Origin of the sequence: Ancylobacter sp. 3268 (assembly GCF_031456575.1) — a bacterium.
Taxonomy (GTDB): domain Bacteria; phylum Pseudomonadota; class Alphaproteobacteria; order Rhizobiales; family Xanthobacteraceae; genus Ancylobacter.
Window position 1 is genome coordinate 115,344 of record NZ_JAVDUX010000007.1, and the last position, 113,399, is coordinate 228,742.

Annotated in this window: 103 protein-coding genes (2 of these 103 cut by a window edge); 74 read left to right on the top strand and 29 right to left on the bottom strand. The window is 68.7% G+C overall.

Features of this window, described 5'->3' with window-relative positions:
* From J2X65_RS12045 to J2X65_RS12075, 7 genes are all read left to right on the top strand, one after another.
* Positions 1-706: the 3' portion of a tripartite tricarboxylate transporter substrate binding protein gene (locus J2X65_RS12045; RefSeq protein ID WP_310201232.1), read on the top strand. Its footprint begins 317 nt before the window's first position; the window shows 706 of its 1,023 coding nt (coding positions 318-1,023); its start codon lies off the left edge, out of view; the stop codon is at positions 704-706.
* A gap of 65 nt (positions 707-771) precedes the next feature.
* Complete coding sequence (locus tag J2X65_RS12050) at positions 772-1,224, top strand: tripartite tricarboxylate transporter TctB family protein (RefSeq protein WP_310201234.1); 453 nt, start codon at positions 772-774, stop codon at positions 1,222-1,224.
* A 20-nt stretch (positions 1,225-1,244) separates the two neighbouring features.
* Positions 1,245-2,783 carry a tripartite tricarboxylate transporter permease gene (locus J2X65_RS12055; protein ID WP_310201236.1) on the top strand — a complete coding sequence of 513 codons (1,539 nt, stop codon included), beginning with the start codon at positions 1,245-1,247 and terminating at the stop codon, positions 2,781-2,783.
* Between the two features lie 9 nt (positions 2,784-2,792).
* On the top strand, positions 2,793-3,818 hold the full coding sequence (locus J2X65_RS12060; protein ID WP_310201238.1) for an amidohydrolase family protein: 1,026 nt from the start codon (positions 2,793-2,795) through the stop codon (positions 3,816-3,818).
* Positions 3,815-4,285: a cupin domain-containing protein gene (locus J2X65_RS12065; RefSeq protein WP_310201240.1), complete on the top strand. Its 471-nt coding sequence runs from the start codon at positions 3,815-3,817 to the stop codon at positions 4,283-4,285. The genes J2X65_RS12060 and J2X65_RS12065 overlap by 4 nt, the downstream gene beginning before the upstream one ends.
* Positions 4,282-5,379 carry an Ldh family oxidoreductase gene (locus J2X65_RS12070; protein ID WP_310201243.1) on the top strand — a complete coding sequence of 366 codons (1,098 nt, stop codon included), beginning with the start codon at positions 4,282-4,284 and terminating at the stop codon, positions 5,377-5,379. The genes J2X65_RS12065 and J2X65_RS12070 overlap by 4 nt, the downstream gene beginning before the upstream one ends.
* Before the next feature lie 17 nt (positions 5,380-5,396).
* Positions 5,397-5,870 (top strand): cupin domain-containing protein, encoded by a 474-nt coding sequence (locus J2X65_RS12075; protein WP_310201244.1) that lies wholly within the window; start codon positions 5,397-5,399, stop codon positions 5,868-5,870.
* On the opposite strand, the gene J2X65_RS12080 is transcribed toward J2X65_RS12075, so the two are convergent.
* The gene (locus J2X65_RS12080; RefSeq protein WP_310201246.1) at positions 5,846-6,814 is read right to left on the bottom strand and encodes a LysR family transcriptional regulator; all 969 of its coding nucleotides are present in this window, start codon (positions 6,812-6,814) and stop codon (positions 5,846-5,848) included. The genes J2X65_RS12075 and J2X65_RS12080 overlap by 25 nt on opposite strands.
* Positions 6,815-6,888: 74 nt before the next feature.
* On the opposite strand from J2X65_RS12080, the gene J2X65_RS12085 reads away from it, so the two are divergent.
* The 5 genes from J2X65_RS12085 to J2X65_RS12105 all read left to right on the top strand — a co-directional run bounded on the left by J2X65_RS12085 (position 6,889) and on the right by J2X65_RS12105 (position 11,417).
* A complete protein-coding gene (locus J2X65_RS12085) occupies positions 6,889-7,476 on the top strand; it encodes a flavin reductase family protein (RefSeq protein WP_310201247.1) in 588 nt (195 codons plus the stop codon).
* On the top strand, positions 7,473-8,573 hold the full coding sequence (locus J2X65_RS12090) for an LLM class flavin-dependent oxidoreductase (protein WP_310201249.1): 1,101 nt from the start codon (positions 7,473-7,475) through the stop codon (positions 8,571-8,573). Before J2X65_RS12085 ends, J2X65_RS12090 begins: the two co-directional genes overlap by 4 nt.
* Positions 8,574-8,619: 46 nt before the next feature.
* A complete protein-coding gene (locus tag J2X65_RS12095) occupies positions 8,620-9,654 on the top strand; it encodes a Gfo/Idh/MocA family oxidoreductase (protein ID WP_310201251.1) in 1,035 nt (344 codons plus the stop codon).
* 190 nt (positions 9,655-9,844) lie between these two features.
* Complete coding sequence (locus J2X65_RS12100; RefSeq protein ID WP_310201253.1) at positions 9,845-10,393, top strand: carboxymuconolactone decarboxylase family protein; 549 nt, start codon at positions 9,845-9,847, stop codon at positions 10,391-10,393.
* 64 nt (positions 10,394-10,457) lie between these two features.
* Complete coding sequence (locus J2X65_RS12105; RefSeq protein WP_310201255.1) at positions 10,458-11,417, top strand: LysR family transcriptional regulator; 960 nt, start codon at positions 10,458-10,460, stop codon at positions 11,415-11,417.
* Positions 11,418-11,547: 130 nt separating this feature from the next.
* On the opposite strand, the gene J2X65_RS12110 is transcribed toward J2X65_RS12105, so the two are convergent.
* From J2X65_RS12110 to J2X65_RS12130, 5 genes are all read right to left on the bottom strand, one after another.
* The gene (locus tag J2X65_RS12110) at positions 11,548-13,056 is read right to left on the bottom strand and encodes a tripartite tricarboxylate transporter permease (RefSeq protein WP_310201257.1); all 1,509 of its coding nucleotides are present in this window, start codon (positions 13,054-13,056) and stop codon (positions 11,548-11,550) included.
* Positions 13,057-13,066: 10 nt separating this feature from the next.
* The gene (locus J2X65_RS12115; RefSeq protein ID WP_213364649.1) at positions 13,067-13,513 is read right to left on the bottom strand and encodes a tripartite tricarboxylate transporter TctB family protein; all 447 of its coding nucleotides are present in this window, start codon (positions 13,511-13,513) and stop codon (positions 13,067-13,069) included.
* A gap of 161 nt (positions 13,514-13,674) precedes the next feature.
* On the bottom strand, positions 13,675-14,691 hold the full coding sequence (locus J2X65_RS12120; protein WP_310201260.1) for a tripartite tricarboxylate transporter substrate binding protein: 1,017 nt from the start codon (positions 14,689-14,691) through the stop codon (positions 13,675-13,677).
* A gap of 120 nt (positions 14,692-14,811) precedes the next feature.
* Complete coding sequence (locus J2X65_RS12125; RefSeq protein ID WP_310201262.1) at positions 14,812-15,948, bottom strand: Gfo/Idh/MocA family oxidoreductase; 1,137 nt, start codon at positions 15,946-15,948, stop codon at positions 14,812-14,814.
* A 195-nt stretch (positions 15,949-16,143) separates the two neighbouring features.
* Positions 16,144-17,229: a Gfo/Idh/MocA family oxidoreductase gene (locus tag J2X65_RS12130; RefSeq protein WP_310201264.1), complete on the bottom strand. Its 1,086-nt coding sequence runs from the start codon at positions 17,227-17,229 to the stop codon at positions 16,144-16,146.
* 353 nt (positions 17,230-17,582) lie between these two features.
* On the opposite strand from J2X65_RS12130, the gene J2X65_RS12135 reads away from it, so the two are divergent.
* From J2X65_RS12135 to J2X65_RS12175, 9 genes are all read left to right on the top strand, one after another.
* The gene (locus J2X65_RS12135; protein WP_310201267.1) at positions 17,583-18,452 is read left to right on the top strand and encodes a PhnD/SsuA/transferrin family substrate-binding protein; all 870 of its coding nucleotides are present in this window, start codon (positions 17,583-17,585) and stop codon (positions 18,450-18,452) included.
* 187 nt (positions 18,453-18,639) lie between these two features.
* A complete protein-coding gene (locus J2X65_RS12140) occupies positions 18,640-19,575 on the top strand; it encodes a LysR family transcriptional regulator (RefSeq protein ID WP_310201269.1) in 936 nt (311 codons plus the stop codon).
* Positions 19,576-19,590: 15 nt separating this feature from the next.
* Positions 19,591-19,794, top strand: a complete 204-nt coding sequence (locus J2X65_RS12145) for a hypothetical protein (RefSeq protein WP_310201271.1) — start codon at positions 19,591-19,593, stop codon at positions 19,792-19,794.
* Complete coding sequence (locus J2X65_RS12150; RefSeq protein WP_310201274.1) at positions 19,784-20,767, top strand: TRAP transporter substrate-binding protein; 984 nt, start codon at positions 19,784-19,786, stop codon at positions 20,765-20,767. The genes J2X65_RS12145 and J2X65_RS12150 overlap by 11 nt, the downstream gene beginning before the upstream one ends.
* A complete protein-coding gene (locus J2X65_RS12155) occupies positions 20,764-21,243 on the top strand; it encodes a TRAP transporter small permease subunit (RefSeq protein WP_310201276.1) in 480 nt (159 codons plus the stop codon). The genes J2X65_RS12150 and J2X65_RS12155 overlap by 4 nt, the downstream gene beginning before the upstream one ends.
* Positions 21,244-21,258: 15 nt before the next feature.
* Positions 21,259-22,545: a TRAP transporter large permease gene (locus tag J2X65_RS12160; protein ID WP_310201278.1), complete on the top strand. Its 1,287-nt coding sequence runs from the start codon at positions 21,259-21,261 to the stop codon at positions 22,543-22,545.
* 30 nt (positions 22,546-22,575) lie between these two features.
* Positions 22,576-23,835 carry an aminotransferase class III-fold pyridoxal phosphate-dependent enzyme gene (locus J2X65_RS12165; RefSeq protein WP_310201279.1) on the top strand — a complete coding sequence of 420 codons (1,260 nt, stop codon included), beginning with the start codon at positions 22,576-22,578 and terminating at the stop codon, positions 23,833-23,835.
* Positions 23,832-24,638 carry an SDR family oxidoreductase gene (locus tag J2X65_RS12170; protein ID WP_310201281.1) on the top strand — a complete coding sequence of 269 codons (807 nt, stop codon included), beginning with the start codon at positions 23,832-23,834 and terminating at the stop codon, positions 24,636-24,638. The genes J2X65_RS12165 and J2X65_RS12170 overlap by 4 nt, the downstream gene beginning before the upstream one ends.
* A 10-nt stretch (positions 24,639-24,648) precedes the next feature.
* The gene (locus J2X65_RS12175) at positions 24,649-25,833 is read left to right on the top strand and encodes an MFS transporter (RefSeq protein ID WP_310201283.1); all 1,185 of its coding nucleotides are present in this window, start codon (positions 24,649-24,651) and stop codon (positions 25,831-25,833) included.
* Positions 25,834-25,866: 33 nt separating this feature from the next.
* Here the strand turns inward: J2X65_RS12175 and dapA are convergent, their stop codons facing one another.
* A complete protein-coding gene (gene dapA / locus J2X65_RS12180; RefSeq protein WP_310201284.1) occupies positions 25,867-26,772 on the bottom strand; it encodes a 4-hydroxy-tetrahydrodipicolinate synthase in 906 nt (301 codons plus the stop codon).
* Positions 26,773-26,782: 10 nt separating this feature from the next.
* Positions 26,783-28,276 (bottom strand): aldehyde dehydrogenase, encoded by a 1,494-nt coding sequence (locus J2X65_RS12185; protein ID WP_310201285.1) that lies wholly within the window; start codon positions 28,274-28,276, stop codon positions 26,783-26,785.
* 212 nt (positions 28,277-28,488) lie between these two features.
* Between J2X65_RS12185 and J2X65_RS12190 the strand changes: the two genes are divergently transcribed.
* From J2X65_RS12190 to J2X65_RS12225, 8 genes are all read left to right on the top strand, one after another.
* Complete coding sequence (locus J2X65_RS12190) at positions 28,489-29,109, top strand: cupin domain-containing protein (protein WP_310201288.1); 621 nt, start codon at positions 28,489-28,491, stop codon at positions 29,107-29,109.
* A 132-nt stretch (positions 29,110-29,241) separates the two neighbouring features.
* Entirely contained in the window at positions 29,242-30,111 is an 870-nt protein-coding gene (locus J2X65_RS12195; protein WP_310201290.1) for an ABC transporter permease, read from the top strand.
* Positions 30,108-30,914 carry an ABC transporter permease gene (locus J2X65_RS12200; protein ID WP_310201292.1) on the top strand — a complete coding sequence of 269 codons (807 nt, stop codon included), beginning with the start codon at positions 30,108-30,110 and terminating at the stop codon, positions 30,912-30,914. The genes J2X65_RS12195 and J2X65_RS12200 overlap by 4 nt, the downstream gene beginning before the upstream one ends.
* Complete coding sequence (locus J2X65_RS12205; protein WP_310201294.1) at positions 30,911-32,014, top strand: ABC transporter ATP-binding protein; 1,104 nt, start codon at positions 30,911-30,913, stop codon at positions 32,012-32,014. The genes J2X65_RS12200 and J2X65_RS12205 overlap by 4 nt, the downstream gene beginning before the upstream one ends.
* Before the next feature lie 40 nt (positions 32,015-32,054).
* A complete protein-coding gene (locus tag J2X65_RS12210) occupies positions 32,055-33,119 on the top strand; it encodes a polyamine ABC transporter substrate-binding protein (protein WP_310201296.1) in 1,065 nt (354 codons plus the stop codon).
* Positions 33,120-33,197: 78 nt separating this feature from the next.
* Positions 33,198-34,664, top strand: coding sequence for an FAD-binding oxidoreductase (locus J2X65_RS12215; protein WP_310201297.1), 1,467 nt, complete (start codon positions 33,198-33,200; stop codon positions 34,662-34,664).
* A gap of 23 nt (positions 34,665-34,687) precedes the next feature.
* Positions 34,688-35,845 carry an alpha-hydroxy acid oxidase gene (locus tag J2X65_RS12220; RefSeq protein WP_310201299.1) on the top strand — a complete coding sequence of 386 codons (1,158 nt, stop codon included), beginning with the start codon at positions 34,688-34,690 and terminating at the stop codon, positions 35,843-35,845.
* Between the two features lie 28 nt (positions 35,846-35,873).
* Positions 35,874-37,160 (top strand): FAD-binding oxidoreductase, encoded by a 1,287-nt coding sequence (locus J2X65_RS12225; RefSeq protein ID WP_310201301.1) that lies wholly within the window; start codon positions 35,874-35,876, stop codon positions 37,158-37,160.
* 11 nt (positions 37,161-37,171) lie between these two features.
* On the opposite strand, the gene J2X65_RS12230 is transcribed toward J2X65_RS12225, so the two are convergent.
* On the bottom strand, positions 37,172-37,723 hold the full coding sequence (locus J2X65_RS12230; protein WP_310201304.1) for a cupin domain-containing protein: 552 nt from the start codon (positions 37,721-37,723) through the stop codon (positions 37,172-37,174).
* Positions 37,724-37,906: 183 nt separating this feature from the next.
* On the opposite strand from J2X65_RS12230, the gene J2X65_RS12235 reads away from it, so the two are divergent.
* On the top strand, positions 37,907-39,187 hold the full coding sequence (locus tag J2X65_RS12235) for an aspartate aminotransferase family protein (RefSeq protein ID WP_310201480.1): 1,281 nt from the start codon (positions 37,907-37,909) through the stop codon (positions 39,185-39,187).
* Positions 39,188-39,211: 24 nt separating this feature from the next.
* Here the strand turns inward: J2X65_RS12235 and J2X65_RS12240 are convergent, their stop codons facing one another.
* The 3 genes from J2X65_RS12240 to J2X65_RS12250 all read right to left on the bottom strand — a co-directional run bounded on the left by J2X65_RS12240 (position 39,212) and on the right by J2X65_RS12250 (position 44,571).
* Positions 39,212-42,319, bottom strand: coding sequence for a multidrug efflux RND transporter permease subunit (locus J2X65_RS12240; RefSeq protein WP_310201307.1), 3,108 nt, complete (start codon positions 42,317-42,319; stop codon positions 39,212-39,214).
* A gap of 10 nt (positions 42,320-42,329) precedes the next feature.
* The gene (locus J2X65_RS12245; protein ID WP_310201310.1) at positions 42,330-43,535 is read right to left on the bottom strand and encodes an efflux RND transporter periplasmic adaptor subunit; all 1,206 of its coding nucleotides are present in this window, start codon (positions 43,533-43,535) and stop codon (positions 42,330-42,332) included.
* A gap of 217 nt (positions 43,536-43,752) precedes the next feature.
* The gene (locus J2X65_RS12250; protein WP_310201312.1) at positions 43,753-44,571 is read right to left on the bottom strand and encodes a MetQ/NlpA family ABC transporter substrate-binding protein; all 819 of its coding nucleotides are present in this window, start codon (positions 44,569-44,571) and stop codon (positions 43,753-43,755) included.
* Positions 44,572-45,006: 435 nt separating this feature from the next.
* On the opposite strand from J2X65_RS12250, the gene J2X65_RS12255 reads away from it, so the two are divergent.
* From J2X65_RS12255 to J2X65_RS12285, 7 genes are all read left to right on the top strand, one after another.
* Positions 45,007-45,207: a hypothetical protein gene (locus tag J2X65_RS12255; protein WP_310201314.1), complete on the top strand. Its 201-nt coding sequence runs from the start codon at positions 45,007-45,009 to the stop codon at positions 45,205-45,207.
* Positions 45,208-45,227: 20 nt separating this feature from the next.
* Positions 45,228-46,415: a methionine ABC transporter ATP-binding protein gene (locus J2X65_RS12260; protein ID WP_310201317.1), complete on the top strand. Its 1,188-nt coding sequence runs from the start codon at positions 45,228-45,230 to the stop codon at positions 46,413-46,415.
* Positions 46,405-47,085, top strand: coding sequence for a methionine ABC transporter permease (locus tag J2X65_RS12265; RefSeq protein WP_404977697.1), 681 nt, complete (start codon positions 46,405-46,407; stop codon positions 47,083-47,085). Before J2X65_RS12260 ends, J2X65_RS12265 begins: the two co-directional genes overlap by 11 nt.
* Before the next feature lie 25 nt (positions 47,086-47,110).
* A complete protein-coding gene (locus tag J2X65_RS12270) occupies positions 47,111-47,890 on the top strand; it encodes a MetQ/NlpA family ABC transporter substrate-binding protein (RefSeq protein WP_310201319.1) in 780 nt (259 codons plus the stop codon).
* A gap of 199 nt (positions 47,891-48,089) precedes the next feature.
* Entirely contained in the window at positions 48,090-49,220 is a 1,131-nt protein-coding gene (locus J2X65_RS12275) for a DNA repair exonuclease (RefSeq protein ID WP_310201321.1), read from the top strand.
* Entirely contained in the window at positions 49,217-51,841 is a 2,625-nt protein-coding gene (locus J2X65_RS12280) for a DNA-binding protein (RefSeq protein ID WP_310201323.1), read from the top strand. The genes J2X65_RS12275 and J2X65_RS12280 overlap by 4 nt, the downstream gene beginning before the upstream one ends.
* A gap of 179 nt (positions 51,842-52,020) precedes the next feature.
* Positions 52,021-53,595: a TerC family protein gene (locus tag J2X65_RS12285; protein WP_310201325.1), complete on the top strand. Its 1,575-nt coding sequence runs from the start codon at positions 52,021-52,023 to the stop codon at positions 53,593-53,595.
* A gap of 76 nt (positions 53,596-53,671) precedes the next feature.
* Here the strand turns inward: J2X65_RS12285 and J2X65_RS12290 are convergent, their stop codons facing one another.
* The 5 genes from J2X65_RS12290 to J2X65_RS12310 all read right to left on the bottom strand — a co-directional run bounded on the left by J2X65_RS12290 (position 53,672) and on the right by J2X65_RS12310 (position 61,082).
* Positions 53,672-54,760, bottom strand: a complete 1,089-nt coding sequence (locus J2X65_RS12290; RefSeq protein ID WP_310201327.1) for an MBL fold metallo-hydrolase — start codon at positions 54,758-54,760, stop codon at positions 53,672-53,674.
* 377 nt (positions 54,761-55,137) lie between these two features.
* Positions 55,138-55,842, bottom strand: coding sequence for an amino acid ABC transporter ATP-binding protein (locus J2X65_RS12295; RefSeq protein WP_310201484.1), 705 nt, complete (start codon positions 55,840-55,842; stop codon positions 55,138-55,140).
* Entirely contained in the window at positions 55,832-58,510 is a 2,679-nt protein-coding gene (locus tag J2X65_RS12300; RefSeq protein ID WP_310201330.1) for an EAL domain-containing protein, read from the bottom strand. The genes J2X65_RS12295 and J2X65_RS12300 overlap by 11 nt, the downstream gene beginning before the upstream one ends.
* A 28-nt stretch (positions 58,511-58,538) precedes the next feature.
* On the bottom strand, positions 58,539-59,606 hold the full coding sequence (locus tag J2X65_RS12305) for a TRAP transporter substrate-binding protein (protein WP_310201332.1): 1,068 nt from the start codon (positions 59,604-59,606) through the stop codon (positions 58,539-58,541).
* Between the two features lie 255 nt (positions 59,607-59,861).
* Positions 59,862-61,082 (bottom strand): threonine ammonia-lyase, encoded by a 1,221-nt coding sequence (locus J2X65_RS12310; RefSeq protein ID WP_310201334.1) that lies wholly within the window; start codon positions 61,080-61,082, stop codon positions 59,862-59,864.
* Positions 61,083-61,254: 172 nt separating this feature from the next.
* Here J2X65_RS12310 and J2X65_RS12315 point away from each other — a divergent pair, with 172 nt between their 5' ends.
* The 7 genes from J2X65_RS12315 (at position 61,255) to gabD (ending at position 69,721) form a co-directional block, all read left to right on the top strand.
* Positions 61,255-62,166: a LysR family transcriptional regulator gene (locus J2X65_RS12315; protein ID WP_310201336.1), complete on the top strand. Its 912-nt coding sequence runs from the start codon at positions 61,255-61,257 to the stop codon at positions 62,164-62,166.
* Between the two features lie 111 nt (positions 62,167-62,277).
* The gene (locus J2X65_RS12320; RefSeq protein ID WP_310201338.1) at positions 62,278-62,688 is read left to right on the top strand and encodes a DoxX family protein; all 411 of its coding nucleotides are present in this window, start codon (positions 62,278-62,280) and stop codon (positions 62,686-62,688) included.
* A gap of 79 nt (positions 62,689-62,767) precedes the next feature.
* Complete coding sequence (locus tag J2X65_RS12325; protein ID WP_310201340.1) at positions 62,768-63,748, top strand: glutathione S-transferase family protein; 981 nt, start codon at positions 62,768-62,770, stop codon at positions 63,746-63,748.
* Positions 63,749-63,918: 170 nt separating this feature from the next.
* Entirely contained in the window at positions 63,919-65,658 is a 1,740-nt protein-coding gene (locus J2X65_RS12330; RefSeq protein WP_310201342.1) for a SulP family inorganic anion transporter, read from the top strand.
* A 189-nt stretch (positions 65,659-65,847) separates the two neighbouring features.
* Positions 65,848-66,657: a polyphosphate kinase 2 gene (ppk2, locus tag J2X65_RS12335; protein WP_310201344.1), complete on the top strand. Its 810-nt coding sequence runs from the start codon at positions 65,848-65,850 to the stop codon at positions 66,655-66,657.
* A gap of 241 nt (positions 66,658-66,898) precedes the next feature.
* Entirely contained in the window at positions 66,899-68,146 is a 1,248-nt protein-coding gene (locus tag J2X65_RS12340) for a cupin domain-containing protein (protein WP_310201346.1), read from the top strand.
* A gap of 126 nt (positions 68,147-68,272) precedes the next feature.
* The gene (gene gabD, locus J2X65_RS12345; protein ID WP_310201348.1) at positions 68,273-69,721 is read left to right on the top strand and encodes an NADP-dependent succinate-semialdehyde dehydrogenase; all 1,449 of its coding nucleotides are present in this window, start codon (positions 68,273-68,275) and stop codon (positions 69,719-69,721) included.
* 34 nt (positions 69,722-69,755) lie between these two features.
* On the opposite strand, the gene J2X65_RS12350 is transcribed toward gabD, so the two are convergent.
* Together J2X65_RS12350 and J2X65_RS12355 are read right to left on the bottom strand one after the other, a co-directional pair.
* Positions 69,756-70,538 carry an NAD(P)-binding domain-containing protein gene (locus J2X65_RS12350; protein ID WP_310201350.1) on the bottom strand — a complete coding sequence of 261 codons (783 nt, stop codon included), beginning with the start codon at positions 70,536-70,538 and terminating at the stop codon, positions 69,756-69,758.
* A 78-nt stretch (positions 70,539-70,616) separates the two neighbouring features.
* On the bottom strand, positions 70,617-71,072 hold the full coding sequence (locus tag J2X65_RS12355; protein WP_310201352.1) for an Lrp/AsnC family transcriptional regulator: 456 nt from the start codon (positions 71,070-71,072) through the stop codon (positions 70,617-70,619).
* Positions 71,073-71,200: 128 nt separating this feature from the next.
* Here J2X65_RS12355 and alr point away from each other — a divergent pair, with 128 nt between their 5' ends.
* The 3 genes from alr (at position 71,201) to J2X65_RS12370 (ending at position 75,118) form a co-directional block, all read left to right on the top strand.
* Entirely contained in the window at positions 71,201-72,319 is a 1,119-nt protein-coding gene (gene alr / locus J2X65_RS12360; protein ID WP_310201354.1) for an alanine racemase, read from the top strand.
* Positions 72,316-73,611 (top strand): D-amino acid dehydrogenase, encoded by a 1,296-nt coding sequence (locus J2X65_RS12365; RefSeq protein ID WP_404977700.1) that lies wholly within the window; start codon positions 72,316-72,318, stop codon positions 73,609-73,611. Before alr ends, J2X65_RS12365 begins: the two co-directional genes overlap by 4 nt.
* Before the next feature lie 232 nt (positions 73,612-73,843).
* Positions 73,844-75,118 carry a multidrug effflux MFS transporter gene (locus J2X65_RS12370; protein WP_310201358.1) on the top strand — a complete coding sequence of 425 codons (1,275 nt, stop codon included), beginning with the start codon at positions 73,844-73,846 and terminating at the stop codon, positions 75,116-75,118.
* Between the two features lie 90 nt (positions 75,119-75,208).
* On the opposite strand, the gene J2X65_RS12375 is transcribed toward J2X65_RS12370, so the two are convergent.
* Together J2X65_RS12375 and J2X65_RS12380 are read right to left on the bottom strand one after the other, a co-directional pair.
* Positions 75,209-75,601 (bottom strand): acyl-CoA thioesterase, encoded by a 393-nt coding sequence (locus J2X65_RS12375; protein ID WP_310201359.1) that lies wholly within the window; start codon positions 75,599-75,601, stop codon positions 75,209-75,211.
* Between the two features lie 321 nt (positions 75,602-75,922).
* Positions 75,923-76,123 carry a DUF2735 domain-containing protein gene (locus J2X65_RS12380; protein ID WP_310201361.1) on the bottom strand — a complete coding sequence of 67 codons (201 nt, stop codon included), beginning with the start codon at positions 76,121-76,123 and terminating at the stop codon, positions 75,923-75,925.
* Between the two features lie 492 nt (positions 76,124-76,615).
* On the opposite strand from J2X65_RS12380, the gene J2X65_RS12385 reads away from it, so the two are divergent.
* A complete protein-coding gene (locus tag J2X65_RS12385; protein ID WP_310201363.1) occupies positions 76,616-77,650 on the top strand; it encodes a glutamine synthetase beta-grasp domain-containing protein in 1,035 nt (344 codons plus the stop codon).
* Between the two features lie 147 nt (positions 77,651-77,797).
* On the opposite strand, the gene J2X65_RS12390 is transcribed toward J2X65_RS12385, so the two are convergent.
* On the bottom strand, positions 77,798-78,439 hold the full coding sequence (locus tag J2X65_RS12390; protein ID WP_310201365.1) for a nitroreductase: 642 nt from the start codon (positions 78,437-78,439) through the stop codon (positions 77,798-77,800).
* Between the two features lie 283 nt (positions 78,440-78,722).
* Between J2X65_RS12390 and J2X65_RS12395 the strand changes: the two genes are divergently transcribed.
* Together J2X65_RS12395 and J2X65_RS12400 are read left to right on the top strand one after the other, a co-directional pair.
* On the top strand, positions 78,723-79,043 hold the full coding sequence (locus J2X65_RS12395; RefSeq protein WP_310201366.1) for a GNAT family N-acetyltransferase: 321 nt from the start codon (positions 78,723-78,725) through the stop codon (positions 79,041-79,043).
* A 160-nt stretch (positions 79,044-79,203) separates the two neighbouring features.
* Positions 79,204-82,110: a DNA translocase FtsK gene (locus J2X65_RS12400; RefSeq protein ID WP_310201368.1), complete on the top strand. Its 2,907-nt coding sequence runs from the start codon at positions 79,204-79,206 to the stop codon at positions 82,108-82,110.
* 105 nt (positions 82,111-82,215) lie between these two features.
* Here the strand turns inward: J2X65_RS12400 and J2X65_RS12405 are convergent, their stop codons facing one another.
* Positions 82,216-82,410 (bottom strand): hypothetical protein, encoded by a 195-nt coding sequence (locus J2X65_RS12405; protein ID WP_310201370.1) that lies wholly within the window; start codon positions 82,408-82,410, stop codon positions 82,216-82,218.
* A gap of 234 nt (positions 82,411-82,644) precedes the next feature.
* On the opposite strand from J2X65_RS12405, the gene J2X65_RS12410 reads away from it, so the two are divergent.
* The 6 genes from J2X65_RS12410 to J2X65_RS12435 all read left to right on the top strand — a co-directional run bounded on the left by J2X65_RS12410 (position 82,645) and on the right by J2X65_RS12435 (position 87,661).
* Positions 82,645-84,102 carry an NAD-dependent succinate-semialdehyde dehydrogenase gene (locus J2X65_RS12410; protein ID WP_310201372.1) on the top strand — a complete coding sequence of 486 codons (1,458 nt, stop codon included), beginning with the start codon at positions 82,645-82,647 and terminating at the stop codon, positions 84,100-84,102.
* Positions 84,103-84,198: 96 nt separating this feature from the next.
* A complete protein-coding gene (locus tag J2X65_RS12415; RefSeq protein WP_310201374.1) occupies positions 84,199-85,035 on the top strand; it encodes an EamA family transporter in 837 nt (278 codons plus the stop codon).
* 49 nt (positions 85,036-85,084) lie between these two features.
* Entirely contained in the window at positions 85,085-86,419 is a 1,335-nt protein-coding gene (locus J2X65_RS12420; RefSeq protein WP_310201376.1) for an AAA family ATPase, read from the top strand.
* A gap of 119 nt (positions 86,420-86,538) precedes the next feature.
* Entirely contained in the window at positions 86,539-86,685 is a 147-nt protein-coding gene (locus tag J2X65_RS12425; protein ID WP_310201377.1) for a hypothetical protein, read from the top strand.
* 105 nt (positions 86,686-86,790) lie between these two features.
* Positions 86,791-87,240 (top strand): Rrf2 family transcriptional regulator, encoded by a 450-nt coding sequence (locus tag J2X65_RS12430; RefSeq protein WP_310201379.1) that lies wholly within the window; start codon positions 86,791-86,793, stop codon positions 87,238-87,240.
* A gap of 46 nt (positions 87,241-87,286) precedes the next feature.
* Positions 87,287-87,661 carry a methylglyoxal synthase gene (locus tag J2X65_RS12435; RefSeq protein ID WP_404977701.1) on the top strand — a complete coding sequence of 125 codons (375 nt, stop codon included), beginning with the start codon at positions 87,287-87,289 and terminating at the stop codon, positions 87,659-87,661.
* Positions 87,662-87,991: 330 nt separating this feature from the next.
* Here the strand turns inward: J2X65_RS12435 and J2X65_RS12440 are convergent, their stop codons facing one another.
* Positions 87,992-89,197 carry an acyl-CoA dehydrogenase gene (locus tag J2X65_RS12440; protein WP_310201384.1) on the bottom strand — a complete coding sequence of 402 codons (1,206 nt, stop codon included), beginning with the start codon at positions 89,195-89,197 and terminating at the stop codon, positions 87,992-87,994.
* 246 nt (positions 89,198-89,443) lie between these two features.
* Between J2X65_RS12440 and J2X65_RS12445 the strand changes: the two genes are divergently transcribed.
* The 7 genes from J2X65_RS12445 (at position 89,444) to J2X65_RS12475 (ending at position 97,123) form a co-directional block, all read left to right on the top strand.
* Complete coding sequence (locus J2X65_RS12445) at positions 89,444-91,042, top strand: ABC transporter substrate-binding protein (protein WP_310201385.1); 1,599 nt, start codon at positions 89,444-89,446, stop codon at positions 91,040-91,042.
* A gap of 378 nt (positions 91,043-91,420) precedes the next feature.
* Positions 91,421-92,431: an ABC transporter permease subunit gene (locus tag J2X65_RS12450; protein ID WP_310201387.1), complete on the top strand. Its 1,011-nt coding sequence runs from the start codon at positions 91,421-91,423 to the stop codon at positions 92,429-92,431.
* The gene (locus tag J2X65_RS12455; RefSeq protein ID WP_310201389.1) at positions 92,424-93,368 is read left to right on the top strand and encodes an ABC transporter permease subunit; all 945 of its coding nucleotides are present in this window, start codon (positions 92,424-92,426) and stop codon (positions 93,366-93,368) included. Before J2X65_RS12450 ends, J2X65_RS12455 begins: the two co-directional genes overlap by 8 nt.
* A 3-nt stretch (positions 93,369-93,371) precedes the next feature.
* A complete protein-coding gene (locus tag J2X65_RS12460) occupies positions 93,372-94,370 on the top strand; it encodes an ABC transporter ATP-binding protein (protein WP_310201391.1) in 999 nt (332 codons plus the stop codon).
* The gene (locus J2X65_RS12465; protein WP_310201393.1) at positions 94,367-95,341 is read left to right on the top strand and encodes a dipeptide ABC transporter ATP-binding protein; all 975 of its coding nucleotides are present in this window, start codon (positions 94,367-94,369) and stop codon (positions 95,339-95,341) included. Before J2X65_RS12460 ends, J2X65_RS12465 begins: the two co-directional genes overlap by 4 nt.
* A 20-nt stretch (positions 95,342-95,361) precedes the next feature.
* Positions 95,362-96,525 (top strand): cystathionine beta-lyase, encoded by a 1,164-nt coding sequence (metC, locus tag J2X65_RS12470; RefSeq protein WP_310201394.1) that lies wholly within the window; start codon positions 95,362-95,364, stop codon positions 96,523-96,525.
* A gap of 112 nt (positions 96,526-96,637) precedes the next feature.
* A complete protein-coding gene (locus J2X65_RS12475) occupies positions 96,638-97,123 on the top strand; it encodes an N-acetyltransferase (protein WP_310201396.1) in 486 nt (161 codons plus the stop codon).
* A gap of 110 nt (positions 97,124-97,233) precedes the next feature.
* On the opposite strand, the gene J2X65_RS12480 is transcribed toward J2X65_RS12475, so the two are convergent.
* The 4 genes from J2X65_RS12480 to J2X65_RS12495 all read right to left on the bottom strand — a co-directional run bounded on the left by J2X65_RS12480 (position 97,234) and on the right by J2X65_RS12495 (position 101,429).
* A complete protein-coding gene (locus J2X65_RS12480) occupies positions 97,234-98,097 on the bottom strand; it encodes a TonB family protein (RefSeq protein WP_310201398.1) in 864 nt (287 codons plus the stop codon).
* On the bottom strand, positions 98,094-98,615 hold the full coding sequence (exbD, locus tag J2X65_RS12485) for a TonB system transport protein ExbD (protein WP_310201400.1): 522 nt from the start codon (positions 98,613-98,615) through the stop codon (positions 98,094-98,096). The genes J2X65_RS12480 and exbD overlap by 4 nt, the downstream gene beginning before the upstream one ends.
* A gap of 9 nt (positions 98,616-98,624) precedes the next feature.
* A complete protein-coding gene (gene exbB / locus J2X65_RS12490; protein ID WP_310201402.1) occupies positions 98,625-99,773 on the bottom strand; it encodes a tonB-system energizer ExbB in 1,149 nt (382 codons plus the stop codon).
* 213 nt (positions 99,774-99,986) lie between these two features.
* Positions 99,987-101,429: an FAD-binding oxidoreductase gene (locus tag J2X65_RS12495; protein ID WP_310201404.1), complete on the bottom strand. Its 1,443-nt coding sequence runs from the start codon at positions 101,427-101,429 to the stop codon at positions 99,987-99,989.
* Positions 101,430-101,540: 111 nt separating this feature from the next.
* On the opposite strand from J2X65_RS12495, the gene J2X65_RS12500 reads away from it, so the two are divergent.
* The 9 genes from J2X65_RS12500 to mgtE all read left to right on the top strand — a co-directional run bounded on the left by J2X65_RS12500 (position 101,541) and on the right by mgtE (position 111,450).
* The gene (locus tag J2X65_RS12500) at positions 101,541-101,954 is read left to right on the top strand and encodes a VOC family protein (protein WP_310201406.1); all 414 of its coding nucleotides are present in this window, start codon (positions 101,541-101,543) and stop codon (positions 101,952-101,954) included.
* A 58-nt stretch (positions 101,955-102,012) separates the two neighbouring features.
* Positions 102,013-103,824, top strand: coding sequence for an ABC-F family ATP-binding cassette domain-containing protein (locus tag J2X65_RS12505; protein WP_310201408.1), 1,812 nt, complete (start codon positions 102,013-102,015; stop codon positions 103,822-103,824).
* Positions 103,821-104,624, top strand: a complete 804-nt coding sequence (locus tag J2X65_RS12510; RefSeq protein WP_310201410.1) for an RNA methyltransferase — start codon at positions 103,821-103,823, stop codon at positions 104,622-104,624. Before J2X65_RS12505 ends, J2X65_RS12510 begins: the two co-directional genes overlap by 4 nt.
* Before the next feature lie 869 nt (positions 104,625-105,493).
* A complete protein-coding gene (locus J2X65_RS12515; protein ID WP_310201412.1) occupies positions 105,494-106,093 on the top strand; it encodes an aspartate kinase in 600 nt (199 codons plus the stop codon).
* Positions 106,090-106,662, top strand: coding sequence for a flavoprotein (locus J2X65_RS12520; protein ID WP_310201413.1), 573 nt, complete (start codon positions 106,090-106,092; stop codon positions 106,660-106,662). Before J2X65_RS12515 ends, J2X65_RS12520 begins: the two co-directional genes overlap by 4 nt.
* Positions 106,655-108,115: a DUF6513 domain-containing protein gene (locus J2X65_RS12525; protein WP_310201415.1), complete on the top strand. Its 1,461-nt coding sequence runs from the start codon at positions 106,655-106,657 to the stop codon at positions 108,113-108,115. The genes J2X65_RS12520 and J2X65_RS12525 overlap by 8 nt, the downstream gene beginning before the upstream one ends.
* On the top strand, positions 108,112-108,705 hold the full coding sequence (locus J2X65_RS12530; RefSeq protein WP_310201418.1) for a DUF447 domain-containing protein: 594 nt from the start codon (positions 108,112-108,114) through the stop codon (positions 108,703-108,705). The genes J2X65_RS12525 and J2X65_RS12530 overlap by 4 nt, the downstream gene beginning before the upstream one ends.
* Positions 108,706-108,730: 25 nt before the next feature.
* Positions 108,731-109,480 carry a (5-formylfuran-3-yl)methyl phosphate synthase gene (locus J2X65_RS12535; RefSeq protein ID WP_310201420.1) on the top strand — a complete coding sequence of 250 codons (750 nt, stop codon included), beginning with the start codon at positions 108,731-108,733 and terminating at the stop codon, positions 109,478-109,480.
* A gap of 569 nt (positions 109,481-110,049) precedes the next feature.
* Entirely contained in the window at positions 110,050-111,450 is a 1,401-nt protein-coding gene (gene mgtE / locus J2X65_RS12540; protein WP_310201422.1) for a magnesium transporter, read from the top strand.
* A gap of 56 nt (positions 111,451-111,506) precedes the next feature.
* On the opposite strand, the gene J2X65_RS26980 is transcribed toward mgtE, so the two are convergent.
* Entirely contained in the window at positions 111,507-111,986 is a 480-nt protein-coding gene (locus J2X65_RS26980) for a DUF1059 domain-containing protein (RefSeq protein WP_404977698.1), read from the bottom strand.
* Between J2X65_RS26980 and J2X65_RS12550 the strand changes: the two genes are divergently transcribed.
* Both J2X65_RS12550 and J2X65_RS12555 read left to right on the top strand, forming a co-directional pair.
* Entirely contained in the window at positions 111,939-112,949 is a 1,011-nt protein-coding gene (locus J2X65_RS12550) for a beta-ribofuranosylaminobenzene 5'-phosphate synthase family protein (protein ID WP_310201423.1), read from the top strand. The genes J2X65_RS26980 and J2X65_RS12550 overlap by 48 nt on opposite strands.
* 22 nt (positions 112,950-112,971) lie before the next feature.
* Positions 112,972-113,399, top strand: partial view of a methylenetetrahydromethanopterin dehydrogenase gene (locus J2X65_RS12555; RefSeq protein ID WP_310201425.1) — the start only. Its footprint extends 469 nt past the window's final position; the window shows 428 of its 897 coding nt (coding positions 1-428); its start codon is at positions 112,972-112,974; the stop codon falls past the right edge of the window.

Genomic DNA, 113,399 nt, shown 5'->3' on the forward strand with positions numbered 1-113,399 from the left:
CATCGCCCAGCCGATCCTGACGACGCCGATCACCCAGGGGCTGCCGACGCTCTATGATAAGCTGACCCCGATCAGCATGTTCATCCAGGGCGACCTCGTGCTGGTCGTGCAGGAGAATTCGCCGGTCAAGGACATGAAGCAGCTCGTCGAGCAGGCCGCCAAGCGCGAGCGTTCGGTGAAGGTCGCCGGCGCGCAGTCCGGCTCCACCGATCACATGGTCGCCGGCCTCGTCGAGAAGGCGGGCAAGGTGAAGCTCAACTACGTGCCGTTCGACGGCGGCGGCGCCGCGCAGGCCGCCTTCCTCGGCGGCAATGTCGACTTCATGACGCTGACGCCGGGCGAGGCGCTGCCACTGGTGAAGGCTGGCAAGGCGCGCATCATCGCCATCCTCGCCAGCGAGCGGCGCACCGCGCCGGAACTGAAGGACATCCCCACCGCGAAGGAGCAGGGCTACGACGTGGTGTGGGGCCAGGCCTGGGGCCTTGCCGGCCCGCCCGGCCTCGACGCCGCCACCGTGAAGTTCTGGGACGACGCCATCGCCAGGCTGGTGGCCAACCCGGAATGGCAGGCGAGCCTCAAGGACAACTTCCTGCGCAGCGAAATGGTGCCGGCGGCGCAGGTGAAGCCCTACATGCAGAAGCTGCATGACGAGCATCTCGCTCTGCTGCGCGATCTCGGCCTCGCCAAGCAGCCGGCGGTGCAGTGAACCCTTCCGGCGGGCCGTAGCCCCGGCACGGCCCGCCTTCTTCGCGATCAGGCGCGGGGACCCACATGCGCACCACCAATCTGATTGCCGCCTTCGTGCTGCTGGCCCTTTCCGTCATGGTGCTGTCCGGCACCTGGTACCTGTCCTATTGGGCGGACTTCGCCCCCGGCTCGGCCTTCGCGCCGTTCTGGGTGGCGATGACGGGCGTGGTGCTGGCGGTCGCCCTGTTCGTCGCCACCCTGCTGGATGACAGCGGCGAGCCGCACAGCTTCCCGGACCGGCACGGCCTCGTGCGCGTGGCCGCGCTCACCGCCGGCCTGTGGCTGATGGTGCTGCTGATCCCGCTGGTCGGCTTCGTCATGGCCGGCATCCTGTTCTGCCTGTTCCTGCTGCTGGGCATCGAGCGGCGCCCGCTGCTGCCGAGCCTGTTCGCCACGGCAGTGATCACCGGCCTCGTCTACGGCGTGTTCATCGCCTGGCTCGGCATCGCCCTGCCGGCCGGTCCATTCGGCATCTGAAAGCGCGGGAAGCACTGCACATGGACCCTCTCGCCTCCCTCGCCTCCCTCGCCCACGGCTTTTCCATTGCCCTGACGCCGACGAACCTTTTGTTCGTGCTGATCGGCGTCACCCTCGGCCAGCTGATCGGCGCCCTGCCCGGCATCGGCCCCTCGGCCGGCATGGCGCTGCTGCTGCCGATCACCTTCGGGCTCGATCCGATCACCGCCCTCGTGATGCTTTCCGGCATCATGTATGGCGGCATGTATGGCGGCACGCTCACCTCGGTGCTGGTCAACGTGCCCGGCGAGGCCGCCAGCGTGATGACGGCGGTGGACGGCAACCAGCTCGCCAGGCAGGGGCGCGCCGGACAGGCGCTCGCTGCCGCCGCCATCGGCTCCTTCCTCGCCGGCATCGCCTCGGTGATCGCCCTCGTCTTCCTGACTCCGCCGCTCAGCGCCTTCGCGCTGAATTTCTCGGCGCCGGAATATTTCCTGCTGGCCCTGCTTGGCATCACCGCCACCGCCAGCCTCGGCAGCGGCTCGGCGGTGAAGGCGATGATCGGCGCCACCCTCGGGCTGATGATCGCGCTGGTCGGCACCGATCCGATCCAGGGCACGTCCCGCCTTACCTTCGGCTCGCTGGAGCTGTTGGAGGGCATCGATTTCCTGCCGGTCGCCATCGGCGTGTTCGGCATCGCCGAGATCCTCGTCTCGATGGAGCAGACGCAGTCCGGCCAGGTCATCCGCACCCGGCTGCGCGATATGTGGCTGACCGGCAAGGACTGGGCGGAATGCCGCATGGCCATTGTGCGGGGCGGCACGGTGGGGCTGCTCATCGGGCTCATGCCGGGCGCCGGACCGACCGTTGCGGCGCTGCTCGCCTATGTGGTGGAGAAGAAGGCGAGCCCGCACCCGGAGAGGTTCGGCCATGGCGCGCTGGACGGCGTGGCGGCGGCCGAATCGGCCAACAATTCGGCGGCGCACGGCTCGATGATCCCGATGCTGGCGCTCGGCATCCCCGGCTCGGCCTCCACCGCCGTGCTGCTGGCGGCGCTGGTGCTGCTCGGCATCCGCCCCGGCCCGATGCTGCTCACCGAGCAGGCCGATCTGGTCTGGGGCCTCATCGCCTCGATGTTCATCGGCAACGTCATCCTGCTGGTGATGAACCTGCCGCTGGCCCCGCTCTTCGCCAGCGTGCTGCGCATCCCCTATTCCTATCTGGTGGCGGGCATCCTCATCGTGTCGCTGGTCGGGGCCTACGCCATCAGCCTCAGCCTGTTCAATGTCGGGCTGACGCTGTTCTTCGGCATGGTCGGCTATCTGATGATCCGCGCCGACATCCCCCGCGCGCCACTGGTGCTCGCCGTGGTGCTGGCGCCACTGATGGAAAGCTCGCTGCGCCAGAGCCTGATGCTGTCGGAAGGCAGCCCGACGATCTTCGTCGAGCGCCCGCTCTCGGCGGTGCTGGCGCTGATGGTGCTGCTCTCGCTCACCCTGCCGCTGCTCAGCTTCCTGCTCGCCCGCCGGGCGGCGCGCCGCGCCGGCGTCGCCGAGGCGCTGTCCCACTCCTCCGACTAGGACACCTGCATGACCATTCCCGTGATCGACGTTCATGCCCATATCCTCACCGAGGAGATGATGGCCCGGATGCGCCGGGAGGCGCCCGATATCGGACCGACGCTTTCCGAGGTCGACGCCGAGGGCGGCGTGCTCAGGGTCGGCGACATCGTGCAGCGCCCGTTCCCGCGCGGCGGCTGGGACCTCGACCGGCGCCTCGCCGATCTCGACATCGCCGGCTTCGACCTGCAGGTGCTGTCCAACTGCCCGCAGACCTTCCTCTATGAGCGGGAGGCAGCGCTCACCGCCGCGCTGTGCCAGATCCAGAACGAGGCAATCGCCGAGTTGGTCCGCCATCCCTCCGGCCGTTTCCTCGGCATCGCCACCCTGCCGATGCAGGATCCCGCCCGCGCCGCCGACGAACTGCGGCGCGCCGTCACCAAGCTCGGGCTGAAGGGCGCGCAGATCGGCTCGCATATCGAGGGCAGGAATCTCGACGACCCGGCGCTGGAACCCATCTGGGCCACCGCCGAGGAGCTCGGCGCCTTCATCCTGATCCACCCGCAGAAGACGGCGGCGGGCGAGCGCACCAAGGAGTTCTACCTCAAGAACCTGATCGGCAACCCGCTGGAGACCACCATCGCCGCGGCCTCGCTGGTGTTCGGCGGCGTGCTGGAGCGCTACCCGGATCTGCGCGTCTGCCTGGTGCATGGCGGCGGCTTCCTGCCGTTCCAGACCGGGCGGATGATCCATGGCTGGAAGGAGCGGCCGGAATGCCGGCGCTTCATCAAGGAGAGCCCGGAAGCCTCGATCCGCCGGCTCTATTTCGACACGCTGACCCATTTCGGCCCGGCGCTGCGCTACCTCACCGATACGTTCGGCGCCGATCACGTGCTGCTCGGCAGCGACTACCCCTTCGACATGGGCACGCTGGAAGGCGCCCGGCAGGTGCGTGCCGCCGGCCTCGCCAGCGGCGACGAGGCCGCGATCCTCGGCGGCACCGCGGGCGGCTGGTTCGGCCTCAATACGACCTCGCGCGAAACGGTGTCGGCATGAGTGAAGCCGCCATTCTCCGCCCGGGCGAGCTGCCCGTCACCGAGCGCGGCGGCGGCGCCCGCACCGTGCGCCTGGTCACCGCCGAGCTCGGCTCGCAAAAGCTGCTCAACGGCATCACCCGCTTCGGGCCGGGCGCGGCGATCCCGCTGCACAGCCATAATTGCGAGGAGAGCGTCATCATCCTCGAGGGCGATGCGGTGTTCGAGATCGACGGCGTCGCCCATGAGCTGACGCAATACGACACCACCTGGATCCCGCCGGACGTGCCGCACCGCTTCCGCAACACCTCGCAGACGGCGCCGCTCGCCATCTTCTGGACCTATGCCGACATCGCCGCCACCCGCACCATGGCGGCGACCGGCGAGACCCATTCCATCGCTTCCGAACACGCCCAGGATCATCACGCCAACAACCGGCACGCGGGACAAGCGCCCGCAGGGGAACAGCCAGCGGAGGAGCGCCGATGAACGCCGCCGTGAAACCGGATCCGGGCGCCGCGCCTTCCACCGCCCCCGCGCAGGCGCTCGAAGGCCTGATCGCCGATGCCATGCGCGCCTGCGAGCTGCCGCCGGAGGACGCGCGCCTGGTCGGGCGGCTGATGGCTGAGGCCGACCTCACCGGCGCCGACGGCCACGGCATCTTTCGCCTGCCGCAATATGTGCGGCGGCTGAAGGGCGGCGCGGTCAATCCGCGCCCGCGCATCGAGGTCGAGCGCGCCGCGCCCGGCGTCGCGCTGGTCGATGGCGACAACGGCATGGGCCACCTGGTCATGAGCACGGCGGCGAACACCGCCATCGCCCTCGCCCGAGAGATCGGCATCGGCTGGGTCGGCGTGCGCCGCTCCAACCATGCCGGCCCGGCCGCGCTCTATGTCGACAGGCTGGCGCAGGCCGGCATGGTCGGCATCTATTCGGCGGTGGCGAGTTCCAACCACATGGCACCGTGGGGCGGCACCTCGTCGCTGCTCGGCACCAACCCGCTCGCCATCGCCATCCCCGGAGGCGACGGCGCCCCGCCGGTGCTGCTCGACATCGCCACCACCGTGGTGTCCTACGGCACCATCAAGAAGCACGCGCTGAGCGACATCCCGCTGCCGGAAGGCTGGCTGGTCAGCAAGTCCGACGGGCAGCCGATCACCGATCCCAAGCGCAGCGGCGAGGGGCTTTTGCTGCCGATCGGCGGCTATAAGGGCTCGGGCCTCGCCCTCATGCTCGGCCTGCTCGCCGGCACGCTGAACGGCGCCGCCTTCGGCCGCGAGGTGGTCGATTTCAACGCCGATTCCTCCACCGAGACCAATACCGGCCACTTAATCCTGGCCTTGGACGTCGCCCGCTTCATGCCGCCCGCCGCCTTCGCCTCGGTGCTGCAGCGCCAGCTCGACGAACTGCGCCACGATGCCCCGCTGCCCGGCACGGAAGGGGTGCGCATTCCCGGCGACCGCCGCGCCGCGCTCAGGCAGGCGCGCGCCCGCGACGGCGTGCCGATCCCCGCGCCGCTGCGCCGCCAGCTCGACGAGCTGGCCGCGACGCTCGGCATCCCCACCCTCGCCGCCCGGCAATGAAATCGGAGTGACCCACCATGTCCGCCCCCGCGACCACCACCGAGCCCGCCACCGCCCCCGCCACGATCAACAAGGGCGCCTTCAAGGCCGGCGACGGCGCCTATCTGTTCCAGCTCGACCAGCTCTCCGCCATCGAGGGCGGCCCCGGCTATTCCACCGCCATCGGCTCGGTGGTGGAGGGCCTCCGCACCCAGGTGGGGCTGATGCGCAAGGCGGCCGGCACCGGCGCCCGCCCGCATTCGCACCCCAACGAGCAGTGGAACTATGTGGTGAAGGGCCGGCTGCGGGTGAACATAGAGGGCGAGCCGGAACGCATCGCCGGCCCGGGCACCCTCATCTATTTCCCGCCCGGCGTCATCCACTCCACGGTGGCGCTGCCGGAGGAGGACGTGCTGTTCTTCGTGGTCAAGGACACCACCCACGGCATCGCCGGCAAGGCCGCCGACGGCACCATGAGCGGCGGGCACTACGACACGCCGGCCTCCTCGTAGAGCCCGGCCCGTTCGCCCCAGACATTGCCGATCCGCGCCGTCTCCTGCGCCAGCACCTCGAGAAAGGCGGCGGCCGCCGGCTCCAGCGGCCGCCGCGCCGGCTCGATCAGCACCAGGTCCATCCCCGCCGGCGGATCGGCGATCGGGTTGACGGTGAAGCGCCGCGGCGCCTGCGGCCCGGCCGGCCGCGCGGCCTCCTCCGCCATCATCAGCCCGGGCAGGATCGCCACCCAGTCGGTGGAGGCGACGAAGTCGAGCGTGCCCATCATCGCATCGAGCTCCAGCCGTCGCTCCACCGCCACGCCGTTGGAGGCGAGATAGGTCTCGATATTGGCGCGCCGCGCGTTCTGTCCGCTCGGCACCACCACCTTGAGCGGTCCGAGGTCGGCCAGCTTCACCGGCTTCATGTGCTCGCGCCCCGCCGCCGCGCCGGAGACCAGCACTTCCGGCGTGTAGGCGAAGCGGGTGGTCTTCACTCCCACCGTGCCGGTGGAGGCCGGGACGATGGCGAAGGCGAGTTCGCCCGCCCGCACCTGCTGGGTGAGGTTGGCGGAATAGGCCTCCCAGATCCGCACCCCGACATTGGGGTGCAGGGCGACGAAGCGGGCGAGCGCCGGCGCCAGCACCGAGCGGGTCATGGTCGGCATCAGCCCGACCACCATCTCGCCGTCCAGCCCGACGCCGAAACGCTCCACCGAGCGGTTGGCCATCTCGTTGAGCCGCAGCAATTCGATGCAGTGGCGGTAATAGCTCTCCCCCGCCGGGGTCGGCTGCACGCTGCCGCCGCCGCGGGCGAACAGCTTGACCCCGAAGCGGTCCTCGATCTTGCGGATGTGCTGGGAGACACCGGATTGCGTGGCGTTCTCCCGTTCGGCGGCGGCGGTGAAGGATCGCTCCTCATAAGCCGCCACGAACAGCCGGACATCCCGCAGCGTGTCGCTCATCATCATGTTTCCTGATGGAGATGAGCAGATCATATCATTTCTACAGCGGGCGGCATCCCCCTAAGCTCATGATCATGAGCGAACATGTCATCGACTTCCGATCCAGCGACGATCATGGCCATTTCCGGCGGGCGCTCGGACGTTTCGCCACCGGGGTCACCATCGTCACCACCCGCACCGCCGACGGAAAGCTCGAGGGACTGACCGCCAACAGCTTCTCGTCGGTCTCGCTCGACCCGCCGCTGGTGCTGTGGAGCCTGCGGCGGCAGGCGCCCTCGCTGGCGAGCTTCACCGCCTCGGGGTGCTTTGCGGTCAACGTGCTCGGCACCCATCAGAAGCATCTGTGCCGGCACTTCGCCACCCCGCACCCCGACAAGTTCGACCGCGTGCCGCACGGCATCGGCGATCACGGCTCGCCGCTGATCGAGGGCGCCATCGCCCGGTTCGAGTGCCGCACCGAGCAGGTGATCGAGGCCGGCGACCATCTCATCTTCCTCGGCCGGGTGCTGCGCGCCGCGCATCGCGACGGCGAGCCGCTGATCTACGCCACCGGCGCGCTCTGCGGCCCTGCCCTACTGCCGGCCGATCCGCCGGCCAACGACACCTCCGCCCAAGAAATCGTCGCCAAAGAAATCGCCGCGAACCGGGAACGCGCCTCATGAAACTCGGCTTCTTCACCATGCCGATCCACCCGCTGCACCGCCCGCTCACCGAGACGCTGCGGGAGGACCGGGAATTCTGCCTCATCGCCGAGAAGCTCGGCTTCTGCGAGGGCTATTTCGGCGAGCATGTCACCGATGGCGCCGAGACCATCACCTCCTCGCTGATCTTCATCGCCTGGCTGCTGGAGGCCACCCGGACCATCAAGCTCGGCTCCGGCACCATCAATTTGCCGAACCAGCACCCCGCCCGCGTCGCCGGCGAGGTGGCGATGCTCGATCACATGGCGCAGGGCCGCTACATTATGGGCATCAGCCCCGGCGGCCTGCTCTCCGACGCCGAGGTGTTCGGCAATCTCGACAAGAACCGCACCGAGATGTTCGTCGAGGCCATCGACCACATCCTCGGCATCTGGTCCGGCGAGCCGCCCTACAGCCGCGTCGGCCAGCACTGGACCATCACCACCGAGCGCACCTATCTGCCGGCACTGGGCCAGGGGGTCATGCACAAGCCCTATCAGCGGCCGCATCCGCCCATCGTCGTCACCGCCGTCGCGCCGTTCTCCAAGGGCGTCACGGAAGCCGCCACGCGCGGCTGGGAGCCGATCTCGGCCAATTTCCTGCTGCCCTGCTGGGTGAAGACCCACTGGCCGAAATATGTCGAGGGCTGCGAGAAGGGCGGCCGCGCGGCCGATCCGGCCAATTGGCGGGTCGCCAAGAGCATCTTCGTCGCCGACGATCTCGCCACCGCCAGGCGCTACGCCACCGAGCCGGGCAGCCCGTACTATGCCTATTACAACTCGCTGGCGACCAAGCTGGTCGGCAATGGCCGCGCCAATCTGTTCAAGCGCGACCAGAGCGCGCCGGACTCGTCGGTGACGGTGGACAGCGTGCTGGCCGATCTCGTCATCTGGGGAACGCCGGACAAGGTGGCCGACGAGCTCGCCGCCTTCGAGGAGGAGATCGGCGCATTCGGCACCCTGCTCTATGCCGGCCATGACTGGGCGGATCGCGGGCTGGCCATCCGCTCGCTGGAACTGATGGCCGAGCAGGTGATGCCGGCGGTGAATGCGGGCCGGCAGTCCGCCGCCGCCGAGTGACATTTCAAGATCAAGAGCCGTCGGAAAGACGGCGAAGGGAGGACACATGATCCGCGCCGCAATCGCCGGCCTCGGCTGGTGGGGCAAGCACATGATCCGCCGCATGGCGGATTCCGATCAGCTGCGCATCGTCGCCGCCATCGACACCTCGGAGGCGCAGGCCGCCTTCGCCGCCGAGCACGGCATCCCGTTGACGACCAGCTGGGACGAGGTGCTGGCCGACCCCTCCATCGATGCCGTCATCCTGTGCACGCCGCACTCGCTGCATACGGCACAGGTGGCGCAGGTGGCCCGCGCCGGCAAGCACGTGTTCTGCGAGAAGCCGCTGGCGCTCACCCGCGCCGATGCCGAGCGCTCGGTCGCCGCCTGCCGCACCGCCGGGGTCAAGCTCGGCATCGGCCATGAGCGCCGCTACGAGCTCGCCATGCTGCGGATCAAGGATCTGGTGCAGTCCGGCGCCCTGGGCACGATCATGCATGTCGAGGCGAATTTCAGCCATGACAAGCTCGCCGCGGTACCGAAGACCGACTGGCGCGCCTCGACCGTCGATGCCCCGGCCGCCGGCATGACCGCGATGGGCATCCACCTCACCGACGGCTTCATCGAGCTGTTCGGGCCGATCTCCGAGGTCTACGCCGCCACCGCCACCCGCGCCTCCGATCGGCCGAACGGCGATGTGGTGTCGGTGCATACCCGCTTCGCTTCCGGCGCCACCGGCTATCTCAACGCCATATTGGTGACGCCGCTCTATATCGGCATCACCGTGTTCGGCTCCGAGGCCTGGGTCGAGGCGCGCAACCACACCCATCCCGACACCCCCGGTCCGACGACGCTGACCATCCAGCACAAGGACGGCCGGCGCGAGGTGCGCGACTATGAGTGGACCGACACGGTGCGCGCCAATCTGGAGGCCTTCGCCCGCTCCATCGAGAGCGGCACGCCCTATGTGTTCACCGACGCGCAGAAGGTCGGCAACATCGCGGTGCTGGAGGCCATCTGCCGCTCGGTGGCGACCAACCTGCCGGTGGCGGTGGAGGCAGGGGAGACCGTGGATCGCCCCGCGCTCGCCGCCAGCGCGTGAGACCTGATCTCCGCGGTCGCCCGTGCGACGCTGATCATGAAGATGCTCCCTCTCCCCGTGGGGGAGAGGGGTGGGGTGAGGGGCCTTCTTCATTCCCCAATCACTAGAGCCCCTCACCGACCCGCTTCGCGGGCCACCTCTCCCCAACGGGGAGAGGAAAAGACAGAAAACACCGAGGACACCGCACAGGATGAACCGCCCCGCCGACCCCGCCCCGCGCTACCGCGAGCTCGACCCCGCCGCGCTCGACGCCGAGCAGCGCCGCATCTTCGAGGAGATCGGCCGCCCGCGCGCCGGCGCGGTGCCGGCGCCGTTCCACATCTATGTCGAGAGCCCTGAGCTCGCCGCCACCGCCCAGGCGGTCGGCGCCTTCTGCCGCTACCGCACCGGCCTGCCGCCGCGGCTGTCGGAGCTCGCCATCCTCACCACGGCGTCCTATTGGGGCGCCGACTACGAGTTCGCCGTGCACGCGAAGGAGGCCCGCAAGGCCGGGGTACCGGAGTTCGAGATCGAGGCGCTGGCCGCCGGCCGCCGGCCGGATTTCGCCGAGGCCGACGCGGCGCTGGTGCATGATTTCTCCGCCGCCATCTACCGGCACAAGGACGTGCCGGACGACCTCTTCGCCAAAGCCGTCGCGCGTTTCGGCCGCCGGACGGTGATCGAGCTGACCGGCCTGCTCGGCTACTATTCCATGCTGGCCATCGCCCTGCGGGTGTTTCGCGTACCGCCGCCCGCGTGAGAGGATCATCACAACAAAGGGGGGCGCATCAGAACAGAACAGGCCCCTCCCGGAGGAAAACGCCATGGAACTGCGCAGCATCGAGGCCTTCGTGCGCGTTGCCGAACTCGGCAGCATCACCCGGGCTTCCCGTGACCTCGGCATCGTCCAGCCGGCGCTCAGCCGCCACATCCAGCGCATCGAGACCGAAATCGGCACGCCGCTGCTGGTGCGCCTGCCGCGCGGGGTGCAGCTCACCCTCGCCGGCCGGCGCTTCCTGCAGCACAGCCGCCGGATCATGCAGGAAGTCGCCCGCGCCACCGAGGAGATGAACATCGGTGGCGACTGCCTGTCCGGCCGGGTGGTGGTCGGCATCTCGCCGACGCTGTCCTCGCTGCTGGCGCCCGGCCTCATCGAGCGCTGCGCCTCGACCTATCCGGCGATCAACCTCACCATCGTCGAGGAATTCACCCGCCGGCTGCAGGTCGACCTCGTCAACAGCCAGGTCGATCTCGCTCTGCTCACCAACCCGCCGCCGAACCGGGCGCTGCGCTTCACCGCCGTGCTCACCGAGCCGATCGTGGTGGTGATGCCGCGCCAGTCGCGCGGCGTCTCGCCGGTGGTGACGCTGGACGAGCTCGCCTCGACGCCGATGCTGGTCACGCGCGGCATCCGGGCGCTGGTCGACGAGCAGCTGGCCTCGCACGGCGTCTGTATCGAGGTTGATTGCGAGATCGACGCGGTGGAGGCGATAAGGCGCATGCTGCTGCGCGGGCGCGGCGCCTCGATCATGCCGATCTCCGCCTTCCGCAAGGAGATTGACGAGGGCCTGCTCACCGGCCTCGCGGTGGGCGGAGTCAATCTCAGCCGCACCATCATGCTCTCGCATGTCGGCGACAATGTCAGCGCCGCCGCCCATGCGGTGATGGGGCTGCTGCGCGCCGAGATCGACGCCCTCGCCCAGCGCGGCATCTTCAGCGCCCTGCCGGACAGCACGTCGCACTGGGCGCCGCCGCAGCAGCGCACGCTGGCCGGCGCCGCCTGACGCCGCCCCGTCTTCCCCACATGAAACGGCCGGGCAGCAAGCCCGGCCGTTGTCGTTTATCCCCGGCGCCATTTGCTCCCGGCGTCGTTCGTCCCCACACGGCCGGGCCCACGCCCGGCCGCTGCCGGCGTCAGTCGGTGCTCTCCTCGAAGGCCCGCTGCCGGGTCACCCGGATCATCGGGGCGACCAGCACCACCAGCAGCAGCACCGTCAGTACCAGGAAGCTCAGGCTGATCGGCCGCTGCAGGAACACCATCGGGTCGCCATGCGAGATCAGCAGCGCCCGGCGCAGCGTCTCCTCGATCATCGGCCCGAGGATGAAGCCGAGCAGCAGCGGCGCCGGCTCGCAATGCAGGCGCTTCATCAGGTAGCCGAACCCGCCGAAGATCGCCGCCAGCACCACGTCGAGCGCGTTGTTGTTGATGGAGTACACGCCGATGCAGCAGAACAGCATGATCGCCGGATACAGCATGCGGTAGGGCACCGAGAGCAGCTTCACCCAGATGCCGACCAGCGGCAGGTTGAGCACCACCAGCATCAAATTGCCGAGCCACATCGAGGCGATGAGCCCCCAGAACAGGTCGGGCCGCTGGGTCATCAGCTGCGGCCCGGGGGAGAGGCCCTGCATCATCAGCGCGCCGATCATCAGTGCCATCACCGCGCTGGAAGGCAGGCCCAGCGTCAGCATCGGGATGAAGGCGGTCTGCGCCGCGGCGTTGTTGGCGGCCTCCGGCCCGGCGACGCCCTCGATGGCGCCCTTGCCGAACGCGCCGGGCGTCCTGGAGAGCTTCTTCTCCAGCGCATAGGTCGAGAAGGAGGCCAGCACCGGCCCGCCGCCCGGCAGCAGGCCGAGGCAGCCGCCGAGGAAGGTGCCGCGCAGCGCCGGGGCGATGAAGCGCCTTATGTCCGCCCAGCGCGGCCACAGCCCGCGCACCTCCTTCACGAAGCTGCGCTGCTCGTCCTTCTGGTCGAGGTTGGAGATGGTCTCGCCGATGCCGAACATGCCCATGGCGATGACGGCGAAGTCAATGCCGTCGCCGAAGGCGGGAATGCCGAATGTGTAGCGCTCCAGACTGGTATTGGCGTCGATGCCGATGGTGCCCAGCAGGATGCCGACCAGGATCATGCCGATCGCCTTGACCACCGAGCCATGGGCGAGGATCACCGCCGCCACCAGGCCGAACAGCATCAGCGAGAAATAGTCGGCCGGCCCGAAGTCCAGCGCCACTTCCGCCAGCGCCGGTGCCGCCACCGCGATCACCAGCGTCGCCAGCGTACCGGCGATGAAGGAGCACAGCGCGGCGGTGGCGAGCGCGAGGCCCGCCTGCCCCTTGCGGGCCATCTGGTAGCCGTCGATGGCGGTGACCACCGAGGAACTTTCGCCGGGCAGGTTGACCAGGATGGCGGTGGTCGAGCCGCCATATTGCGCGCCGTAATAGATGCCGGCGAGCATGATCAGCGCCGCCGGCGCCGGCAGCGCGAAGGTCACCGGCAGCAGGATGGAGATGGTCGCCACCGGCCCGAGGCCGGGCAGCACGCCGATGATGGTGCCGAGCAGCACGCCGAGGAAGCCGTAGAGCAGGTTCGTCGGCGTCAGCGCCACCGAGAAGCCGAGCAGCAATTCGTTGAACAGTTCCATCGGACCGCCCTCACCAGAGCCGGGTGGCGGGCAGATGCAGCCCGAGACCGTAGGAGAACAGCACCAGACAGAAGCCCACCAGCCCCACCGCCAGCAGCGCGGTCTCCAGCGGCTTGTAGTGGCGGCCGGCGATCCGCGCGCCGATCACCACCGCCAGACCGGCGACCGGGAAGCCCCAGTCCTCGATCAGCAGCCCGAACAGCAGGATGCTGCCGATGAGCAGCAGCAGCGGCCGGACGTCGATGGCGCCGATCTCCTCGGTCTCGGTCAGGAAGGAGCGGATGATGAGGATGCCGCCCAGCAGGATCAGGCCGCTGCTCACCATCAGCGGGAAATAGCCGGCGCCCATGCGGGCGGCGGTGCCGATCGGGTAGTCCGAGCCGATGATGATGGCGAGCGCGCCGAGGCTGCAGAAGAACAGCCCGGTGAGGAAGTCGGAGGAGAGCTTGATGTCCATGGATGACCCCGTTTCCGCCTCGGCCGCGCGAAGGGCGCGTCGGCACGATGGCGGCAGGATGACCGGATGCGACGTGTCGAGGCCGGCACCGCCTGAGGCGGCCGGCCCCGCACGGGTGTCGCCAGCGGGCGGGCGCCCGTCCGCCGGATCAGTCGGCCGCATCAGTCGGCCTTTGCGCCGATTTCCTTGATGATGCCGCTCCATTTGTCGGCGTCGGCCTGGATATAGGCCTTGAAGTCCGCCGGGCTGGGGCTGGAGACCGCGATCACACCGGATTCACCCATGCGCGCCCGGATGGTGTCGTCCTTCATCGCCTCGACGATGGCGGCGTGCAGCTTGTCGATGATCGGCTGCGGCGTGCCGGCCGGCGCGAGCACGCCCTGCCAGGAGGAGGAGACGCTCTTGGGGAAACCCTGCTCGGTCATGGTCGGCACGTCCGGCAATTGCGGCACGCGCTGCTTGGTGGAGACGCCGAGCGCCTTCAGCCGGCCGCCCTTCACATGGTTGATGCCGGAGGAGATGGTCACGAACATCAGGCTGACATGCCCGCCCATGACGTCGGCGGCGGCCGGTCCGGCACCGCCCTTATAGGGCACGTGGATCATGTCGAGCCCGGCCTCGCGGCGGAACGCCTCCATCTCCAGCCGGTTCACCGAGCCGGTGCCGGGCGAGGCGAAGTTCACCTGCCCCGGCCGGGCCTTCACATATTCCACCAGTTCCTTGACGTTGTTCGGCGGGAATTGCGGGTTGGCGATCAAAAGGCCGGGCGTGTCGGCGACGATGGAGATCGGGGCGAAGTCCTGCAGCGGCTTCACCCGCAGGCTGGAGAAGATGTAGGGGTTGATCGACACCGTGCCGACATTGCCGAGGAACAGCGTGTAGCCGTCCGGCTTGGCGCGGGCGGCGAGGTCCATGCCGACATTGCCGGCGGCGCCGTCGCGGTTCTCCACCACGATCTGCTGGCCGAGGATCTGCGACAGCCGCGGCTGCAGCAGGCGGGCGGCGAAGTCCGAGGCGCCGCCCGGCGCGAACGGCACGATCAGGGTGATCGGCTGGTTCGGATAGTCGGCTTGCGCCGATGCGGGCCGCGTGGTGGCGAGGCCGGCGGCCAGCACGGCCCCGGCCAGGGCCACGCCGGAAAGCACGGCACGGCGGGTGACAGGCAGACAGGCTTTCATCGTTCCCTCCCAGGAATCGCGGCGCCGCTTGTTGTTGTGGCTGGCGCCGTTTCAGCGTGCAGTGTCAGGCACTCGGTCGTCGGGTACGCCTCAGGTCCCGTTGCCTCAGGCCCCGTTGCCTCAGGCCATCGCGGCCTCGCGCATCATCTCGCGTTCGCCCTCCACTTCGAGCGGCAGCTTCACCGGCCGCCTCAGCTTGGCGGAGAGGTCGAGTGCCTTGGTCAGCATCAGCCGGTTATGTGCCTCGGCGGCCGTCGCGTGCTGCGTCGGCAGGTCGAGCGCGATGCGGTTGAGCCAGGATTCGGTCTCGGTGCGCATCGGTCCGCGCAGTTCGCCGAGCGCCATGTCGCCGGGCGGATAGCTGCCCATGAAGTCGACGAGGCGGGTCTTGTCCGGCAGGTAGCCCTCCTCCTGCGGCGCCGAGACGGCGAGCACGATGTCGCGATGGGTGTCGTCGATGGTCAGCACGCCGGTGGTGCCGACGATGCCGACCTCGAGGCTGTAGACGGCACCCGGCCAGGTCACCGGCAATGCCCAGGAGATGTTGAGATGGTAGATCGAGCCGTCGCTCATCATGATCATGCCGGCGGTGCCGTCGATGCCGCGCCAGTCGGGGCCGAGCACCTTGTCGACCGAGCGGGCATAGACCTCCACCGGCGTCTTGGCCTCCAGGTACCACATGACGATGTCGAGCGCGTGGGTGCCGGAGATCACCATCGGCGAGATGGTCTCCGGCGCGTTGGAGCGACGGTAATTGTCGATCGCCACCAGCCGGTTCATGAAGGCGCGGGAGGTGACCATGGTCACGTCGCCGAGCGCCCCGGTGCGCACCTTCTCCTTCGCCGCCAGCCAGCGGCGGCGGAAGCGCTGGGTATAGCCCACCACCGCATCGACGCCGGCCGCCTCGATCTCGCGCAGCACGCGGGCGGAATCGTCGAGATGCGTCGCCAGCGGCTTTTCGATCAGCATCGGCAGCTCGCGCTCCAGCGCCGCCATCACCGGATCGACATGCAAATGCTCGTCGGTGGCGACGATCACCGCCGTCACCTCCGGCCGCTTCAGCAGGTCGCGATGATCGGTGGTCACGAAATCGGCGCCGATCTCCGCGCCGACGCGCCGCCCCTTCTCGGCGTCGATCTCCGCGAGGCCGATCCATTCCACCGCCGGATGGCGGGCGGCCACCGCGCCGCGGAACAGGCCGACGCGTCCGGCACCGACGATGGCGAGGCCGATGCCCTTGGGCGAGTTGCGGCGCATCACAGGGCTCTTTCCGGCTTAGCGCCCGTGCGGCGAAGGCTCAGCATCATCATTCTCTCCCGACCTCGTTTTTCCTGCTTGTTTCGGAGCGGACCATCCGGCGGCGAACCGCGCAAATGCTCTTTCACCATCGGCACATAGCGAACCGGCATGGGTCCGCTGCCGGGAGCGGCCGCGCCTTGCGTCCCTCCCTATTCAGGAGGCGGCGAGCGAGGCTGCCTTCAGGTCGCTGATCTGCGCCAGCGCGCGGTTCGACAGCGGCAGGTCGACCGGCTCGTTGATCGCCGCCGAGAGATCGGCCGCCATGTAGCTCTGCATCACCATGCGGGCGTGCTCGGGGGCCACCATCACCGGGCGGTCGCGCAGCACGGATTCGAGGAAATGGATGGTCTCCGGTCCCATCTGCCCGGCGAACACATGGTCGACCTGCTCGCCCGGCATGGTCGACATCGGAAAGCGCGTGCCCTCGCTCACCGTGCTCAGCCAGTTGTCGCGCTGGGTGTCGTCGAGGATCAGCGCGCCCTCGGTGCCGGTGATCTCGATCCAGGTGCCGCAATAGTTCGGATAGGCGGGCGGCAGGTTCCAGCCGCCGCCGATCACCACCAGCGTGCCGTTGTCCATGGTCACCGTGGACCACATGCAGTCATAGGAGCCGTTGACCTCCTGCATGTAGCCATAGGCGCCCTGCGAATAGACCCGTAGCGGCTTGGCGGGCTCCAGCAGCCAGAACACGAAGTCGAGGTCGTGCGTCGATTCCATCGCCGCCGGGGAGAGCTTGATGCGCGAGGCGATCTTCTTGCCGAGACTGCGCGACAGATGGCGCGAGACCATGATATTGACGACACGCCCCAGCGTGCCGTCGGTGACCTTCTTCTTGGCATAGGCGATCTTGGGGTTGAAGCGCTGCGAATAGCCGATGGTGAACTTCACCCGGTTGCGCTGGGAGAGCTCGATCAGCTCGTTCGCCTCCCAGAGTTCCATGGCGATCGGCTTCTCCAGCAGCACATGCTTGCCGGCCCTCAGGCAGTCGCGGGCGATCGGGTAGTGCGTGCTCTCCGGCGTCGTCGAGATGTAGACCACCCCGATGGCGTCGTTCTCGACGATGTCGCGATAGTCGAGCGTCGCGGTGGCCGGCTTGGTGAGAAGGCGCACTTCCTCCAGCCGCTCGGGACGAATCTCGCAGATGTGCAGTTTGTCCACCAGCGCCGAGCGCGAAAGGGTCTCGGCGCGAATGCCTCCGCACCACCCGGTCCCGATGACCGCGACCTCGACCTGCCTCATCACGTTCTACCCTCGGCCATTGTTCTGCTTGACCGCGAGCGGACCATGCGTTGCTGAGCCGCGCAAATGCTCTTTCGCCATTGGGACATAGTGAAAGGGCATGGGTGGACGAACGGGTGAGGCGCCGCCACGCGGCGCCGCGGCCGCATGGAACCAGGTAACGGATCCTGCAATTCCGGGACTGTCGATCATAGCGCGACCTGCGGGTCCGCATCGAGGATGTGCTCTGGCCCCACGCTCCAAGGACTCCGCCCCGCCCCGTCGACATGGAGGAGGCGGGCGGCGATGCTAGCGGCGATGCTATAAGCGGGCACGCCGCACCGCCGCTGCCGGCCATCGAGGGGAGGCACATCATGACCATCGCCGCCGAATCCGATACCGGCGCGCCTCCCCTGGCCGCTCCCGCCGCCGTGGTGACGCTCGGCATGTACGATCCGCCGTTCCTGCACGCGGCGCAGGACGCGCTCTGGGCGAGCCTGCGCCGCGCCCTCGTCGCCGAGGGGGTGGAGGCGCTCGCCGGCCGGCTGCCGGCGGCGCTCGACCGCGCGCGGCCGATCGGCGAGGCGCTTGTCGATCCCCGCCTCGCGCTCGGCCATACCTGCGGCTACCCGCTGCGCACCCGCTATGCCGGCCTATTGAAGCCGGTCGCCACGCCGGCCTATGCCACGCCCTATACCGAGGGCGGCTGGCACCGCAGCGCCATCGTGGTGCGCGCGGACGAGACGGTGCCCGACCTCGCGGCGCTGCGCGGGCGGGTGGCGGCGATCAACGGCACCGACAGCAACAGCGGCATGAACCTGTTCCGCGCCGCGCTGGCGCCGCTCGCCGGCGGCCAGCCGTTCTTCTCGGCGGTGGTGGAAACCGGCGCGCATCTCGCCAGCGTCGCGGCGGTGGCGCAGGGGCGCGCCGACGTCGCCGCCATTGACGGCGTCACCTTCACCCTCGCCGCCCGCCACGCACCCGAGCGGGTCGCCGGGGTGCGGGTGCTCGCGGTGACGCCGGCCAGCCCCGGCCTGCCGCTGGTCGTGCCGGTCGCGACGCCCGAGCCGCAGGTCGCGGCGATCCGCCGGGCGCTCGACGCCCTGCTCGCCGATCCGGCGGCCGCCGACGCCCGCGCGGCTTTCGGCCTGGTCGGTTTCGAGGCGATCCCGGAGGCGGCTTACGACCGGGTGATCGAGCTGGAGAACGCCGCCATCGCGGCTTCCTATCCCCGCCTTGCCTGAATGCCGGCCGGCACCATGCCACCGGCGCGGCGGGCGATCGGCGAACCATGCCCTGCCCGCCTCTTCCGGCCTGCCTAATGCGGCATCATTCCGGCCCGCAAATTGCAGCTTATTCCCGCTTAAAGCGCCCTCGCCGCCGCGTTACGCTCCGTGGCGGATCGGGGGGTCGCAGCGGGAGAGGATGGACGTGCGCCATTTCGATAGCGATGCGCTGGCCGCGCTGGTCGCCGTGGCGGATTTCGGCAGCTTCACCGCCGCCGCCGAGCATCTCGGCAAGACCCAGGCGGCGGTCAGCATGTCCGTCGCCCGGCTAGAGGAACGCCTCGGCAAGAAGCTGTTCGAGCGCGGCCACCGCCGCGTCACCGCCACCGTCACCGGCGAATGCCTGATCGGCTATGCCCGCCAGATCCAGTCGATCGAGGCCGAGGCGCTGGAGTCGGTCGCCGACCGGGTGACCGAAAGCCGGGTCCGGCTCGGCATGCCCGACGATTTCGTCGGCTCGATCGGCGAGGCGCTGCTGCACCGCTTCAGCCCGCAGAACCGTGCCCTCTACATCGACCTCAGCTGCGATTTCTCGCGCAAGCTGCGGCTGATGATGAACAATGGCGAGCTCGATGTCGCCATCGTCACCCAGTGCGCGGAAGACCCGCCGGACCAGGTGTTCCGCTATGAGCGGCAGGTCTGGTGCACCGGTCCCAACGGCCGCCCGGAGGACGAGGAGGTGCTGCGCCTCGCCATGTTCTCCGATGAGTGCTCGGCCCGGCCGCGGGTCTTCGCGACGCTGGACCGCGCCGGGCGGGCCTGGCGGCTCGCCCATACCTCCTCGCATGTCAGCGGCATCCATCTCGCCGTCGCCTCCGGCAGCATGCTGACGGTGCTGCCGGAATCGGCGGTGCCGGCCGGCTGGCGCTGCCTCGGCGAGGCGGACGGCCTGCCCGCCTTGCCGGCGCTGCCGCTGGTGCTGCTGGTCAGCCGCAGCGAGCGCCTCGCCGCCCGCCGCCTCGCCGCCTTCCTGCGCTGCGAATTCGCCCGGCCCTACGAGCCCGGCATTGGTTCCGTCGGCTGGATCGCGACGACGGAGGAGCGCGAGCTCGCCCCCGCCGGCAATAAAGCGGGCTTATGAAACCATAAGAACTTGTTGGCCCGCCCCGGCCTGGCGGCGATTGACGCTGCCGGCACCGCGGGACCACAGTATCGCCAACTCGTCATCGAGGGCGATCTCCAGCGGCACTCCTTGCCGCTGCCGGAAAGCTTCATCGCAGAGAACGATATCCGGGCGGAAACTCCGAAGGTTCATCTGATTTCGGCGGGTGAGACATCTGGAGACGACTATGCGCCTTGACCGCAGGACTTTCATCGCCGGCGTAGCCGCCGCCTCCACCTTCGCGATGACCGGGCGCGCCTCGGCCGCCACGACGCTGAAGGTGGCGCATTCCTCCCCCGAGGACAGCCTCATCCAGCAGGCCCTCGTCAAGTTCAAGGCCGATGTCGAGAAATCGACCGGCGGCAGCGTGAAGGTAACGATCTTCGCCAACGGCCTGCTCGGCGACGAGGGGCCGGTCTGCGAGCAGGTCGGCGACGGGTCGATCGACATGGGCCTCGGCGGCGTCATCGATGCCATCGACCCGCGCCTCAGCGTCGTCTCGCTGCCCTTCCTGTTCGACAGCTTCGCCAAGGTCCACACCGTGCTGGACGGTCCGGTCGGCAAGCAGCTCGCCGGCATGGCCCCGGCCAAGGGCTACGAGATCGTCGGCGTGCTGGATTCCGGCTTCCGCAGCTTCACCAACTCGAAGAAGCCGATCGTGAAGCCGGAAGACATGGCCGGCCTCAAGATGCGCACGCCGCCGATCCCGGTCGCCATCGAGACCATCAAGACGCTGGGCGCGCTGCCGCAGGCCATTCCCTATGGCGAGGTGTACACCTCGCTGCAGAGCGGCGTGGTGGACGGCGCCGAGCCGGAGCTGCGCGACTTCTACGACGCCAAATGGTACGAGGCGCAGAAGTACCTGTCGCTGTCGAACTACATGTGGATGGCCAATTGGTGGTACGCCAACAAGGCCAAGCTCGACAGCCTCTCCCCCTCCGAGCGCAAGGCGGTCAACGACGCCGCCACGGCCACGCAGGGTTGGTACCGTAACGCCATCTCCGGCGCCTATGACGGCGTCATCGCCAAGCTGAAGGAGAAGGGGCTTCAGGTGAACGCCGTCGACACCGTCCCCTTCGCGGCGATGGTCGGCCCGGTCTACGAGACCTTCTCGAAGGAATACGGCGCCGATCTGGTGAAATCGGTGCGCGACGCGGCGGCGAAGGCGTGAGTGCCCCGGCGCCGTCGAGCCGGCCCGGCCTCGCCGGGCTCGGCCGTGCCGTGCATCTCGGCCTGACATGGGCCGGGATGCTGGCGCTGCTTGTGCTGATCGTCTCCACCGGTCTCGGCGTGGTCGGCCGCTATCTCCACCTCCAGGGCGTCACCTGGTCGTTCGAGATGCTGTCGATCATGTTCCTGTGGATCACCGCGGTCGGCACCGTTCTCGCCGAGGCGGTCGGCGAGAACGTGTCGGTCGACGGCACCAGCAGCGATCGTGGCCCGGTGTTCCGCCTCTATCACGCGCTGGTGCTGCTCCTGGTCTCCGCCGCGCTCGTCCGCAGCGGCACCGCGATGCTCGGGCGCACCGGCTACATGCCTACGCCGGTGATGCGCATCCCGTCCTGGACCATGCAGGGCATCGTCCTCTTCATGGGCATCGGCCTCGGCATCATCGCGCTGCTGCGCCTGTTCCGCATCCTCCGCTAGACCGCGACGGACGCTATGACCCTTCTCGTTCTCTTCGGCGTGTTCGCGCTCACGCTCTATTCCGGGGTGCCGGTCGCCTGGTCGATCGCGATTTCCGCCCTCGCGGTCATCACGCTCGGTTTCGTGCCGCTGCCGCCGGCCTGGTTCGCCCAGCAGGTGTTCAACGGCGCCAACTCCATCGCGCTCGCCGCCATCCCGCTGTTCCTCGTCGCCGGCGGCATCATGAACGAGGGCGGCCTCACCCGGCGCATCATCAATCTGTGCGACGACCTGTTCGGCCGCATCCGCGGCGGCCTCGGCCTGGTCAACGTCGCCACCTGCATGGTCTATGGCGGCATCACCGGCTCGGCCACCGCCGACACCGGCGCCGTCGGCTCGGTGATGATCCCGGCGATGACCGAGCGCGGCTACCCGAAGGACTTCTCCGCCGCGGTCACCGCCGCCGCCGGCACGCTCGGCATCATCATCCCGCCCAGCGTGGTGATGATCATGTACGGCGTCATCACCAACACCTCGATCGGCGGGTTGTTCGCTGCCGGCATCATCCCCGGCCTGATGCTCACCGTCACCTTCATGCTGACCGCCTATTGGGTCGGCGTGCGCGAGAACTTCCCCAAGTCGGAGACCCGGCCGACCATCGCCTCCTTCGGCAAGCACCTGTTCCGCGCTTTGCCGGCGGTGCTGATGCCGGTCGGCGTGCTCGGCTCCATGCTCACCGGCATCGTCACCCCGACGGAAGCCGCCTTCGTGGCGGTGGTGTGGGCGCTGGTGGTCGGCAGCCTCATCTATCGCGAGATCGGCTGGGGCAAATTGTGGAAGGTCGGCGACGAGACGGTGAAGATGACCGGCGCCATCATGATCATCATGGCCGTCTCGGTGCCGTTCTCCTGGATCCTCACCGTCGAGGAAGTGCCGCAATGGACGGCCAGCCTGCTGCATGATCTCGGCGCCGGCTATGTCGTCACCACGCTGCTGATCATTCTGCTGCTGACCTTCGTCGGCACCTGGGCCGATCTCGGCCCGACGCTGATCATCCTCGCGCCCATCGTCCACCCGATCGGCCTCGAAATCGGCCTCCAGCCTTACCAGCTCGGGCTGATCTTCGTGATCTCCGGCGGCATCGGGCTGTTCACCCCGCCGGTGGGCACCAACATCTTCGTGGTCTGCAACATCGCCAAGATCGGGGTGAACCCGGTCACCCGGCGGCTGATCCCCTTCTTCATCAGCAGCAACATCTGCCTTCTGGTCGTCGCCTTCGTTCCGGCCACCACCGAATGGCTGCCCAAGCTTCTCGGCTTCTGACAAACCTCTGATATGACTGGAGTAAATGACATGGACGCACTGACGGTGCCGTTCGGCGTCTCGAGCAGCGCCCGCAAATTGCCGCTGCTCGACGGCAAGGGCTTCACGGTGTCCCGCAGCCAGGGCGCCCGCCTGTTCGATACGGAAGGCCGCAGCTTCGTCGATTACGGCATGGCGATGGGCGCCACCCTCGTCGGCCACGCGCATCCCGCTGTCGTCGAGGCCTGCATCAAGGCGCTCGAAAACGGGCCGATGCCGGGATTTCCCAACGATATCGAGGAGTTGGCCGGCACGGCACTGGTGCGCATCGGTGGCGCCCGCGTCACCCGTGCCACCTTCGCCACCACCGGCACGGAAGCCGTCCACCTCGCCTGCCGCATCGCCCGCGCCACCACCGGCCGGCGGCTGATCGCCAAGGCGGTGGGCGGCTATGACGGCTGGTTCGACCCGGTGCGCTTCGGCCTCGTCGAATCCGCCGAGGCCGAGCGCACCAACGAGCGCCCGGTCAAGGAAGGCACCACGCTGTTCCGGGTCAACGAAGTCGATGATATTGATCAGCTTTTCGACGAAATGGGCGACGATCTCGCCGCCATCCTGGTCGAGCCCATGCTCGGCAACACCGGGTGCCTCGTTCCCGAGCGCGCCTTCTTCGAGCATCTGACCCGGCGCGCGCAGGAGAACGGCACGCTGATCATCGCCGACGAGGTGATGGTCGGCCTTCGCCGCGGCGTGAAGCTGGTGTCGGAGGAACTCGGGCTGATGCCGGACCTCGTCGCTCTCGGCAAGGCCATCGGCAGCGGCGTGCCGGTCGCCGCGGTGCTCGGCACGCCCACAGCCTTCGAGGTGGTGGAGGACGGCACGGTGCCCTGCTTCGGCACCTATCACGGCAACCCGCTGGTCGCCTCGGCGGTGCTGGCGACGATGAAGCTGCTGGAGGACGAGAGCCAGTACACCCGCCTGTTCGATTGGGGCGCCGCGCTGCGGCGCGCAGTGGTCGAGGCCTTCGCCGCCGAAGGCATCACCGCCATCACCACCGGTTTCGACAGCGTGTTCTCGCTGTGGTTCACCGACCGGATGCCGCGCAGCTATGACGAGGCCAAGGCCAAGGTCCGCCCGGAGGCGACCAGGCGGGTGAGCGACACGCTGCGCCGACACGGCGTGGTCGGCCTGCCCTCGCCCTGGGGGCGGTACTTCGTCTCGCTCGCCCATGGCGACAGCGAGATGGAGCAGACCGTGCTGGCCTTCCGCGCCGCCGCGCGCGATCTCGCCGCTTCGGGCTTCAAGGGATGAGCGCCGCCAGCGACGAGGCTCCGGCCCGCTTCCTCGTGACCGGCGCCAGCCGCGGCATCGGCGCCGCCGTCGCTCTCAGGCTGGGGCGCCAGCACCGCGCGCAACTGCGCATCGCCCTGGCGGCCCGCTCCACCAGCGCGGCGCTCGCCGAGGTGGCGGCGGAGCTCGCCGATCTCGGTGCCGCCGTCACCACCCTCGCCGGTGATCTTACCGACGCCGCGATACCGGCGCGGCTGGTCGCCGAGGCGACGGCGTTCTGCGGCGGGCTCGACGGTGTGGTCGCCAATGCCGGCATCACCGGGCCGGCACCGCTGGCGACGCTCGACCCGGCCGAGTGGGACCGGCTTTTCGCGGTGAACGCCCGCGCGGTCTGGCTGCTGGCGAAGGCGGCTCATGCCGATCTCGCCGCCAGCCGCGGCGCCTTCGTCGCGGTGGCCTCGGCCTCCGGCATCGCGCCGCATCCCGGCATGGGCGCCTATTCGGCGAGCAAGGCGGCGCTGATCATGCTGTGCCGCCAGCTGGCGCAGGAATGGGCGCCCGCCGGCATAAGGGTGAACAGCGTCTCCCCCGGCATGATCCGCACCACGCTGACCGAATCCATCTACCGCGACCCGCAGGTGGCGGCCGAGCGCAACCGCATCGTGCCGCTCGGCCGCGTCGGGCAGGCGGAGGACGTCGCCGCCACGGTGGCGTTCCTGCTCGGTCCCGGAGCAGGCTTCATCGTCGGCCAGAACATCTGCATGGACGGTGGCTACACCGAATCCGCCCTCGGCCGCATTCCCGGCCGGCCGCGCCCGGCCTGAGCAACGCCACGTGTCGTGCCAACCGACGAACCGCGAGCGGCCGGTGCTGCTGCGCATCCTGCCCATCTCGTTCGTCAATTTCTGCACCTATCTCGGCGTCGGCGTGCCGCTGGCGATCCTGCCGGTCTATGTCATGCACCAGCTCGGCTACGGGCCGGTGCTGGCCGGCCTTTCCGTCAGCAGCCAGTTCCTCTCGACCGTGGTCACCCGCTCGCTCGCCGGCCGCATGTCGGATGCCATCGGCGCCCGCCGCACCGTGCTTTACGGCCTGACGGCGGCGTTGCTGGCCGGTCTCATGCTCACCTGCGTACCGCTGGTCGAGGCAACGCCCCTCCTTGCCTATGCGGCCATCGTGATCAGCCGCCTGCTGCTCGGTTTCGGGGAAAGCTGCTCGGGCACCGCGACCATCACCTGGAACATCGGCCGTGTCGGCACCGCCCATACGGCGCAGGTCATGTCCTGGGGCGGGGTGGCGGCCTATGGCGCTATCGCCGCGGGCGCCCCCATCGGCGGCGCCGCCTTCGACGCGCTGGGCCTGTGGGCGGTGGGGTTCGTCACCGTGCTGGCGCCGCTGGCCGGGCTGCTGGTCGCGCTGCTGCATGGCGAGACCCCGGTGATTCCGGGTGCGCGGCAGAAGGCCGGACCCACGCTGGCGCTGGTGCTGCCCTTCGGCGCGGCGCTCACCCTCGGCGCCATCGGCTTCGGCGCGGTGGCGAGCTTCGGCGGGCTGATGTTCCTCGCCGCCGGCTGGCAGGGCGCCTCGCTTCTGGTCTCGGTGTTCGGCCTGTGCTTTGCCGGCTCGCGCCTCCTCTTCGGCGGCCAGATCGCCCGCGTCGGCGGCTTTCGCGTCGCGATCCTCGCCCTCGGGCTGGAGACGCTCGGCCTCGCGCTGATCTGGCTCGCCCCGGCGCCGCTGCCGGCGCTGATCGGCGGCGCGCTGGCCGGCCTCGGCTTCGGCATGGTGTTCCCCTCGCTCGGCGTCGAGTTGATGAAGCGGGTGCCGGCCGCCAGCCGTGGCGGCGCGCTCGGCCTCTACACCGTGTTCCTCGATCTCGCCTTGGCGATCACCGGGCCACTGGCCGGCCTCATGCTCGCCTGGCTGGATTATCCGGGCATCTTCGCCATTTGTGCCCTGTGCGCGGCGGCGGGCATCGGCATGATCGCCCTCTGCCGCGCCCGGCCGAGCGAGGCCTGACGCCGTGACCGGAGCCCCGCCGCCCGCGTCGGGTCAGACCGGTGCAAGCGTCCCGTCGGCGACCAGCGCGCCGATCGCCTCGGCGAGCCGCGCCTCGGCGGCGGCCGACAGAGCGCCGACCGGCGGCAGCGAGCGGCCGATCGGCAGGCCGATCAGCGCGAAGGCCCGCCGCACCGTCTCGGGGAACTGCTCGGCAAACAGCGCGTCCATCAGCGGGTTGAGCCGGCCCTGCATCGCCAGCGCTTCCTTGACCTGCCCCTGCTCCGCCCGCTTCTGCACCTCGCTCCAATAGCCGGGCAGCAGCGAAGCCGAGGTGAGCACGCCGCCCTTGGCGCCGAGCATCACCTGTTCGACGAAGAGCGTGTCCTGGCCGGACAGCAGGCAGAAGCGCTCGCTCACCAGCCGCGCCAGCTGGTCGAAATGGTAGAGGTCGGTGCTGGAGGCCTTCATCCCGATGATGAGCCCCTCCTGCTCCAGCCGGGCGATGGTGGCCGGCGTGGTGACCATGCCGGTGCGGTAGGGATTGTCGTAGAAAACGATGGGCAGCTTCAGCTCCGGCGCCAACACCCGGAAATAGCGCAGCGTGCCCTCCTGGTCCGGGCGGGCGTAATAGGGCGGGATCACCATCAGCCCGTCGGCGCCGGCCTCGCGATAGGCGCGGCCGCTTTCCAGCGCCCCGCCGAGGCCGGGATCCAGCACCCCGGCGATCACCGGCACCCGGCCGGCGGTGGCGGTCACCGTGATCTCGACGATGCGGCGGCGGTCGGCGAGGCTGAACGAGTTCGCCTCGCCGGTGCCGCCGACCGGCACTAGGCCGGAGGCGCCGCGCGCGATCTGGTAGTCGACGATGGCCGCGAGATTGGCCTCATCGATCGCCCCGTCGGCCGTCAGCGGCGTGGGAAAGGCGGGGATCAGCCCGCGGAACATCAGCTCGGCCATTTTCGCCCCCTCAGCCCAGATTGATCCAGGTCGCCTTCAGCTCGGTATATTTCTCCAGCGCGTGCAGCGACTTGTCGCGCCCGAAGCCGGATTGCTTGAAGCCGCCGAACGGCGAGGAAATGTCGCCATGGTCGAAGCAGTTCACCCACACCACCCCGGCCCGCAAGGCCGAGGAGGCCTTGAACGCCTTATTGATGTCGCGAGTCCAAACCGCGGCGGCGAGGCCGTAGGTGGTGTCGTTGCCGATGCGGATCGCCTCGTCGATGTCCTTCGCCGCGAGGGTGGCGAGCACCGGCCCGAAGATCTCCTCGCGGGCGATGGTCATGTCGCTGGTGACATCGTCGAACAGCGTGGTCTCGATGAAGCTGCCTTCCGAGGCGATGCGCTTGCCGCCAAGCTTCAGCTTGGCGCCCTCGGCAATACCCTTTTCGATATAGCCCATCACCCGCTCGGTCTGGCGGGCATCGACCATGGCGCCCATCTCGGTCGCCGGGTCGAGCGGGTCGCCGACCTTGATGGCGCCGCCGACCTCGATCACCTTCTCGACGATGCGGTCCTTCACGCTCGCCTCGACCACCAGCCGCGAGCCGGCGTTGCACACCTCGCCCTGATTGTAGAAGATGCCCCAGGCCGCCGAGGTGGCGGCGGCATCGAGGTCCGGCGCGTCGGCGAGAATGATGTTCGGGCTCTTGCCGCCGCATTCGAGGCCGACCCGCTTCATGTTGGACTGGCCGGAATACTGCAGGAAATACTTGCCGACCTCGGTCGAGCCGGTGAAGGCGACGGCGTCGACGTCCATATGCAGGCCGAGCGCCCGGCCGGCGGTCTCGCCGAAACCCGGCAGCACGTTGAACACGCCGTCCGGAATGCCGGCCTCGCTCGCCAGCGCGCCGAGGCGGATGGCGGTGAGCGAGGACTGCTCGGCCGGCTTCAGGATCACCGAATTGCCGGCGGCGAGGATCGGCCCCAGCTTCCAGGCCGCCATCAGCAACGGGAAGTTCCACGGCACCACCGCGGCGATGACGCCGAGCGGCTCGCGGCGGATCAAGGAGACGGCAGTCGGCGCCGTCGGGGCGATCTCGTCATACACCTTGTCGATGGCTTCGGCGTACCAGTCGATGCACTGCGCCGACAGCGGCAGGTCGACGGCGAGGCTGTCGCGGATCGGCTTGCCCATGTCGAGCGTCTCGAGCAGCGCCAGCTCCTCGGCATGATCGGCGATCAGCGCCGCGAAGGCCTTGAGCCGCTTCTTGCGCTCGCGCGGCGCCATGCGCGACCAGGCCCCGCTCTCGAACGCCGCCCGCGCCACCTTCACCGCGTGATCGACATCTTCCTTGTCGCAGGCCGCGACCTGCGTCAGCACCCTGCCGGTGGCGGGATTGACGCCGTGGAACAGCTTGCCGGACAGCGCGGGGAGATAGCGTCCGCCGATAAAAGCCTGGCCGTTGAGGGAAAGCGACGCGGCACGCGCGTGCCAATCGATCGAAGCGGGCGAAGCGGACATGGAGGAGATCCTGAAACAAGCGGCCGGCAGTGCGCGAACGGCCTCCGAACAACGACGCGCATGATAGGCAGCGCTTTCATTCACCTCCACATCTTTTTTGGTTTTCTGAAAAATGAATTGGCTTATTCGCCATATGCCGCTATCGCTATAGACTGTGAAAGCCTGCCTCTTCGGCGGGACCACCGGTCGGATGAAACGGATTTTTCCCCTCCATGTCGCCCATGAAGATCGCTGACGATGCCACACGCATGCCGGCCGGCATGAGCAATCCCGACGACGAAACCCAGAAGCTCGGCCAGCGGATTCGCGACCTGCGGCTCAAGGCGGGGATGACGTTGTCGGACCTCGCCAAGGGCACCGGCGTGTCGATCGGCACGCTGTCGCAGCTGGAGCGCGGCCTGGTTTCGCCGACCGTGCGCACCGTCTATACCGTCGCCAACGCCCTCGGCGTCATGCCGGCCTGGCTCATCGACCCGTCGCAGAGCCCGATCCAGACCTCGGAAAGCCGTTATATCGTAAGGGCCGGGCAACGTTCCCGCCTGCTCGACATCGATGGCATCCGCAAGGACATCGCCTCGCCATCGGCGAGCGAGCGGCTGCGCGGCTTCTTCATGGTGATCCAGCCCGGCTGCAACTCGGGGTCCCAGCCCTATTCGCACAAGGGCGAGGAGATCGGCTTCCTGCTGTCGGGCTCGCTCGAACTGCAGATCGACGGCGAGACCTTCAGCCTCAACGAGGGCGATTGCTTCGCCTTCTCCAGCGACAAGCCGCATCATTTCGCGAATCTCGGCGCGCGCCCGGCTTCGGTCTTCTGGGTGAACGCCGATATTTAGCGCGTTTAGTTTTCAGAATTTTGAAATTGCACATTGCAGTTCTGAAAATCGGCTGTCATAGTCCGGCCATGCCCTGCGGGGCGACGGCGCGCGGTCCTGAGGGCCGCCCGGCAACCGAAGGACGTGCCGCTCGTGGCTCAATCATCGGCCCAATCATCCTCCGCATCGGATCTCAGCCCCTGGACGGCGGTGGTGCTGCTGGCGCCGCTGACGGCCGTGATGCTGCTGATCCTGATCTACCCGCTGGGGCTCACCCTCTGGACCAGCCTGTATAACGGGCGCTTCTCCTTCGACGCCTATGCCGAGCTCGCCTTCAGCACGCTGTTCCTGCGGGTGCTGCGCAACACCTTCGAGATCGCCGTCGGCGGCACGCTGGTCAGCCTGCTCTTCGGCTACCCGGTCGCCCTGCACCTCGCCGCCCAGCCGCCGCGCCGGCGCACCGCCTATCTCATCATGGTCATGCTGCCGTTCTGGACCAGCATCCTGGTGAAGAGCTTCGCGCTGGTGGCGGTGTTCGGCAATCAGGGGCTGATCAACCAGTTTCTCGGCTTCGTCAGCGGCGGCACGGTCAACCTGCCGATGATGTTCAACCGCATCGGTGTGATCCTCGGCATGATCAACTTCCTGCTGCCGTTCATGATCCTGTCCATCCTCGGCAGCCTCCTGTCGCTGGACCGCCGGCTCATCCTCGCCGCCGAGACCATGGGCGCGGGTCCGCTGCGCATCTTCTGGAAGATCACCCTGCCGCTCAGCATGCCCGGCGTGCTGGCCGGCGTGCTGATCAACGTCACGCTGTCGATCGGCATGTACATCACCCCGGCGCTGCTCGGCGGCCGGCAGGACATGATGGTCGCCAACCTCGTCGACTTCTACACCCGCCAGACGCTGGACTGGACCGCCGCCTCCGCCACCGCCATGGTGCTGCTGGTCCTGTCCGGCCTGCTCGTCGCCATGCTCGGCAAGGTGCGCGGCGGCGCCGGCCTTGCGGGAGCCGGCGCATGAACGAGCTGTTCGGTTCGAGCCGCCTCGCCCGCGGCCTCGTCGCCTCCATGGCCTGGCTCTGCTACGCCTTCCTGCTGGTGCCGAGCCTGATCGTCATCCCGATCTCCTTCGGCAATCCCGGCCAGATCGAGTTCCCGCCCCGCCAGTTCACCCTGGAGCTGTACCGCCAGTTCTTCACCGATCCTGCCTGGTGGGGCTCGACGGTGCAGAGCCTGCTCGTCGCCTGCCTGACCACGCTCGCCACGCTGGTGCTCGCCGTGCCCGCCGCCTATGCGCTCGCCCGCTCGCGCCTGCCGGGGCGCGGCGGCCTGCAGGGCCTGTTCATGATGCCGATGCTGGTGCCGGTCATCGTGCTCGGCCTCGGCCTCTATCTCCAATATTCGAACTGGGGCCTGCTCGACACCACCGCCGGCCTGGTGCTCGCCCATGTCATGCTGACGACGCCCTACATCATGGTGTCGGTGATGTCGGGCCTCAGCCATTCCGATGTCGCCCTGGAAACGGTCGCCTCGATCATGGGCGCCTCGCGGCTGCGGATCTTCTTCCGCGTGGTGCTGCCGCAGCTCAAGGCCTCGATCGCGGTGGGGGCGCTGTTCGCCTTCCTGATGTCGCTCGACGAGGTGGTCGTCGCCTATTTCCTCACCGGCACCGACAGCATGACGCTGCCGGTCAAGATGTACTCCTCCATCCGCTGGGAGCTGACGCCGGTGCTCGCGGCGGTTTCCACGCTGCTCACCGTTCTCTCGCTGCTGATCGCCCTCGGGATCATCGCGATGCAGGGCAAGACCGAGGCCTCCCAATGACCGCCACTCCCGTCCCCGCGATGGTCGAACTCCAGGGCGTCGCCAAGCGCTATGGCGAGGTCAACGCCCTGCACCGGGTCGACCTTTCCATCGCCAAGGGCGAGTTCGTCACCCTGCTCGGCCCCTCCGGCTCCGGTAAGACGACGCTGCTCAACCTGATCGCCGGCATGATTGCACCCTCCTCGGGGCGGATCGTCATCGACGGGCGCGACGCCACCACCCTGCCGACCAACCGGCGCGGCCTCGGCATGGTGTTCCAGAACTACGCGCTCATGCCGCACATGACGGTGTTCGAGAACATCGCCTTCCCGCTGGAGGTCCGCCGCCTGTCCAGGGCGGAGATCAAGCGCAAGGTCGGCGAGGCGCTGGAGTTGATCCAGCTCGGTCATGTGGCGCACCGCAAGCCGCGCGAACTCTCCGGCGGCCAGCAGCAGCGCATCTCGCTGGCGCGCTGCATCGTCTACAACCCGGCGCTGATCCTGATGGACGAGCCGCTCGGCGCCCTCGACAAGAAGCTGCGCGAGCAGATGCAGCTGGAGATCAAGCGGCTGCACGCCGAGCTCGGCATCACCATGCTCTATGTCACCCATGATCAGGACGAGGCCCTGACCATGTCCGACCGCATCGTGCTGATGAATGGCGGGCGCATCGAGCAGCAGGGCACGCCGGACACGCTGTATTTCCGCCCGGAGACGGTATTCAGCGCCGAGTTCATCGGCTCGTCCAACCTCATTCCCGGCACGATCGAGATCGGCTCCGATGGCGCCTATGCGCTGAAGACCGCGCTCGGAAGCTTCGACGCGCCGGCGCCCGAGCGGGCGATGCAGGCCGGCGAGCCCGCCGTGCTGCTGGTGCGGCCGGAGAACATGGCGCTGGCCGACGCCGCGACGCCGGCCAGCGTCGCCGGCCATATCGAGGATTCCATCCTGCTCGGCGGCGTGGTGCGCCATTTCGTGCGCTGCCCCGACGGGTCGAGCCTGATCATCCAGGAGCTCAACCAGCCCGGCCGCCCCGGTGCGCACCGGGGCGAGGCGGTCCGCGCCGCCTGGCAGCCGCAGCACGGCCGCCTTCTGCCGCCGGCGCCAGCGCCGGCAGGCTGACCGACGATCAACGAACACGAAAACAAGAGGGGACGTGCCTATGACCAAGACGACGCTCATCACATCCCGCCGCGGCGTCCTGCGCGGCGGTGCCGGCCTTCTCGGGCTGATCGCGGCGCCGGCCGTCTTCACCGGCCGGGCGGCCGCCGCCGATACCACGCTGACCGTCACCTCCTGGGGCGGCGACTACAACAAGTCGGTGCGCGAGGTGTTCGCCGACCCCTTCACCGCCGAGACCGGCATCAAGGTGACGCTGGTCGACAATGGCGACATGGCCAAGGTCAAGGCGCAGGTGCAGGGCGGCAACGTCCAGTGGGACGTGATCGACGCCCCCGCCGCCTTCGCCACCTCCGGCGCCCGCGACAAGCTCTGGGAAGAGCTGGACATGTCGATCATCAAGCCGGGCGAGCTGGTCTCCAAGCCGGCGACCGACTACATGCCGATGTACCTCTATTCCGGCGGACTTCTGTGGGACGAGAAGCGCACCCCGGACGGCAAGCACCCGGTGGACTTCGCCGGCTTCTATGATTTCGCGAAGTATCCCGGCCGCCGCGTCATGCGCTCGCTCGCCTCCGAGACGCTGGAAGTGGCGCTGGTCGCCGACGGCGTGGCGCCGAAGGAGCTCTATCCGCTCGATGTCGAGCGTGCCTTCGCCGCGCTCGACCGCATGAAGCCGCACGTCTCCAAATGGGCGGCGACCACGCCGGACCAGGTGAACGCCGTCGTCCAGAACGAGGGCGACTTCTCCTATAGCTACTTCAACCGCGTGAAGTCGGCGCAGAAGGCCGGCGCCCCGCTCGCCTTCTCCTTCCAGCAGACCGTCAATTCGCTGGATTATTTCGCCGTTCCCAAGGGCACGAAGAACAAGGAAGCGGCGATGCGCTTCATCGACTTCTGCCTCAAGCCCGAGCGGCAGGTCGCCTGGGCGGTACGTGGATACTACATGCCGAACAGCGTTGCCGCGATAGACGAGGTGAAGAAGTCGCCCTCCGGCGATTTCCTGCCCGACCTCACCAACGGCAAGAATGTCATCGTCAACTCCCAGTGGTGGGGCGAGAACTACACGGCGGTGCAGAAGCGCTATGCCGAGTGGATGCTGATCTGATCGTACACCCCACCATACCCCGTCCCGGCCTCCCGGGGCGGGGTATGCCTCCCCCGCCGCCCATCCGGTACGAATGCCATGTCCGCCGACGCCTGCCCCGCCGACGCATCTTCCAACGACGCCTTCCTCGCCGAGCTGAAGGCGATTGTCGGCGAGCGCTATGTCCTCACCGACGCCGCCGATACCGCGCTGTTCCTCACCGACCACCGTGGCCGCTACCACGGCAAGGCGCTGGCGGTGCTGCGGCCGGCCTCGACCGAGGAGGTGGCGAAGCTGGTGAAGGCCTGCGCTGAAGCCGGCGTCGCCATCGTGCCGCAGGGCGGCAATACCGGCCTGTGCGGCGGCGCCACCCCGCTGGAGCCGCGCCCCGCCGTGGTTTTGCGGCTCGATCGCATGAACCGCATCCGCGCCGTCTCGCCGGCGGACGAGACCATCACGGTCGACGCCGGCTGCATCCTCGCCGACATACAGGGCGCGGCGGCGAAGGAGGGGCTACTGTTCCCGCTCAGCCTCGGCGCCGAGGGCAGCTGCCAGATCGGCGGCAACATCTCCACCAATGCCGGCGGCATTGCCGTGCTGCGCTATGGCAATATGCGCCAATTGGTGCTCGGCCTCGAAGTGGTGCTCGCTGACGGCACCGTGCTCGACGGGCTGCGCCGGCTGCGCAAGGACAATGCCGGCTACGACCTCAAGCAGCTGTTCATCGGCGCGGAAGGCACGCTCGGCGTGGTCACGGCGGCGGTGCTGAAACTGTTCCCGGCCATCCGCTCGCGCTCCATCGCCATGATGCAGCTCGAAAGCGTCGAGGATGCGCTGACCCTGTTCGCCCGCGCCCGCGCGGTGTTCGGCGAACGCATCTCCAGCTTCGAGATCATCGGCTCGTCCTATATGGACTTCGTACTGCGCTACGTGCCGGGTACGGTGATGCCCTTCGCGCAGAAGTCGCCTTGGTACCTGCTGATCGAGGCCGGGGATTCCCAGCCCGACGCCCCGCTCGGCGCGGCGATGGAAGGCTTCCTCGCCGAGGCCTTCGAGGCCGGACTGATCAGCGACGCCACCATTGCCGCCAGCCTCGCGCAGGAAGAGGCGATCTGGAAGCTGCGCCATGGCGTCACCGGCGAGTTCAAGCTCGCCGGCAAGACCATGTCGCACGACACCTCGGTGCCGGTTGCCGAGCAGCCCGCCTTCGTCCGGCGCGTGGAAGAAGGCGTGCTCAAGGCCTATCCCGACGCCAATGTGATGGCGGTCGGCCATATCGGCGACGGCAACATCCACGTCGTGGTGCTGTTCCCGCATGAGCGCTTCGCGACCTCCGAGGCGTTCGAGGCGGCCTCGGACGCCATCGACGTCATCATCGACGACGTGGCGATGGAGCTCGGCGGCTCGATCACCGCCGAGCACGGGGTCGGCACCACCTATCGCAAGCGCCTTGCCCGCACCAAGAATCCGGCCGAGCTCGCGCTGATGCGGCAGATCAAGGCAGTGCTCGACCCGGAAAGCCGCATGAATCCCGGCAAGCTCTTCCTGCCCGACGCGGCCGTCTGATCCGGCCGGGCGAGGAACCCGTCATGCTGTCCACCGCCCTCAATGTCGAGGATGTCCGCAGGCTGGCGCGCCGCCGCCTGCCGCGCGGCATCTTCGACTATATCGACCGTGGCGCCGAGGACGAGGTCGGCCTCGCCCGGCTGCGGCGCGGCTTCGACGACGTGCTGTTCCATCCGCGCGTGCTCGTCGATGTCTCCCGGCGCGACCTGTCGACGCGGCTTTTCGGGCACGAGCAGTCGCTGCCGTTGGTCATCGCCCCGACAGCGGCGGCCGGCCTCGCCTGGCACCAGGGCGAGATCGAACTCGCCCGCGCCGCCGCCAAGGCCGGCATCCCCTTCACCATCGCCATGGAATCGATCACCGAACTGGAGCGCATCGTCACCGAAAGCCGGGCCCGCCTGTGGTTCCAGCTCTATATGTGGCAGGCGCGCGATCTCTCCTATGCGCTGATCGACCGCGCCTGGGCGAGCGGCATCGAGACGCTGGTGCTCACCGTCGACACCGTCGCCAACCCGATCCGCGAGTATAATATCCGCAATGGCTATGCTGTGCCGATCCGCGCCAGCCTGCGCGGCGGGCTCGACATGCTTACCCATCCGCGCTGGGTGGTCTCGGTGCTGCTGCGCTACCTGCTCGACGAGGGCATGCCGACCTACCGGCACTATCCCGAGGGGATGCGCGCCAGCATCACCCGCAGCAAGCCCACCTCCGAGGTCCGGCTTACCGATGCGCTGGGCTGGGACGACCTGAAGGAACTGCGCCGGCGCTGGCGCGGCCGGCTCATCCTCAAGGGCGTGCTGACCACCGGCGATGCGGTCCGCGCGGTCGAGGCCGGCGCCGACGGCATCGTCGTCTCCAGCCATGGCGCGCGCAATCTCGATTCCGCCGTTCCGCCGGTGCGCATCCTGCCCGCCATTGCCGAGGCGGTGCGCGGGCGCGCCACGGTGCTCGCCGACAGCGGCGTGCGGCGCGGGACCGACGTGCTCAAGCTCATGGCGCTCGGCGCCGACGCCGTGCTGGTCGGCCGCGCCCCGCTCTACGGCATCGCCGTGGCCGGCGAGGCCGGCGCCAGCCACGTCCTCGACCTGCTGCGGCGGGAAATGCTGGCGACGCTCGGCCTTCTCGGTTGCACGCGCCTCGACGCGCTCGACTCCTCCTTCGTTTCCTACGAGAGAAGCTGACGGCCACGTCGTCCCGAAAGATCGCCCCATGACCCTCGCCCGGCCCCTGCCCCCTAACGTCTACCAGCTCGATGCCACGCCGGCGCCGGACACCCCGCCGCTCGACGGCTCGCGGCGCACCTCGGTGGCGATCATCGGCGGCGGCATCGTCGGGCTAACCACGGCACTGCATCTCGCCGAGGCCGGCACCGATGTCGTGGTTCTGGAGGCCAACGAACCGGGCTGGGGCGCCTCGGGCAATAATGGCGGCCAGCTCAATCCCGGCCTCAAATTCGAGCCCGATGTCATCGAGGAGACCTGGGGCCCCGAACTCGGCCGGCGCATGGTGAGCTTCGCCTGGGACACGCCGACCCGCACGCTCGAACTGATCGCCCGTCTCGGCATCGCCTGCGATGCCCACAAGGGCGGCACGCTGCGCGTCGCCCGCAGCGCCAAGGCGCGCGAGGCGGTGGAGGCGACCGCCCGCCAGTGCATCGCGCGCGGCATGCCGGTCTCATGGCTCGACGGCACGCAGACGCAGGCCGCGACCGGCACGCCGGCCTATCACGGTGCCATGCTCGATGCACGCGGCGGCAACCTCAACCCGCTCGCCTATTCGCGCGGCCTCGCCCGCGCGGCGCTCGCCGCCGGCGCGCGCGTGCATGGCGGCACGCCAGCCACCGCGCTGCACCGGACCGCGTCCGGCTGGTCGGTCGAAACCCCGGCCGGCACGGTGGCGGCCGAGAAGATCCTCATCGCCACCAACGGCTTCACCGGCGATCTGTGGAAGGGCCTGCGACAGACCATCGTGCCGGTCTTCAGCGCCATCGCCGCCACCGAGCCCCTGAGCGCGGCCCAGCGGGCCGGTATCACGCCGGATCGCCCCTCGGTCTATGAGAGCGGGCGCATCACCGTCTATTACCGCATCGACGCGCAGGGCCGCCTGCTGATGGGCGGGCGCGGGCCGATGCAGCCCATCGCCACGCCCGATCCCATCGCCTATCTCACCGACTACGCGGTCGCACTCTGGCCTCAGTTGCAGGGCGTACGCTGGACCCATGGCTGGAACAGCCAGCTTGCCATGACCAAGGATCACTGGCCGCACGTCCACGAGCCCTCCCCGGACGCGTTGATCTATCTCGGCTGCAACGGCCGCGGCGTGGCGCTCGGCACAGCCCTCGCCCGCCAGCTGGCCGGCCGGCTGCTGCAAGGCGCCGCCTTCCAGCTCGATCTGCCGATCATGCAGCCGAAGCCGATCGCCTTCCACGCCTTCTGGCCGCTCGGCGTGCGCGCCGCCGTGCTGCATGGCCGCCTCATGGACCGTCTCGGCCTTTAGCGCGCGAACCCTCAGAAGGTCGGCGGCGTGCAGGCGCTCACCACCTCGCACGGCACCGGCCCGACGCAGCGGAAGCGATGCGGCCGCCGGCTCTCGAAATAATAGGCGTCGCCCGGCCCCAGCACCCGCCGCTCGCCGTCCACCGTCACCTCCAGCCGGCCCGAGAGGATGATGCCGCCCTCCTCGCCGTCATGCACCAACGGGATGATGCCGGTGTCCGCGCCGGGCTGGTAGCACTCCTTCAGGATCTGCAACGCCCGGCCGAAGGCGCTCTCGCCGACCTGGCGGAACGAGATCGGCCCCTTGCCGATCTCGGTCAGCTCGTCCTCGCGGTAGAAAGCCTTCTTCGGCAGCGTCGGTGTCAACCCGAAGAACTCCGCCATGCTGATCGGTATGCCGTCGAGGATGCGCTTCAGCGCGCCCACCGACGGATTGCTGGTGTTGGATTCGATCAGCGAGATGGTGGAATTGGTCACGCCGGCGCGCCGGGCGAGCTCCCGCTGCGACAGCTTGTGCAGCTGACGGACATAGCGGAGCCGCCCCCCGAGATCCTCCTCGACCATCCGCCTGTTTCATCCGTTGCAAATATCAAAAACCGCCAGCTTCAATCCCTTATATATCAGCATGTTGATCCGCACCAGAAAAGGACTTGTCCCGCGCTGCCCATCGTGACCAAGGTCGGCCTCCGCAAAAGGAGACCCGCCGTGAACATCCGCGCCAACACCCCCTCGCTCGACGCCTTCTGGATGCCATTCACGGCGAACCGCCAGTTCAAGGCCGCGCCGCGCCTGCTCGCCGCCGCCGAGGGCATGTACTACACCAGCGACGACGGGCGCCGGGTGCTCGACGGCACTGCCGGCCTGTGGTGCGTCAATGCCGGCCACGGTCGCCGGCAGATCACCGAGGCGGTCGAGCGCCAGCTCTCCACCCTCGATTTCGCGCCGACCTTCCAGATGGGCCATCCCATCGCCTTCGATTTCGCCGAGCGCCTCGCCGCCATCGCGCCGGGCGGGCTCGACCGGGTGTTCTTCACCAATTCCGGCTCGGAATCGGTCGATACCGCGCTGAAGATCGCCATCGCCTATCAGCGTGCCATCGGCCAGGGTACCCGCACCCGCGTCATCGGCCGCGAGCGCGGCTATCACGGCGTCGGCTTCGGCGGCATCACCGTCGGCGGCCTGGTCAATAATCGCCGTGTCTTCCCGCTGCTGCCCGGCGCCGACCATCTGCGCCACACCCATGATCCGGCGCGCAACGCCTTTACCAAGGGTGGCCTGCCGACCCACGGCGCCGAGCTCGCCGACGATCTAGAGCGCCTCGTCGCGCTGCATGGCGCCGAGACCATCGCCGCGGTGATCGTCGAGCCGATGGCCGGCTCCACCGGTGTGCTGCTGCCGCCCAAGGGCTATCTGGAGCGGCTGCGCGAGATCGCCACCCGCCACGGCATCCTCTTGATCTTCGACGAGGTTATCACCGGCTTCGGCCGTCTCGGCGCGCCGTTCGCCACCGATTATTTCGGCGTGACGCCGGATCTCGTCACCACCGCCAAGGGCATCACCAACGGCACCATCCCGATGGGCGCGGTGTTCGCCAGCCGCAAGGTGCATGACGGGCTGATGACCGGCCCGGAGGCGGCCATCGAGCTGTTCCACGGCTACACCTATTCCGGCCATCCGGTCGCCTGCGCCGCCGGCCTCGCCACGCTGGACATCTATGCCGAGGAAGGCCTGCTCACCCGCGCGGCGGAACTCGCCCCGCATTGGGAGGAGGCGATGCATGCGCTGCGCGGCCTGCCCAATGTGGTCGACATCCGCACTATCGGCCTCGTCGCCGGCATCGAACTTTCCTCGCGCGAGGGCGCGCCCGGCGCCCGCGCCTATGACGTCTTCGTCGATTGCTTCGAGAAGGGCCTGCTGATCCGCGTCACCGGCGACATCATCGCGCTGTCGCCGCCGCTCATCGCCGAGACGCAGCACATCGACGACCTCGCCGCCATGCTGGGCGACGCGCTCAAGCGCGCCGCGTAAGCAGACGACACGGCCCGCCCCCGCTCATTCGGCGGGTGCGGGCTGCGCCGTCGCTGGTACCGCTCCGCCCCCGAAGCGGCGCTGCAACCGCGCCAGATAGATATAGACCACCGGCGTGGTGTAGAGCGTCAGCACCTGGCTGAGCGCGAGGCCGCCGACCATGGCGTAGCCGAGCGGCTGGCGCAGTTCCGCGCCGGTGCCGTGGCCGAGCATCAGCGGCACGCCGGCCAGCAGCGCCGCCAGCGTCGTCATCAGGATCGGGCGGAAACGCAGCCGGCACGCCTCGGCGATGGCGTCCTCCGGCGTCATGCCGCGCTCGCGTTCGCCGGCAATGGCGAAGTCCACCAGCATGATGCCGTTCTTCTTCACGATGCCGATCAGCAGGATGATGCCGATGATGCCGATCACCGACAGGTCGAAGCCGCCGGCCCACAAGGCCAGCAGAGCGCCGATGCCGGCCGAGGGCAGAGTCGACAGGATGGTCAGCGGGTGGATGTAGCTCTCATAGAGCACGCCGAGAATGACATAGACGGCGAACAGCGCGGCGGCGATCAGGGCCGGCTCGCTGGCCAAGGCGCTCTGGAACACCTGCGCGCTGCCCTGGAAGCTGCCGGTCAGCGTCGCCGGCGCGCCGAGCTCGGCGGCGGCGGCATTGATCGCCTGCACCGCCTCGCCCAGCGACACGCCGGGCTTCAGATTGAACGACAGCGTCACCGCCGGGAACTGCGCCTGGTGCGATACCGACAGCGGCCCCACCGCTTTGGCGTCGATGCTCACGAAGGTGGAGAGCGGGATCGCCGCGCCCGTGTCCGGCGACTTGACATAGATCTGGTCGAGCGTGCCGATGTGCTTCTGCTGCTCCGGCGTCGCCTCGATGATCACCGAGTAGGAATCCAGCTGGGTGAAGTACTGCGTCGCCTGGCGCTGGCCGAAGGCGTCGTTCAGCGTGGCGTCGATCAGCGCCGGCTGGATGCCGAAGCGGGCGGCGCGCTCGCGGTCGATGGAGATCTTCAGCTGCGGCGCATTGCCCTGCTGGTCGCTGGTGACGTCGGTTAGCTCGGGCAGCTGGCGCAGCCGGGCCAGGAGCTTCGGCGCCCACTCGTTTAGCTCGTCGAGATTTACATCGGTGACGGTGTATTGGTAGAGCGCGCGCGAGATGCGCCCGCCCACCGTGATGTCCTGTGAGGGTTGCAGGAACACATTGGCGCCGGAGACCTGCATCAGCTTCGGCCGCAGCCGGTCGATCACCTGGCGGGCATTGGCGTCGCGTTCCTCGCGCGGTTTCAGGGCGATGAAGAAGCGGCCGGTATTGGTGGTGTTCGCCCCGCCGGCGCCGAGCACCGAGCCGAAGGCCGCCACCGCCGGATCCTTGGCGATCACCGCGCCGAGCGCGGTCTGCAAGCGCTTCATCTCGTCGGGGGAGACATCCTGCGCCGCCTCGGAAAGCCCGGTGATGACGCCGATGTCCTGCGTCGGGAAGAAGCCCTTCGGCACCGCGACGAACAGCCAGCCGGTGAGCCCGATGGTGGCGAAGAACACCATCAGCGTGGCGAAGCGGAAGCGCAGCGCCACCGCCAGCGTGCGCTCGTAGAAGCCGAGTATGCCGTCGAACCCGGCCTCGACGACGCGGTAGAGCCGTCCACGCCCGTCCGGGGGAGCTTTGAGGAAACGCGAGCACAACATCGGCGTCAGCGTCAGCGACACCAGCGCGGACACCGCGATGGCGGCGGTGACGGTGAGGGCGAATTCGCGGAACAGCCGCCCGACGATGCCGCCCATCAGCAGCAGCGGAATGAACACCGCCACCAGCGAGATCGAGATCGACAGCACGGTGAAGCCGATCTCGCGCGCGCCCTTCATCGCCGCGCTGAAGGCCGGCTCGCCTTCCTCCATGTGGCGGACGATGTTCTCCACCACCACGATGGCGTCATCCACGACGAAGCCGACCGCGATGGTCAGCGCCATCAGCGACAGGTTGTCGAGGCTGAAGTCCAGCGCGTACATCACCGCCGCCGAGCCGGCGAGCGAGATCGGCACCACCACCGCCGGGATCAGCGTGGCCCTTATGTTGCGCAGGAACAGCAGGATCACCATCACCACCAGCGCTACGGTGAGCAGCAGGGTGAACTGCACGTCCTCCACCGAAGCGCGGATGGTGGTGGTGCGGTCGACGATGGTGTCGATGGTGATGCCGGCGGGGATGATGCCGTCGAGCTGGGGCAGCGTCGCCTTGATGGCATCCACCGTCTCGATGACGTTGGCGCCCGGCTGCTTGAAGATCAGCAGCACCACCGCCCGCTTGTCGGTGCTCCAGGCCGCGACATTGACGTTCTCCGGCCCCTCCACCGCGTGGCCGACGTCGCGTACCCTTATCGGCGCGCCGTTGCGATAGGCGAGGATCACGTCGTCATAGTCGGCCGGCTTCACGATCTGGTCGTTGGCGGCGATGGTGAAGCTGCGCACCGCGTTGTTGATCGTCCCCTTCGCCGCCAGCGCGGTGGAATCGGCAAGCGTGCCGCGCACATCCTCGAAGGTGAGCCCGCTCGCCGCCAGCCGCGCCGGATCGAGCTGCACCCGCACCGCCGGCTTCTGCTCGCCGCCGATGATCACCTGCGCCACGCCCTGCACCTGCGACAGGCGCTGGGCCAGCACATTGTCGGCGAAGTCGTCCACCGCCGTCATCGGCATGGTGTCCGAGCGGGCGGCGAGGATCATGATCGGGCTATCCGCCGGATTGACCTTGCGATAGCTCGGCGGCGAGGAGAGGTCGTCGGGCAATTGGCGCTGCGCCGCGGTGATCGCCGCCTGCACGTCCTGCGCCGCCGCGTCGATGTTGCGGGAGAGGTCGAACTGCAGGGTGATCGAGGTCGAGCCCAGCGTCGAAGTCGAGGTCATCTGGTCGAGGCCGGCGATCTGGCCGAAGCGCCGCTCCAGCGGCGCGGCCACCGCCGAGGCCATGGTGTCCGGGCTCGCCCCCGGCAGGCTGGCGGAGACCTGCACGGTGGGGAAGTCGACCTGCGGCAGCGGCGCCACCGGCAAGAGCGGATAGGCGACGACGCCGAGCACGGCGAGCGCCGCCATCATCAGCGAGGTGGCGATGGGACGCCGGATGAAGGGAGCCGAGAGGTTCACGGCGCGATCCTCACTGGGTGATCCTTCCACTCTCGCCCTCGGCGAGGTGCTCGGCCGGCGCGCGGATGTCCCCGACGACGGCGACCTTGGCATTCGGCCGCAGCCGGTACTGGCCATCGAGGATGACGCGGTCGCCGTCATCGAGCCCGCGCGTCACCACGGTGACGCCGCCGGCGACCCGCCCGGTCTCGATCGGCCTCACCGTAGCCGCGTCGCCGGCGCCGAGCACCCAGGCGAACAGCCCGTCCGGCCCGCGCTGCACCGCCGCTACCGGAACGGTAAGGGCGTTCTTCACCGTATCCACGGCGAGGTTCACATGCACGAAGGCGCCCGGCCACAGTCGCTCGTCCTCGTTGGGGAACACCGCCTTGAGCTTCAGCGTCGCGGTGCCGGCGTCGATCTGGTTGTCGAGCACGGCGAGGGTTCCGCTGCCGAGCACGGTGCCGTCGTCGCGCGTCGCCACCGCCGCTACCGGGCCCCGCGCGGCCGCCTGCTGCACGGCGTCGAGGTCCTTCTCCGGCAGCGCGAACACCACCGAGATCGGCTTCAGCGTGGTCAGCACGGCAATCGGGGTCGCGTCGCCGGAATGCACGATGTTGCCGGCGTCGAGCTGGCGGATGCCCATCCGCCCGTCCACCGGCGCGACCACGGTCGTGTAATCGAGATTGGCCTGCGCGGTCTCGATCGCCGCGTCGTCGGCGACGATGGAGGCCTTCAGCCCGTCCACCGTCGCCTGCTGCTGGTCCACCGACTGCCGGCTGGCATAGTCCTTCTGCACCAGCTGCGCGTAGCGGGCGAGGTCGGCCTCGGCACCTTTCAGCTGCGCCTCGTCCTTGGCGCGGGCGGCGCGGGCCTGGTCGAGGCTCGCCTGCGCCAGCCGCGGGTCGAGCCGCGCCAGCACGTCGCCGGCCTTCACGTTCTGCCCCTCGGTGAAGTTCACCGATTGCAGCGTGCCGTCGACCCGCGCATGGATGTTGACGGTCTGCGAGGCCTGCACGCTGCCGAGCCCGCCCAGCACCACCGGCACGTCGCGCCGTTCCACCGCCGCCACATGCACGCGGATGGCAGGCGCCTTCGCCGCCGCTACCGGCGGCTGGGCCGCCTGCGCCCGGCTCTCGCGCCAGGCATAGGCGCCGCAACCGAGCGCGAGCGCGCCGCCGAGCAGCAGGGGTACGGCAAGGCGCCCTCTTCGCGGCGGCCGTGGTGCAGTCTCCATTCGCTCAACTCCGCTGGCATCCTCGGCCCCTGCGCCATTGTGCCCCGCGATGCGGCGGATTCTGCATTAAATCTTGTTTATCTACAGCACCTTACGTCAATTCATCCCGTTACGGCATATGCGTTGTACGGGTGACGCCCCGCAATGCTGCGCGGAGGACCTCAATCGCCGAAAGGGCCGGGCCTTGCAGCTCGGCCCTTCCCGGCCGATCAGAGGTCTACCACGCCGGCAGGATCGCGCCCTTGAAGCGGGTGCCGAGGAAGTCCTTCACTTCCTGCGACTGATAGGCTTTCACCAGCTTCACCACCGCGGGCTTGCCCTCGTCGCCGGCACGCACGGCGATGAAATTGCCATAGGGGTTGTCGGTCCGGCTCTCCTGCACCAGCGCGTCCTTGCGCGGGTCGAGCTTGGCGCCGAGCGCGTAGTTGGTGTTGATCACCGCCCCGTCGAGATCGGCAAGCTGCTTGGGCAGCAGCGCCGCGTCCAGTTCGCGCAGCTTCACCTTCTTCGGGTTGCCGGTGACGTCGAGTACGGTCGGCTGTAGGCCCTTGCCCGGCGCCAGGGTGATGAGGCCGTTGGCCGCCAGCAGGTTCAGCGCCCGCCCGCCATTGGAAGGATCGTTGGGAATGCCGATCTGCGCGCCCTCGGGCAGATCCTTGAAGTCCTTTATTTTCAGCGAATAGAAGCCGATCGGCTCGACAATGGTGAAGCCGGCCGGGACGATCCTGTAACCGCGCGCCGCGATCTGCGCGTCGAGATAGGGCTTGTGCTGGAAGGCGTTGGCGTCGAGGTCGCCGCGCGACAGCGCTTCGTTGGGCAGGGTGTAGTCGGAGAAGGTGACGACCTCGATCTCGAGCCCTGCCTTCGCCGCCACCTTCTTCGCCACTTCGGCGATCTCCTCCTCGTCGCCGCCGATGACGCCGAGCTTGATCCTGTCGGTGGCGGCTTTCTCGTCGGCGTGGGCGGGCAGGATGGTGAAGGCGGCCAGCGTGGCGCCGAGGCCAAGGCCGAGCCAGCGGCGGTTAAGGGCAGTCATGGTGTTCACTCCTGAGGTACGAAGGCGCTGATGGTCGCCTCAGCTAGGCGGAGCGGCATGGAATAGTCTATTGAATTTATGGAATACTAGACATGCATATTTGTTATGCGCATTGCGCACGAATTGTGCGGCCATCCCTCACGCCGCCGGCGCAGTCAGTAATCTATTAGTTTAGTTGACTTCTTCCGCAGGCATGCTAGATATGATTCCGTTCGATGGCGTAGCCGTCGGATCGCGGAATTTGACACCCGGCAGATTGCACCGCGTCACCAATGCTAAAGCGCCACGGAGCGACTTCGTGGTTGGGCAACGAGCTTAGGAGCTGAGCCATGACCATGTGTTGTCGACGTCCCAAACGGGCCTGAGGCCCCTTCTCCGCCCTTCGCCGAGACTGATGGATGCCCGCGCGGGCGTCCGACCATTGGGATATCTGCCATGAGCTCCGTGATCCTTTCGGGCGCCGCCGAGGCGCCGTTGAACCTTTCCGAACCCACCCTGGACGAGATCCTCGCCGACCCGCTGGTCGGCCTGATCCTGCGTCGCGACGGGCTCACGCCCGGCGTCGTGCGGGTGAAGCTCGACCGCGAGCGCCGGCGCCTCGCCCGCTCAGGTCCGGCCCTTCCCCGCGCCGCCTGAGCCGACCGCGCACGATAGACATGATGCTTCAGAACGCCTCCGCCCCGCCGCTGTCGCCGGCGCTGTTCCGCGAGCTCGCCGCTCCCCTCCCGTCGGGCGCGGTCGGGGCCGCGCGGGTGCATGAGCCCGCCGGACACGGCGGCCGGAGTGGGGCCGGGAATGGCGCCTCCATCGTGCTGCGCGACGTCGCCAAGACTTTCCCCGCCCGCGGCTCCGATGCGGCGGTGGAGGCGCTGGCCGACATCGCGCTCGATATCCCGCGCAGCGAGATCTACGGCATCATCGGCCGTTCCGGCGCCGGCAAGTCGACGCTGATCCGCACCATCAACGGGCTGGAGCGCCCGACCCGTGGCGAGGTGATCGTCGACGGCGTCGCCATCAACCGGCTCGACGAGGCGGCGCTGCGCGCCGAGCGGCGGAAGATCGGCATGATCTTCCAGCACTTCAACCTGCTCTCCTCGCGCTCCGCCTTCGACAATGTGGCGCTGCCGCTGGAGCTGGCCGGTCTCTCCCGCGCGGCGATCCGCACCAGGGTGGAGCGGCTGCTCGATCTCGTCGGCCTCGCCGACAAGCGCGACCGTTACCCGGTCGAGCTGTCCGGCGGGCAGAAGCAGCGCGTCGGCATCGCCCGCGCCCTGGCCACCGATCCGAAGGTGCTGCTCTCCGACGAGGCGACCAGCGCGCTGGATCCCGAGACCACGCGCTCGATCCTCGCCTTGCTGGCGCGGGTGAATGCCGAGCTCGGCGTCACCATCGTGCTGATCACCCATGAGATGGCGGTGATCAAGGAAGTCTGCCACCGCGTCGGCGTCATCGAGGCCGGGCGCATCATCGAGGAAGGCCCGGTCGCGGAAGTGTTCGCGCATCCGCGCACCGCCACCGCCCGCTCCTTCATCGGGAGCCTGCCCGGCCGCGAGATCCCCGCCGCGCTCGCCGGCCGCCTGCGCGACGACCCCGCCGGCGCCCGCCAGAGCGTGCTGCGCCTCACCCTCACCGGGGAGGCGGCCGGCCAGCCTGTCGTCACCCGCCTCGCCCGCCAGCTCGGCATCGACGTCGTGCTGCTCGGCGGCCAGATCGACAGCATCGGCGCCCTGCCCTTCGCGCTGCTCTATGTCGGCGTGCCGACGCAGGCCTGGGCAAGCGGCGCGGTTAGCGCGGCGCTCGCAGCCGCCGGCGCCACCACCGAGGTGATCGGCCATGTTCTCTGACCTGATCTCGCCGGCCATCCTCAGTCTCATCGTCGCCTCGACGCTCGAGACCCTCTACATGGTCGCCATCGCGGCGCTGATCGGCACGCTCGCCGGCCTGCCGCTCGGCATCTTCCTGGCCACCAGCGCCAGGGGCGAGCTGTTCGAAGCGGTGGCGGTGAACCGCGTGCTCGGTCTCGTCGTCAACGCCACCCGCTCGACGCCGTTCATCATCCTCGTCGTCGCGATCATCCCCTTCACCCGCCTCGTCGCCGGCACCTCGATCGGCACCACCGCCGCCATCGTGCCGCTCTCCCTCGCCGCAACGCCCTTCATCGCCCGCATCGTCGAGGCGGCGGTGCGCGAGGTTGATCAGGGCCTCGTGGAGGCCTCGCTCGCCATGGGCGCGACACCCTTGCAGATCGTGCGCAAGGTGCTGATTCCCGAGGCGCTGCCCGGCCTGGTGCTCGGCATCACGCTCTCCATCGTCAGCCTGCTGTCCAACTCCGCCATGGTCGGCGCGGTCGGCGGCGGCGGCCTGGGCGACCTCGGCATACGCTATGGCTATCAGCGCTTCATGCCCGAGGTGATGCTGATGGTGGTGGTCGTGCTCATCGTCCTCGTGCAGACCGTGCAGTCGCTCGGCGAGACGCTGGCGAAGAAGGCCAACCGCCGGCTGCGGCGCCACTGAATCCCGTCCTATCCGGAGAACCTCCATGTTTACGCGCTCCACCCTCGCGGCGCTCGCTCTCCTCGCCGCCGCCGGCACCGTTCACGCCGAAACCATCCGCGTCGCCGCCACCCCCGGCCCGCACGCGCAGATCCTCGAGGCGGTGAAGCCGGTCGCCGCCGCCAAGGGGCTCGACATCAAGATCATCGAATTCTCCGACTATGTGGTGCCGAACCAGGCGCTCGACGCCGGCGAGATCGAGGCGAACTCGTTCCAGAACCTGCCCTATCTCGACAACCAGAAAGCCGATCGCGGCTACAGGATCGAGCCGGTGGCGCTCACGGTGAACTTCCCGCTCGGCATCTATTCCAAGAAATGGAAGAGCTGGGCCGAGGTGCCGGAGGGAGCCACCGTCGCCATCCAGAACGACCCGACCAATGGCGGGCGCTCGCTGCTGCTGCTGCAGGACAAGGGCGTGATCAAGCTCAAGGACGGCGTCGGCTTCAAGCCGACCGTGGTCGATATCGTCGAGAACCCGAAGAAACTGCGCATCATCGAACTGGAAGCCGCGCAAACCCCGCGCTCGCTCGACGACGTCGATGCCGCCGCCATCAACACCAACTACGCGGTTTCGGCCGGGCTCGACCCGGTGAAGGGCCCGATCCTCAGGGAGGAAGCCAAAGGCCCCTATGTGAACCTCATCGCCGTGCGCAGCGTCGACAAGGAAAAGCCCTGGGTGAAGACGCTGGTCGATTCCTACCGCTCGCCGGAGGTGAAGACCTTCATCGACAAGACGTTCAAGGGCTCGGTGCTGACCTCCTGGTGAAGCTTTCCCGGCCGCCGGTGAACCGGCGTCCCCGCCTGCCACTGGCGCCGTCGCACGCATGCGGGCATGTTTGCACCATGCTTCGCCGTACGATTCGCCCGTGGACCGACCCGCACCGACGCAAGCCGCGATGCGGTGCCTCCGAGCGCCGACGGGCGGGCCCGCCCCGGCGCCGGACATGGAATCGGCCAGGTCTCGCATGAGCTTCCGCTTCCTCCATTCCAGCGACCTGCATCTGGGCAAGCGCTTCGGCAACATCGCCGACGAGAACCTGCGCGGCCGCCTGCGCGACGCCCGCCACACCGTGCTCGCCCGGCTCGCCGCCCGCACCCGCGAGCACGGTGCCGGTACCGTCCTGCTCGCCGGCGATAGCTTCGACACCGAGACCCCTACCCCCGACATCCGCCGCCAGGCGCTTGCCGAGATGGGCCATCACGCCCCGCTGCGATGGGTGCTGCTGCCCGGCAACCACGATTCCCTGCAGGCGAGCCAGCTGTGGAGCGCCGTCCGCGCCGAGGCGCCGCCCAACGTCGTCATCGCCGCCGAGCCGGCCCCCATCGCGCTGGCGCCCGGTGTGGTGCTGCTGCCCGCCCCCTGCACCGCCCGCCGCCCCGGCCGCGACCTCACCGAATGGATGGACGCCGCGCCGACGCCGGAGGGCGCGCTGCGCCTCGGCCTCGCCCATGGCGCCATCCGCGACTTCTCGGAGGAAGGCATAGGCCTCGACGTGCTGGCGCCCGACCGCGCCGCCCGTGCCGGCCTCGCCTATCTCGCGCTCGGCGACTGGCACGGCGCGGTGGAGGTCGACGCCCGCACCCGCTACAGCGGCACCCCGGAGCCCGACCGCTTCAAGCACGACCGTCCGGGCGAGGCGCTCCTCGTCAGCCTTTCCGCCCCTGCCGCGCCGCCGGAGGTGATCCCGGTCGAGACCGCGAGCTTCGCCTGGCGCTCCCTGCCGCTGCATCTGCTCTCCGGCGACGACAGCGCAGGCAGGCTCGCCGACCTGTTGCCGCCCGGCGCCGCCCGCCGGCAGACGCTGGCACGGATCCTCGCCTCCGGCCGCGCCAGCCTGTCCACGCGCACCGCGCTGGCCGCCGCCGTCGCCCATGCCGCGCCGGAATTCGCCCGGCTGGAGCTCGACGATTCCGCCCTCGCCACCGATGTCGAGCCCGGCGACCTCGACCTCATCGACCGTGCCGGCGCGCTGCGCGACGCGGCGGAGACGCTACGCGCCGAGAGCCTCGACGAGACCCGCCCCGCCAGCGAGCGCGCCATCGCCCGCGCGGCGCTCGCGCGGCTGTTCTCGCTCAGCCAGCACGCCGGCACATGAAGATCGCGGCGCTGCGGCTTTTCAACGTCAAGCGCTTCGCCCGGCAGGGCGTCGCCATCGAGGGCATCGGTGATGGCGTCAACGTACTGTGCGCCGCCAATGAGTTCGGCAAGTCGACGAGCTTCGAGGCCTTGCACGCGCTGTTCTTCCAGCCGCACACCGGCACGCCGAAGGATGTACGCCGCCTCCAGCCCTATAGCGGCGGCCATCCGCTGGTGGAGGCCGACATCGTGGTGCCGGAAGGCCGGTTCCGCCTCACCAAGCAGTTCATCGGCGGCAAGCGCGCCAGCGTCGTCGATCTCGGCACCGGCCGCCTCGTCGCGCAGGCGGACGAAGCCGAGCGCTTCATCGCCGACCTGATCCGTGGCGGCACCGCCGGCCCCGCGGGTCTGCTCTGGGTACGTCAGGGCAATACCGGTCTGGAGAAGCGCAAGGAGGACGAGGACGAGCGGCAGGTTCGCGAGAGCCTGCTCACCTCGGTGCAGGGCGAGGTCGAGGCGATCACCGGCGGCCGGCGCATGTCGGAGATCATGGCCGCCTGCGAGGCGGAGCTGGACCGGCTCGCCACCTCCCGGCTGCGGCCGAAGGCTGGCGGCCCGTATCTCAAGGCGGTGGAGGAGCGCGACCGCCTCGCCGCCGAGGAGCAGCGTCTCGAGGCCGATGTGAAGGCGCTCCGCGACGCGCTCGACCGTCGCACCACCACGCTGAAGCGCCTCTCCGAACTCGGCGATGCCGAGGAGAAGGCAGCCCGCCGCGCCGCGGTGGCCAAGGCCACGACCGCCCTGGAGAGCGCCAAGGCGCACGCTGAGAAGCTGAAGGCTGCCGAGGCGGAAGCCGCCCTGGCGCGCAACCGCCGCGACGCCGCCGAGCGCGAACTCACCACCTTTCGCGAGGCGCTGGACCGCGCCGGACGCCTGCACGCCGAGATGGTCGTCGCAGAGGCCCGCCGTGCGGAGGCGCAGGACCGCCGCCGCGACGCCGCTGCCGCCATCGACGCCGCCACCGCCGCGGTTCATGCGGCGGAGGGGCAGGAGCAGGAGGCCCGCGACTTGCTGGCCCGGCTCGACGCCGCCCTGGCGGCCCGGCGGGCGGCGGCGGAACTGGAAGCCCTGCGCGGTCGCCTGCAACAGGCGGAAACCGCCCGTACCGCGATGGAACAATGCCAGGCGGCGCATGCCCTGCTCGCCATCCCCGCCGAAGGCATCGAGCAGTTGCAACGCCTCGAGATCGAGATCGCCCGGCTGCGCGCCGCCGAAGAGGCCGGCCTGCCCTCGCTGCGCATCGCCTATGAGGCCGGCGCCGCCCCGGTTCTCCTCGACGGCGTGCCGCTGCCGGAGGCGGAGGAGCGCGGCATTCGCGATGCCGTGCGGCTGACGCTGCCCGGCATCGGCGCCCTTACCGTCCGCTCCAACCGGCCTGCCGGCGCCGACAATGCCCGCCGAACCGCCGAGCGCAGCCGCGCCGAACTGCTGCAGACCCTCGGGGTTTCCGACATCGCCGCCGCCCGCCGCCGGCAGGTCGAGGCTCAGGAAAAGGCCGCCGAGCACGACCGCCTGCGCCAGGAGTTGCGCCATCTCGCCCCGGAGGGTCTGCCCAAGCTGCGCGAGGAGGTGGCGCGTCGCGCCGCCGTGCTGCCCGACGCGCTGGAGCTCAAGGCGGATCCCGATGCAACACGTACGGCCCTTGCCGCTGCGGCCGAACAGGTCAAGGCCGCCCGTGCCGCCGCCCGCGAGGTGCAGCCCTTGCAGGGCCGGGCGGGCGATGCGGTGGTGCAGGCGGAAACCGCCTATGCCACGCTCACCGGCGAACGCGCCCGCCTTGACGCGCTGCTCGGCCCGCAAGCCGAGCGCACGGCGCGGGAGCGGGGCCTCGCCGCCGCGCATGCCGACCGACAGACCGCCTTCGAGGCCGCCGCCGCCCATGCGGAAGAACTCCGCGCGGCGGCTCCCGACCTCGCCTCGGCGGAGGCCGTCCTCCGCCGGGCAAGATCGGTCGAGGATGCGGCCGGTGAGGAAGAAAGCCGGCTGAACGTCACCCTCGCCGACCTCAACGGCCAGATCCGCACCCGCTCCGACGATGCGGTGGAGGAAGCCTGGCAGGAGACGCGCGACGCCCTCCAGGCCGCCGAAGCCCGCGTCTCCGCCTTCGAGACCGAGGTTGCGGTGCTCGACCGGCTGCGCGAGGCTCTGCAGGCCTCCCGTTCCGCCGCACGCGACCTCTATCTCCAGCCGGTGCTGGCCGAATTGAAGCCGCTGCTCGGCCTGCTCTTCGACGACATCTCCATCACCTTCGACGAGAAGACGCTGCTGCCGCAGATGGTGCGCCGCAATGGCCAGGACGAGGAGGTGGACCGGCTCTCGGGCGGCATGCGCGAGCAGCTCTCCGTGCTCACCCGCCTCGCCTTCGCCCGGCTGCTCGCCCGCGACGGCCGCCCGGCGCCGGTGATCCTCGACGATGCCCTGGTCTATTCCGACGACGACCGCATCGAGCGCATGTTCGATGCCCTGCACCGGCAGGCGCGCGAGCAGCAGATCATCGTGTTCTCCTGCCGCCAGCGCGCCTTCTCGAAGCTCGGCGGCAACGTGCTGCGCATGCAGCCCTGGCAGCCGGAGCCGGCCTAGGGCACGCACGCCGCGGATCGACGGCGTGTGGACGGCGCCGGGCTCGGTGGTAGTCTTGCGCGGCCATCGGCACGGCGCCGGGGTTGGGGTCCACGCATTCGTGAAGACGCTTGTCTTCCCGCTGCGGCAACTCCCGTGCCCTTGTACGCTGGAATCGATTCCTGTTCGGAAAAGGACCCATGTTGTTTGAGTGGATTGCCGATCCCGCCGCCTGGGCTGGCCTGGCGACGCTGATCGTTCTTGAGATCGTTCTCGGTATCGACAATCTCGTCTTCATTGCCATTCTCGCCGACAAGCTGCCACCGCATCAGCGCGACAAGGCGCGCATTCTCGGCCTGTCGCTAGCGCTGTTCATGCGCCTTGCCCTGCTGGCCTCGGTGTCGTGGATCGTCACGCTTACCTATCCGCTGTTCACCGTGCTCGGCAGCGAGATCTCCTGGCGCGACGTCATTCTCATCGTCGGCGGCCTGTTCCTCCTGTTCAAGGGCACCACCGAGCTGCACGAGCGGCTGGAAGGCGGCAGCGAGACCGGGCATGCCAGCCCGGTCCATGCCGTGTTCTGGCAGGTGATCGTGCAGATCGTGGTGCTCGACGCGGTGTTCTCGCTCGACAGCGTGATCACCGCGGTCGGCATGGTGCGCGAACTGTCGATCATGATGATCGCCGTGGTCGTCGCCGTGGCGGTGATGATGCTGGCGAGCCGGCCGCTGATGAGCTTCGTCAGCCGGCATCCCACCGTCGTCATCCTGTGCCTCGGCTTCCTGCTGATGATCGGCTTCAGCCTCATCGTCGAGGGCCTCGGCTTCCACATCCCCAAGGGCTATCTCTACGCCGCCATCTGCTTCTCCATTCTCATCGAGGCGGCCAACCAGATCGGCCGGCGCAATGTGCGCCGGCGCATCACCACCATGGACCTGCGCGACCGCACCTCCCGCGCGGTGCTGCGCCTGCTACGCGGCGGCGAGAGCGCGCCGCAGACCTCGGACGAGATCGCCGTCATCGCCTCCACCATGGGCGAAGCCGGCGCCTTCAGCCCGCAGGAAAGCGCGATGATCGAGCGCGTCCTCACCCTGGCCGAGCGTCCGGTACGGGCGATCATGGTGCCGCGGGTCGACACGGTGTGGCTGGACGTCGATGACCCGCCGGACGTTCTCCTCGACGAAATTCGCCGCAGCGGGCGCTCGCGCTTCCCGGTCTGCCGGGGAGAGATCGACGAGGTGCTCGGCGTCGCCCATGCCAAGGATCTTCTGGCACAGCAGGACGCCGACGGCCGGCTCGATATCGAAGCGGTGCTGCGCCAGCCGCTCTACATCGCCGAGACGCTGCCGATCCTGCGCCTGCTCGAACAGTTCAAGACCTCCCCGGTGCATATGGCGGTGGTGGTGGACGAGCATGGCACCTTCGAGGGCATCGTCACCCCCACCGACATCCTGGTCGCCATCGCCGGCGATCTGCCCGAGCTTGCCGGCGAGGAGACCCCCTATGCGGTACGGCAGGCGGATGGCTCCTGGCTGCTCGATGCCCGCATGCCGATCGATGAGGCGGAACGCACGCTCGGCCTGGCCGAGCTGCGGGAAGAGGGCGACGATTTCGAGACGCTGGCGGGCTTCGTGCTGGAGCGCTTCGGCCATCTCCCGTCCATCGGCGAGGCGGTGGAGTGGCGCGGCTGGCGGTTCGAGGTGCTGGCGCTCAAGGGGCACCGGATCGACCGGCTGCGCGCCGGCCCGGTCGCCGGTGCCGACGCGGTCGCCTAAAGCATTTCCGAGCGAAGAAGGTCGCGGTTCGCGCAAAGAAAATGCGCAGGATCGGAAGGCCAGCCGCCACCGGCCCCTACCAGGAGATCCCCGGCTGCTCGGTGGCGAGGCGCAGGCCGGGGAACAGACCCGCCAGCGCGCCGAGGCGCGCCTGCGGCAGGAAGGCCGGCAGCATCACTGCCGGCGCCACCGCCGCCGCGAGTTCGCGAAGCCCGTCGCGGGTCGGGTGCACATTCCAGCGCCGCACCGTCGCCTGCTCCGACGCAACGAGGCGCTCGGCACCCGATCCCTCCGCGACATGGCCGGTGAAGACGATCTCCGCCTCGCCCGTCGAGGCGAAGCGACGGCACAGGGCGGCGGAAAGGCCGCGCTCGGCCTGCGCCCCGGCAACGATCATCGCCCCGGTCGCCGGACTATCGGCCGTCAGCAGCCCGGTCGCCTCCAGCACTTGCGCCGGCCAGCCGGCGACAGACGGCACGGCGGCGGAGGGATGCCGCGCCATCGCCTCGGCGACCGCCCGCGTATCGGCACAGAGCGAGACCGGCACCCCGGCGCGCTGGAACGCCAGGGCCATCTCCAGCGCCCGCCCGGCCGCCGGTGCCGGCAGCAGCAGCGGCCGCCGCTGCACCCGCGCCACCAGGTCGCGCCTCTGCCGGTCGAGCAACTCCCCGGCGTCGCCGTAGCTGGCGTCGCACACCAGCGCCGCGGCCGGCGGCGGCGGCACGGAGGGGAACAGCGCGCTCTCGGCGGAATAGTCACCGGTGTAGACAAGGCCTTCCGCCCCACCGATCCGCATCCACACTGCCCCGGGTGCGTGCCCGGCCGGGCCGGTCTCGATATCGATCCCGGCGATCCGCGTGGCGCCGCCGAAAGGCAGGTCGCGCGCCTGCCGCAGCCGGTCGTCGCCGGCCAGCGCCCGCACCGGTGCGGTGGCATAGACCGGCGGGTCGCCGATCCCGCGCGCCAGGTCGAGCGCACCGACATGGTCGGCATGGCCGTGCGAGATCAGTATGGCGTCGACATCTGCCACGCCGCGCAGAGACGGCCGCCGCCCGGCATCCGGCCCCTCGCCCAGATCGAGCAGGAAACGCCGGCCTCCGATGTCGAGGAGGAAACAGGCCGGCCCCTTCATCCCCCACCCCGACAGTGCGACGAGACGTTTCATCGGTGCCGTCCTGTGAAGCGCGCGCCGGCGAAGCGCCGCAGCGCCGCGATAGGCAGCATGGGGATCAACGTCGTCAGCACGATGGCGATAAACCTGGTGGGCGATGGAGCTCATGGCGATGGAGCTCATGGGCGATGAAGCTCATGTTCATGCCGTGCCCCTCGAGCCCTGCACGAACTGCCGCCAGATGAAGCCGGCAAGAGCCCCGCCACGATCGGCGCTTACCCCGCCACCCAGCCGATCGCGCCCTGCCCGCCGTCTTCGTCGCGACCGCACATCTCGAACGCCTTCCCTGGCGGCCGGCGAGATGTGGTCAACGGCGCCGGGCACGCCGCCGTCCCTTGCCGCCGCGCCGCGCCCGCCGCGCGCCCGGCCCGTCAGACGGCGATGACCGGATGTCCCAGCGTGGCGATGAAGCGCGCGGTGCGCTCCTGCCGCGGGCTGGTGAAGAGTTGCGCCGCCGGCCCGCTTTCCACCACCTCGCCGGCGTCCAGCAGCATGGCCTCCTGTGCCACCCGCGCGGCGAGCCGCAGATCGTGGGTGGCGATCAGCATGGTGGTGCCCTCGCGGGCGAGTTGCGCCAGCACCTCCACCACCTCCAGCGACAATTCCGGATCGAGCGCCGAGGTCGGCTCGTCGCAGAGCAGCACCCGCGGCGAGGAGGCGAGCGCGCGGGCGATGGCGACGCGCTGCTGCTGCCCGCCGGAAAGCTGCGCCGGCCAGGCCTCCACCTTGTCCGCCAGCCCGACCTTGTCGAGCAATTCGAGCGCGCGGGCCCGCGCCTTGTCCTCCGGCCATTTGAGCACGACGAGGAGGCTCTCCATCACATTGCCGAGCGCGGTACGGTGCGGGAACAGCTGGAAATTCTGGAACACCATGCCGGTCTGGCGGCGGACGCGCCGCACCGCCTCGCGGTTGGGCGCGCGGCCGGTGAAGCGCACCGCCGCCTCGCCGATGACGAGTTCCCCGGCCTCGGGAATTTCCAGCAGGTTCACGCAGCGCAGCAGCGTCGACTTGCCGGAGCCGGAAGGGCCGATCAGCGCCGTCACCCCGCCCTCGCGCTCGCGCGCGTCAGGCGAGATGTTGCAACGGCCGCACCGCCGCGGCGAAGGCGAAGCGGATCGGCTTCGGATGCCCGAGATAATACCCCTGCCCCTCCGTGCAGCCGACCCGCCGGGCGACCTCCAATTGCTCGGCGGTCTCGATGCCCTCGGCGGTGGTGGTCATGTTGAGCCGCAGCGCCAGCGCGGCGAGGGCGTCGACGATCGCGGCGCTGTCGAGCCGATGCGTCATCTCCTGCACGAAGGAGCGATCGATCTTGATCTTGTCGAGCGGGAACAGGCGCAGATGGCTCAGGCTGGAATAGCCGGTGCCGAAATCGTCGAGCACGATCCGCACGCCGAGCGCCCGCAGACGCCGCAGCACATCGAGATTGCGCTGGTTGTCGGCGAAGAGCGCGGTCTCGGTGATCTCCAGTTCCAGCCGGCCGGGGTCCAATCCACTCTCGCGCAGCACCTCGCTCACGGTTTCGACGATGTCGCCAAAGGCCAGCTGTACCGGCGAGATGTTGACTGCGGCCTTCAGGTCGCCCGGCAGCAGCATGATGTCGGCACAGGCGCGGCGCAGCACCCAGGCGCCGATATCGACGATCAGTCCGGTCTCTTCGGCCAGTGGGATGAAGCGGGCCGGGCAGATGGCGCCGCGCTGCGGGTGCGTCCAGCGCAAGAGCGCCTCGAAGCCACGCAGCTGCGAGGTCGCGAGCTCGTAGATCGGCTGGTAGACGATCTCGAATTGCTGCGCGTCCAACGCCTGGCGCAGATCCGCCTCCATCTCCAGCCGGGCGCGCAGATGCGCGTCCATCTCCGGCGCGAAGATGCGGTAGGTGCCCCGCCCCTTCGCTTTCGCCTCATACAAGGCGAGATCGGCCTGCTTGAGCAGGGCGTCGGCGTCGACATCGGCTCCGTCGGCCAGGGCGATGCCGACGCTGACGCTGATCGCGATGGTGTGGCCGAGGATGCTGTAGGGCGTGCTCAGCGCCTCGATGATGCGCGCGCTCAACAGTTCGGGCTCGCTCGAAGATGCCGGGGCGAAACAGATCACCGCGAATTCGTCGCCGCCCAGCCGGGCGATCCGTTCGGGATCGCCGACGCAGCCCCGCAACCGCTCGGCCGCGGCGCGCAGCAGCGCGTCGCCGACCGGGTGCCCGAGCGTATCGTTGACGTCCTTGAAGCGATCGAGGTCGAGATAAAGCAGGGCCAGGCGGATGCCCTGCCCCTCGGTGGCGCGGAGCGCCGCCTCGGCCCGCTCGCGAAACAGCACCCGGTTCGGCAGGCTGGTCAGGTCGTCGTGATGGGCGAGGAAGCGGATGCGGCTCTCGCGCTCGGTCAGCGCCGCATTCTGCCGCTGCGCCTCCTCGGCCGCCTCGGTCGCCCGCATATTGGCCTCGGCGAGTTCGGCCAGCGTGTTCTTGAGGGTGGTGACATCGGTCCGGATGCCGACGATGCCGCCATCGGCGGTGCGCCGCTCGCGCACGAGGATCCAGCGCCCGTCCGCCAGCCGGCGCTCGATGGTTCCGGTGCCGCTGCGATGCCAGTCGACCATTTCGGCCACGAAGGCCTCGGCGTCGCCGCCCACATCCGGAAACTGCCCGACCTCGACGCCCTTGCGGATCACGTCCTCGTAGCGCACGCCCGGAAGCAGGAAAGGCGCGATCAGCGGGTAGATGTCGCGATAGCGCTGGTTGCAGGTGACGAGCCGATCCTCCTCGTCCCACATGACGAAACCGTCCGACATCGCCTCGATGGCGTTCACCAGCACCTTCGCGGCGCGCGTGCGCTCGGCGTCAGCGCGCTCGCGCTGGCGCAGCGCGAACAGCAGCGCGCCGGCGGAGGCAACCAGCATCGCGCCTGCCAGCAAGGTCGCGACCACCAGGCGGTCGCGATCCCGCTGCCAGTCTTCCAGCATGGCCTGGCGGCTGGCGGTGAGCACCAGCCGCACATCGTCATAGAGCGAGGCCCGGACCACCGCGAGGCGGCTCCCTTCTCCGCCGTCTCCGGCCACCAGAAACGCCTTGCCGTCCGGCACCTGGGTGCCGAGCGCGGCGGGGTTCACCTCGCCCGTGCGCAGTTCGTCATGCGGCAGGGCCGCGATGAGCTGGCCATTCGGCCGCTCCAGCTGGATGCGCATCCGCGGATCGATGCCGGTTTCGCCGAGCAGCCCCATCAGCGTGGGCAGCGGCACCTCGGCGACCGCGGTGACGTTCTTCCAGTCGGGGACGGTGCGGGAAACGTAGAGAGACCATTCGCCGGTGATGCGGTTGCGGACCGGACCGATCAGGGCCGCCGGGCCGCTGCCGAACTCGCGGGCGCCGAAGGGGAGCGTGCGCCCCTGGCTGCGCTCGCGGGCGGACGCCACGACCCGGCCCTCCGCATTGACCAGCAGCAAATCATTATAGGCGAGGGTCTGGAAATTGATGCCGCGGAGCAATTCGTCGGCGATCTCCGGCGCCTGCGGCGAGACATTGGCGGCGGCAAACAGGGTCGGCAGGCTGGCCAGCGCGCCGTGAACCTGGAGAAGCTGGCGGTTCAGGGTGTTCTCGACCGCCTGCGCCACCCGCTCCAGCGAGAGTTCCGCCGCCTTCAGCGCGCCGCGTTCGCCGCGGTCGAGCAGCACGGTCATGCCCACGGCCATCACCAGGAGGATGAGGACCGTCCCCATGATGACGATCAGCTGAAGACGGTGCCGGATCATCGTTCACCATCGGCTGCAGCGTGCACAGTCACTTTGCCTTGGCTTCGATGGCGAGGGTCGGGGCGAAATAGGTGTTCCAGGCCTTCACGCAGCCTTCGCCGCATCGTTCGATCCAACGCGGCAGCACGACCTCGCGCAGCAGGTGGGTCCGGCGGGCCTCGTCGCTGCGCGAGGTCGGCACCAGGGTCATCGGCCGCTCCGGCGGGCCGGCGCAGGCGACCTTGCCGGTGTTGCAGGCCAGGCCGCGCTCGGTGTCGGCTTCCGCCTGCCGCCAGATGCGCTGTTCGAGATCGGCGACACCGGTGCGGATGATCTCCTGCACGTCCGGCGGCAGCGCCTTCCACGCGGCGAGATTGGCGCCGAAGAAGGAGAGCCCCCAGCTGATCGCCATGGCGTGGACATGGGTGGTGACGTTGGGGAGCCCGATCTCATAGCCGCTGAGCGTCCCGGTGATGGCACAGTCGACCACGCCGTCGCGCAGCGCATTGGTCATTTCGGCGAAGGGCACCACCACCGGCACCGCGTTGAGCGCGGTCATCAGCTCGAATTGGGCGATCGACGAGGTACGCACCTTGCGGCCGGCGAGGTCGTCGAGGCCGGTGAAAGGCTTGTCACAATAGAGCACCTGCGCCGGGTAGGCATAGACGGCCAGGAGCTCGATGCCGTAGCGGGTGCGCAGGACCGTGCCCAGATGCTCGCGGAACAGACCCAGCGTGCGGCGCAGCGTCTTCATGTCGGGGTTGAGCACCGGCAGATCGACGGCATTGAGCTCCGGGTCATCCCCCGAGGCGATGCTCAGCAGCACGGTGCCGAACGGCACCACGCCGAGGCGCATCAGCTGCAGCATCTCCTGGCCGCGCAGCCCGCCGGCGTCGAAGGATTTGATGGTCGCCGCGATGCGCCCGCCGGACCGCTCGGCAATTTCCTTCTCCCAGAAAGGCTTCTCGAGCTTGTTGAACTGGGTGATCCCTGCGAGCCCGCCGACGATCTGCAGACGGATAGGACCATCGGTGGCGGCCATGCCCGCGCCGATGCACAGAACCCATGCGAGGCAGAGGAGCGGCAATCGCCGCCACAGGCTGCCCGGCAGGCCCATCAACCCTCCACGCCTATCCGGCCGCGCCGCCATGTGCCTGCCTTCATGCAATTCGCGCGCATATTCCAACAATATGCGCGATTGCGAATGCACGGAATAGTCAAACGATTGGTTTGCACATGGCCAGAAGTCATAGCGATGCGCGACCATTCTACGCGTCTCAAGGGTTCATCCTGGTTCGAATTGCCGGGCGTTCCGTCCGCGAGCTACTTCCGACGTAGATCACCGTCGTTCACGCGCGCGGCCGGCGGAGCCTCAGAACTCGTCGCGCCGCACGCGGAACTGCTCGGCCGCCAGCTTCTCCAGAAGTCGCGGCAGGTCGGAGGGATCGCGCAGCTCGACATCGAGCGAGACCGAACTTTCCTTCGCCCGGCTCGCGGCCGCCAGCCGCTCGTGGCGCAGTTCGTAGATGTTGCCGCCCTCGGCCGCCACCACCGCGGTGAGCCGGGCGAGCGCGCCCGGATGGTCCGGCAGCTCGGCGCGAATGCGCACCATGCGCCCGGCGCGGGTGAGGTGGCGCTGGAGCACCGCCACCAGCACGCGGGTGTCGATATTGCCGCCGGAAAGGATCACGCCCACCTTGCGGCCGGCGAACAGCTCCGGCCGCGCCAGCATGGCGGCGATGCCGGCGGCGCCGGCACCCTCGCACAGCGTCTTCTCGATGCCGAGCAGCAAGGCGATGGCCTCTTCGATGGAATCCTCGCTCACCACCGCGATATCGTCGACGCCGGCCTGCACGATGGCACGGGTGATCTGCCCGGGATCGAGGACGGCGATGCCCTCGGCAACGGAGGAACCCGGCGCGGGTTCGCCGGCGAAGCGTCCGAGCGCCCGTGCCATGCCTGGGAATATCTCCGACTGCACGCCGACGATGCGCAGGTCCGGGCACAGCGCCCGCGCCACCACGGCGGCGCCGGCGATCAGCCCGCCGCCGCCGATCGGCACGGCCAGGGTGTCGAGCGCCGGCTGCGCGCGTAGCATCTCCAGCGTCGCCGTGCCCTGGCCAGCAATGACGACGGGATCGTCGAAGGGGTGGACGATGGTCCGCCCCTCCTCCCGCGCCAGCCGGATCATCTCGGCGGCGGCCTCGGCGAAGCCGGCGCCGTGCAGCACCACGCGGGCGCCGTGCTCGCGCACCCGCTCCACCTTGAGGTTGGGGGTGGTGGTCGGCATCACGATGGTGGCGCTCACGCCGGTGCGGCGGGCGTGATAGGCGACACCCTGGGCATGGTTGCCGGCGGAAGCCGCGATCACGCCGCGCGCCTTGTCGATGTCCGACAACGACAACAGCTTGTTGAGCGCGCCGCGTTCCTTGAAGGAGGCGGTGAACTGCAGGTTCTCAAATTTCAGCCAGACCTCGGCGCCGAGCTTCTGCGACAGGGTTTCGGAGTGCACGAACGGTGTCGACGCCACCGCACCCGCGATGCGCGCGGCCGCCGCCTCGACATCGCCGAGGCCGAGTTCAGGAAACGTCACGGGCCTTACTTGCTCCCACTCACCGACGATCCCCAACCTATCCCGCTACTGCCGGCGGCGACAGGGGTGCAAAAGCACGGCTCGCGAAAGTACCGGCGCGCCTGAGAAATTCCAATCCGGCAGCGATCATGGTGAAATGCGCCGCTTCGCGTCTAGCAGCGGAAGGACATTGATGGAAAGGCTGGATTGCGACCGCATGCTGGTGGCGGTGCTCGATCTCGGCAGCTTCGCCGCCGCCGCCCGTCGTCTCGGTACCAGCAGCGGCCAGGCCTCCAAGCTGGTGTCGCGACTGGAAGCCGATCTCGGGGTGCAGCTTATCAAGCGCACCACCCGCGCCTTGGCCCCCACCGAGGTCGGCGCCGCCTATTACCACCGCGTCAAGGCGCTGCTGGAGGAGTTCGACGCCCTCGATGCCGCGATACGCAACGCCTCCGGCACCCCGGCGGGCACGCTGCGGATCACCGCGCCGATGTCGTTCGGCTCGATCCAGCTCACCCCGGCGCTGCTCGATTTCGCCCGCGCCTATCCCGAGATCCGGCTCGATGTCGGCTTTACCGACCGGGTGGTGGATCTGGTCGAGGAGGGCTACGACGCCGCGGTGCGCATCGGCACGCCGGTCGACAGCAGCCTCGTCGCCCGCAAGCTCTGCGAGGCCCGCGTGGTTCTGGTGGCCTCCCCTTCCTATCTCGCCGCCCGTGGCGTGCCGGCTCGCCCGCAGGATCTCGCCGATCACGACTGCATCATCGACACCAATTTCCGCGACCCGCACAATTGGCGGTTCCGCAACCCGGCGGGCGGCGCCGTCGACATCGCAATCGCCGGCCGGCTGCGCTTCTCCAGCGGCGAGGCCTGCCTCGCCGCCGCCGCCGCCGGCCTCGGCATCGCCAATGTGCCGAGCTTCATCGCCGGCCCGCATATCCGCGCCGGCGATGTCCGGCGGCTGCTGGCGGCGTCGGAGGCCGCGCCGCACGGGCTGTTCGCCCTCTACCCGTCGGGCCGACACCTCGCCCTCAAGGTGCGGGTGCTGGTGGATTTCCTGGTCGAGCGCTTCCGCGGCGAACCGGCCTGGGACGAAGGCTGGTAGACGCACCGTTTCCAATATGGAAGGAAACATTGCCGCTTTGCGCGGATAATCATCCAGGCAAGACAGGTGCAGAGTTGGGGAGATTTGCGTTTCTCCTGAAAGGACCCTGTCATGATCGATACGCGCACGGCACCTTATGCCGTCCTCGTGCTGCGCCTTGCGCTCGGCATCCTGTTCCTCGCCCATGCCGGGCTGAAGATCTTCGTGTTCACCCCGGCCGGCACCGCCGGCTTCTTCGGCTCGCTGGGCCTGCCGGGCTGGCTCGCCTATGTCACCATCGCCTGGGAGCTCATCGGCGCCGTCGCGCTGATCCTCGGCCTGTGGCCGCGCCTCGCCGCCCTCGCTTTGATCCCGATCCTGCTCGGCGCCATCTTCACCGTGCACGGCCCGGCCGGCTTCTTCTTCACCAATCCGAAGGGCGGCTGGGAATTTCTGGCGCTGTGGATTGTCGGCCTGCTGGCGGTGGCGCTCGGCGGCGACGGCGCGCTGGCCCTGAAGCCAACCACCTCCGCTGCCCGCTGACGCCGCCGCGCCCTATGCGATGAAGCCGCCGGCAAACCGCCGGCGGCCACCTGCTGTGACGTGAGCCCGGAGAGACCCGATGCTAGTCGAAGGAAAATGGACGGCGGATTGGCATCCGGTGCAGGCCAAGGACGCCAAGGGCGGCTTCGTGCGCCAGGTTTCCGGCTTTCGCCACTGGGTGACGCCGGACGGCGCGCCCGGCCCCACCGGCGAGGGCGGCTTTGCCGCCGAGACCGGCCGCTACCATCTCTATGTCGCGCTCATCTGCCCCTGGGCCTCACGCACGCTGATCACCCGCAAGCTCAAGCGGCTGGAGGGCGTCGTCTCGCTCTCGGTGGTCGAGCCGGCGCTCACCGACGAGGGCTGGCGTTTCGGCGACTATCCCGGCGCGACGCCGGACATCGTGAACGGCGCCAGCTACCTGCACCAGCTCTACACCCGCGCCGATCCGCACTATACCGGGCGCGCCACGGTGCCGGTGTTGTGGGACAGGCAGCGCGGCACCATCGTCAACAACGAGTCCGCCGACATCGTGCGCATGTTCAATTCCGGCTTCGGCAGGCTGGCGGATGATGGCGTCGACCTGTACCCGGCAGATCTGCGCGAAGCCATCGACGCGCTCAACGCCCGCCTCTATCCGCGCCTCAACAACGGCGTCTACCGCGCCGGCTTCGCCACCACCCAGCTCGCCTATGAGGAAGCCTTCGCCGACGTGTTCGGCATGCTGGCGGAGCTGGAGGAGCGCCTCGCCGGCACCGGGCCGTTCCTGTTCGGCGACCGTTTCACCGAGGCCGACATCCGCCTGTTCGTGACGCTGGTGCGCTTCGACGCCGCCTATCACGGCCTGTTCAAGTGCAATCTGAAGCGTATCGCCGACTACCCGGCGCTGCAGGCCTACATGCTGCGCGTGCTCGCCATCCCCGGCATCCGCGACACGGTCCGCATCGATCACATCAAGCGCGGCTACTATTCGATCAAGTCGCTGAACCCGAACGGCATCGTTCCGGTCGGCCCCGATCTTCCCGGCCTCGCCCCGGTCACGCTCGCGCCGTCGACATAAGGCCAGCGGCCCGAGAGCCGTGCCCCGCCCGGCCGGCTGCGCCGGGCACGTCAACGTAACGTCACATACGGACTTGCGGGCCGGCGATAATCGTACCACGCTCGCCAGCTGCCGATGATGCTTCTGCCTGCCTGTCGGGCAGGCAGACGGCGCGTATGCGTGAGGGTGAGATGCCGGCGAGGTTTCCCCTGCTTCAGGGCTTTGCGGGCTACAAGGCACAATGGCTGGGGCGCGATGCCATGGCCGGCCTTGCCATCGCCGCGGTGGCGATCCCCAGTGCCATCGCCTATCCCGCCATTGCCGGCCTGCCGCCGGAAGTCGGCGTCTATGCCTCGATCTTCCCGCTGCTCGGCTACGCGCTGCTCGGCCCGTCGCACCGGCTGGTCGTCGGGCCTGATGCCGCCACCATGACGGTGCTCGCCGCCGTCCTGGCCGGCCTTGTCGCGCAAAGCCCGACGCTGGACCGCGTCGGCATCGCGGCGCTGCTGGCACTGATCGTCGGCGGCATGTGTTTCCTCGCCAGCGCCCTGCGACTGGGCGCGGTCGCCGCCTTCCTGTCGCGACCGATCCTCATCGGCTTCATCGGCGGCATCGCCATCTCCATCATGGTCGGCCAGATCAGCCGCCTCACCGGGCTGAAGGTCTCGTCGGACGGCCTCCTCGAGCCGCTGGTCGACCTGGCGCGCCAGTGGCACGACATCCACTGGCCGACCTTGGCGCTCGGCCTCGGCCTGCTGGCTCTGACTCTGCTGCTGCAACGGCTGCAATCGCCGGTGCCGGGGCCGCTGGTGGTGGTGGTGCTCGGCATCGCCGCCTCTGCCCTGTTCGATTTCGAAGGGCACGGCATCAAGGTGGTCGGCCCGCTGCCGCAGGCCCTGCCCTCGCTGGCGCTGCCCTCCGCCTCCGGCCTGCCGCTGCAGAACCTGCTGCTGGGTGCGGGCGCGCTGTGGCTGGTGAGCTTCAGCTCGGGCCTCGTCGCCGCCCGCAGTTTCGGCGCCCGCGAGGGGTTTTCCGTCGATGCCAACCGCGAACTCGTCGGCCTCGGCGGTGCCAACATCGCCGCCGGTCTGTTCAGCGGCTTTCCGGTGACGGTGTCGGATTCGCGCACCGCCATCAATCTGTCGGTCGGCGGGCGCAGCCAGATGGCCGGTCTGGTCGCGGCCCTGGCGCTGGCCAGCGTGATGCTGTTCCTCAACGACGCACTGCGGCTGCTGCCGGCGCCGGCGCTGGGCGCGATCCTCGTCGCCGCCTCGCTCGGCCTGCTCGATCCGGCCAGCCTCCGGGAATTGTGGCGGATCAGCCGCATGGAGTTCGGCTTCGCGCTGATCGGCATGTGGGGGGCGATCAGCCTCGGGGTGCTCAACGGCGTCATCGTCGCGGTGGCCGCCACGCTGCTCTATGTGCTGCTCAAGGAAATGCGCCCGCATGACGCGCTGCTCGGGCGGCTTCCCGGCCGGCCTGGCTTCTACAAGCTGCACCGCTTCAAGGAGGCGCGGCCGGTGCCGGGGCTCACCGTGTGCCTGATCCAGGGCAGCCTGCTATTCTTCAATGTCGATTATGTCCGCGGCCGGCTGCAGGAGATGATGGACGACCTGCCGCCCGATGCCCGCTGGTTCCTGCTCGATGCCAGCGCGGTGGTGCAGATCGACAGCACCGCGGCAGCGATGCTCGACGAGGTGCGCACCGCGCTCGCCGCGCGCGGCATCGCCTTCGGTATCGCGGAATTGCATACGGATCCGATGAAGCTGCTGGAGCGGGCCGGCGTCATCGACCGGATCGGCCGCGACATGATGTTCGACGATCTCGAGGAGGCCGGCGCCCTGTTCAGCCTGCGGGGGCCCGCGGCGAGACCGGTCAGTAACGATCCCGGTAAGCCCGCGGTGCCCATTGAATCCCCGCTGCGCGGCTAGCCAGCGGATACCTTGTGCGACGGCCTTATGCTACCTTGGCGCGACGCCTGTCGTGAGAGCGCGCCAAGAATGTCGGTCGATCACGGGCACCTTCCGCACCGGCTGCGGCTTGCCTGTGCCACCGGGAAACACGGTGCGGCCCGCATGCGCCGGGCCGGGCGCGTCCGAATATCCAGGGAGTAACGTGTCATGGATACCGTCGTCGAAAAGCCAGCCGAAGCGTCAGACAAGATGTCCCGCAAAACCTATGAGCGCGAACTCTACAAGCTGCATGCCGAGCTGGTGAAGATGCAGGAATGGGTCAAGGCGACCGGCGCCAAGGTCTGCGTGCTGTTCGAAGGCCGCGACGGCGCCGGCAAGGGCGGCACCATCAAGGCGATCACCGAGCGTGTCAGCCCGCGCGTGTTCCGCGTGATCGCCCTGCCGCCGCCGAGCGACCGCGAGAAATCGCAGATGTACGCCCAGCGCTACCTGCCGCATCTGCCGGCGGGCGGCGAGGTCGTGATCTTCGACCGCAGCTGGTACAATCGCGCCGGCGTCGAGCGGGTGATGGGATTTTGCTCCAACAAGCAGGCGCGCAAGTTCCTCGAGACCATAAGTGGCGTCGAGCAAGCGATCATCGATTCCGGCATCATCCTGGTCAAATACTGGCTGGAGGTCAGCCCGGAGGAGCAGACCCGCCGCATCGAGCAGCGCATCAGCGACCCGCGCAAGGTCTGGAAGCTGTCGCCCATGGACCTCAAATCCTACAACCGCTGGTACGATTACTCGCGGGCGCGCGACGAGATGTTCGCCATGTCGGATTCCGAGTGGGCGCCGTGGCACGTCATCCAGTCCGACGACAAGAAGCGCACCCGGCTCAACATCATCGCCCACCTGCTCTCGCAGGTGCCCTATGAGCCGGTGGAGCGCGAGCCGATCAAGCTGCCCAAGCGCCAGAAGCCGAAGGGCTATATCGAGGCGGACTATGCCCGCCACCGGGTGCCGGAAGTCTTCTGAGGCGGGCCAACCACGCCGCCGCCAGCGGGCGGATCAGGCGCCCTCGGCCGGAACCGGCCCCGTGGCGAGCTCCCCGCGGCCGGCAACGTCCTCGACGCGGGCGCCGGAATAACCGGATACCATCGGTTGCGTATATGCCCGTACCGGCGCGCGAGCGCGGTCATTCGTCATGAAAAGACCCCAGCGACCGGCGGGGCCATGCTGTTTTCAGCCTCGGACATCCATCCGCAAGGGGAAGACAATGGAAAACCTGTCCCGCCGCAGCCTGCTCGCCGCCGGAGCCGTTGGCGGTGCCGCGCTCGCCGCCGGCTCCGCCCATGCCGCCAGCTTCGGCAATCCCGACCAGCCGCCGCAGGGAGCGATCAATTCGACCCCCGGCGCCCTGTCAAATCCCGGCCCGCGCAACCCGGTGCTGGAGGAGCAGCTGCCTTCCTTCCAGAACCAGCCGCCCACCGATGTCGGCAACATGCCGATGATGTGGTCCTCCTTCAACATCATGCCGAAGCGCATTCAGGGCGGCGGCTGGGCGCGTCAGGCCACCGCCACCGAATTCCCGGCGGCGAAGGAAGTGTCGGGCGTCAACATGCGCCTCGGGCCGGGCGGCATCCGCGAGATGCATTGGCACCTCGCCGGCGAATGGGCGCTGATGACCAACGGTCTGTGCCGCATCACCGTGCTCGATCCGGAAGGCCGCGCCTATGTGCGCGACGTCGGTGCCGGTGACATCTGGTTTTTCCCCGCCGGCTACCCGCATTCGCTGCAGGGACTGGGGCCGGATGGCTGCGAATTCGTCATCGTGTTCGACGATGCCTATCAGTCGGAATACAACACGCTGCTTTTGACCGACTGGTTCATCCACACCCCGCCCAAGGTACTCGGCCAGAATTTCGGCGTGCCGGCGGAGACGTTCAAGAACATCCCGCTGCACGATCTGTGGATCTTCCAGGGACAGGAGCCGCCGGCCCTTTCGGTCGATCAGGCCGCGGTCGCCTCCGGCGGCACCCCGCCCGAGCCGTTCACCTTCTCGCTGACCGGCACCAAGCCGGTGATCGACGGCGCGGGCGGCACCATCCATCTCGCCGACAGCCGCAGCTTCAAGGTCTCCAAGACCGTGGCCGCGGCGATCGAGACCATCAAGCCCGGCGCGCTCCGGCGCATGCACTGGCATCCCAATGCCGACGAATGGCAGTACTGGATCAAGGGCAAGGGCCGGATGACGGTATTCAATGCCGGCCCGCGCGCGCAGACCATCGACTTCCAGGCCGGCGACCTCGGCGTGGTGCCCAAAAGCCAGGGCCACTACATCGAGAACACCGGCACCGAGGACGTTCAGGTGCTCGCGGTGTTCCGGGCTCCAGAATATCAGGAGATCGACCTGTCGAACTGGCTTGCCCATGCGCCACCCGAACTGGTCGCCCAGCACCTGAACATCGATCCGGCGGTCATCGCCCGCTTCCCCAAAGGTCAACCCGGCATCCAGCCGGGCTGATCGTACGCCTGATCGAATCGACGGCTTTCCTCCGCCCGCCGGACGGCGTTACAAGGTCACCCTTGCTTCGACCTTGTCGCCTCCGGCGCGCCGGTCCGACCGGCGGCCGCCTTACGGAGAACTGCCGTGCTGAACCTGAAAGATCCCAGCCTGCTGCGCGATGATTGCCTGGTGGGCGGCAGCTGGATCGGCGCCGAGACCACCATCGAAGTCCGCAATCCCGCCACCGGCGACCTCGTCGGCACCGTGCCGAATCTCGGCGCCACCGAAGCCCGCGCCGCCATCGCGGCGGCGAACGCCGCCTGGCCGGAGTGGCGCGCCCGCACCGCCAAGGAGCGCGCCGCCGTGCTGCGCCGCTGGTTCGAGCTGATCATGGCCAACCAGGACGACCTCGGCGCCATCATGACCGCCGAGCAGGGCAAGCCGCTGGCCGAGGCCAGGGGCGAGATCGCCTATGCCGGCTCGTTCATCGAGTGGTTCGCCGAGGAGGGCAAGCGGATCTACGGCGACGTCATCCCCGCCCCGGCGAAGGGCCAGCGCATCGTCGTCACCAAGGAGCCGATCGGCGTCTGCGCCGCCATCACCCCGTGGAACTTCCCCGCGGCGATGATCACCCGCAAGGCCGGCCCGGCGCTCGCCGCCGGCTGCACCATGGTGGTGAAGCCGGCGTCGCAGACCCCGCTCACCGCGCTGGCGCTGGCCGTGCTCGCCGAGCGGGCGGGCGTGCCGGCCGGCGTACTGTCGGTCATCACCGGTTCGGCCCGTGCCATCGGCGCCGAGTTCACCTCCAACCCGACGGTGCGCAAGCTCACCTTCACCGGCTCGACCGAAGTCGGCCGGGTGCTGATGCAGCAGACCGCCGCCACCATCAAGAAGGTGTCGATGGAGCTCGGCGGCAACGCCCCCTTCATCGTCTTCGACGATGCCGATCTCGACGCCGCGGTGGAAGGCGCCATTCTCTCCAAGTACCGCAATGCCGGCCAGACCTGCGTCTGCGCCAACCGGCTCTATGTCCACGCCAAGGTCTATGACGCCTTCGCCGAGAAGCTGGTGAAGGCGGTCGCGGCGCTGAAGGTCGGCGACGGCATGGGCGAGGGCGTGCGCATCGGCCCGCTGATCGACGGGAAGGCGGTGGAGAAAGTGGAGGAGCACATCGCCGACGCGGTGTCGAAGGGCGCGAAGGTGGCGCTCGGCGGCAAGCGCCACGCGCTCGGCCATTCCTTCTTCGAGCCGACCATCCTCATCGACGTGAAGCCGGAAATGGCGGTGTCGCGCGAGGAAACCTTCGGCCCGCTGGCGCCGCTCTACCGCTTCGAGACCGAGGACGAGGTCGTCGCGCTGGCCAATGATACCGAGTTCGGCCTCGCCAGCTACTTCTACGCCCGCGACCTCGGCCGGGTGTGGCGGGTCGCCGAGCGGCTCGAATACGGCATCGTCGGCGTCAATACCGGCCTCATCTCCAACGAGGTGGCGCCGTTCGGCGGCGTCAAGCAGTCCGGCCTCGGCCGCGAGGGCTCGCATTACGGCATCGAGGACTATGTCGTGGTGAAGTACATCAACATGGCCGGCATCTGAGGCCAAGGGTGGGAGGCCGGTTCGGCCGGCCTCCTCACCCTTTCGGCTTCGAGGGCACGTGCTGCGCGATGACGTCGAGCGCCTTGCCGACCTCGTCGAACCAGCCCTGCCGCATCAGATAGGCCCGCCCGCATTCATTGAGGCCGCCGGCGGTCTCGTGATGCACCGGATCGACGTTTTCGCCCTTCCGCGCGGCGTCGAGGCCCAGTTCGCCCAGCCCGGCGAACAGCGAGCGCACATAAAGCGCGGCCGTCGCCTCGGCGAGCCCGCGCGACCGCAGCCAGCCGATGACCGCATTCTGCAATTCGTAGTGCGAGGACATCACCGCGCTGGCATGGCCGATGGCGGCAAGTTCGCTCTCGCGCTCGACGACGATCAGGTCGCCCAGCCCGCCGAACAGTTCCTCGACCATCGCATTGGCCGGATACAGCACCACCGGGCCTTTGCGGAAGCGGATCGGCGGCAGCGGAATCACCCGCACCACCGTCGCGGCCGGCGCCACCAGCGCCCGCACGCTCTCCACCGGCGCGGCGGCAACAACGCTCACGATCAGTTGCTCGCGGCGGAACGGCAGCACCGCCGTCACGTCGGCAAGCTGCTTGGGCAGCACCGCCAGCACGACGATGTCGCTGCGCTCGACGACCTCCTCATTGCCGGCGCAGCGTTCGACCTCTTCATACGCTTCGGCGAGCCGGCGCGAGATCGCCTCCGATCGGGGGGAGAGCAGGATGCGGCAGCGTCCGGCGTGGGATTGCATGAGGCCGGCGACCACGGCCTCGGTGAGCGTTCCGGTGCCGACAAATCCGATGGTGAGCATGAGGCGATCCGCGTTTCTCGGGAGAAGCCGGTATAGGCCGGCATGCCGTCGGCGCAAACAGCGCTTTGGCGAACCCATTCAGCGCCGGCGCGTCGCCATCACGTTGCGGATCGAGAAACTCGAATGGATGCGCAGCACGCCGGGCAGCGTCGAGAGGATCTCGGTGTGCACCCGCTCGAACTCGGCGGCGTTCTCGACCTCCACCCGCAGCAGATAATCCGAGCCGCCGGTCATCAGGTAGCACTCGCGAATTTCCGGATGGCGGCGCACCGCGGTCTCGAAGCGGGTGAGATAGTCCTCGGTCTGCCGCTCCAGCGTGATGTTGACGATCACCGCCAAGCCGGGGTCGCGCGCCGAATGGTCGATGAGAGCGGTATAACCGCGGATCACCCCGCTATGCTCCATCAGCTTGATGCGCCGGAGGCAACTCGAGGGCGACAGCCCGACCTCCTCGGCGATCTTCGCCGTGCTCATGCGGGCGTCGAGGCGTAAAAGCCGTAGAATGTTACGGTCGATGGGGTCGAGGGCGGCCATGGCGGTTTCTTCGAAATATTGATCGTTTCGTGCATGAAATACCAAATATCGAAATTTCCAAGCACGAAATGACCGGCAATTGCGCGATTGCCGCGCTACGCTCTCTCATTCCTTCTGAGAGGTGGCGGATGTTCGCGGATATTGCAGAGCGGCCGGTCGTCGATGCCGCCTCGGGCGTACTTACCATCGACCTCGCCGCGCTGGCGGCGAATTACCGCCTGCTCCAGGCCCGCCTCGCCCCGGCCCGCGCCGCTGGCGTGGTCAAGGCCGATGCCTATGGGCTCGGCGCCTCCCGGGTCGCCCCGGCGCTTTACGCCGCCGGTTGCCGCGACTTCTTCGTCGCCCATCTGGGTGAGGCGCTGAAGCTGCGCCCGCTCATGCCCGGCGATGCCCGCCTCTATGTGCTGAACGGCCTTCAGCCCGGCGCCGAGAGCACCTGTGCCGAGGCCGGCATCGTGCCGGTGCTCAATTCGCTCGCGCAGATCGACAACTGGGCCGCACAGGCCCGCGCGCGGCGCGCCACCCTGCCCGCGCTGCTTCAGTTCGACAGCGGCATGTGCCGGCTCGGCCTGGAGCCGGAGGACGCCGAAGCCCTTGCCAGCGAACCGGCCCGGCTCAAGGGCATCGAAATCCTGCATGTAATGAGCCATCTTGCCTGCGCCGACGAACCGGAAAATGCGCAGAACGCCGAGCAGCTCGCCGCCTTCGACCGCCTCGCCGCGCTGTTCCCGGCCGCGACGCCCTGTTTTGCCAATTCCGGCGGCAGCTTTCTTGGCGCCGGCTATGCCGGCAACCTCGCCCGCCCCGGCATAGCGCTCTATGGCGGCGCGCCGTTCGGCGGCCTGCCCAACCCGATGGCGCCGGTCGTCCGCCTCGACGTGCCGGTGATACAGAGCCGCACCGTGCCGGCCGGCGCGCGCATCGGCTATGGCGGGCGCTTCGTCGCCCCGACGCAGATGCGCCTCGCCACCATCGGCGCCGGCTATGCCGATGGCCTGCCGCGCCACCTTTCCGACTGCGGCGCCGCCTGGTTCGGCGACACCCGGCTGCCCATCGTCGGGCGGGTGTCGATGGACAGCATCATTCTCGATATCGGTGGGCTTCCGGCCGGCTCCTTGCATCTCGGCAGCCTGGTCGAGGTGATCGGGCCGCACCAGACGCTGGAAGATGTCGCCGAGGCGGCCGGCACCATCGCCTATGAGGTCCTGACGCGTCTCGGCGCCCGCTATCACCGCATCTACCGCTGACGGCCGGCAGACGGCCGCAAGAACAACAGGGACCTTCCATGAAGATCGTCGTTCTCGGCGCCGGCGTGATCGGCGTCACCACCGCGTGGTATCTCGCCAAATCCGGCCATCAGGTCACGGTGCTCGACCGCCAGGCCGGCCCGGCGCTGGAGACCAGCTTCGGCAATGCCGGCGAGGTCTCGCCGGGCTATTCCTCGCCCTGGGCGGCGCCGGGCATTCCGATGAAGGCGGTCAAATGGCTGTTCATGAAGCACGCGCCGCTGATCGTCCGGCCGATGGCGGATGCCGCCACCTGGCGCTGGGTCATCGCGATGCTGCGCAATTGCACCGCCGAGCGCTACGCGGTGAACAAGGGCCGCATGGTCCGCATCGCCGAATATAGCCGCGATTGTCTCGCCGAGCTGCGAGCCGAGACCGGCATCCATTATGACGAGCGGATGCAGGGCACGCTGCAGGTGTTCCGCGACCAGAAGCAACTCGACGGCATCGGCAAGGACATCGAGGTGCTGAAGGCGGACGGCGTGCCCTTCAACGTGCTCGACCCGGCCGGCTGCGTCACCGCCGAGCCCGGCCTGGCACCGGTGAAGCACAAGATCGTCGGCGGCCTGCAACTGCCCGGCGACGAGACCGGCGACTGCTTCAAATTCACCAACGCGCTGCACAAGCTGTGCGAAGATGCCGGCGTGACCTTCCGCTTCGGCGTCGACATCCGCCGGCTGAAATATGAGCGCGACCGCATCGTCGCGGTGGAAACCAGCCTCGGCGACGTCGAGGCCGATGCCTATGTGCTGGCGCTCGGCAGCTATGCCCCGGCGCTGGTGAAGCCGCTCGGTCTCGATCTGCCGGTCTATCCGGTGAAGGGCTATTCCATCACCGTGCCGATCGTGGACGAGGCGCGCGCGCCGGTCTCCACGGTGATGGACGAGACCTACAAGGTCGCGATCACCCGCCTCGGCGACCGCATCCGCGTCGGCGGCATGGCGGAGATCGCCGGTTTCAATCTCGATTTGCCGCCCGCCCGCCGCGCGACGCTGGAGCATTCGGTGGAAGACCTGTTCGGCGGCGCCGGCGACCAGAGGCGGGCGACCTTCTGGACCGGCCTGCGGCCGATGACGCCGGACGGCACCCCGGTGATCGGCCCGACCCGCTACGGCAATCTCTATATCAATGGCGGCCACGGCACGCTGGGCTGGACCATGTCCTGCGGTTCCGGGAAGGTGCTGGCGGACCTCGTCAATCGGGTGAAGCCGGCCATCGAGACCGCCGACCTCGCCTTGTCGCGGTACCATTAGGCCGCATCCCGGCATTCTCTCCTGAAATGGTGAACGCTGCATGGCAGGGTCCACCATCTCGGGGGTTGCGGGGGACGCGGAATTCCGCGATGCCGGGGGTGGAGGGGCGCTCACCATCCATGGCCCCTGTACGAGCTTCCATGACGATCCTCCCCATGGCGCCGCGTTCCATGCCGGCCCGTACGGCGATGAGCGGCCGGGCTTTCCCGTGCGTTGACGCGGGACCTCGCCGATGAACGCGCCCGCCCTTGCGACGGTCGAGCTTCCCGAGCCCGACGACGCCCCCGTCGACGGCGCCGCCGCGCAGAGCGCGCCCGATGCGCCGCGCCCGCGGGTCAATCTGCTGCTGATGGCCATGACCACCGCCGTCGGCACCTTCAGCATGCACGTCTTCGTGCCGGCCCTGCCGGCGGCGGCCGTGGCACTGTCGGCCAGTCCATCGCAGATCCAGCTCACCGTGACGCTCTATCTGGTGGGCCTCGCCCTCGGCCAGATCGTGCACGGTCCCATTTCCGACCGCTTCGGCCGCCGCCCGGTCATCCTCGGCGGCATCGGGGTCTATCTGGTCGGCACCGTCGGCGCCCTGCTGGCGCCGAGCCTCGGCACCCTGCTGGTGGCGCGGGTGCTGCAGTCGGTGGGCAGTTGCGCCGGGCTGGTCATCGGCCGCGCCACCATCCGCGAAACCTCCTCCGGTCCGGCCGCGGTGGCGGCGCTCGCCGTGCTTGCCTCGGCGATCACCCTCTCCTCGGCCGTGGCGCCGCTGGTCGGCAGTTATCTCTCGCTGCTGCTCGGCTGGCGCATGCTGTTCGCGGTGCTGCTCGTCGCCGCCTCGATCATCCTGGTGCTGCTCTATCTGCGGTTCCCGGAAACCAATGTGGTTCGCAGCGCGCCGCTCAGCCTTTCCGGCATAGCGCTGGGCTATGGGCGGCTCCTGCGCCTGCCGGCCTTCATGGGCTATTCGCTGTGCGGCGCCGCCTGCACCGTCACCGCCTATGCCTTCTATGCCGCGCTGCCCTTCCTCGTCGGCGAGGAACTGCCGCATGCCAGCCTCGGCATCGGCTTCATCTATCTGGCGGTGGTGACCGGCTCGATCCTCGGCGCCCTCACCGCCCGGCAGGCGGCCCGCCGGATGAGCCTTGAAGCCATCGCGCTCATAGGCACGTCCGTCGCCACGCTGGCGGCGGTCGCCTTCCTCGCCGGGCGCGCCATCGCGCCGGATACCGTGGCGACGCTGGTCGCTCCGCTGTTCCTGATGACCTATGCCGGCGGCTTCGCCAATCCGGGCGCGGCGACGCTGGCGATGAGCGCCAATCCCCACGCCGTCGGCACCGCCTCCAGCCTCTATGGCTTCATCCAGATGGCGGTAGGAGCGCTGGTGACGCTGTTCGTCGGCCTTGTCGGCCACGATTCGCTGTCGGTGGGCTGGATCGTGTCGATATCGATGGGAAGCGGCCTCGCCGGCCTTCTCGTCGCCCGGCGCGCCCGCAACCAGCCCCTGCCCGACTGACGGGTCCGCCCTCGCGGACGACGGACGGGGAATGGCCGGATGACGGCGCCCCCTCAATTCCCCCTCAACTCCCGCCGCCGGGGCGAAGGGTCAGATGGGATCGATCGGGCGCGGCCTCCTGTCCCGGTCGATCGCCACGAAGGTGAAGGTCGCCTCGGTGACCTTGATGATGTCCTCGCCCTCGCGCTTGCGGCGCCAGGCCTCGATCCGGATCTTCAGCGAGGTGCGGCCGGTGGCGATGATGGTGCCGTAGAAGCTGACCTCGTCGCCGACCAGCACCGGGCTGAGGAAAGCCATGGCCTCCACCGCCACCGTGGCGGCGCGGCCCTTGACCCGGCGGGTGGCGACGTTGCCGGCCGCGAGGTCCATATGGGCCATCAGCCAGCCGCCGAATATGTCGCCGGCGGGATTTGTGTCGGCCGGCATGGCGATGGTGCGGATGACCGGGCTGTCGTTCGGCGGCTGCGGAATATCGTCTGTCATGATCCGGCATGGTCCCGAGGAGCGCATCGAAGGCGGCAGCCACGGAACGGCGAAGCCGAAAATCTGGAAATTGTCTAATAGTATGAGACGCGCGACGACGCCGGGCGATCGCCCCGTCTCTCGGTCCGAAACGCACACAGAGAGCTCGGCCGTCTGGGGATGAACGATCCGGCGGACCGGGCAGAGATACGCCTATTATTTAGGCAGGAAGCCCGGTTCACGGGCACATAATGAAAGAGGGCCGGAACGCAGCGTGCCGACCCTCTCAACTGTGTCGATTATGCCGGGCACGGACTTTCGACGGCCATCGGTCCACGCGCGTCACGACCGCTTGCCGGTCGGCTGATCCTGCTTGATCGCCTCTTCGTGATACCAACCGGCGTCAAAAACGACCGGCATCGCGCGTAGCGCGGCGACATTGGCGTCGAAACGCTCGGTTTCGCGACGCCCGGACAAACCGGCCCTGCCACCCCGCGGGAACTCATAAATCTTGGCGGAACCGCCAATCGGACTGACATTCATCGTTTCTTCTCCTGTTTACGCCGCGCCGACCGGCAGCGACGGTCACTCGTATATAGCACGCATTGCCCGGATATCGATCATTTTGAGTAAAAAAATATCACTGCTTGCATATAATTTAACCACCCTCCGAAATGCTTCGATGGTCGGCACGAAAGCGGCTCGGGAGAGGCCGTCCACCCATCAACGCGCGAGCGTTCCGCCGGTTCATGGCGATGCCCGACCTGCCGATTCCTGCTCGCGCCGCACCGTGATTCCAGCCACCGCGAACCGCGCCCGCTGCCCGCGACGCCGCCGGCGGCCCGCCCCCGCCCCTGCGATCGGCGACGCTCCCGCCGATATCAATCGACCGCGTTCAGGCACCGAGATACCTCCCGCTTGCATGTGTGCGGATTGGCACGAAAGATGCTTCGAAATTCGTGGCCGTTGGCGGCCGGACCTCAACGGTCACTGGCAGCAACATCGTTGGCGACGCCAGCTCACGAGAGACCCGACATGACGAAATACAAACTCGAATATATCTGGCTGGACGGCTACACGCCGGTCCCCAACCTGCGCGGCAAGACGCAGATCAAGGAATTCGACCACTTCCCGTCGCTCGAAGAGCTCCCGTTGTGGGGCTTCGATGGGTCCTCGACCATGCAGGCCGAAGGCCGCAGCTCCGACTGCGTGCTGAAGCCCGTCGCGATCTATCCCGATCCGGCCCGCAAGAACGGCGTCCTGGTGATGTGCGAAGTGATGATGCCGGACGGCGTCACCCCGCACTCTACCAATGCGCGCGCCACCATTCTCGACGATGAAGGCGCCTGGTTCGGCTTCGAGCAGGAATACTTCTTCTACAAGGACGGTCGTCCGCTCGGCTTCCCCGAGCACGGCTATCCCGCGCCGCAGGGCCCCTACTATACCGGCGTCGGCTTCAAGAACGTCGGCGACGTTGCCCGCCAGATCGTCGAAGAGCATCTTGAGCTCTGCCTCGAGGCCGGCATCAACCACGAAGGCATCAACGCGGAAGTCGCGAAGGGCCAGTGGGAATTCCAGATCTTCGGCAAGGGCTCCAAGAAGGCGGCCGACGAAGTGTGGATGGCCCGCTACCTGCTGCAGCGCCTGACCGAGAAGTACGGCATCGACATCGAGTGGCACTGCAAGCCGCTCGGCGACACCGACTGGAACGGCTCGGGCATGCACTGCAACTTCTCCACCGAGTACATGCGCACCGTCGGCGGCAAGGCCTATTTCGAGGCGCTGATGGCGGCCTTCGACAAGAACCTCGAAGCCCACATCGCCGTCTACGGCCCGGACAATCACATGCGCCTCACCGGCAAGCATGAGACCGCTCCGTGGAACAAGTTCTCTTACGGCGTGGCCGATCGTGGCGCGTCGATCCGCGTCCCGCACTCGTTCATCAAGAACGACTACAAGGGCTATCTCGAGGATCGCCGCCCGAACTCCCAGGGCGACCCCTATGCGATCGCCTCCCAGGTGCTGAAGACGATCTCGGAAGTCCCCACCGCCGCCTCCGCCGCGGCGTGATCTTCGGCGGCGACGCGGCTTCGCCTGCGTCGCTGCTCTCTCCTTCCAAAGCCCGGAGCGCTTGAAAAAGCGAGCCGGGCTTTCCGCTTTCAGGCGGCTGCGGCTCCGGGGTGCGAAGTCCCGCGCCCGAGGCTCACCGACGCGGCCTCATGGCGCCGGCGGCGTCCAGAAGGCGGTCAGCGCCTCCACATCCGGCCGAGGCCGCTCGGGCGGCACGTTCGTGGCCGTTCCGACATGGATGATGCCGGCGATCCGTTCCCCTTCTCCGGCGCCGATCAAAGCGGCGGCGGCGGGATGGGTCGCCGCCCATCCGGTCACCCACATCGCCCCGAAGCCCGATGCCTGCGCCGCATGCAGCAGGTTCATGCACACCGCGCCGGCGGAAAGCTCCTGCTCGAACAGCGGGATGGCGCAGGCGCGATCGGGACGGCTGATCACCACTACCGCCATCGGCGCCGAAAGAAACAGCCGCTCCATGATGCCGGCGAATTTTTCCCGCTTCGCTGCGTCCATCTGCGGGTTGGCGGCGCGATAGAGCGGCGCCAGGCCGCGCCCCAGTTGCGCCCGCGCCTCTCCGGCGATCACCACGAAGCGCCAGGGCTCGCGCAGGCCGTGGTCGGGCACCCGCGCCGCCAGGGTGAGCATCTGCCGCAACTGCCTATCCGAGGGAGCCGGCGCGGCCAGCGCCGCCGCCGGCACCGAGCGACGGCGTGCCATGGCCTCGAGCAGGTGTGGCGCCGACGGAAAGGCTGCGGTCTCGATGACGGATTCGGACGTGATGTCGGACATGGCAATCCTCCGGCCTGGCACCGCGGGAACCCCGGCCGTCCGCGGAGATTGACGACAGGTCCGGCATAGCCCAGCCCCGGGAGGTGGTCAAAAGATCGCCGATCGAATTTTACGCTCGCCCCTGCCGGTGGCACCATCGCAGCGGTCCGTGCAGGGGATTTTACCCCTCCAGTATCAAGCGGCGGCGTTGGCGAGGCGGTTTTGGTCGACAATATCCCATCGCGTGCCGCATGCTGGCACGGCAGATCCCCCAGAACGGGGCACAGCCTCCAAGGAGCATGACATGAGCATGAACGGCGAAATCCCGGTTCGCGACAACCGCGCCAAGGACCGATTCGAGATCGAGGTCGACGGGCATCTCGCCATCGCCCAATACATACTGGCCCCGGACCACATCATCTTCACCCACACCGAGGTCCCGGCGGAGCTCGGCGGCCGCGGCCTCGCCACGCGGCTGGTGGAGGCCGGCCTCGCCAGCGCGCGCGAGCGGCATTTGTCGGTCATACCGCGCTGCTCGGTGTTCGGCCGCTACATGATCAAGCACCCGGAGACGCACAATCTCATGGCGCCGGAAATCCGCGCCACGCTTGGCCTGCCGAGCTGAGCGCCTCACGGCGGCAGCGTTGCGCCGGCGCATCACCCGCTGGGGAAAGCGCCGGCCTCAAACGCTTCATTAACGCTGATCTTCTATGCCTAAGGCCAGTTGAGAGGCGGGCCGCCGATGGCGGTCCGTCACGGTTCCAGCGGCACAGGTTTGGCGGCTCATGCGTTTCCCGGATCGTCCTTCCGATCGGAATGGTTCCCCATCCACCGGCACCTCGGACGACGCTGCGCGCGCCGCGCGCCTGGTCTCCCGCGCCAATCACAAGCTGAACGCGCCGCCACCGCCGCAGGTGAAGAATCCGGCCGGCGGTCCCGGCTCCACCCTGCCGGCGCCTTCGCTCTATGCCAGTGCGCCGCTCGCCGAACCGCCCGGCCGCCCGGCCGCCCGGGCGATTTCCGCCGGCTATCCCGCCACCGGCATGCCGCGCGGACCGGCCGTCCCGCGGGATCCCGCGCCGCTGCGCGAGCCCGCCTATGCCGGCAACCCGACCCCGGCGGTGGCCCCCGGCCCGCGGGTGGTGATCCCGAGTTGGCTGCAGCCCTTCACCATGCCGCCCAATACCCGCTTCACCCGCACGCCGGATTACCTGCTGCGCCAGCCGCCGGCGGCGGAACCGGTGCTGCCGCCTCCGGCCACGACAGCTCCGACGGCCGCGCCGGTCGATGCCGCCGCGTCCACGGCAGCGCGCCCGCCGGCGCTGGTGGTGCCACCGCGCAAGCCGCCGGCCTCGCCCATTCTCCAGCCCGCGACCCCCAACAGCGCCCTCCCGGCGGCGCCCGTCACGGCGGCGCCCGAACCCGTCGCTGCCGCGCTTGGTGACGCCGCGCCGGTCGTCGCCGAGCCGAGCGTGCCGACGCCGGTGGTCACCGCGACCTTCACGCCCCAGGCCGGCCAACCGGACTCCATCCAGCGTATCGCCGGCCTGATCCAGCTCGGCTGGGCGGAGCCGCCGGTTGTGCCGGCGCATCAGGACATGGCGATCGACGCGCCGATGCTCCCGCCCATCCACGATGACGGCATCGTCCAGAACGGCCAGCCCCTTGCCTTCCAGGAAGAGGAAGCGCTGGCCGCCGAGGAGACCGATGGCGACCTCGACAGCATCGAAGAAATGCTCGCCGACAGCGACGAGGACGAGCATGAGGCGGAGGCCGGCTGGGACGAGGAAGACGTGGCAGAAGAAGACCCGGCCGAGGAAGAGGACGATCTCGACGACGAGGCGATGCAGCAACTTGCCGTGGACGAGCCCGCCTTCCCCATCTCCGCCGAGACGGTGATCGTCGAAAGCACGCCGGTCGAGGAGTTGCTGGTCGCCGTGGCGGCGGAGCCGGATCTCACTGCGGCCTTCGATGCGCCCTATGCCTTGGGCGGCGCCGCCGTCACCTTCTCCTGGCCGGCCTTCGCCATCGCCGCCTCGGCGCCCGCCCCGGCTGCGGAACGCCCGACCCCGCTCGCCGCGCCCCAGCCCGCCCCGGCGCCTGAACGCCGTGCTACGCCGGCCGCACGCCCGGCTCCGGTGCCGGCGGCGCTGCCCGTGCGCGCCGGCTATGAGCTGCCGCCGCTCGAACTGCTCACCGAACCGCCGGAAGTCGAGCCGGATTATGAGCTCTCGGAGGAATTCCTCGAGCGCAATTCGGTGAAGCTGCAGCAGGTGCTGCACGATTTCGGCGTGCGCGGCGAGATCATCGACGCCAATCCCGGCCCGGTGGTGACGCTCTATGAGCTGGAGCCGGCGCCCGGCATCAAGTCGAGCCGCGTCATCGGCCTGTCCGCCGACATCTCGCGCTCGATGAGCGCGATCTCCGCCCGCGTCGCGGTGGTGGAGGGCCGCAACGTCATCGGCATCGAGTTGCCCAACCAGCGCCGCGAGACGGTGTGGCTGCGCGAGATGCTCTCCAGCCACGAGTTCGAGGCCGCCAAGGCCAAGCTCGGCATCGGGCTCGGCAAGACCATCGGCGGCGAACCGGTGATCGTCGATCTCGCCAAGATGCCGCATCTGCTGGTCGCCGGCACCACCGGCTCCGGCAAGTCGGTCGCCATCAACACCATGATCCTGAGCCTGCTCTACCGGCACCGCCCGGACCAGTGCCGGCTGATCATGATCGATCCGAAGATGCTGGAACTCTCCGTCTATGAGGGCATCCCTCACCTCCTCACCCCCGTCGTCACCGACCCGAAGAAGGCGATCGTCGCGCTCAAATGGGCGGTGCGCGAGATGGAGGAGCGCTACAAGAAGATGAGCCGCCTCGGCGTCCGCAACATCGACGGCTTCAACGCGCGGGTGGCGGAGGCTGCGGCCAAGGGCGAGATCATCACCCGCACGATCCAGAAGGGCTTCGACCGCGAGACCGGCGAGATGATCGAGGAGGAGGAGATCATGGATCTTTCGCCCCTCCCCTATATCGTCATCGTCGTCGACGAGATGGCCGACCTGATGATGGTCGCCGGCAAGGACATCGAGGGCGCCATCCAGCGCCTCGCCCAGATGGCCCGCGCCGCCGGCATCCACCTGATCATGGCCACCCAGCGCCCGAGCGTCGACGTCATCACCGGCACCATCAAGGCCAACTTCCCGACCCGCATCTCCTTCCAGGTGACGAGCAAGATCGATTCGCGGACCATCCTCGGCGAGATGGGCGCCGAGCAGCTGCTCGGCCAGGGCGACATGCTCTACATGGCCGGCGGCGGGCGCATCTCGCGCGTGCACGGGCCGTTCGTCTCCGACCAGGAGGTGGAGCGCGTGGTCGAACACCTGAAGGCGCAGGGCCGGCCTGATTACCTCGATGAGGTCACCGCCGAGGACGACGAGGACGCCGCCCCGCCGGCCGGCGATGTCGCGGTGTTCGATGCCAGCGCGATGGGATCGGATACGGGCGATCTCTACGATCAGGCGGTGGCGGTGGTGATGCGCGACCGCAAGGCCTCGACCAGCTACATCCAGCGCCGGCTGCAGATCGGCTACAACCGCGCCGCCTCGATCATGGAGCGGATGGAGAATGAAGGCCTCGTCGGCCCGGCCAACCATGCCGGCAAGCGCGAGATCATTTCCGACGCTCGCTCGGGCCACTGACGCCGAGCTCGACGGATCCTGCAGCAAACGGCCCCGGCCTCTCCAAGCCGGGGCCGTTTTTCGTTTCGAGCTGACGCGGGAAGCGGCTTGCTCGCGACCGAGCCGCTAGCCTCCGAACATCGCCGCCTCGCTCCACACGGTAAGCACCGCGCCCATCAGCAGGGCCGCACCGGCGAGCATCAGCGCCGCGCCCCAGCTGCGCTGCCACCAGCGCCTGTCGCGCGGGTCAATCGCGGGCCGATCCTGCGCTGGCTGGCCATCGGTCTGCGCAAAGCGTTGATTGGTCTGGTCGCGGTTCATGGAGCCCCGATATGCCGGTGGATGGAGCGCCGGGCCGGGCCCGTCTCCGGCCAACGCCCGCCGCCGGCCATTGTTCCCGTTCTTGGATCAACCGCTTCGCGTAAATCTCGGATCCAATCGCGCCTTGAGCCCTTCCAACCGGGCGGCCGGGCGATTAGGTGTGGATTACCGCAACGCCCCGTAGCCCGCTTTCGGGCACTCCTCACGTCGGCGCCTTTTTTCCAAGAGGTTTCCATGTCCACCGTCTCCTATCCCGATGTCCTCCTGTTCATCGACGGCGTCTGGCGCGAAGGTTCGCGCCATAACGGTGCCGCCGCCAGCCAGCCCATCGTCGATCCGGCGACGGAAGAGGTCATCGGCACCCTCGCCCATGCCTCGATCGCCGATCTCGACGATGCGCTGGCGGCGGCCGAGAAGGGTTTTGCGGTGTGGAAGCGCGTGTCGGCATATGAGCGCTACAAGATCATGCGCAAGGCGGCCGAGATCCTGCGCGAGCGCGCCGAGGACATTTCGCGCATCATGACCATCGAGCAGGGCAAGCCGCTCGCCGAGGCACGCATCGAGACGCTGGCCGCCGCCGACATCATCGACTGGTTCGCCGAGGAGGGCCGTCGCCAGTATGGCCGTGTCATCGCCCCCCGCGCGGAAAACATCCATCAGGAGGTGATCCGCGAGCCTGTCGGCGTCGTCGCCGCCTTCACGCCGTGGAACTTCCCGATCAACCAGGCGGTGCGCAAGGCCTCCGCCGCGCTCGCCGCTGGCTGCTCGATCATCCTCAAGGGGCCGGAAGACACCCCCGCCTCCTGCGCCGCGCTGTTCAAGGCCTATCAGGATGCCGGCGTGCCGGCGGGCGTGGTCAACCTGGTCTTCGGCGTGCCGGCGGAGATCTCCAACTACCTCATCCCGCACCCGATCGTGAAGAAGATCACCTTCACCGGCTCCACCGTGGTCGGCAAGCAACTCGCCGCGCTCGCCGGTGCGCATATGAAGCGCGTCACCATGGAGCTCGGCGGCCATGCGCCGGCGGTGGTGTTCGAGGATGCCGATCTCGATCACGCGGTGAAGCTGCTCTCCGGCGCCAAGTTCCGCAATGCCGGCCAGGTCTGCGTGTCGCCCACCCGCTTCCTGGTCCATGAGAATCTCTACAGCAAGTTCGTCGATGGCTTCACCGAGGCAGTGAAGGGCATGAAGGTCGGCAACGGGCTCGAGGATGGCGTGCGCATGGGCCCGCTGGTCAATGCCCGCCGCGTCGACGCCATGGAGTCGCTCACTGCCGACGCGGTGCAGAAGGGCGCGACGCTGCGCACCGGCGGCGCACGCATCGGCAACAAGGGCTATTTCTTCGAGCCGACCGTGCTCACTGACCTGCCGCCGGATGCGCGCATCCTAAACGAGGAGCCCTTCGGCCCGCTGGTGCCGATCCAGCCCTTCACCTCGACCGAGGCGGTGATCGCGGAAGCCAACCGCCTCCCCTACGGCCTCGCGGCCTATGCCTACACCACTTCCTCGCGCACCGCCGAGGAGTTCTCGCGCCGGGTCGAGAGCGGCATGATCTCGATCAACCATCACGGCCTCGCCCTGCCCGAGGTGCCGTTCGGCGGCATCAAGGATTCCGGCTATGGCTCGGAAGGCGGCACCGAGGCGATGGAAGCCTATGTGAACACCAAGTTCGTCACCCGCCTCGCCGTGTGACGCAACTGTCATAAAAACTCGGCGGCGGGCGCGGAATCGTCTATCACCTGCCCGCCGTTCCAGCGGGGCCGGCCTTTTCCCGGCAGGCCTCCACTCATGGAACCCAGCGTCTTCCTGGCGGTCATCGCCGCCGCCGCGATGCATGCGGGCTGGAACGCCCTCCTGAAGATCCGGCTGGATCCGTTCATCGCCGTGGTGCTGATCACCGGCGCCTGCTCGGTCATCGCCCTGCCGATCGCGCTATGGATGGGGCCGCCGCCGGCCTATGTCTGGCCGTGGATCGCCGGCTCCATCGCCGTTCACCTCGTCTATTACCTGACCCTGACCGGTGCCTATCGCCGTGCCGATATGGGATTCGTCTATCCGGTGGCGCGCGGCGGCTCGCCGCTGATCACCACGTCGTTCTCGCTGGTCCTGCTCGGCGAGCCGATCGATGCCCAGGGCATTGCCGGCGTCGCGATTCTTGCGGCCGGCGTGCTGGCTATCGCCTGGCCGCGCAAGGGACATCTCGATGTCCGCGCCCTCGTCCTGGCCGGCAGCTGCGCCCTTTCCATCGCCGTCTACTCGATCATCGACGGCATGGGCGCCCGCACCACCGGCAGCCCGCACCTGTATTCCGCCTGGCTGTTCCTGATGGAAGGCCCCTGCGTGCTCGCCGTCGCGCTGCTCCGCCACCGGCCGGCGGCGCTGCGGCCGATGCTCGGCTTCCTCGGCCCCGGCGCCCTGGGCGGGGCGATGTCGCTCTCGGCCTATTGGATCACCATCTGGGCGATGACCAAGGCGCCGATCGGCCTCGTCTCGGCGGTCCGGGAATCGAGCGTGCTGTTCGCCGCGGTCATCGCGGTGTTCCTGCTGAAGGAGCCGCCCCGCCCGAGCCGGCTTGCCGGCGCCGCGCTGATCGTCGCCGGCCTCGTGCTCATCAAGCTGCACTAGCCGGGCCCGCCGATTTGGGCGCCGGCCGCAGCTGTGCTCAATTGCGCCCATGAACACGACCGCCACCGACAAGACCGCGATTCGCCCCACCGACATGGAGGTCGACTTCGCCCAGCCGCTTGCGACGCTGCGCCAGCAGGCGCCGGTGACCATGGTGCTGGGCGGCGCCGGCACCGGCAAGACCACCTTCCTGCACATGCTGCGCAAGCATGGCGGCTCCCGCCAGGTCTTCCTTGCTCCCACCGGAGTGGCGGCGCTGCAGCTCGGCGGCCAGACCATCCATTCCTTCTTCGGCCTGCCGCCCCGCCTCGTCGATCCTGACCAGGTCAAGCCGCGCTCGCCCAAGCGTACCCTGATGAAGAAGCTCGACCGCCTCGTCATCGACGAGGTGTCGATGGTGCGCGCCGACGTGCTCGACGCCGTCGACCGCTGCCTGCGCATCGCCCGAGGCCGGCCGGAGCCGTTCGGCGGCGTGCAGATCGTGCTGGTCGGGGATTTCCTGCAATTGCCGCCGGTGGTGCCGATGGCGGAGCGCGAGATCCTCAGCCATTTCGGCTATGAGGGACCATTCGCCTTCGATGCAAGGGTGCTGCGCGAGGTCGAGGTTGCCCGGCTGCCCTTCACCCGGGTCTGGCGCCAGTCGGACGTCGCCTTCGTGGAGCAGCTGGCCGCCCTGCGTTCCGGCCGCTTCGTGGCGGAAGCGGTGGCGGCGATCAACGAGGCCTGCTTCCGGCCGCATCGCGAAGGGCGCATCCCGGTGGTGCTCGCCCCGACCAATGCCCGCGTCGACGCCTATAATCGCCGCGGGCTGGAAGCCCTTGCCGATGGCGGCCGCATCTATGATGGCAGGAGCGAGGGCGAGTTCGACCTCGCCAATGACCGCCTCCCCGTCCCCGAAGCGCTGCTGCTGAAGACCGGCGCCCGGGTGATGACGGTGCGCAACGATCCGGAGAAGCAATGGGTCAACGGCTCGGTCGGCACCGTCATCGGCCTCGCGCCGGACCGAGCGTTCGTCCGGCTGGATTCCGGCGGCGTGGCCGAGATCGGGCGGGTCAGCTGGGAGCGCATCCGCTACGATTGGGACGAGGCCACGGGCAAGGTCGAGGCCAAGGTGGTCGGTACCTACACCCAGCTGCCGCTGGTGCCCGCCTGGGCCGTCACCGTGCATAAGGCGCAGGGCCTGACGCTGGAGGATGTGCGCATCGATTTCGATGCCGGCGCCTTCGCCGCCGGCCAGGCCTATGTCGCGCTGTCCCGTGCCCGCTCGCTGGAAGGGATGTCGCTGGTGCGCCCTCTGCGCGGCAGCGATATCCGCATCGACCGGCGCGTGGCCGCCTTCGCCTCGGCTTTCGAGACCGAAGCCGAGCTGTTTCCGGTTCGATGACGGCTTAAGCACATAAATACCACGTAAATAAAGAGCATCGGCAAAAATTCTCGTGATTATTCCGAATTCCCTCTTTACATAGTCCATGGTGTCCATAGACTATGCATGAAGAGGATTTCATGCGCCGTATCGTCCGTCATCGCCACACCCTGATGTTTGCACTCGCCTATGGCGCCATCGCCGCGGCGGTGTTGTTCGCGCATCCTGGTGCGGGCGAAGCGGAAGCCCCGGCGACGGCAATCGCGGCCTCCGTTGCGGCGCGCTGAGCGTCCCGCCCCCTTGCTTCCCCTTCAAAAAGCCGCTTGATCTATCATCTATGAAGAAATGCCGGGCGGGCGGATTCGCCCGGTCAATCGGGATTCATAGCGGCGATGTTGACCAACAAGGGCAAGTACGGGCTCAAGGCGATGCTGTTCCTCGCCGGCTTGCCCCAGGGCCAGAGTGCCATGGGGGCCGAGATCGCCTCGGCCAACAACATTCCGAAGAAGTTCCTCGACGCCATCCTGCTGGAATTGCGCAATGCCGGCATGCTGCGCTCCAAGAAGGGCCCCGGCGGTGGCTACGCGCTGTCGCGCCTGCCGAAGGAAATCCGCGTCGGCCACATCATCCGCACGTTGGACGGACCGCTGGCGCCGATCAACTGCGCCTCCAAAAGCGCCTATGTGCCGTGCCTGGACTGCCAGGATCTCAAGATCTGCGCGGTTCAGGTCACCATGAGCAAGGTGCGCGACGCGATGAGCGACATTCTCGACCGGATGACGCTGGAAGAGATGATGGCCTTCGCCCGCAATGCCGACGCCGACCTCATGTACCACATATGAGGTCTCGCCCGTGACCGCTCCGCCCGCCACCGGCCCGGCCGCCGGTCTGCTCGGCCTCGTTGCCCATGACAGCAAGAAGCACGATATGGTCACCTGGGCGGTGGAGCATCGCCAGGTTCTGTCGCGCTTCGACATCGTCGCCACCGGCACCACCGGCGGGCGCATTCTCGACGCCTGCCCGGAGTTGAGCCTCACCCGGCTGAAGAGCGGCCCGCTCGGCGGCGACCAGCAGATCGGCGCGCTCATTGCCGAGGGACGGGTGCGGGCGCTGGTGTTCCTGGTCGACCCGCTCACCGCCCAGCCGCACGATGTCGACGTCAAGGCACTGATGCGCGTCGCGCTGGTCTACGACATCCCGCTGGCACTCAACATCGCCAGCGCGGAAATGCTGATCGCCTCGCTGGAAAGCGACACGGGCTGAGGGCGGCTCTTTATCGCATCGCGGCCAGTCGGCCCGAACAAGGCGGAGCATCACCCTCTCCCCGACGGGGAGAGGGTTGGGGTGAGGGGTCTTCGACGCCTCCCGCCGGTGTCACCCCTCACCGACCCGCTACGCGGGCCACCTCTCCCCACCGGGCAGAGGGAAGCAAAGGGGTATCCTGAGATGCCGACGCCGCGGCCTGGATGTATCGCTTTTGAGAGCGTCCGGACCAACATCCTTCGAGGCCGGCCTCCGGCCGGGCGTCTCTGGGTGACGGCGCTTCGAACGGATCAGGATGCGGAATCACCTCGCAGGACCGGAACCCGCCCCTCAGAAGAACGCCTGTAGCCCGGTGATCGCCCGGCCGAGGATCAGCGCGTGGATGTCGTGCGTGCCCTCATAGGTGTTCACCGTCTCGAGGTTCACCATGTGGCGCATCACCGGGTATTCCGATGATATGCCGTTGCCGCCATGCATGTCGCGGGCGATGCGGGCCATGTCGAGCGCCTTGCCGCAATTGTTGCGCTTCAGCACCGAGATCGCCTCCGGCGACAGGCGTCCCTCGTCGAACAGCCGCCCGGCGCGCAGGGCAAGCTGGAGCCCCAGGGCGATTTCGGTCGCCATGTCGGCGAGCTTCTTCTGGATCAGCTGGTTGGCCGCCAGCGGGCGGCCGAACTGGTGGCGATCGAGCGTGTAGGATCGCGCCGCCGCATAGCACGCTTCCGCCGCCCCCATCGTGCCCCAGCCGATGCCGTAGCGGGCGCGGTTGAGGCAGCCGAACGGCCCTTTCAGCCCGGAGACATTCGGCAGCAACGCCTCCTCCGGCACCTCGACATCGTCCATCACGATCTCGCCGGTGATCGAGGCGCGCAGCGAGAGCTTGCCCTCGATCTTCGGAAAGCTCAGCCCCTTGGTGCCGCGCTCCAGCACGAAGCCGCGAATGGCATTGTCATGCGCGGCGGACTTCGCCCACACCACCGCGACATCGGCGATGGGCGCGTTGGTGATCCACATCTTGGCGCCCTTGAGCCGGTAGCCGCCGTCGATCTTCTCGGCGCGGGTGCGCATGCCGGAAGGATCGGAGCCGGCATCCGGCTCGGTCAGGCCGAAGCAGCCGACGATCTCGCCGGTGGCGAGCCGGGGCAGGTATTTCTGCTTCTGCGCCTCGCTGCCATAGGCGTGGATCGGGTGCATCACCAGCGAGGACTGCACGCTCATCGCCGAGCGATAGCCCGAATCGACCCGCTCGACCTCCCGCGCCACCAGACCATAGGCGACATAGCCCAGCCCGGCGCCGCCATATTCCTCGGGAATGGTCGGGCCGAGCAGGCCGAGCGCGCCCATCTCGCTCATGATCTCGCGGTCGAAGCGCTCCTCGCGATAGGCGGAAGCTACCCGCGGCATCAGATTTTCCTGGGCATAATCGCGCGCCGTGTCGCGCACCATGCGCTCCTCCTCGGTGAGCTGGCCGTCGAGGTCGAACGGATCCTCCCAGTCGAAGATCGCCTTGGGGGCGGCATGCGGCGCGGCGTTCATCCGTCTCGTCTCCCTGATAGGTGCGCGCCTCTCTCCGGCGCGGCGGCTCCCGTCTTACACCCGCGGGGCAGCGAGGCCCATAGTCGCCACCAAATGTCTAGACATACGACTTTTGTAGGGGCTCGGAGTCTTATTGCACAAGCGATCAAGGCGTGTTTGATTTCGCGTCATGGGTGCGACGAACTGGCAATAATCAGCCCGCGTGCAACGGGCTACCGCCGCACATCCGCATAAGGGGAACTCAACATGCCGGTATTGAATGCCAAACTGGCCGCTACGGCGGCCGTACTCGTGGCGCTGTCCGCGCCCGCCTACGCAGCCAAGACGCTCGTCTATTGCTCGGAGGGCAGCCCCGAGAACTTCACGCCGGCCCTCAACACCACCGGCACCAGCTTCGACGCCGCCCGCCCGGTCTACAACCAGCTCGTCGAGTTCGAGCGCGGCACCACCAAGGTGGTACCCGGCCTCGCCGAGAGCTGGACGGTCTCCGACGACGGCAAGGAGATCACCTTCAAGCTCCGCAAGGGGGTGAAGTGGCACGCCGGCGTCAACGGCTTCACGCCGACCCGCGATTTCAACGCCGACGACGTGCTGTTCTCGTTCGAGCGCCAGTGGAAGCCAGAGAACCCGTACCACAAGGTCACCGGCGGCGCGTATGACTACTTCAACGACATGAGCATGCCCGACCTGCTCAAGTCGATCGACAAGGTGGACGACTACACGGTGAAGTTCACCCTCACCGAGCCGAATTCGCCGATGCTGGCCAACCTCGCCATGGACTTCGGCACCATCATGTCGAAGGAATATGCCGACTTCCTGCTCAAGAAGGGCACGCCCGAGCAGTTCGACCAGATCCCGGTCGGCACCGGCCCGTTCTCCTTCGTGAACTACCAGAAGGACGCGGTGATCCGCTACAAGGCCAACCCGGCCTATTTCGAGGGCAAGCCGGCGCTGGACAACCTCGTCTTCGCCATCACCCCGGACCCGACCGCCCGCTACGCCAAGGTGAAGAAGGGCGAGTGCCATGTGATGATCGCGCCGAACCCGGCCGACATCGCGGCGATGAAGACCGATCCGGCGCTGAACCTGCTGTCGCAGCCGGGCCTCAACATCGCCTATCTGTCCTTCAACACCCAGAAGCCGCCCTTCGACAAGAAGGAGGTCCGCCAGGCCTTCAACATGGCGATCGACAAGGCGGCGATCATCAAGGACGTGTACCAGGGCGCCGGGCAGGCGGCGATCAACCCGATCCCGCCGACCATCTGGTCCTACAACACCGCGGTGAAGGACTATCCGTTCGATCCGGCCAAGGCCAAGTCGATGCTCGAGGCCGCCGGCGTGAAGACCCCGCTCGACATCGACCTGTGGTGGATGCCGGTGCAGCGCCCCTACAACCCCAACGCCAAGCGCATCGCCGAGATGATGCAGTCGGACCTCGCCAAGGTCGGCGTCAATGCGAAGCTGGTGTCCTATGAGTGGGGCGAGTACCGCAAGCGCCTGCAGCAGGGCGAGCACATGACCGGCCAGCTCGGCTGGACCGGCGACAATGGCGATCCGGATAACTTCTTCTTCCTGCTCGGCTGCGCCGCCGCCCGTCCGGGCGGGCAGAACCTCGCCAAGTGGTGCAACAAGGACTTCGACGACCTCATCAACAAGGCGAAGACCATCTCGGACGTCGCCGAGCGCACCAAGCTCTACGAGCAGGCGCAGGTCATCGTGAAGGAAGATGCGCCCTGGTTCACCATCGCCCACTCGGTGGTCTACGAGCCGACCCGCAAGGAAGTCGTCGACTACAAGGTGAGCCCCTTCGGCCGCCACGAGTTCTACGGCGTCGACCTGAAGTGACGTGATGCCGGTGCCGGCGGAGGGAGCGCTCCGCCGGCACCGTGCTTTTTCGAAACGCCGCGATCGTGCCGATGCGCTAGAGCAGGCGCCGTGAAAGTCGGCGGGCTCCCGCGTTTCGCCGTGTTCAAGCTTGCCGGGTTCACGCCCGTTTTCCGTCGGTGAGGTCACGGCTCACACGGGAAAGGGCGATGGAGCCCATCGCCATCCGGACCGGATGGCCCGCTCGGCGTCGATTTACGCCGTCCCAGTGATTGCGCGCGCTGCGCGTCAGTGTCCCGTCCGTGACGTGACGACCTCAGATCCGCCACCCGCCGCGTCCCGTGGCTCCTCAAGGAGCGGGCCGCTCCGGATGTGGCGCATCGCAAGCCCGGGATATCGATGTTCCGCTTTTTCATCCGCCGCGTCGCCCTGACGCTGCCGACCTTCGTGGCGCTGATGTTCGTCACCTTCGTGGCGGTGCGCCTCGTGCCCGGCGATCCGATCGAGGCCCGCACCGGTGAGCGCGGCATCGCCCCCGAGCGCCTCGCCATGCTGCGCCACGAGCTCGGCCTCGACCGGCCGGTGTGGCAACAGTTCCTCGATTACGCCAATGGCATCGTGCATGGCGATTTCGGCGTCTCCATCGTCACCAAGACGCCGGTGCTGCACGAATTCGCCATCCTGTTCCCGGCGACGCTGGAACTCACTCTGTGCGGCCTGATCTTCGCCATCGTGCTCGGCGTTCCCGCCGGCGTCATCGCGGCGGTGAAGCGCGGCAGCTTCTTCGATCATTCGGTGATGACGGTGGCGCTCACCGGTTATTCCATGCCGATCTTCTGGTGGGGCCTGCTGCTCATCATGTTCATGTCGGAATATCTCGGGCTCACCCCGGTCTCCGGCCGCATGGACCTGATCAACTACTATTTCGAGCCGGTGACGGGCTTCATGCTGATCGACAGCCTCTTGTCGGATCAGGAGGGCGCCTTCGGCTCGGCGGTGGCGCATCTCATCCTGCCCTCCATCGTGCTCGGCACCATTCCGCTGGCGGTGATCGCCCGCATGACCCGCTCCTCCATGCTGGAGGTGCTGGGCGAGGACTATGTGCGCACCGCCCGCGCCAAGGGGCTGTCGCCGCTGCGGGTGGTCGGCCTGCACGCTCTGCGCAACGCGCTGATCCCGGTGGTCACCGTCATCGGGCTGCAGACCGGCACGCTGCTCGCCGGCGCGGTGCTCACCGAGACCATCTTCGCCTGGCCCGGCGTCGGCAAATGGCTGATCGAGTCGATCGCCCGCCGCGACTATCCGGCGCTGCAGGGTGGGATCATGCTGATCTCCGGCATCGTCATCCTCGTCAACCTCATCGTCGACCTCACCTATGTCGCGATCAACCCGAGGATCCGTCATGGTTGACCAGCCCTCGGCCGACGCCCCGCTGCCCGGCGAAACCATCCTGCCGGACGGCGCCATCATCGAGACGGTGCCGCCGGCGCCATCCTCGCTGCGCGCCTTCTGGTCCGCCTTCAGCGAGAACCGCGGCGCGGTGCTCGGCCTGACGGTGGTGGCGTTCATCGCCTTCCTGGCGCTGTTCGCGCCATGGGTGGCGCCGCATTCCCCCATCGAGCAGTTCCGCCAGTTCGTACAGCAGCCTCCCGTCTGGGCCGGCGGCACCTGGCAGTTCCCGTTCGGCACCGATGCGGTCGGCCGCGACATCCTCTCGCGGCTGATCTATGGCGCGCGCATCTCGCTCGGCATCGGCCTGTCGGTGATGCTGGTGTCGGTGGCGCTCGGCATCGTGCTCGGCCTCGCCAGCGCCTTCCTGCGCGGCGTCGTCGAGGTGGTGGTGATGCGGGTGATGGATCTGGTGGTGGCCATCCCCAGCCTGGTGCTGGCCATCCTGGTGGTGGCGGTGCTGGGGCCGAGCCTCGTCAACACCATCATCGCTGTCACGGTGGTGTATCTGCCGCGCTATGTGCGGCTGGTGCGCGCCGCCGCCATCGCCGAGCTGTCGAAGGAATATGTCGTCGCCGCCCGCGTCGCCGGCGTCGGCAAGCTCCGGCTGATGTTCGTCACCGTGCTGCCGAACTGTCTGGCGCCGCTGATCGTGCAGGCGGCGCTCGGCATCTCCGATGCGATCCTGGAAGCCGCGGCGCTCGGCTTCCTCGGCCTCGGCGCCCAGCCGCCGATCCCGGAATGGGGGGCGATGCTGGCGGACAGCCGCGAGTTCATCCGCGCCGCGCCGTGGATCGTCACCCTTCCCGGCCTTGCCATCCTCGTCACCGTGGTAGCGATCAACCTGATGGGCGACGGCCTGCGCGACGCGCTCGACCCCAAGCTGCGCCGGAGCTGAGCCATGAGTCTTCTCTCCATCCGCAATCTCTCGGTCACCTTCGCCACCGGCCGCGGCCCGTTCCGCGCGGTGGACAAGGTCGATCTCGACGTCGCCGCCGGCGAGCTCGTCGCCATTGTCGGCGAGAGCGGCTCCGGCAAGTCGGTGGCCATGCTGGCGGTCATGGGCCTGCTGCCCTGGACCGCCACCGTGACGGCCGACCGGCTCAGCTTCGACGGCAAGGATCTGCTTGCCCTGTCGCCGCGCGACCGCCGCAGGATCATCGGCCGCGACCTGGCGATGATCTTCCAGGAGCCGATGTCCAGCCTCAATCCGTGCTTCACCATCGGCTTCCAGCTGCGCGAGGCGATGGCGACGCATCTCGACCTCGACAAGGCCGCCCGTCAGGCCCGCGCCGTCGAGCTTCTGGAGCTGGTCGGAATCCCCGAGCCGGAGCGGCGGCTCAAAGCCTTCCCGCACCAGCTCTCCGGCGGCATGAGCCAGCGGGTGATGATCGCCATGGCGCTGGCCTGCCGGCCGAAGCTCATCATCGCCGACGAGCCTACCACCGCGCTCGACGTCACCATCCAGGCGCAGATCCTCGACCTCCTGCTGCGCCTGCAGAAGGACAGCGGCGTCGGCCTGGTGCTGATCACCCACGACATGGGGGTGGTGGCGGAGACGGCGCAGCGGGTCTGCGTCCATTATGCCGGCCAGCAGGTAGAGATGCAGCCGACGCGCGGCCTGTTCCGCGACCCCCACCATCCCTACACCTCGGCGCTGCTGGCGGCGCTGCCGGAGCGGGCGAGCGGGCGCATCCTGCCCTCCATTCCCGGCGTGGTGCCGGGCCTCGCCGACCGCCCGGCCGGCTGCCTGTTCTCGCCGCGGTGCCGCTTCGCCACCCAAACCTGCCGCACCGTGCCGCCGCCGCGCGCGGGCGCCGAGCTCGGCTATGCGCTGTGCCACACGCCGCTGGTCGACGGCCACCCGCGCGGCCTGAAGAAACTGGAGGTGCCGGCATGACCAACGCAGCCAAGCGGGCGGTGATGGAGGCCGTGGACCTCGCCCAGTCCTACGAGGTCTCGCGCGGTCTGCTCGCCAAGTCGGCGACGGTGAAGGCGGTGGCCGGCATCAGCTTCGCGCTGGCGCCGCGCAGCACCCTGGCGGTGGTCGGGGAGAGCGGCTCCGGCAAGTCGACGCTGGCCCGCATGCTGACCATGATCGAGACGCCCGGCACCGGCGCGCTGCTCATCGACGATGTCGACGTCGCCGGCATCGATGCGGCCACCCGCCGCCGCTATCGCGGCGAGGTGCAGATGATCTTCCAGAACCCCTATGGCTCGCTCAATCCGCGCCAAACCATCGGCGCCGCCATCGAGGAGCCGCTGCTGGTCAATACCAAGCTGTCTGCCGCCGAGCGGCGCGAGCGGGCCATCGACATGATGCAGCGGGTCGGCCTGCGCCCCGAGCATCACGGCCGCTACCCCCACATGTTCTCCGGCGGCCAGCGCCAGCGCATCGCCATCGCGCGCGCGCTGGTGCTGCGGCCGAAGATCCTGGTGCTGGACGAGCCGGTCTCGGCGCTCGACGTCTCGGTGCGGGCGCAGGTGCTGAACCTGCTGGTGGAGCTCCAGGAAAGCCTCGGCGTCGCCTATGTCTTCGTCTCGCACGATCTCGGCGTCGTCCGCCACATGGCCGACGAGGTGATGGTGATGTATCTCGGCCGGGCGGTGGAGCACGGCCCGCGCGACGCCATCTTCGACGATCCCAAGCACCCCTATACGCGGGCGCTGATGTCGGCGACCCCGGTCGCCGATCCGGAGGCGAAGAAGGAGCGCATCGTGCTGGAGGGCGAGCTGCCCTCCCCCTTCGACCCGCCGACGGGATGCGCCTTCAACCCGCGCTGCCCGCTGGCCTTCGACCGCTGCCGCCGCGAGGCGCCGCCGCTGGAGCTCAAGGCCGGCCGGCTGGTCGCCTGCTGGGCGGTGGAATGAGGGGGCCGGAAGGCAGGGCCATGCGGGATGCCACGCGCTGCGTCCATCCTCCCGCGGTGTCGCAGGAGGGCTATGCCAGCCTGACGGTTCCGGTGCATCGGGCCTCGACCATCGTCTATCCGGATGGCGAGGCCTTCCTGCGCCGGGCCGAGCGCGGGGTGGACGGCTACACCTACGGCCTGCACGGCACGCCGACCACGCGCACGCTGGCCGAGCAGCTCACCCGGCTGCATGGCGGCGCCCGCACCGTCATCGTGCCCTCCGGCCAGGCCGCCATCTCCATGGTGATGCTCACCGTGCTGACGCCGGGCGACCGGGTGCTGATTCCGGACAATGCCTATCCGCCGGTGCACACGCTGTGCGCCCAGCATCTCGCCCCCCGCGGCATCGACGTCGCCGTCTATGATCCGCTGATCGGCGCCGGCCTCGCCGGTCTCATCGACGAGCGCACCCGCTTGATCTGGATCGAGGCGCCCGGCTCCGGCACCATGGAAGTGGCGGACGTGCCCGCACTCGTCGCGGCAGCCAAGGCGCGCGGGGTGCTGGTGGGCTGCGACAACACCTGGGCGACGCCGCTGCTGTTCAAACCCCTTGCCCATGGCGCCGATTTCGCCTGCGAGGCGCTGACCAAATATGTTGGCGGCCATTCCGACCTGCTGCTCGGCTCGATCACCGTCGCCGATGTCGCGCTGCACCGGCGACTGCGCCAGACCCTGTCGGCGCTCGGCATCGGCGTGTCGCCGGACGAATGCTCGCTCGCCCTGCGGGGGATGGAGACCATGGCGGTGCGCCTCGCCCATTCCGGGCGGGTGGCGGAGGATTTCGCCCGCCGCCTCGCCGGCATGCCACAGGTCGCGACCGTGCTGCACCCCGCGCTCCCCTCCTGCCCCGGCCATGCCGCCTTCATGCGCGACTTCAAGGGCGCCTCAGGCGTCTTCAGCGTCGTCCTGAGGCCGGCGAGCGCGCCGAACCTCGCCGCCGCGCTGTCGGTGCTGAAGGTTTTCGCCATCGGCGCTTCCTGGGGCGGCACGCATAGCCTGATCGCACCGATGGAGATCGCTCCGCGGCGCAATGGCGGGCCATGGCACGACGCCGGCCGCCTCATCCGCCTCAGCATCGGCCTCGAGGATCCGGACGAGCTGTGGGAGGATCTTTCAGCCCTGCTCGCCCGGCTGGACCGCTAGAGCATTTCCGGTGAACACCGGTTCGCCGGAAATACTCTAGCCTATTGTTTTAATGCGTTTTCTTCCCGCGAAGTGGAATCCACTTCGCTCGAAAACGCTCCAGGAGGCTCCCATGCTCATCCGCGATGAACGGCCCGGCGAGGCGGCGGCGATCCACGCCCTGGTGCGCGATGCTTTCGACGGCCCGGACGAAGCCAATCTGGTCAACCGCCTGCGTGCGGCGGGCGACGCGATCCTCTCCCTCGTCGCGGAAGAGGACGGCGAGATCGTCGGCCAGATCCTGCTGTCGCCGATCGCCGCCGCCTTCCCGGCGCTGGCGCTCGCCCCGCTGGTGGTCGGGCCGGATTATCGCGCCCACGGCATTGGCGGCGCGCTGGTTCGCCACGCCATCGAGCGTGCCGGAGCGATGGGCTGGCGGGCCATCTTCGTGCTCGGCGATCCCGCCTATTACCAGCGCTTCGGTTTCTCCGCCGAAGCGGCAGCCGGCTTCGCCTCGCCCTATGCCGGCCCGCATCTGATGGTGCTGCCGCTCGGCGGCGACTTGCCGGCCACGCATGGCACGCTGCGCCATGCGCCGGCTTTCGCCGGGCTAGGATAGTCCCGCGGCCTTCTCCCCGCATTGGCGCGCCTCTTCGACCCATGCTCGGCCGGCACGCGGCCCCGGCGAGCCGATGTCCGCCGGCTCTGGCACTGGCACGCCGATGGCGCTCACCGCAGGGTGAAATCCACCGGCACGGTGAAGGCAATGGAGCCACCCGGCACTTCCGGCGGCGGCGGCGGCACCGGAGAAGCGCGGCGCAGCATCGCCACCGCTTCCTCGTCGAAGCGCGGATTGCCCGACGAGCCCACCAGCCGCACGCTGAGCACCTGGCCGGCGCGGTTGATGGTGAAGGCGATCCGCGCCTTGCCCGAGCCGCTCTCGCCGTTCGGGTAGCGCTTGTTGCGGTTGAGATGCGCCATCAGCCGCGAGCGCCAGTTCGCCGGCGTCATCGAGCGCGAAGAGGCGGCGCCCGCCGTTGGCGCGGCGATACGCTCGGAGTTTTCCGCCTGCATCTGCGGCGCGGCGGAGGTGCGCGGCGCCGGCGGCTTCTCGCTCTTCTCGCGCGGCTTCGGCTTCTTCTTCGGCGGTTCCTTCTTGGGCTCCACCTTCTCCGGCGGCGTCAGCTCCGCGGCGAGCGGCGCCGGCGGCGGCAGCGGCACCTCGATGTCCGGGGCGGGTGATTCCGTCACCTCCGGCAGCGGCTCCTCCTGCTTCACCACCTCGGGCGGCGGCGGCTCCACTTCCTCCTCCGGCATTTCGTCCGGCTTGACGTCCTCTTCGACTTCCTCGGGCGCTTCCATCATCTGCGGACCGGGCGCGACGTCCACCGGCTGGGAGGGCGGCGCCACCGGCACTTCGGCGAGCTCGATCATGATCGCCGCCGGCTCGGGCAGCGGCTCGGGCGGTGGGGACGACAGCAAATAGGCGAGCGCGCCGCCATGCACGCCCAGCACCAGCACGCCGCAGCCGATCCAGCTGCCGGCGCGAGCCAGCCGCTCGACCGTTCCGCCACGCAGCAGCATCAGGCTCATTGAGCCGCACCCGCAGGCGCCGGAGCGGCTGGTGCGGGCGCCGCGGGCGCATCGCCGGGCGCCTGGGCGCTCCCGGCGGCCGGTGCCGCCCCCGCCGCCGGCATGGCTTCCAGCCCGACCAGCGCGATCTTGAGATAGCCGGCACTGCGCAGGAGGTTCATCACCTCCATAAGGTCGCCATAGGCGACGCTCTTGTCGGCGCGCAGGAAGATGCGGGTGTCCTTTTTGCCTTCGGCGGCACGATCCAGCGTCGCGCCCAGTTCCCCGCGCGGCACGTCGTCATTGCCGAGCGCGAGGCCGAGGTCGCTCTTCACGCTGAGATAGACCGGCTTGTCGGGACGCGGCTGCACCGCCGCAGTCGAGGCCGGCAGGTCGACCTTCACATCGACGGTGGAAAGCGGCGCCGCCACCATGAAGATGATCAGCAGCACCAGGATGACGTCGATGAACGGGGTGACGTTGATCTCGTGATTCTCGGCGAGATCGTCGCCGTCGCCGCTCTGGAGCTTGGCAGCCATCGGTTCACCTCACTCGGCAGCGGCGCGCAGACGAGCCGTGGCCGCCGCCGAGCGCGACGTCTCGCGGGCGTCGCGTCGGTCGAGGTCGCGCGACAGCAGCCGCAGCACTTCGGCCGAGGCATCGCCCATCAGGATGCGATAGCCGGCTACCTGGCGGGCGAAGTGGTTGTAGATCACCACCGCCGGAATGGCGGCGACGAGGCCGATGGCGGTGGCGAGCAGCGCCTCGGCGATGCCCGGCGCCACCACGGCGAGATTGGTGGTCTGCGCCTTCGAGATGCCGATGAACGAATTCATGATACCCCACACCGTACCGAACAGGCCGACAAAGGGGGCGGTGGCGCCGATGGTGGCGAGCAGGCCGGTGCCCCGGTTGATCGCGCGGCCGGTCGCCACCTCGATGCGGCCCAGCGAGATCGAAACGCGTTCCTTGATGCCCTCGGCCGGCAGGTCGCCGGAGCGCTTCAGTTCGAGATCGGTGGCGCGCAGCATCGCCGCCGCCGGCCCCTTGGCGCCGCCACGGCGGGCCTCGTCCAGCGAGGCGCTGGCGAGGAAGCCGCGCAGCGCCTTGCGCACCCGCGCCTGCGCCGCCATCAGCTCGACGCTTTTCGCCAGCCACACCGTCCAGGTCACCACCGAGGCGAAGGCGAGGCCGATCATCACCGCCTTCACCACCCAGTCGGCGGCCATGAACATGCCCCAGGGCGATAGGTCATGCGGCAGCTGGGCGGAGACGGTGGGATCCTCGCCCTCAGGCGCCGGAGCTGCCGCCGGGGAGGACGCGTCGCCCGTCGCGCCGGTGCCCGCCGGGGCATCCGTCGCGGGAGCCGGGGCGGAGGGAGCCGTCGTCAGGGGTGCGGCGGTCGGTGGGGCAACGCCGTTGGGGGCAGCGGTGTTGGGGGCAGCGGTGTTGGGGGCAGCGGTGTTGGGAGCGGCGGCGGGAGCCGCCGGGGCCTGTGCCAGCGGCGGCACCGGCGCAGCCGCGGGCGCTTGCGTTGCCGCAGGCGCTTGCGTTGCCGTCGGCGCCACCCCCTGCGCAAAGGCTACCGGCGGCCCGGCAAACGCCGACAGCGCGAGGAGCGCGATCAGCGAAAGCCGGGGCGAGGCGGCGCGGCGCGGCATCGGAAGGCATGTCGTCGGCAGACGAAGGGTCGGCATTGGGCTACCCGTCATTGGCGGCCCGCCACAGCTTCGCTCAACACGCGAAGGCCGATGGACGGGGCGACTGATCAATTAACGGTTTCCTTAAACCCCTCTATACGCTCCCGACAACCTCAAAATGCCCGCCCCTCAAACAGTAGAACGGTTCAAAAGAAAGCGAATACTTCAATTCTCCACCTTATGATCGTTCTAGACTGATGCAGGTACTGGCTACACCTCCAGCACCTTGCCGGGATTCAGCAATCCCAGCGGGTCGAGCGCCTGTTTCAGCCGCGCCATCAGCTCCAGCGCCAGCGGATCGGCGTAGTGTCCGAGCTCATGCGCCTTCAGCCGGCCGATGCCGTGCTCGGCGGCGATCGAGCCGTCCATCTCGGTCACGATGTCGTGCACCATGCGGTTGAAGTGCTCCCACATGTCGATGAAGGCGGCTTTGTCCATGCCCACCGGCTGGCTGAGGTTGAAGTGGATGTTGCCGTCGCCGACATGGCCGAAGGGGCACGGCCGCAGGCCCGGCAGCTCGGCCATCACCGCCGGCAGCGCGCGGGCGAGAAACTCCGGCACCTTCGATACCGGCACGGAGACGTCGTGCTTGATCGAGCCGCCTTCATGCTTCTGCGCCTCGCTCATATCCTCGCGCAGCCGCCAGAGCGCGTCCGCCTGCGCCTCGCTGGCGGCGATAACCGCATCGGTCACCTCACCGGCCTCCATCGCCGCCTCCAGCCCGCTCTCCATCAACGCGCCGAGATCGAAGGCGCGGGTCGGGGCGGAGAACTCGGTGAGCACGTACCAGTCATAGCGTCCGGCGAAGGGCCGCACCGTGCCCGGCATGTGCTTGAGCACCGTCTCGACGCCGAAATCCGCCATCAGCTCGAAGGTTGTGAGCCCATCGCCGGCAAGGCCGCGCAGCCGGTGCAGCAGCTCCAGGGCATGTTCGGGGTCCGGCACGGCGAGGAAGGCTGTGGCCCGCTGGGCCGGCGACGGGAAAAGCTTGAGCACCGCCGCGGTGATGATGCCGAGCGTGCCTTCGGTGCCGAGGAACAGCTGCTTCAGGTCGTAGCCGGCATTGTTCTTGCGCAGCCGCTTCAGCCCGTTCCACACCCGCCCGTCCGCCAGCACCACTTCGAGGCCGAGCACCAGTTCCTTGGCGTTGCCATAGCGCAGCACGGCGGTGCCGCCGGCATTGGTGGCGAGGTTGCCGCCGATGCGGCAGGAGCCCTGCGAGGCGATGTGCAGCGGGAACAGGCAGCCCACCGCCTCCGCCGCCTTGTGGACGGTGTCGAGGATGCAGCCGGCTTCCACGGTCATCGTCATGTCGACGGGATCGACGTTGCGCACCTTGTCGAGCCGCGCCAGCGAGACGACCAGCTCGCCGAACGGCATCTGCCCGCCGACGAGGCCGGTATTGCCGCCCTGCGGCACGATCGGCACGCCCGCAGCCGCGCATTCGGCGACCACGAAGGCAACCTCCTCCGTGCTGCCGGGCCGCAGCACCGCCGGGGTGCGCCCGTCATAGAGCCCGCGCTCCTCGCGCAGATAGGCGGCGGTGTCGGCCGGCGCGGTCAGGACATGCTGGGCGCCGAGGCGCTGCGCGAGCATGGCGAGGAGCGGGCCGAGATCGGCGGGGGCGGAGGCGGGGGCGGGGGCGTTGGTCATGGGCGGCGTCCCGATGGCGGCCGGAGATGCGGCGGTGGGAGGGTGTTTACACAACTGCGTGCATGGCGGCCATATGGAGGCTTCCGGCTCCCGCACGCACGGTCCTCATCGATGTCCTCCTCCTCGCTCATCCTCTATGTCACCCTCGGCGTCTCCGATCTCGCCCGCGCCGTCGCCTTCTATGATCCGGTGATGGCGGCGCTCGGCCATGTCCGCAGCCCCAACGCCGAGCCCGGCTGGGAAGGCTACGGCCCGGATTATGATGGCGGCGTCAGCCTGTGGCTGTGCCATCCCTACAATGGCGAGGCGCCCGATCCGGGCAACGGCCCGATGGTGGCCTTTCGCGCCGCCAGCGCCACGCAGGTCGATGCCTTCCACGCCGCCGCCCTTGCCCATGGCGGCACCAGCGAGGGCGCGCCGGGCCTGCGCCCGCAATACACGCCGCATTTCTATGCCGCCTATACCCGCGATCCGGACGGCAACAAGCTCGCCTGCGTCTTCCATCGCCACGGGCTGGCGGAATAGCGCCCGCGGCCGTGCCTGCCCCCTTGCCCCGCGCGGGTTCATCCCCTATCCCCGCGCCATGGCACCCCCTCTCCTTCTGCTTCAAGACACGCGCCTCACCTTCGGCGGCACGCCGCTGCTCGAAGGGGCCGAGCTGTCCGTCTCCGCCGGCGAACGCGTCGGCCTCGTCGGCCGCAACGGTTCGGGCAAATCGACCTTGCTCAAGATCGCCGCCGGCCTCGTTCAGGCCGATAGCGGACCACGCTTCGTGCAGCCCGGCGCCACGGTGCGCTACCTGCCGCAGGAGCCGGACCTCTCCGGCTTCAAGACCACGCTCGACTATGTCGAGGCCGGCATGGGGCCGGGCGATCAGGAATACCGCGCCCTCTACTTGCTGGGCGAGCTGGGCCTCACCGGCGCGGAAGATCCGGCCAACCTGTCCGGCGGCGAAGCCCGCCGCGCCGCGCTCGCCCGCGTGCTGGCGCCCGAGCCGGACATCCTGCTGCTCGACGAGCCGACCAACCATCTCGACCTGCCGGCCATCGAATGGCTGGAAGCCGAGATCGCCTCTCTGCGTTCGGCTCTCGTGCTCATCAGCCATGACCGCCGCTTCCTGCAGGACCTCACCCGCGCCACCGTCTGGCTCGATCGTGGCCGTACCCGGCGCATGGAGCGCGGCTTCGCCTTCTTCGAGGAATGGCGCGACCAGGTGCTGGAGGAGGAGGAGCGCGACCAGCAGAAGCTCGCCCGCAAGATCGTCGCCGAAGAGCACTGGATGCGCTACGGCGTCACCGCCCGACGCAAGCGCAACATGCGCCGCGTCGGCGAGCTGGCGGATCTGCGCGCGAAATTCCGCGATCACCGCGGCGCGGTCGGCACCATCTCCGTCACCGCCACCGAGGCCGAGGTCTCCGGCAAGCTGGTGATGGAGGCCGAGCACATCTCCAAGTCCTATGGCGACCGCGTCATCGTGCGCGATCTGTCGATCCGCATCCAGCGCGGCGACCGCATCGGCATCGTCGGCCCCAACGGCGCCGGCAAGACCACGCTGCTCAAGATGCTCACCGGCGAGCTGGCGCCCGACAGCGGCAAGGCCAAGCTCGGCACCAATATCGAGATGGCGACGCTGGACCAGCGCCGCGCCGCGCTGGATCCCAGCCGCACGGTGCGCGACACGCTCACCGACGGCCGGGGCGACCAGGTGTTCGTCGGCGGCAATCCGCGTCATGTCATCGGCTATATGAAGGACTTCCTGTTCACGCCGGAACAAGCCGGCACCGCGGTGTCGCGGCTGTCGGGCGGCGAGCGCGGGCGGCTGCTTCTTGCCTGCGCGCTGGCGCAGGCCAGCAACCTGATGGTGCTCGACGAGCCGACCAACGATCTCGACCTCGAGACGCTCGATCTTCTGGAAGAGATGATCGACGACTATGCCGGTACGGTGCTCTTGGTCAGCCACGACCGCGACTTCCTCGACCGCACGGTGACCGCCACCATCGCCTATGAGGGCGATGGCAATTGGAACGTCTATGCCGGCGGCTATTCCGACATGGTGGCCCAGCGCGGCCATGGGGTGAAGGCGCGCGCCGCCCAGCCGGCCCCGTCCGCCGCTCCGAAGGCGGCGCCTGCCCCGGCGCCTTCGGCCGCGGGCGCGAAGCGCAAGCTCTCCAACAAGGAAAAATACGCGCTGGAACAGCTGCCCAAGCGCATGTCGCAACTGGAATCCGACATCAAGCGGCTGAACAACACGCTGCACACGCCGAACTTCTATACCCGCGATCCCGCCGGCTTCCAGAAGGCCACCGCCGAGCTCACCAAGGCCCAGGCGGAGCTTGCCAAGGCCGAGGAACAGTGGCTGGAGCTCGAAATGCTGCGTGAGGAACTCGGCGGGTGACCCGCCTCATCACCCTTGCCTCGCCGGACGACCCGCGCATCGACGCCTATCGCGTCATCAAGGAGCGCGACCTCGTCGGACGTGGCGGGCGCTTCATCGTCGAAGGCCGGACAGTGCTCGACGTCGCCTTGTCGCCGCGCAACCGTTTCGCGCTGGAATCGCTGCTGATCGCCGAGAGTCGGGCGGAGGCGCTGGCGCCCCTCCTCGCCCGGGCGCCGGAACATGTGCCGGTCTACACCGCCAGCCAGGCGATCCTCGACGGCATCACCGGCTTTCACATTCATCGCGGCCTGCTCGGCGTCGGCTTGCGAGGGCAGGAGACCTCCGCCGCCGCGCGTCTCGCCGGACTGCCGGAACGCGCGCTGGTGGTGGTGGCGCTCGGCATCACCAACCACGACAATGTCGGCGGCATCATGCGCAATGCCGCCGCCTTCGGGGCGGACGCGGCGCTGTTCGATTTTGCGTCCTGCGATCCGCTTTACCGCAAGGCGATCCGCGTTTCGGTCGGCGGCAGCCTCGTCGTGCCCTTCGCGCGGGAAGGAAGCGCGGAGGCGCTCCTGGACCTGCTGGCGGCACACGGCTTCGAGTTGCTCGCCTTCAGCCCGTCCGGTGCCACGACGCTGAAACAGCTCGCCCGCGCGCCGCGGACGGCGCTGATGGTCGGCGCCGAGGGACCAGGCCTGTCCGCTGCCATCATGGCCCGCGCCCGCACGGTGCGTATTCCGATGGCGGACGGATTCGATTCGCTCAACGTCGCCACCGCGGCGGGCATCGCCTTGCATCATCTTGCCGACATCTGACGCCAGCCACACCTGATAGAGCCGCCGCCAGCACCCAAAGTCGGCTAGCCATCTGCCTAGCCGGCAGGGAAGCCGCGATCCGCGGCGCATGGCGGGCCGCTCTGGAAACTGTCGTCCGGCGCCACCGCAAGCGCCGAATACCTTCGCCCGACGCGGATACCGCGGTCGTGCGCCGCGCGAAGCGGTCTGCGAATCCCGAATACGTGATCGGCATGAATCTCCCTCGACAAGCCTCCGGATCGGGCCCATCTTCAACATGGAATACGGAGTGGCCCGCCGCTCCATGACCGTCTAACCTTTAAAAGCCCGGAGCTCCGCTCCGGGCTTTTTTTTGCTTCCGGCCGTCTAGACGGCCCACTCCCGCTTTTTGGAAACGCGAAAACCGATCACGTGTCGATTTTATTGGTACTGGTAAGTTTCCCAATTTGACGCTAGGGTGTGTCCGTCCTCGTGGTGCGGATGAGCTCATGCTCGTTCCGCCGACGCCGACACCTCGCAATACCGCCCCCCGCGCGAGGTATCGGCCTCGGTATGGCCGCGAGACGGGTCGATGCTGCGCTCCGGCGCAGATGCCCGATGCCGGACCGCTCCCGCCAGGGCGGTCCGGCTACCGGCCCTGCCCGATCATTTGCCCGCCACTGCCGGCCGCCATGCCATCCGGCGCCCTGCCCGCGCGGCTTCGGCGCATCGTCATCGGCCCAACACCGGCCGGAGTCGAGGCTGAAAAAGGCAAGGTTGTCCGTCCCCGGCGCATCCCGGCCGCCAAGGCGTGGAAACCAAAGGGTTTTCCCGATCGACCATTTGTCGCATAAGCAGCGCTGCGCATCCGTGCTCAATGAGGCAGGATACGAGCCGCAGGACGCGACCTCATGCACCAGACATTTTTGCCGGAAGCGGTCATCGTCAAGCTCGGCGGCAGCCTCGTCGCCGCGCCGCGGCTCGCCGACCTGCTGGCCGGCCTCGCCGAGGCCGGGGCGCCGCTGATCATCGTGCCGGGTGGCGGCCCGCTGGCGGATGCGGTGCGCGCGCTGCAGACGCGCCTGTCGCTGGGCGACCGCGCCTGCCACCACATGGCGATCCTCGCCATGGAAAGCCTCGCCGTGGCCTTCGCCGACCTCACGCCGCGCCTCGTCGCCTGCGCCGACGCCGATGCCATGGCCGATGCCCATGCAGCGGGCCGCGCGGCCCTCTGGCTGCCGGCGGCGATGGGACGCGGTGCCGATCTTCCCGCAAGCTGGGACGTCACCTCCGACAGCCTCTCCCTGTGGCTGGCGCTGCGCCTCCAGGCCCGCCGGCTGGTCTTCGTGAAATCCGTCCCGGGCCCCTCCCCCCATCCGCAGGCATGGGCCGAGGCCGGCCTTGTCGACCCTCACGTGCCCGTGCTTGCCCCCCGCTATGCCGGACGCATCGAGCTCATGTCGATCGACGAAGCCCTCGCCGCCTTCTCCCGCAACAGGAGCGCGGCATGAGCGATGCCGGAACCCGCCATCGAAAAGACGCCCGCTGGGCCTGGGCACTCACCGGCTCGGGGCATTTCTTCGTCGAGTCGCTGGCACTGATCGCCACGCTCGATCCGGTCGATCTCTTCGTCTCCAAAGCGGCGGAAGAGGTGCTGCGCATGTATCGGCAGGAACTGCCGGCGGGGCTGCGCATCTATCACGACCTGTCCGCTTCCGCGGTGCCTGTCGGCCGCTTCTATGAGGGGCGCTACCACACCCTCGTCATCTCGCCGGCCTCGGCCAATACGGTGGCGAAATGCGTCTACGGCATCGCCGACAGCCTCGTCACCAATTGCTTCGCCCAGGCCGGCAAATGCCGGGTGCCGAGCATCGTCTTCGCCTGCGACACGTCGCCGGAAATGATCACCATGGCGCCGCGCGGACCGGTGCCGGTCTATCCGCGCGCCATAGACCTCGAGAACACCGACCGCCTGTCCCGCTTCGACTATTGCTCGGTCGTGGAATCCATCGGCGCGCTGGAGCACGCCGTCGCCGCCCGCAAGGCGGAACTGGCCGCCGGGATGCCGGCCGATGGCTGAGCAGCCCGACAAGCCCGCCCGCAACGGTGCGGAAAGGGTGGCCCTCGTCACCGGCTCGCTCGCCGAGCCGCGCCTGATCAAGGTGGCGGGCGAGATCGCTTCGCCGGCGCTCGATCCGGTGGTGGTGAATGTCGGCGTGAAGGTCGCGGCGCTGATGACCGCCGAGATCGTCGAGCGGCGGCTGAAGCTGCCGGAGGGGGCGGCACGCGTGGTGATGCCGGGCCGCTTCCGTGGCGACCTCTCGCGTCTCGAGCGCCATTTCGGCCTGCCCTTCGAGCGCGGGCCGGACGAGCTCGCCGACCTGCCGGAGCATTTCGGCAAGGCCCGCGCCCGCGCCGACCTCTCCCGCCACGACGTGACCATCTTCGCCGAGATCGTCGACGCCTCGGCTCTCTCGCTCTCCGAGCTCGTCGCGCGAGCGAGGAGCCTGGCGGCCGATGGGGCAGAAGTGATCGATCTCGGCTGCCTGCCCGACACCCCCTTCCCGCATCTGGAACAGGCGATCGCCGCCCTTCAGGCCGAGGGCCTGAAGGTCAGCGTCGACAGCTTCAATCCGGAGGAGCTCACGCGCGCCACCCGCGCCGGTGCCGACTACCTGCTCAGCCTCACCGAGCACACGATTCCCATCGCGGACGAAGGCCCGGCCGTGCCGGTGCTGGTGCCCTCCCCGCCCTCGGATCTCGCCTCGCTGGTGCGCGCCATCGAGGCGTGCCGGGCGAAGGGGCAAGCCTTCCTCGCCGATCCGATCCTGGAGCCGATCCATTACGGCTTCACCGCCTCGCTGGAGCGCTACGCGGCGCTGCGCCGGCTCTATCCGGACATCGGCATATTGATGGGCATCGGCAACGTCACCGAGCTCACCGACGCCGACACCACCGGCATCAACGCGATACTGATGGGCGTGATCTCCGAACTGCGGCTCAACGCCGTGCTGGCGGTGCAGGTCAGCCCGCATTGCCGGCTGGCAGTGAAGGAATTCGACCGCGCCCGGCGGGAGTTCTACGCCGCCCGCGAGGCCGGGGCGCTGCCGCAGGGCTTCGGCGGCGGACTGATGGCGCTGCGCGACCGCCGCCCCTATGCCGCCACGCCCGACGAGATCGCCGACCTCGCCGGCGAAGTGCGCGACCGCAACTACCGCATCATGGTGGCGCAGGACGGCGTGCACGTCTTCAACCGCGACGGCCACCACACCGGCGCCGATCCCTTCGCCTTCTTCCCCGCGCTGGGGGTGGAGAACGATGCCGCACACGCTTTCTATCTCGGGGTAGAGACCGCCCGCGCCGAGATCGCCTTCCGCCTCGGCAAGCGCTACGCGCAGGATGAAGCGCTCAAATGGGGCATAGCCGGGCGCGGCGACGGGCGCGACGACGACGGCAGCGCCGATCCGCACCGTTTGACATTCGACAAGGCGGGCTCGACGCTGCCCGCGAAGCCCGATAAGAGCGAACCATGATCCGCGAGACCATCGTCACCACCCGTTCGCGCAGCGGCGAGCGACACATCGCCCCCATGGGCGCGACGGTGATCGAGGGCGGCTACCTGCTCCAGCCCTTCAAACCCTCGCGCACGCTCGACAATCTCGTCGATACCCAGATCGGCGTCGTCAACTTCACCGACGACGTGCGGCTCATCGCCGCCTGCGTGCTCGGCAAGCGCATCCCGGTCGAAACCCAGAAGGCGACCTATATCGACTGCCCCCGCCTCGTCGGTGCGCTTTCACATGACGAGATCACGGTGGACCGGGTCGAGGAGGACCGGCAGCGTCCGCGCATCTTCTGCAAAACCCATCACAGCGAGGGTCATCATCGTTTTCTCGGCCTGAACCGCGCCAAGGCCGCGGTGCTGGAAGCCGCGGTACTGATCAGTCGCCTGCACATTCTTCCCGACGACAAGGTCGACGCCGAGATGGCCTACCTCGCCATCGCGGTGGAGAAGACCGCCGGCCCGGAGGAGCAGGAGGCGTGGGAGTGGATGATCGAGGCGGTGGCAGCCCATCGGCGGAGGCGCGACGGCCCGCCGCCCGATGCGGTTCCGCCCTCGTGAGCATGACGCGATGGAGCCGAGCCTCATGAGCCGCCATGTCCCGCGCCTGCACGTCCCGCGCCTGCATCCGGCTCCGCCCGGCCACGCGCCTGGCCTGCTTGCCAGCGTCGCCGATCTCGCCGAGATGCGTGCCGCCATCGTCGGTGGGGCCGATATCGTCGATCTCAAGCAACCGGCCTTCGGCGCGCTCGGCGCCTGGAGCACGGAGGCGCTCGACGCCGCGGTGATGCTGTGGAACGCCGGCGGCGAGGGGCGCCCGGCGCTCAGCGCCACCGCCGGCGACCAGCCCATGGTGCCGGCCATACTGGCCAGCGCCTGCGCCCGCGTCGCCGCCACCGGCGTGCCGATCGTGAAGGCCGGCCTGTTTGCCAGCCCCCATGCCGCCGCCTGCATCGCCGCACTGTCGCCGCTTGCTGCGAAGACCCGTCTCGTCGGGGTGCTTTTCGCCGATCAGGATCCCGATTTTTCGCTGGTCGCCAGCGCGGGCGCCGCCGGCTTCTACGGCATCATGCTCGACACCGCTGACAAGAAGGCGGGTCCGCTCACCCGCCATCTCGACCCGCTCACCCTCGGCCAGTTCGTCGAGGAGGCGCGCCGGAACGGGCTCATCACCGGGCTGGCCGGCTCGCTCAGCCTCGACGACATTCCCGCGCTCGGCGGCATCGGTGCCGATTATCTCGGCTTTCGCGGCGCGCTCTGCGCGGATGGGCGTACCGGCCGCTTCGATCCGGTGCGGCTCGCACAGGCACGAGCCCTGGTCCAGGCCCTTGGTTGAGACACGGCGCTTCCCTACGGTTTCCTGACCCTGCAGATGCCGATAACCGGCTGGACTCGGCCAGGGGAGTGCATTACCGTCCTCTTAACAATAAAAATTGAACTAATTTGCGGAAGATTTCTATGCATATCGATCAGGAAGAGAGCAGCGGCGGCCGATCTTTCGGAGGCTTCGTCGCTCTCGCCATTGTGCTGCTCCTGTTGCTCTGGCTTTGGCTCTAAAGTCCGCTGATCAAACCGTCCGCCCTGCCACCGCCGCGAACAGCGCCCCGGGTGCGGGGTTTTAAGTCGTTTCCGGCATCGAAAGCCGGCACCCAAGCGTCCCCCCTTCCCGCCCTGCGATGCCGCTTGACACAGGCCCGCGCCCGGTTCAGTGAAGCCGTCATGATGCAGTGCATCATCGATGCAATGCTCTCCACAACCCTCAAGATTCAACTGATGCCCAGCGACAGTGACAGTCGATCGTCCGGCCCGTGGCGGCCGGCGCATGTGAGCCGATCGCAGGCATGACCTGACCCGCTCGGCTCGCCGCGCCGCCCTCCCTGGACGGACGACGGAAAGTGAGCCGAGATGGATGATACCCGCAACACGGCGGAAGACCGCCGCGACGACGAGATTGTGGAAACCGCCGCGCGTGCCGCCCACGTCGCCGCCGAACTCGCCGAAGAACACCCCGCCGACATCGCCGAGGCCCTTGACGAGGAAGAGCCGGAGGTCGCCTCCGCCGTCCTCGCCAGCCTGCCGCGCGAGAAGCAGATCGAGATCCTCGATCTGCCCGACTTCGACCTCTCCGGGGACCTGATCGAAGCGTTGCCGGACGACGAGGCGATCCGCCTTATTTCCGAGCTGTCGGCCGACCGCGCCGCCGACCTGTTCCGCTGGATGGAGGAGCCGGCGCGCTCGCACCTGTTCTCGCGGCTGGCGCCGGCGACGCAGGCCGAGCTGAACCGCCTGCTCTCCTGGCCCGAGCACACCGCCGGCAGCCTGATGACCACCGAATTCGTCTCGGTGCCGTCGAGCTGGACCATCGGCGACACGCTGCGCCACATCCGCGCCATCGAGCGCACGCGCGAGACCATCTACGCCATCTATGTTCTCGACCCGGCGACCCACAAGCTGATGCAGGCGGTCACGCTGCGCCGGCTGATCACCGGCGAGCCGCAGCAGCCGATCCTTGCCGTCGCGCCGGCACATGACCCGATCACCGTCGATCCATTGATGGACCGCGAGGACGTGGCGCGGCTGATCTCGAAATATGATCTGCTCGCCGTCCCGGTGGTCGATGCCGACGAACACGTGCTCGGCATCGTCACCGTCGACGACATGATCGACGCCATCATCGAGGAGGGTACCGAGGACGCGCAGAAATTCGGTGGCATGGAAGCGCTGGACGAGCCCTATATGGAGATCGGCTTCCTCGCCATGCTGAAGAAGCGCGCCGGCTGGCTCTCCATTCTGTTCCTCGGCGAGATGCTCACGGCGAGCGCAATGCAGCATTTCGAGGACGAACTCGAGCGCGCCATCGTGCTCACGCTGTTCATCCCGCTGATCATGAGCTCGGGCGGCAATTCCGGCTCGCAGGCGACTTCGCTGATCATCCGCGCGCTCGCCCTGCATGAGATCAAGCTCGGCGACTGGTGGCGCGTCGCCCTGCGCGAACTGCCCTCCGGCCTGGTGCTGGGCGGCATCCTCGGCGCGCTCGGGGTAACGCGCATCACCATCTGGCAGCTCGCCGGCTTCCACGATTACGGCGAGCACTGGCTGCTGGTGGCGGCGACCGTCGGATCGGCGCTGGTGGCCATCGTCACCTTCGGCTCGCTGATCGGCTCGATGCTGCCCTTCGTACTTAGGCGGGCCGGCTTCGATCCGGCGAGCGCCTCGGCGCCCTTCGTCGCCACCTTCATCGACGTGACCGGCCTCGTGATCTATTTCAGCGTCGCGCTGGCCATCCTGCACGGCACCCTGCTGTAGCGCCGATACTCCGGCACTCCGCCCCTCGCAGCATCGAGGGGCGGAGCGCCGTCATGTCAGGCGGCGCGCGGCGCGGCCGCCGGCGGCGTACCCTGGTGGATGGCCTTCTTCATCTCGCTGCGGAGTTCCGGCGTGTCCTTGTGGCCGTGCATGGCGACGGCGTGCTGAACGGCCGCTTCCATCAGTTCCTTTTCCGTGTCGGCAGCCATCGCCAGCGTACATTTCCTGTCGCTGGGCATTTCCCGGCAATCGATGAAATAGCGTCCCATATGCGCCTCCCTGGTCAGGGCGCCGCTCGGGGAACATCCCATCACGCGGTCGGCATCCACCGCATGGCGGCACCGCGGGAAAGCTACGCCCGCCGACGACACCGGGCAAATCACGAAGGGCGCACCGCCTTCGCCCGCCCGCCGGCCCACCGGCAAATGGTCGCGGCCCGATTGCCCTTGCCGGCGGCGGGGCTCTACCATGGCGGCGAGGAAACGCCCGTGAACGATAATACCCAGTCCATCGCACGCCCCGGCCGGCAGACCCATGCGAACGGGGTCCGCATCGTCGCGCCGGCGCGGCTGCATCTCGGCTTCCTCGATCTTGCCGGCAGCGTCGGCCGCCGCTTCGGCAGTCTCGGCCTTACGCTCGACCAGCCGACGCTGTCGCTGAAGATGGCGCCAGCGGATGAGCTCACCGCGGCCGGCCCCGACGCCTCACGCGCCCGTGCTGCGGTGGAGCGGGTGGCGGCGCAGTTCAATTTCGATCCGCGCGTCGCCGTCACGGTGGAGCGTGCATTGCCGCCACATGCCGGGCTGGGCTCCGGCACGCAGCTGGCGCTCGCCGCCGGGTCGGCGCTCGCCACGCTGCGCGGACGCCCGCTCGACGCCCGCACCCTCACCGCCGCGCTCGACCGTGGAGCGCGTTCCGGCATCGGCATGGGCGCCTTCGCGGAGGGCGGGGTGCTGCTCGACGGCGGCAAGGCCGCTGGCCGCGACGCACCTCCGCCCATCCTCGCCCGCCATCCCTTTCCCGCCGATTGGCGCATCCTGCTCGCCTTCGACGACAGGTCGCAGGGCCTGAGCGGCAGCGAGGAGGTGACGGCGATGAACGCGCTGCCGCCCTTCGAAGATGCGCTGGCCGGCCACCTCTGCCGGCTGACCCTCATGGTCGCCCTACCGGCGCTGGTGGAGCAGGACTGCGCCGCCTTCGGGGCCGCCATCGGCGAGATCCAGGCCCGGCTCGGTGATCACTATGCCCGCGCGCAAGGCGGGCGCTACACCAGCAAGGATGTCGAGGCGGCGATGGAATTCGCGACGGCCGAAGGCGCCGCCGGCGTTGGCCAGAGCTCGTGGGGACCGACCGGCTTCGCCATTCTGGGCACCCCCGACACCGCCGAGCAACTGGCGACGCGGCTGCGCCAACGCTTCGCCCATCGTCCGAACCTGTCCTTCGAGGTGGCGCGCGGCCGCAACACCGGCGCACGCACTGAACGGCTCGGCACCGACTGACACTTCCCGGGAGAACCACGGAATGGACGAGCACGCGCCGATCCTGCACATCGTCTCGCCCCTGCGCCACATCAGCCCCTTCGACGTCAACATGGCGGTCGATGCCGGCTATGCGACCGTCCTTCCCTACAGCGAGGTCACGCTGGAGGAGGTCGGCGAGCTGGTGCAGGACATGATGTTCTCGCGCCCGCCCGCCGGAGCGCCGCGCACCGGCCTGTTCATCGGCGGCAAGGATGCCGGCCTCGCGCTCGACATGGCCGACCGGGCGCGGGCGGTACTGTTCCCGCCGTTCCAGATCTCGGTCTTCGTCGATCCGGCGGGCGCCTTCACCACGGCCGCCGCCATGGTGGCGGAGGTGGAGCGGCATCTGCGCGCCGTCCGCCCGCAGGGGCTGGAGCAGGCGCGCGTGCAGGTCTATGGCGCCACCGGCGTCGTCGGCGGCATTGCCGG

Excerpts from the sequence above, each read along its gene's own strand:
- J2X65_RS12125 (WP_310201262.1), bottom strand. The coding sequence starts at position 15,948 with ATGCGCCGCAACTCGCCCAAGGGCATCGGCCTCGCCATCGTCGGTGCC.
- J2X65_RS12280 (WP_310201323.1), top strand. The coding sequence starts at position 49,217 with ATGAAGATCGCGGCGCTGCGGCTTTTCAACGTCAAGCGCTTCGCCCGG.
- J2X65_RS12340 (WP_310201346.1), top strand. The coding sequence starts at position 66,899 with ATGGAAAACCTGTCCCGCCGCAGCCTGCTCGCCGCCGGAGCCGTTGGC.
- J2X65_RS12405 (WP_310201370.1), bottom strand. The coding sequence starts at position 82,410 with ATGAACCGCGACCAGACCAATCAACGCTTTGCGCAGACCGATGGCCAG.
- J2X65_RS12375 (WP_310201359.1), bottom strand. The coding sequence starts at position 75,601 with ATGACAGACGATATTCCGCAGCCGCCGAACGACAGCCCGGTCATCCGC.
- dapA (WP_310201284.1), bottom strand. The coding sequence starts at position 26,772 with ATGGCCGAGCTGATGTTCCGCGGGCTGATCCCCGCCTTTCCCACGCCG.
- J2X65_RS12085 (WP_310201247.1), top strand. The coding sequence starts at position 6,889 with ATGAGCGAACATGTCATCGACTTCCGATCCAGCGACGATCATGGCCAT.
- J2X65_RS12400 (WP_310201368.1), top strand. The coding sequence starts at position 79,204 with ATGCGTTTCCCGGATCGTCCTTCCGATCGGAATGGTTCCCCATCCACC.
- J2X65_RS12525 (WP_310201415.1), top strand. The coding sequence starts at position 106,655 with ATGGCTGAGCAGCCCGACAAGCCCGCCCGCAACGGTGCGGAAAGGGTG.
- J2X65_RS12060 (WP_310201238.1), top strand. The coding sequence starts at position 2,793 with ATGACCATTCCCGTGATCGACGTTCATGCCCATATCCTCACCGAGGAG.
- J2X65_RS12265 (WP_404977697.1), top strand. The coding sequence starts at position 46,405 with ATGTTCTCTGACCTGATCTCGCCGGCCATCCTCAGTCTCATCGTCGCC.
- J2X65_RS12445 (WP_310201385.1), top strand. The coding sequence starts at position 89,444 with ATGCCGGTATTGAATGCCAAACTGGCCGCTACGGCGGCCGTACTCGTG.
- J2X65_RS12190 (WP_310201288.1), top strand. The coding sequence starts at position 28,489 with ATGTCGCCCATGAAGATCGCTGACGATGCCACACGCATGCCGGCCGGC.
- J2X65_RS12215 (WP_310201297.1), top strand. The coding sequence starts at position 33,198 with ATGTCCGCCGACGCCTGCCCCGCCGACGCATCTTCCAACGACGCCTTC.
- J2X65_RS12515 (WP_310201412.1), top strand. The coding sequence starts at position 105,494 with ATGCACCAGACATTTTTGCCGGAAGCGGTCATCGTCAAGCTCGGCGGC.
- exbB (WP_310201402.1), bottom strand. The coding sequence starts at position 99,773 with ATGCCGACCCTTCGTCTGCCGACGACATGCCTTCCGATGCCGCGCCGC.
- J2X65_RS12065 (WP_310201240.1), top strand. The coding sequence starts at position 3,815 with ATGAGTGAAGCCGCCATTCTCCGCCCGGGCGAGCTGCCCGTCACCGAG.
- J2X65_RS12270 (WP_310201319.1), top strand. The coding sequence starts at position 47,111 with ATGTTTACGCGCTCCACCCTCGCGGCGCTCGCTCTCCTCGCCGCCGCC.
- J2X65_RS12160 (WP_310201278.1), top strand. The coding sequence starts at position 21,259 with ATGACCCTTCTCGTTCTCTTCGGCGTGTTCGCGCTCACGCTCTATTCC.
- J2X65_RS12255 (WP_310201314.1), top strand. The coding sequence starts at position 45,007 with ATGAGCTCCGTGATCCTTTCGGGCGCCGCCGAGGCGCCGTTGAACCTT.
- J2X65_RS12235 (WP_310201480.1), top strand. The coding sequence starts at position 37,907 with ATGCCATTCACGGCGAACCGCCAGTTCAAGGCCGCGCCGCGCCTGCTC.
- mgtE (WP_310201422.1), top strand. The coding sequence starts at position 110,050 with ATGGATGATACCCGCAACACGGCGGAAGACCGCCGCGACGACGAGATT.
- J2X65_RS12245 (WP_310201310.1), bottom strand. The coding sequence starts at position 43,535 with ATGGAGACTGCACCACGGCCGCCGCGAAGAGGGCGCCTTGCCGTACCC.
- J2X65_RS12390 (WP_310201365.1), bottom strand. The coding sequence starts at position 78,439 with ATGTCCGACATCACGTCCGAATCCGTCATCGAGACCGCAGCCTTTCCG.
- J2X65_RS12115 (WP_213364649.1), bottom strand. The coding sequence starts at position 13,513 with ATGGACATCAAGCTCTCCTCCGACTTCCTCACCGGGCTGTTCTTCTGC.
- J2X65_RS12220 (WP_310201299.1), top strand. The coding sequence starts at position 34,688 with ATGCTGTCCACCGCCCTCAATGTCGAGGATGTCCGCAGGCTGGCGCGC.
- J2X65_RS12500 (WP_310201406.1), top strand. The coding sequence starts at position 101,541 with ATGTCCTCCTCCTCGCTCATCCTCTATGTCACCCTCGGCGTCTCCGAT.
- J2X65_RS12135 (WP_310201267.1), top strand. The coding sequence starts at position 17,583 with ATGACCATCGCCGCCGAATCCGATACCGGCGCGCCTCCCCTGGCCGCT.
- J2X65_RS12110 (WP_310201257.1), bottom strand. The coding sequence starts at position 13,056 with ATGGAACTGTTCAACGAATTGCTGCTCGGCTTCTCGGTGGCGCTGACG.
- J2X65_RS12505 (WP_310201408.1), top strand. The coding sequence starts at position 102,013 with ATGGCACCCCCTCTCCTTCTGCTTCAAGACACGCGCCTCACCTTCGGC.
- J2X65_RS12385 (WP_310201363.1), top strand. The coding sequence starts at position 76,616 with ATGACGAAATACAAACTCGAATATATCTGGCTGGACGGCTACACGCCG.
- J2X65_RS12120 (WP_310201260.1), bottom strand. The coding sequence starts at position 14,691 with ATGAAAGCCTGTCTGCCTGTCACCCGCCGTGCCGTGCTTTCCGGCGTG.
- J2X65_RS12420 (WP_310201376.1), top strand. The coding sequence starts at position 85,085 with ATGAACACGACCGCCACCGACAAGACCGCGATTCGCCCCACCGACATG.
- J2X65_RS12250 (WP_310201312.1), bottom strand. The coding sequence starts at position 44,571 with ATGACTGCCCTTAACCGCCGCTGGCTCGGCCTTGGCCTCGGCGCCACG.
- J2X65_RS12530 (WP_310201418.1), top strand. The coding sequence starts at position 108,112 with ATGATCCGCGAGACCATCGTCACCACCCGTTCGCGCAGCGGCGAGCGA.
- J2X65_RS12130 (WP_310201264.1), bottom strand. The coding sequence starts at position 17,229 with ATGAGGCAGGTCGAGGTCGCGGTCATCGGGACCGGGTGGTGCGGAGGC.
- J2X65_RS12410 (WP_310201372.1), top strand. The coding sequence starts at position 82,645 with ATGTCCACCGTCTCCTATCCCGATGTCCTCCTGTTCATCGACGGCGTC.
- J2X65_RS12465 (WP_310201393.1), top strand. The coding sequence starts at position 94,367 with ATGACCAACGCAGCCAAGCGGGCGGTGATGGAGGCCGTGGACCTCGCC.
- J2X65_RS12105 (WP_310201255.1), top strand. The coding sequence starts at position 10,458 with ATGGAACTGCGCAGCATCGAGGCCTTCGTGCGCGTTGCCGAACTCGGC.
- J2X65_RS12170 (WP_310201281.1), top strand. The coding sequence starts at position 23,832 with ATGAGCGCCGCCAGCGACGAGGCTCCGGCCCGCTTCCTCGTGACCGGC.
- J2X65_RS26980 (WP_404977698.1), bottom strand. The coding sequence starts at position 111,986 with ATGGGTCTGCCGGCCGGGGCGTGCGATGGACTGGGTATTATCGTTCAC.
- J2X65_RS12150 (WP_310201274.1), top strand. The coding sequence starts at position 19,784 with ATGCGCCTTGACCGCAGGACTTTCATCGCCGGCGTAGCCGCCGCCTCC.
- J2X65_RS12415 (WP_310201374.1), top strand. The coding sequence starts at position 84,199 with ATGGAACCCAGCGTCTTCCTGGCGGTCATCGCCGCCGCCGCGATGCAT.
- alr (WP_310201354.1), top strand. The coding sequence starts at position 71,201 with ATGTTCGCGGATATTGCAGAGCGGCCGGTCGTCGATGCCGCCTCGGGC.
- J2X65_RS12355 (WP_310201352.1), bottom strand. The coding sequence starts at position 71,072 with ATGGCCGCCCTCGACCCCATCGACCGTAACATTCTACGGCTTTTACGC.
- J2X65_RS12455 (WP_310201389.1), top strand. The coding sequence starts at position 92,424 with ATGGTTGACCAGCCCTCGGCCGACGCCCCGCTGCCCGGCGAAACCATC.
- J2X65_RS12075 (WP_310201244.1), top strand. The coding sequence starts at position 5,397 with ATGTCCGCCCCCGCGACCACCACCGAGCCCGCCACCGCCCCCGCCACG.
- metC (WP_310201394.1), top strand. The coding sequence starts at position 95,362 with ATGCGGGATGCCACGCGCTGCGTCCATCCTCCCGCGGTGTCGCAGGAG.
- J2X65_RS12185 (WP_310201285.1), bottom strand. The coding sequence starts at position 28,276 with ATGTCCGCTTCGCCCGCTTCGATCGATTGGCACGCGCGTGCCGCGTCG.
- J2X65_RS12100 (WP_310201253.1), top strand. The coding sequence starts at position 9,845 with ATGAACCGCCCCGCCGACCCCGCCCCGCGCTACCGCGAGCTCGACCCC.
- J2X65_RS12200 (WP_310201292.1), top strand. The coding sequence starts at position 30,108 with ATGAACGAGCTGTTCGGTTCGAGCCGCCTCGCCCGCGGCCTCGTCGCC.
- J2X65_RS12275 (WP_310201321.1), top strand. The coding sequence starts at position 48,090 with ATGAGCTTCCGCTTCCTCCATTCCAGCGACCTGCATCTGGGCAAGCGC.
- J2X65_RS12210 (WP_310201296.1), top strand. The coding sequence starts at position 32,055 with ATGACCAAGACGACGCTCATCACATCCCGCCGCGGCGTCCTGCGCGGC.
- J2X65_RS12450 (WP_310201387.1), top strand. The coding sequence starts at position 91,421 with ATGTTCCGCTTTTTCATCCGCCGCGTCGCCCTGACGCTGCCGACCTTC.
- J2X65_RS12350 (WP_310201350.1), bottom strand. The coding sequence starts at position 70,538 with ATGCTCACCATCGGATTTGTCGGCACCGGAACGCTCACCGAGGCCGTG.
- J2X65_RS12535 (WP_310201420.1), top strand. The coding sequence starts at position 108,731 with ATGAGCCGCCATGTCCCGCGCCTGCACGTCCCGCGCCTGCATCCGGCT.
- J2X65_RS12300 (WP_310201330.1), bottom strand. The coding sequence starts at position 58,510 with ATGATCCGGCACCGTCTTCAGCTGATCGTCATCATGGGGACGGTCCTC.
- J2X65_RS12460 (WP_310201391.1), top strand. The coding sequence starts at position 93,372 with ATGAGTCTTCTCTCCATCCGCAATCTCTCGGTCACCTTCGCCACCGGC.
- J2X65_RS12320 (WP_310201338.1), top strand. The coding sequence starts at position 62,278 with ATGATCGATACGCGCACGGCACCTTATGCCGTCCTCGTGCTGCGCCTT.
- J2X65_RS12380 (WP_310201361.1), bottom strand. The coding sequence starts at position 76,123 with ATGAATGTCAGTCCGATTGGCGGTTCCGCCAAGATTTATGAGTTCCCG.
- J2X65_RS12230 (WP_310201304.1), bottom strand. The coding sequence starts at position 37,723 with ATGGTCGAGGAGGATCTCGGGGGGCGGCTCCGCTATGTCCGTCAGCTG.
- J2X65_RS12475 (WP_310201396.1), top strand. The coding sequence starts at position 96,638 with ATGCTCATCCGCGATGAACGGCCCGGCGAGGCGGCGGCGATCCACGCC.
- J2X65_RS12480 (WP_310201398.1), bottom strand. The coding sequence starts at position 98,097 with ATGAGCCTGATGCTGCTGCGTGGCGGAACGGTCGAGCGGCTGGCTCGC.
- J2X65_RS12080 (WP_310201246.1), bottom strand. The coding sequence starts at position 6,814 with ATGAGCGACACGCTGCGGGATGTCCGGCTGTTCGTGGCGGCTTATGAG.
- J2X65_RS12165 (WP_310201279.1), top strand. The coding sequence starts at position 22,576 with ATGGACGCACTGACGGTGCCGTTCGGCGTCTCGAGCAGCGCCCGCAAA.
- J2X65_RS12325 (WP_310201340.1), top strand. The coding sequence starts at position 62,768 with ATGCTAGTCGAAGGAAAATGGACGGCGGATTGGCATCCGGTGCAGGCC.
- J2X65_RS12330 (WP_310201342.1), top strand. The coding sequence starts at position 63,919 with ATGCCGGCGAGGTTTCCCCTGCTTCAGGGCTTTGCGGGCTACAAGGCA.
- J2X65_RS12095 (WP_310201251.1), top strand. The coding sequence starts at position 8,620 with ATGATCCGCGCCGCAATCGCCGGCCTCGGCTGGTGGGGCAAGCACATG.
- J2X65_RS12290 (WP_310201327.1), bottom strand. The coding sequence starts at position 54,760 with ATGAAACGTCTCGTCGCACTGTCGGGGTGGGGGATGAAGGGGCCGGCC.
- J2X65_RS12205 (WP_310201294.1), top strand. The coding sequence starts at position 30,911 with ATGACCGCCACTCCCGTCCCCGCGATGGTCGAACTCCAGGGCGTCGCC.
- J2X65_RS12315 (WP_310201336.1), top strand. The coding sequence starts at position 61,255 with ATGGAAAGGCTGGATTGCGACCGCATGCTGGTGGCGGTGCTCGATCTC.
- J2X65_RS12055 (WP_310201236.1), top strand. The coding sequence starts at position 1,245 with ATGGACCCTCTCGCCTCCCTCGCCTCCCTCGCCCACGGCTTTTCCATT.
- J2X65_RS12225 (WP_310201301.1), top strand. The coding sequence starts at position 35,874 with ATGACCCTCGCCCGGCCCCTGCCCCCTAACGTCTACCAGCTCGATGCC.
- J2X65_RS12425 (WP_310201377.1), top strand. The coding sequence starts at position 86,539 with ATGCGCCGTATCGTCCGTCATCGCCACACCCTGATGTTTGCACTCGCC.
- exbD (WP_310201400.1), bottom strand. The coding sequence starts at position 98,615 with ATGGCTGCCAAGCTCCAGAGCGGCGACGGCGACGATCTCGCCGAGAAT.
- ppk2 (WP_310201344.1), top strand. The coding sequence starts at position 65,848 with ATGGATACCGTCGTCGAAAAGCCAGCCGAAGCGTCAGACAAGATGTCC.
- J2X65_RS12260 (WP_310201317.1), top strand. The coding sequence starts at position 45,228 with ATGATGCTTCAGAACGCCTCCGCCCCGCCGCTGTCGCCGGCGCTGTTC.
- J2X65_RS12285 (WP_310201325.1), top strand. The coding sequence starts at position 52,021 with ATGTTGTTTGAGTGGATTGCCGATCCCGCCGCCTGGGCTGGCCTGGCG.
- J2X65_RS12440 (WP_310201384.1), bottom strand. The coding sequence starts at position 89,197 with ATGAACGCCGCGCCGCATGCCGCCCCCAAGGCGATCTTCGACTGGGAG.
- J2X65_RS12050 (WP_310201234.1), top strand. The coding sequence starts at position 772 with ATGCGCACCACCAATCTGATTGCCGCCTTCGTGCTGCTGGCCCTTTCC.
- J2X65_RS12370 (WP_310201358.1), top strand. The coding sequence starts at position 73,844 with ATGAACGCGCCCGCCCTTGCGACGGTCGAGCTTCCCGAGCCCGACGAC.
- J2X65_RS12495 (WP_310201404.1), bottom strand. The coding sequence starts at position 101,429 with ATGACCAACGCCCCCGCCCCCGCCTCCGCCCCCGCCGATCTCGGCCCG.
- J2X65_RS12430 (WP_310201379.1), top strand. The coding sequence starts at position 86,791 with ATGTTGACCAACAAGGGCAAGTACGGGCTCAAGGCGATGCTGTTCCTC.
- J2X65_RS12520 (WP_310201413.1), top strand. The coding sequence starts at position 106,090 with ATGAGCGATGCCGGAACCCGCCATCGAAAAGACGCCCGCTGGGCCTGG.
- J2X65_RS12305 (WP_310201332.1), bottom strand. The coding sequence starts at position 59,606 with ATGGGCCTGCCGGGCAGCCTGTGGCGGCGATTGCCGCTCCTCTGCCTC.
- J2X65_RS12090 (WP_310201249.1), top strand. The coding sequence starts at position 7,473 with ATGAAACTCGGCTTCTTCACCATGCCGATCCACCCGCTGCACCGCCCG.
- J2X65_RS12395 (WP_310201366.1), top strand. The coding sequence starts at position 78,723 with ATGAGCATGAACGGCGAAATCCCGGTTCGCGACAACCGCGCCAAGGAC.
- J2X65_RS12070 (WP_310201243.1), top strand. The coding sequence starts at position 4,282 with ATGAACGCCGCCGTGAAACCGGATCCGGGCGCCGCGCCTTCCACCGCC.